The organism is Sphingomonas rhamnosi, from assembly GCF_036663615.1.
Classification (GTDB): domain Bacteria; phylum Pseudomonadota; class Alphaproteobacteria; order Sphingomonadales; family Sphingomonadaceae; genus Sphingomonas.
In genome coordinates, this window is the sequence record NZ_JAXOJJ010000002.1 from 458641 (window position 1) to 553679 (window position 95039).

A 95039-nucleotide genomic window follows, 5' to 3' on the forward strand; every position below is an offset into this window, starting at 1 on the left:
ATGTCCCCAACACCGCAGTCCGGTTGCTGCTCAACGAGTTCTTCTCCGAAGAATATGGCCATGACGAGATCCTGCTGCGGTCGCTGAACCATGTCGGGCTCAGCTATGCGGACATGCAGGACGCCATCCCGCTCCCCGAGACGATGGCGCTGTGCAACGCGCTCGCCTACTGGGCGCACAACGATCCGTTGTTCTTCTTCGCGACGCTCGGCCTGCTCGAAGGCCAGGGCATGAAGGAGGACAGCTTTATCGAGGCATGCACCCGCGTCGGCATGGACGATGCCTTTGTCGGCCCGCTGCGCACGCACGCGAACATCAATATCGGCGCAGGCCACGGCAACCTCACCCGGCTGATCTTCCAGCAGATCCCGGCGGTCGCGGAGGCCGACGTGCGCCGGCTAAAGGCGCAGATGCCGCTGTTCGTTGACCTGTACGACGCGTTCTACACCGGCGTCTGGCGCCACTATACCGGCGACGCGCCCCTGCTGCGCCGCCTCTCCGAACTGTGAGGGCACGATAGCATGGACACCACCATCGCCGGGCTCAGCCAGCCCAAGTTCCGCCCCGGGGTCACGACCGAGGTCGGACCGAACGAAGCCACCCTTCGCATGCGAGAGACGAAATGCGCGTTCGCGTTCGAGACCGCGGAGGCGCCCGCGGTGGCGCGGCTGATGGATCATCTCGCGGCAGGCGGGGTCGCGATCGACACGATGATCGCGAGCGTTCCCGAAATCGCCGAGAAAGTCCCGGCGCTGCTCCAGCAGTTCGATGCGATCCGCATGCTCGTCGAATCCGAACCGCGTACCGAGGGGCTCATGAGCGGCGCGCAGCTGTACCGCGAGATCCGCCGGATCGCCGAGCGCGTGACGCACCGCGTCGCCCGCTCGACCTTCCACACCGCGCTGGTCGAGGGCCGCGCCACGCGCAACCAGCTGATCGGCTATGCGCTGGAATATTTCTACATCGTCAAGGCGGCCCCCGGTCTGATCGGCCCGGCGCTCGCCACCGCGAGGACGCCGCGCGACCGCGACCTGCTCCAGGGTTTCCTCAAATCCGAACTCGGGCATGACGCGTTCCTGGCACGCGCGCTGGAAGCCGTCGGCCTCACGGCCGCCGAGCTGGAGGCGCACCAGCCGCTGCCCGCCACCTTCGCGCTGTGCGCCGCGCTCGGCGTCTATGCGCGCCAGCACCCGCTGTCGTTCAAGGCGGTGCTGTTCCTGTTCGAGGTCGCGCAGACCGCCTTCGTCGACGCGTTCGACGAGCGTTGCCGCGCGCTCGATCTGCCCGCCGCCTTCTATCTGCCGCTGCGCGACCATGCCGATCTCAACGCGGATTACGACCATGCCGACATCTCGCGTGACCTGATGGCGCTCGAAGCCGTCGTCGACCGCGAAGCGGCCGTCGTCGTCAAACGCCACGTCGCGCTGATGATCGAGACGATGATCCAGCAGGAGGAGCAGATCCTCGCCTTCTACGCCCAGCCCCGCGCGACGGTCGCGCGCCTCTTCGAGGACGCCTGATGGATCTCTGGACCTTCCACCGCTACCGCGCGCCCCGGCTGTGCGTTGACGCGATCGAACTCGCGTCCGATGCGCCCGCGATCACGCTGAGGCAGGGCGACGCGCAGTATCGGCTCGCGGTCGATGACACCGACGCCGCCGCTCGGATGGCAGCAGAACTTGCAACCTTGCGCGACAGCGGCGCTCCGCTTTGGGATCTGATGCGGCAGGCGGGCGCCGACGGCTGGGGCGCACTCGGCGCGTTCCTCGACAGCCGCGCCCTGATCCGCGAGAGCCATGACGGGACCCGCGAGGCGCTGGCCGCGCGGATCGCCGCGATCGAATGCTGCATCGCCGGTACCATCTCCGCCATCCAGGCGGGTTTGTCGCCGGCGCGGCGCGTCCGCCTCGCCGAGCATGCCGCGCTGCTGCGGGTGGAGGCGGACGCGGACCTGCCCGGCGACCGGATCGGCACCGCGGGCGATCCGTTCGATGCCGACGTCCAGCCCAATTTCTTCCTCGCGTTGATCATCGCCGAATGCGCCTATTTCCGCCGATCCGCACCGCTCACTCTGGTTGCGGTCGGCGTGATGCTCGCGCGGCTGGCCGGCGGGGAGGCCGAACTGCCCGAAAGCGACGCGGTCATGGAAGCGCTTGCGCTCTACGATCCGCGCGATCTGGAATCACACCTCTGGCTCGTCGGCCGAGCGCTGGTCGATTCGACCGGCGACGCCGCGATGCGCTTTGCCACCCCGCCGATCCCCGATCTGCCGATGCTGCCCGGCCTCGAGTTCATGCGCCGCGTCGAGATATTGACGCGCAGCGCGCTCGGCGCCTGGGGCCAGAACCCGTATGTCACGGCGCTCGACACGCTGGGTGACCGCTGGTCGCCGCTGATCGCGGGGCCGTTCATCGAACAATATCACGTCACCTGCCGCTTCGTGGAGATCATCGCCCCGAACCTCAGCCGCAGGCTGATCGCGCCGTTACGCGCGATGATGTTCCGCTATTATGGCGAGGAAGTGGGGCACGAGGCGCTCGAAAGCACGACGTGCGAGACGCTCGGCATCACCCAGGCCGCGCTCGATCGCGCGGTACCGCTACCGCTGCACTTCGCGTTCGTCGATCTGCTTACCCTCGTCGCGCAGACCGATCCGGTCACGTCGTGCGCGTCGATCATGGTGATCGAAGGGGTGTTCGGCGAACCGCCCAAGATGTCGCTCCGCCTCGCCGCGGTCGCCCGCACCAACCCCGCGTTCAGCGACCTCGCGGGCGATCATGACGAGCTGAACGAGGATCTGAACCACAACAGCATCGCGCGCGACGCGTTCGAACACATCGCGGCGGTACCGCCCGCGACGCAGGCGCGCGTCATCCGCCGCATCCTGTTTCTGCTCGAACTCAACCACCGCGCCTGGGGCGGGATAACCGATTACTACGGACCGCAGGCGGCGCTCCACCTGCAAGGTCCGCTCGGTCGCCGACTGTCGTCCGCGGGCCAGCTGGTGTCGTAATCGCCCAACGCCGGCAGGCCTGCGCAGTACACTGAGGTCCGCGTTTTACCTGCGCGGCATCGCAGACATCGGGCTTCGGACGGAAAAACGACCGCAACCGCGGGCCTGCGTTCGATAGTACCGACGAAGCGTGTCGCTATCAGGGTTGATCTTCGCGGAACTCGGCCAAAACGGCGAAGACCGGCGCGCGAGCGCTTGCGTCGGGGGCGATAGGACGCGCATCCTCCCCTCAGCGGACGCCAAGACCGCCGCGACGACGACAGAGGGGAATGCGCATGGCACCATATCGATGGACGATCCTGCTTAGCCTAGCGGTAGCTGGCAGCGCCACGGCGCGCGGCGCGCCGGATGTCGTCATCACTGACACCGGCGCGGTCCGCGGGGCGACGGCCGACGGGGTCGTGGCATGGAAGGGCATACCGTTCGCAGCACCGCCCGTCGGCGCGCTTCGGTGGCGCGCACCGCAACCGGCCGCGCGCTGGGACGGTATGCGTGACGCGCGCGCCTATGGGCATGACTGCATGCAGCTCCCTTTCCCCAGCGATGCCGCGCCGCTGGGTACGCCGCCGGCCGAGGACTGCCTGTACATCAATGTGTGGAAACCGGTGGGCGCGCGCCGCCTGCCGGTGCTGGTCTGGATCTATGGCGGCGGGTTCGTCAACGGCGGGTCGTCGCCGCCGACTTATGCAGGGACCGAACTCGCCAAACAGGGCATCATGGTCGTCAGCTTCAACTATCGGCTGGGCCGCTTCGGCACCTTCGCGCACCCGCAGCTCAGCGCGGCGCGCGAGGACGCCCCCCCCTCTCCGAACTTCGGGTATATGGATCAGGTCGCGGCGCTGCGCTGGGTCCACCGCAACATCGCCGCGTTCGGGGGCGACCCCGCAAACGTCACGATCGTCGGTGAAAGCGCCGGCGGCGTGTCGGTCCACGCGCTGGTGACCGCGCCCATCGCGCAGGGACTCTTTACCAGGGCGGTGGTGCAGTCCGGCGGACCGATCGCGCTCGGCGACGCGAGCCCCGCCGCAGCGCAGGCCGCCGGGCTGGCGTTCGCCGCAAGCAAGGGCATCGCCGCCGACGACCCGCAAGCCTCGGCCAAACTCCGCGCGCTTTCGGCGGATGCGGTGACGGACGGCCTCAACCTGGCGAACAGGCCGAGCACGCTGCCGGTGACCTATAGCGCGCCGGTCGTCGATGGCCGCTACGCCGTTGACCAGCTTGCTGCCTACCGGGCGGGCGCCTTCAAGAAAGTGCCGATGATGCTCGGCGCAACCAGCGACGATATCGGCGGGCGCAGCGGGCCGATGATTGTCGGCGCGCGCAACCTCGCCGGCATCCTCGCGGCGCAGAACGTCCCGACCTATTATTACCGCTTCTCGTATGTCGCGACCTCGGCGCGCACCGCCGAAACCCGGGGGGCTTCGCATGCGAGCGATATTCCGTTCTTCTTCGACACCGCCGCGATCAAATATGGCGCCACCACCACACCTACCGACCGCGCCGCATCGCGGACCGCGAGCGGATATCTGGTGAACTTCGTGAAGACCGGCAACCCGAACGCGCCCGGCGCGTCCAGCCGCGGCCAGCCTCCCCTATGGCCAGCCTATGACGGCCGCCGCCGACAAATGCTCGATCTGAATGCCGCAGGCGCTGCCTCGGTCGGCAGGGACCCTTGGGACACTGCCGACTGAGACTCACCCAACGAAATGGGACCGGACCGATCGGTGCGTCTCGACGTTCGAGATCGCACCGATCGCTAGATCATGGGCGCCAGCCGACCGGCAACACGCGCGCGGGCACGTGCACCAGTACGGTCTGGCGGATTTCACGCGCCGAGTCCCCCAGCATGACCTGATAGTCGCCCTCGCGGATCGACCATTCGCGACGGGACTCGTCCCAAGTCGCGAGCAGGCGCGGGTCGACTGTCACGCTCACCGAACCGTTGGCGCCGGGCTGCAGCGCGAGCTTTTGCCAGCCGCCGAGCCGCTTCGGCGCTTCCCAGCCACCCGCGACCGGCGCGACATAGATCTGCGGGACCGCCGATCCGGCGCGCTTGCCGACATTGTCGACGCGGACGCTTGCGACGACGGTTCCGTCGCGCACGACGGCCTTCAGGTCGCGATAGGCAAAGCTGGTATAGGTGAGCCCGTGACCGAACGCATAAAGCGGGTCGTGACGCTTCTGGTCGTACCATTTATACCCGACGGTCGCACCCTCGTCATAGCGCGTGTCGCCCGCTTTGGGCGCCTGCGGGCGCGGCAATTGGTCGACCGAACGCGGGAAGGTCGCGGGCAGACGACCCGACGGAGCGGTCCGGCCGAACAGCAGATTGGCGATCGCGTCGCCCCCTGCGGTGCCGGGATACCAGGCCTCCAGGATCGCGCCGACGCGCGGCGCCCAGGGCAGGAGGACCGGCCCTCCGGTCTCGAGCACCACCGCGGTGCGCGGGTTGGCCGCCGCGACCGCGTCGATCAACGCATCCTGCTTGCCCAGCGACAGCGACACGTCGAACGCTTCGCCCGCCCACTGAGTCGCGAACACGATGACGACATCGGCATCGCGCGCCAGCGCTGCCGCTGCGGCGGGGTCCTTACCCGATGCGAAGGTCACCTTGGCCTGCGGCGCCAGCTTGCGGATCGCCTCGAGCGGCGCAGAAGGGTAGTACATCACCGGCCCCGGCCAGGTGGTCGGAGCGAGCCCGGGCACCGCATTGCCCCCGGCCGGATAGACCAGCGACGATCCGCCGCCCGCCAGCACGCCCTTGTCGGCATACCCGCCGATCACCGCGATCCGCTTCACCGACGGCGACAGCGGCAGCAGCGCCGCTTCGTTGCGCAGCAACACCGCGCCCGCTTCGGCGTCGGACCGGGATACCGCGGCGTGCGCGGCGAAGTCGATCGGGCGTTCGGCGACGGGGTGCTCGAACAATCCGTTGGCGAACATCGTGCGCAGGATGCGCGACGCCATTTCGGTCAGCCGCGCCTCGCTGACCGCACCGCTGGCGACCGCATCGGCCAGCGGCTTGCCGAAGAACGGTTGCGTGTCGAACGGGAAGCCCGAATCCTGGTCGAGCCCCGCATTGGCCGCGGCCACCGTGCTGTGCGTCGCGCCCCAGTCGGACATCACGAAGCCCGGCCATTTCCAGTCGCGCCTCAGCACGTCGGTCAGCAGGAACGGGTTCTCGCACGAATGCGTGCCGTTGACGCGGTTGTACGAACACATGATCGCGCCGGCATTCGAGCGTTCGATGCCGATCTGGAACGCCAGCAGATCCGACACACGCGCCGCCGCGGGGTCGATCACCGAATTGCCGGTGTCGCGATCGGTTTCCTGGTCGTTGATCGCGTAATGCTTGATCGTCGAGACGACGTGCGCGGACTGGATCCCGGCGATCTGCGCGCCCGACATCGTACCCGCGAGCAGCGGATCCTCGCCGCCATATTCGAAGTTCCGCCCGTTGCGCGGATCGCGCATCAGGTTGACGCCTCCCGCCAGTAGCACGTTGAAGCCCGAGCGATGCGCCTCGTCACCGATCATCGCACCGCCGCGATACGCCATGTCGGGATCCCAGGTCGCGGTCGTCGCGATGCCCGATGGCAAAGCGGTGCGCTCGCGCTTGACCACCGCGCTGCCCTGCGTGGCCACCCCCATCCCCGCATCGGTCTGCCACTGCGGCGGAATGCCGAGGCGCGGGATGCCGGGGACATAGCCCGCGGACCCAGCCCTGCCCTCGGCCGGCGCGACATATTTCTTGGGGGCGAAATCGGTCGCGAGATAGCCGAAGACGAGCGTCAGCTTTTCGTCGCGTGTCATCTGCGCCACGATCAGCGCGGCACGCGCATCGGGCGACAGTTTCGGGTCGCTCCATGCCCGTGCCGGGGCGCCGCCCTGGGTGCGCGCCTGGGTCTGGGCCAGCGACGGGGCGGCGGCCACACCCGCCAACAAGACGAGCGACAGCATTCGAATGCGGGTCATGGCAATCCTCTCAAAAAACACAATATCGCCGCGATCAGGTCTGATCGTCGAGCGAAAAGATCGGTGCCGCCTCGGTCCATTTCGATCCCGGTTGCGCCCAGGGCAGCGGCCGCTGGACGCCGTCCATCTGCGCTTCCCAGGCTTGCACCGCTGGATCGGCGCGATCAGCCGCCGCCTTAGCCGCCGGATCGAACGACGCGTCGGTGTCCATCACCATGACCAGCCGGCCGCCGGTACGATAAATATCCATCGCGACGATCCCGGCCTCGCGGATGCTCGCCCCTACCGCGGTCGGCAGCGCACCCGCGGCGTGCCACGCTTCGTACCGCGCGATCGCCGCAGGTTCGTCGACCAGATCGATCAGCAGGACATGGCGCCGGATCAATTGATCCAGCCCCCGTCGATCACGTGCACCGCACCGGTCGTGAACGAGGATTCGTCGCCGGCCAGATACAGCGCGAGGTTGGCGATCTCCTCGGCGCGACCCAGTCGGCCCATCGGCTGGCGCGCGACGAACGCCGCCTGCGCGGCCGCGTAATCGCCGGTGTCGTGCAGGCGCTGCTGCAGCGACGGCGTGTCGATCGTGCCGGGGCAGATCGCGTTGCAGCGGATCCCCTGCCCGACGAAATCCGCGGCGACCGCCTTGGTCAGCCCGATCACCCCGGCCTTGGTCGCGCCGTAAGCGAAGCGGTTGGGAATGCCCTTCACCGAGCTGGCGATCGACGAGACGTTGACGATCGCACCGCCGCCGCGCGCGAGCATGCCCGGCAGCACCGCCCGGATCGTCCGGAACATCGCGGTCATGTTGATCGCGATCGCTTGCGCCCATTCCTCCTCGGTACAGTCGAGGATCGTGCCCGCATGGACGATGCCCGCGATGTTGGCGAGGATATCGACCGGGCCGATCGCGTCCGCCAGCGCCAGCACCGCATCGGCATCGGTGACGTCGAGTGCGCGCAGTTCGCATCCTTCCAACCCGTCCAGCGCCGCCAGGTCGCGGTCGGTGGCGATCACGCGTGCGCCTTCGCGGACATACAGGTCCGCGGTCGCGCGACCGATGCCGCGTGCCGCTGCGGTGACCAGCGCCACCTTGCCGTTCAACCGTCCGCTCACGCCGTTACACTCCGCTGCGCGATCGGCAGGCACGCCGGGCCGATCGGATCAAATGCCTTGTAGGTCAGGATGAACTCGCGGTGGCCGAGTTCCTCGGACACGCTGCGCCGGCCGTCCGCGACCGCGAGCACCGCGTCGACGATCTCGCTGCCGACCGCATCGAGCGTCGCTTCGCCTTCGAGAATGCGACCCGCATTGACGTCCATGTCGGCGGCCAGGCGGCGCCCGGTTTCCGGGTTGGCGCAGATCTTGATCACCGGCGAAATCGCCGAGCCGACCACCGAGCCACGCCCCGTCGTGAACAAGGTTAAATGGCACCCACAGGCGATCATCTCGACGATCTCGGCATTGTCCGAAATATTGGGGAAGCCGAACCGCGGTTCGCCGTCGGGGACGACGTCGAGCAGGTACAGTCCGCCGGTCGGCGGCACGTCACCGGGCTTGATCACGCCGCTGATCACCGACGATCCCGATTTGGAATAGGCGCCCATCGACTTTTCCTCCTGCGTCGTCAGCCCGCCTTCCGCATTGCCCGGCGCGAAGCTGCCAAAGCCCATCACGGTATAATAGGCCTCAGCCTTGTGGACCGCGTCGACGATCACCTGGCCGAGCTCCGGGGTAGCGGCGCGGTCGGCCATGATGCCCTCGCAGCCGACCAGTTCGCCGGTCTCCTCGAAGATGCAGGTAGCACCCTCGGCGACGAAATGGTCGAACGCGCGGCCGACCGCGGGGTTGGCGGTGATCCCGCTGGTCCCGTCCGACCCACCGCATATCGTGCCGATCACCAGTTCGTCGACGCGCATCGGCACGCGTTCGACATACGCAGCCGCAGCGCGGACGCGATCGACCGCGGCAAGTCCCGCCGTGATCGTCGCCGCGGTACCGCCCGTTTCTTGGATGACGAGCAGCTCGCAGGGCCGCCCGCTCGCCCTCACCGCCGCCGCCAGTCGCTCGCGGTTGAAGCTTTCGCAGCCTAGCGACACCAGCACGACGCCGCCGACATTGGGATGCGTCGCGACCGCCTCCATGACCTTGGCGGCATAGGCGTTGGGATAGCAGCCGGGAAAGCCGATCAGATGGACGTCGGCATCGTCGACCTTGTCGACGATCCGCCGCGCGACGTGGTGCGCGCACTCCACCAGATAGGCGACCGCGACGACGTTGCGGATGCCCTTGCGACCGTCCTGGCGTTGATAGGCGTTGATCATGGCTGAGCCTCGCTCATCGTGCTGCGGGTGTGGCTGGCGATGTAATCGCTCTTCATATTGTGCATGTGGACCCAGTCGCCGGCGCCGGCATCGGCGGTCATCGATCCGATCGGCGCGCCGTATTTGATGACCTTGTCGCCCGCGCGCAGCGAACCGCGCGCGACCTTGTGACCGACCGTGATGCCTTCGCGCGACGGGATCGTCCCGCCCGATACGGTCAATATGTCGCCCGCCGCGATCGGCGACACACAGATCAGGACATTGTCGTCCGGGTGGAGCAGGATCAGCTGCTCGCTCGGCGCTCCGTGCGCATGGGTTCGGTCGTCGGTGCCGAGTGCCATCCAGTAATCCTTTGGTATCGCAGCGGCGGCACGTGCCACCATGTCGTTGACTTCGGCCGCGCCGACCACCCCGGCGATCACGCACGCAACCGCGGGATGCCGCAGCGGGAACTGCAGCGCCGCCGCCGGCAGCGCGACGCCGAACCGCGCGCAGTCGCTGGCGAGCGCGCGCGTCCGCGCCACCAGATCGGCGGACGGCGCGGCATAATCGTAATGCGCGAGCGCCGGGTCGGCCTCGGCGGGGTCGCGCGCGAGGATCCCGCTATTGTACGGCCCGCCGACGATGACGCGGACGCCGCGGTCGCGACACCGGTCGAGCAACGCCGCGGCGCTGCGGTCGAGCAAGGTGTAGCGACCGGCGAGCAGGATCACGTCGAGGTCGACGCGGTCGAGCAGGGTCTCGCAGATCGCGACCTCGTTGACCCCGATCCCGATCGCGCCGACCTCGCTCGCGTCGCGGAGCGCGACCATCGCCGCATAGCCGCCCTCGAGGAAGTCGCGCAGATGCCGCGGGTGATCGCCGCCGTGCGTCGCCGCGCCCAGATCATGCGCCAGCAGCAGATCGATCCGGTCGCGGCGCAGCCGCGCGCGGCTGGCGTCGAGCGAACGGCGGATGCCGTCGGCGCTATAGTCGAACACCGGTTCGAACGGATCGGCGTCGACGAACCCGTGCCGCTCGCCGCGCGCGCTGGTCGGCACGAGCAACCGGCCGACCTTCGTCGACACCGTCGCGGTCACGCCGGGATCGAGCACCGCCAGCGCGTCGCCGAGGCGGCGCTCGGCGAGACCATGCCCATAATGCGGCGCCGTGTCGAAATACCCGATCCCGCCGGCCAGCGCCGCGGCGATCGTCGCATAGGCCTGTTCGTCGTCGATCGCGCGGTAGAGATTGCCGATCGCGGCGGTCCCCATCCCGTAGCGCGGCAGCGTCACGCGGGTCATGCCGCGTCCGCCATGACTGGAATCCGGTAGGTCCGCGCCGCGTTGCGCGCAAACACGTCCGTGTGACGGTCGGACGGTATCGCGTCTCGCGCTTGCGCGAGCCAATCCGTATAGGACGTTCGCATCGTCACGACGGGCCAGTCGCTGCCCCAGATCAGCCGATCAAGACCGAACATCGTCAACAGGTCCGCGATGAGACGGGGTACCGCGTCGGCATGGGTGCTTCGGTCAATCTCGGTCAGCAATCCCGACAGCTTGCACATGACGTTCGGCAACGCTGCCAGCGCGCGCATATCCTCCGCCCAACGGACCGTGTCGCCGCCGGTCGCCGGTTTGGCGGCATGATCGATGACGATGCTCAGCCCTGGATGCCGAGCCGCCAGCCGTGCGAGGGACGCCAGATGCCGCGGCCGGACCAGCGCGTCGAGCACAAGCCCGCGATGGGCAAGATGCGCAAACGCAACGTCCAACGCAACGTCGTCGTACCACTCGTCCGCCAGATCCTGCACCATCGGCCGGATACCGACTAGCGGCCCCGCCGCCGCGAGCGAGTCGATCCGCGCGGGTGCATCCGCTGCGGCCAGATCGGTCCAGCCGACCACCCCCGCGACGATCGGATCGCCCGCCATCTGCAACAGCCAGCGCGTATCCGCCTCGCTCGGCTCGCTTTGGATCAGCAGGACCTGCCGCACACCGCTGCCCGCCAGCGCGGCACGCAGATCATCGAGTCCGAAATCGCGGTGCAGTACGGGCAGCTCGGGCCCCGGCCATGCGTCCTGGCGGCGCGCAAGCTCCCAGAGATGGACATGCGCATCGATCATGGCCGGTCGGCCCGGTGCAGCCGCGCGAACCCGCCCACCACCAGGAAGCAGACCGCCGGCACCAGCATCGCCCAACGGATCGCGCCGGACAGGTCCGACACCAGCCCCATAACCGCGGTGACGACTGCGCCACCGATGATCGCCATCACGATCATCGACGCGCCGGGCTTGGTCAGGGGCCCGAGTCCGCGCAGCGATAGGACGAAGATCGTCGGGTACATGATCGACATGAAGAAGCTGCTGAGCACCAGCGCCGCAACCCCCGCGCCGCCGCCGCCAATCGCAGCGAACCCGGTCAGCGCGACATTGACCAGCGCGAACGCCGCCATCAGCCGCGCGCCACCGACCCGCGCCAGCAACGCAGTACCCGCGAACCGCCCCGCCATGAACAGCGCGAGCGACAGCGTTAGCAGCCCCGCCGCGCGCTGCTCACCGACCAGCGGCAGCGCGGCGTCGACATAGCGGATCAGGTAGCTCCAGATCCCGACCTGCGCGCCGACATAGAAGAATTGCGCCGCGACCCCGGCCAGGAAGCGCGGCCGCCTCAACAATGCGGCGAACCCGGCCAGCGTCGCGCCCTGTTCGCCGGGGGCGTGCACCGTCGGCACGACCGCCGCGTCCGGCAACCGCGTCATCGCCAACAGCGCCGCCCAGATCAGCACGACGCCTGCGATCGCCAGATAAGGCAGTTGGACCGAACGCGCCTCGGAAACGGCGGAAGCGCTGTTCGACAGGATCAACATCGCGCCCAGCCCGACCCCGGTGATCGACCCCAGCGGGTTGAAGCTCTGTGCGAGGTTCAGCCGACGCTCGGCACCGGCGGCAGGGCCCAGGACCATCACCATCGGGTTGGCCGCCGTTTCGAGGAAGGCGAGCCCGCTGGCGATCACGAACAGGCCGAGCAGGAAGAAGGGATAGCTGGACAGTACCGACGCCGGCCAGAACAGCAACGCGCCGGCCGCGAACAGCAACAGCCCCCCGATCACCGCCCGCTTGTACCCGAACCGCTCGGATGCGAGCGCCGCGGGGATCGCGAAGCAAAAATAGCCGAGATAGAAGGCCGACTGGACCAGCCCGGACTGGAAGTCGCTTAGCCGGAACACCGAACGGAAATGCGCGACCAGCACGTCGTTGAGGTTGTTCGCCAGCCCCCAGAGAAAGAACAGACCAATGATCAGCACGGTCGCCATCCGGCTTGCCCGTGCTTCGCGTGCGTCCGCCATCATCACCGGCTCCGTTCGATCGAGACGAGCCGGATCGTCGTGATCCGGCTCGCCGCCATGCCATACAGGGGTTTGGATCAGAAGGTGATCCGCGCCACGCCGCTGATCTGGCGATCGTTCGCGATCGAATCGCGCGGACGGGATTCGAGGCCATAATAGGTCGACTGGATCGTGTTGGTCAGGTTGACCGCGTTGAGCGTCAGCGACAGATTCGGCGTCACATTGGCGGTGATCGACGCATCGAGCTGCCCCGACGCCTTCTGGAACACCGGCAGGTTGCCCGATCCGTTGCCCGAGGTAAGCTTCAGATACTTGCTGCGCCAGTTATAGGCGAGCCGTGCCGAGACGATCCCGCGCTCGTAGATGCCGATCAGGTTGTAGTTGTACTTCGACAGACCCTGCAGCGGCAGCTGACGCACGGGGCCCTCGGTCGCCGGGCTCGGTGCCGAGGAGTCGACGAAGGTGAAGTTCGCCTGTGCACCCAGACCGGCGAGCGGGCCGGGCAGGAAATCGTAGAACTGCTGATAGGCGACTTCGGCGCCCTTCACCTTGGCGTTGCTGACGTTGCTGTACGACGTGACGTTGTAAAGTGCGCTCTGGCCGTCGGTGAAGGTCACGGTGCGCTGCGAGATGCCGGTCTGGATATAGTCCGAGATATCCTTGTAGAATCCGGCGACGGTCAGCGACCCGGTGCGCGAGAAATACCATTCGGCCGACGCGTCCAGGTTCTTCGAGCCCATCGGCTTCAGATAGGGGTTGCCGCCCGACGTGTACTGCTCCTGCCGGATCTGCGCGATCCCCGGCTCGGTGATGTTCAGGCTCGGGTTAAGCTGGCTCAGCGTCGGGCGTGAGATGTTCTTCGACAGCGCGAGGCGAAGCTGGACGTTCTCCGCGAGATGCGCGCGCAGGTTCAGGCTCGGCAACACCGAGGTGTAGGTGTCGCTGTTGGCGATCGGAACGAAGGTGGTCGGCCCCGTGACTTGCCCGCCGCCCGCGACCGGCGTGATCAGATCGGTCTGCTGGTAGAAGCCGTCGACGTTCAGCTTAGTCTGGACGACACGCACACCGAGGTTGCCGTCGATCGGCAGCGACAGATCGTCGGCCTTGAAGAAGGCGGTGGCATAGCCCGTATAGGTCTTCTGCGACTGCGTGCTGGTGCTGCTGGGCAGATAGGACGGCTGCGTCGTGATGCCGAGCGTACCGAGCGTTGCACCATAGTCCTGCGTGATACCGCGGGAGAACAACAGCGCATCGCCGAACAAGTCGGCGTCGCCGCGGAAGAAGTTGCCGAAATCGGCGAACTGAAGCTGCGACGGCACCGCATTCAGGCCGGTGTAGCGATAGCCGGTGTCGCTCGAGCGGTTGGACCGGTCCGCGTACCGGGCGCCGACCTTGATCGACTGCAGGACACCCCCATCGAACTTGTATTCGGCGTCAAGGCGACCCGTCTTGTCCTTGCCGCGCGAGTTGCTCAGGTTGTCGAGGTAGAAGGCGGAGGCGTAGTTCGCCGGATTGGTCAGCCCCCCGGGTGCGGTGATCTGGAACGACGGAATGTCGCCCGAAATATCCTGGACCAGAGTCGCATTCCCGACGCCATTGAGACCGACGATCGAGCGCAGGCCGCTCGTCTTCGAATCGACGAACTGGCCGTCGGCGGTGATCGTCAGGTTTGCGCTCGGACGCCATTTCGCGTTCAGCGAATAGTCGGTCGTGGTCGAGTGGCGCTTTTCGAGGCTGGTGTTGGCGGCGAGCCGGATGTTCTGGAACGACCCGCTCTGGAAGTCGCCATTCGGCCCGAACGTGAAGGCGGCGCCCGGAACGGGGACGACATTCAACGCGCCCTCCGCGGGCTCCGCGAAGTAGCTGAAATCGTCGTAGCGGAACTTGTAATCGTTACGGAACAGCTCGCCCGTGATCTCCAGCGTGTCGGTCGGCCGCCACTGTAGCGACGCATCGATGCCGAAACGCCGACGCGCGCCGTTGACCTGGCCGATGCCGGTGCCGTGCGGGATGGTCGTGACCTGGCCGGTGCGGCCCAGCGAGGTCAGTGCCGCGATCGACGCCGCCCGGATCACGGGATCGGGATCGTTCGGGTCAAGCGTCTCGAACGGCTCGGTCGAGATCGTGTCCTGGCTGAACGCGGTCTTCTGGTACGACGCGCTGACCAGAAGGCCAATCTCTCCGATCCCCGTATTCCAGCGATCGCTGACAAGCAGCGACGCGGTCGGCTGGCTCTTACGGGCGAGATCATAATAGGTATTCGTCGCCGCGGCCGAGATCTTGAAGCCATCGAAGTCGAACGGCTTGCGCGTGCGGAAATTGATCGTGCCGCTCAGCTGGTCCTCGATCAGGTCGGCCGACGGGTTCTTGTAGACGTCGATGCCCGCGAGCAGCTCGGACGGCACGTCTTCGAGGCTCAGCGAACTGCTGTTGGCGCTCGCGGTGAAGATGTCGCGGCCGTTCAGTTCGGTGCGGACCTGCGTCAGGCCGCGGATCGCGACCGCGCTGCCTTCGCCATAGTTGCGCTGGATCTGAATGCCCGAAATGCGCTGCAGCGCCTCGGCGATGTTGCGGTCGGGCAGCTTGCCGATGTCTTCGGCGACGATCGAATCGACCACCTGGCTCGCGTTACGCTTGATGTTCTGCGCGGACTGCAGGCTGGCGCGGACGCCGGTGACGACGATGTCGTCTTCGGCCGGTGCGGTGCCCTCAGGCTGCGCGCCGGCGACGCCCTGGTCGGCGCTGGGTGCGACGGTGCCACTCTGCTCGGGCGCGGTCTGCGGAACGGTCTGCGCGGTGGCAGGCAGTGCCCAGCCGAGCAACAGCGCGGCGACCGATGCACCGGTTTCAAAACGCATCCCACGGACGCGACGCGAAGCAGCAGACCCAATCATCATGACACCCTCTCTAAACCCACGGCTCCTGTTCGGAGCGCTGGCCGCTCCCTACGCCCACCGTCACTGTTATGAAATATAAAAATTGCTTTCATCCATGAATAATTGGTAATCCTTGGCGCTCAGTCGGTAGGGCCGTAGAACCTGCGAAAACGACGGTGAGGAGAGCAATGGCCACGAAATCGCGCTATCAGGCGCCGGCGTTGAAAAAGGGCCTCGAGATTCTCGAGCTGCTCGCCGCCGCCAGCGGCCCGCTCAATATGTCCGACATCTCCACCGCGCTGGGCCGCTCGGTCAGCGAGATTTTTCGCATGCTCCAGGTGCTCGAAGAGCATCGCTACATCGCTCGCGGCGACGACGGCTATCGACTGACCAACCGGCTGTTCGCGCTCGGCATGGGCCAGCCTCCGGTCCGCGACCTCGTCTCGACCGCGCTGCCGGTGATGCACGACGCCGCGCGCCAGATGGGGCAGAGCTGTCACATGGCGGTCGTCTCGGGCGCCGAGATGGTCGTGATCGCCGGGGTCGAGGCGCCGGGTCTGTCGGGCTTCGCGGTGCGCGTCGGCTATCGCCGGCCGTTGCACAGTTCCGCGTCGGGCCGGATCCTGCTCGCCTTTCAGTCGCCCGACACGCGGCGCGCGCTGCTCACGGATATCCGCGAGGCGGGTGCGGCGTTCGACGAGGCGGCGCTGATCGCGCAACTCGACGCGATCGTCGCAGAGGGCGGCAGCTCCACGCCGAGCCCCGTGCTGACCGGGATCAGCGACCTGTCGGTGCCGATCCTCGCCGCGGGCATCGCGCGCGCCGCCTTGACCGTGCCGTTCGTCGACGGTCCGGGCAGCCGCCTGTCGCTCGCGGCCTCGCAAACGGTCGTCCGCGCGGCCGCGATTGCGATCGCAGAGCTGCTCGCCCCCGTCGTCCGCGACGGCCCGGCCGAGCGCGAGGACTCGGAGGAAACGCCATGACACGCCGCCGGCAGAGCGGAGCAGCACGCGTGAAAATGCTGTTGCTCGCCGCGCTGGTGCTGGCGGTGCCGGCCGCGGGCGCGCCGTATCGAAGCTCGCCCGAACGCCGGACCGTGGTCGAGAAGGATTGGGGTCCCTGGCTCGGACCGTTCCGCGCCAAGGTCGTCCCCAGCCTGATGCAGGATTTCGGCGAACGCTATGTCTACCAACCCGCCAACGCGGCGCTGCGCCCTCCCCGGCGCGGCGAGACACGCGTCGTCTTCCTCGGCGATTCGATCACTGATCGCTGGAACCTCGCGACCAGCTTTCCGGGCCAACCGTACATCAACCGCGGCATCGGCAGCCAGGTCACCGCGCAGATGGTGCTCCGCTTCCACCAGGACGTGATCGCGCTTCGCCCGTCGGCGGTCGTGATCCTCGCCGGCGTCAACGACGTGCAGGGATTCCTGCAGCAGGAAACCCCCGAACAGATCGAGGCGAACTGGGAGGCGATGGCCGACCTGGCCGACGCGCACCGCATCAGGGTGGTGTTCGGGTCGCTGCTGCCGGTCAACGACTATACCGAGGCGGCGCGCGATGTCGTGAAAGAACGCAAGCCCGCCGAACTCCGCGCCCTGAACGCCTGGCTACGCGGCTTCTGCGCACGCCGCGGATACGCCTATGCCGACTATCACACGGCGCTGGTCGACGATCGCGGACTGCTCGACCGCGCCTATACGGTCGACGGACTCCACCCGCTCGACACGGGCTATGCAAAGATGGCCCCCATCGCGGCGCGCGCCATCGCCACCGCACTTGCAAGGAACTGATATGCGCCTGCTTGCCCTCGCCGCCGTCCTCCTGTCGGCGCCCGTCGCCGCGCAGACCCGGGTCCCCGGCGATCCCAATGCCGACGACCCCGTCGGCATCGTCGCCGACCCGTGCCCCACGCATCCCAAGCCGACCGATGGCTATCAGATGTACAACCTCCACATGCTGACGCGCGACCACGGCCAGGTCTGCCGCTACGCCGCGCAGAACGCCGCGATCGAGGGCCCGGTCCGGGTCGTCTTCATGGGCGATTCGATCACCGACAACTGGATCAACCTGGACAAGACGATGTTCGCGAACGACCTCGTGGACCGCGGCATCAGCGGCCAGACGACACCGCAGATGCTGATCCGCTTCCGCAACGACGTGATCGCTCTGCACCCGAAGGCCGTGCACATCATGGCCGGCACCAACGACATCGCGGGCAACACCGGCGCGGCGACGATGGCGACGGTGCAGGGCAATATCGAGAGCATGGCCGAACTGGCACACGCGCATGGCATCAAAGTGATCCTCGCCTCGATCCCGCCTGCTGCTGCCTTCCCCTGGAGCCCGGCGAAGCGCCCCGCTCCGCAGATCGCCGATCTCAACACCTGGCTGCGCGGCTATGCCAAGGCGCATGGCTATACCTATGTCGACTATCACGCCGCGATGACCACCGCGGAGGGCGGCATGAAGCCCGGCCTGTCGAGCGACGGAGTCCACCCGACCGCGGCGGGCTACGCGATCATGAAACCGCTCGCGCTCGCCGCCATCACCAAAACCCTGGGACCCGGCCGATGACCTACGACCGCCGCGGCTTCCTCGCCGGCACTGCCGCGCTGAGCCTCGCCACCGCCGCCCGCGCCGCCAGCCCGATGGGCCGCGCGAAGGGTCCGGTGCAGGCCAACTGGCCCTCGCTCGTCGACAACTATCGCTACCCCGACTGGTTTCGCGACGCGAAGCTAGGCCTCTGGTCGCATTGGGGCCCGCAGGCGGTGCCCGAGCAGGGCGATTGGTACGGCCGCTTCATGTATATGCAGGGCCACCCGATGTACGAGCATCACCTCAAGACCTACGGCCATCCGTCGGTCGCGGGGATGAAGGACCTCCAGCACGCCTGGAAGGCCGAACGCTGGGATCCGCAGGCGCTGATGGACCGCTATGTGAAGGCCGGCGCCAAATATTTCGTCGCGCTCGCCAACCATCACGACAATCTCGACTGCTATGACAGCCGCTATCACGCATGGAACACGCTGCGCGTCGGGCCGAAGCGCGACATCGTCGGCGAATGGGAAAAGGTCGCGCGCGCCGCCGGGCTGAAATTCGGCGTGTCGAACCATTCCGCGCACGCGTGGCACTGGTACCAGCCCGCCTATGGCTACGACCCGGTCGGCGCCAGGAAAGGCATGCGCTACGACGCGTTCACGCAAGGGAAGGCCGACGGCAAGGGCCAGTGGTGGGAGGGCCTCGACCCGCAGGAACTCTACACCGGCGGCCACGCCGTGCTGCCCGACGGGATCGACACGATCGAGGCGATGAACGCCTGGCACGACAAGAACAACGGCCAATGGGTCGAGACCGGTCCCAAGGACGACCCCGCCTATGTCACCCGCTGGCTGCTCCGCCAGACCGACCTGATCGACAAGTACAAGCCCGACCTCGTCTATTTCGACGATTACGGCCTCCCCTTCGGCCCCGTCGGGCTCGAGGCGGCGGCGGATTACTACAACCGCTCGATCGAATGGCACGGCAAGATCGACGTCGTCCTGACCGGCAAGCAACTGAAGCCCAACGAGCGTTTCGGCATCGTCCAAGACGTCGAGAAGGGTTTCACCGACCATCTCTGGGACGAGCCATGGCAGACCGACACCTGCCTCGGCGACTGGTTCTACAACGTCGCGCGGCTCAACGACCGCAACTACAAGACCGCCGAGGAGGTGATGCAGCGCCTCGCCGACGTGGTGTCGAAGAACGGCAATCTGCTGCTGTCGGTGCCGCAGCCGGGCGACGGATCGATCGATTCCGAAGAGGAAAAGATCCTCGAGGGCATGGCCGGCTGGGTCGCGGTCAACGGCGAGGCGATCTTCGGGTCGCGCCCGTGGCGCATGTACGGCGAGGGCCCCACCCAACTCGCGGTCGGCATGCAGAACGAGGGCAGCGCCAAGCCGTTCACCGCAAAGGACATCCGCTTCACCACCAACAAGGGCGCGCTGTACGCGCTGTTCCTGGCGCCGCCGCGGGGCGCCGCGACGATCGCGTCGCTGGCAACCGGGCGCTCACAAGGCGAAATCGAACGCGTGACCCTGCTCGGCGGCGGGACGGTCCGCCATCGCCGCGACGCCGCCGGTCTACATCTGGACCTCCCGCGCGACACCGGCTTCGTTCCCGCCGTCCGCATCGAGGGCCGCGGGCTAGTCTAGGCCCTCCTCCAACCCGATACCTCCCAGCCTCCGCCGGGAAGGTATCGGGTCGGTCGCTAACCTATTTGTACCGCCCCATCGTCACCTTGAGCAGCGCGGGCCGGTCGACGATGTTGATCCCGTAATCGGTCTGGTCGCCGTTCCACGTCCGCGACGACACCCAGCGTCCGTCGGTGAACGTGCCCTCCTCGACCCGCACGACCATGCCGTTGGCCGCACTCCCTGCACGCCCCGCAAACTGCAGCCGGACATAGTCGCCAGCGACCAGGAATTCGTTCGCAGACAGCTGCGCGACCGCAAACCCGCCGACCGGCAGGTCCGCCCAAGCGGCCTTGTCCGCCTTGATCCAGGTCCAGTCCTTCTGCCCGAACTGCCATTCGCCAAAGCTCGCGGTGATCGTCCAGTCGCCCATCGTGGTCGACTGCGCGGCGCCCTCGTCACCCTTGGCGGCACCCCAGGTGGGATGCTCCAGCGCGATCCGTGCCCAGTCGCGCGCGATCGGCGCCAGCAGCGCGTATTTCCGGCCGAACGCATCGAGCGTGGCTTCGTCCAACGCCTTCGCGCCGAGCGGATAGTTCGAATACCCGGTGTCATCCATCCCGAACGGCGCGAACCCGATCGCGCCGCGGCCGAGCGCCGGCCATAAGAACCGCGCGAAATCGGTCGCATTGCCGATCTCCGGCACCATCAGCGCATTGTCCGCGCGCCGATAGGCATCGAGATAGGCGACGACGTTGCTGGCCTTGCGGTCGTAGATGTCGGGCGCCTGGAAATCGATCGCGGGCGCGCCTGCCTTCCAGATGTCGAGCACGTCCTGCTGCGGTCCACCCGACGCGACGCCGTTGGGATCGGGCACGTTCGAGGGACCGGCAAGCGACGCGTTGACGTACATCGGCAGCGGTTTGACCGCCTTGCCGGCTGCGGTGATCTCGTTGACATAGCGCGCGACATGCCATGTGTTGAACGCGCGATCCGCCTGCGCACCGAACAGCGCGGTCCATGTCCCCGCGGGCTTGCCGAGCGCCTTGGTCAATGCGGGCGGCACCGGCTGCGCGAACAGCCGATTGCCCTCCACGCCATAGTCGCGCGGGTTGCTGTAGCTGCCGGTCTCGTTCTCGGGCTGGACCAGGATCACCGTGTTCTGCGGATCGTGCGCCTTCAGATAGGTGATCAGTTGCACGAACGCGCGCTTGTCTGCTTCCAATGTCGCGCGGTACATCGGCGACAGCACGCCGTGATCCTTGCCGGCGCGTGTCTTCATGCGGGGGAACCGGCGATTGTCGAGCTTGACCCAATCGGGTGTGTACGCCGGCGACGTGTTCTTCCACGTCCCGAACCACAGCAGCACGACGCGCTTGTCGTGTGCGCGCGCCTGGTCGAGCAGCGCCTGGACGAAGCTGAAGTCGAACTTGCCCTCGGTGGGTTCGATCTGTTCCCACGCCACCGGGATTTCGACGGTGTTGGCATGAAGCCGGTCGAGCATCGGCCAGACCGCCGGAAGCTGCGAGGCATAGTTGCTCGAATTGTTGACCTGCGCGCTCAACATCAGGAACGGCGCACCGTCGACGATCAGCGCATGACGCCCGTCGCGTGTCTCGATCCGCGGAACGGCGGTTTGCTGTGCGAGCAACGGCGTCGCACAAGTCGAGGCCAGCAGGGCAAGGGCGGCGGCAATACGCATGGAATGATCCTCTCCGTCGGGCGACCGTCGGCGGCCACCGATCACGAACGCGCCGAACTCGACTTGCGCTGGTGAATAATCATATCATAAGTGAAAACAACGAGCGAGCAAGCCATGCGGCTATACCGCAACCGGGAGAGAGACGATGAACCGACCATTCCGCCAGGGCGCCGACCGCGCCGTTCGGTCCATTCTAGCAGGCGGGGTTTCGCTGGTCTCGCTGATTGCCGCCCCCGCACTGGCAGCGCCGCTCGCCAGCGTCGACCGCAACGGTAGCATCGTCGCGGTCGAACCCTATGCCCCCAACATCGTCCGCGTCACGATCGCGCTCGACCGCACGCTCGCCGACGCACCGCCCGGCGACGGCCCCAATGCCAAGCCCGACGCAACCGGCTGGACGCATCGCACCGACGCCAGCGGCGACGTGTTCGCATCGTCGGCCCTGACGCTGACCGTTGCCGCGCAGCCCTGGCCCAAGGCGCCGAGCCAGATGGAGCGCTATTTCGCACCGTCGCTGCCCCCCGTGGGGCTGTCGATCAAGCGGGCCGACGGCCGCGAGATCGCGCAGATGACCGGCTGGGAAATGGCGCCGCACACCGTCAACGGCGAAAAGACCTTCCGCGTCGGCGCCAGCTTCGCGGTCCAGCCCGACGAACATTATTACGGGCTCGGCCAGCATCAAGACGGCACGCTCGATCTCAAGGGCCGCACCATCGACTGCCGCCACAATTACGACGCCCCCGCGGGTGAGAGCGTCTGCGTGCCGTTCATGGTCACCAACAAGGGCTATGGCATCGTCTGGGACAACGCCTCGGCGACGACGGTATCGCCCGGCCTGCACAATTCGACTCACTGGCAGTCGAACGTCGGCGAGCGCGTCTCGTTCTTCGTCATCACCGGCGACACCACCGACCAGCTCTATGCGGGCTATGCCCGGCTGACCGGCGCGACCCCCCTGCCCCCCAAGGCCGCGTTCGGGTTGATCCAGTCCAAGGCGCGCTACGAGACGCAGGCCGACCTGCTCGGCATCGCACAGGGTTACCGCAAGCGCGGGCTGCCCCTCGACGTGATGGTGCTCGACTGGTTCTACTGGTCGCGGATGGGTCAGCTCGACATCGACCGTACCTATTTCCCCGATCCCAAGGGCATGAATGACACGCTCAAGTCGATGGGGATGCGCTCGATCATCAGCGTGTGGCCGCGCTTCGAACGCGAATCGCGCTATTACGACATGCTCGGCACCAAGGGCTGGCTGCTTCACGAGAAGGACGGCAGCGTCGTCGACGGCCTGCCGATCCGGTCGGACCGGGCCGGCGCGTTGCTTGATTCGACCAACCCAGACGCCCGCGCCTGGTTCTGGGACCGGTTGCGCGATAATATCGCCAGCCAGGGGTTCGACTGGTTCTGGCTCGACGAGACCGAACCCGATCTGGTCCCCGACGGGCACTTCTTCTCGATCGGCTCGGGCGACCGCTACCACAATATCTACCCGCTGGTGCACACGTCCAGCGTGGCCGAAGGCTCCGCGCGCGACCGGCCGGATTTCCGCAACCTGATCCTGTCGCGCGCCGCCTATCTCGGCACGCAGCGCAACGGCGCGCTGTTCTGGTCGTCGGACATCCAGTCGACCTGGGAGGCGCTGCGTCGTCAGGTTCCGACCGGGCTCGGCTTCACCGCGACGGGGATGGCCTATTGGAGCAGCGACACCGGCGGCTGGCAGTACCCGAACGGCCCCAAGGCGCAGCATCCCGTGCTGCTCGACCCCGCGGGCGCGACCGCGATGCAGCCGAGCTATGCAGACTATCCCGAGCTGTTCGCGCGGTGGTTCGCGTATAACAGCTTCACGCCGACGCTTCGGATCCACGGGCAGCGCCCCGGCACCGCGCTGTGGGATTATGGAACGGCGGCCGAACCCGTGCTCGCGAAGTTCCTGATGCTTCGCTACGCGCTGATCCCGTACATCTACTCGCTCGGTCACCAGACCTATCAAAGCGGCGCGCCGTTCATGCGCGCGCTGTTCATGGACTTCCCGAACGATCCCAAGGTCGCCGACATGGGCGATGAATATATGTTCGGTCCGGCCTTCCTGGTCGCTCCTGTCACCGAACAGGGCGCGACCAGCCGCAAGGTGTATCTCCCCGCGGGCACCGACTGGTATGATTACTGGACCGACAAGCGCTACACCGGTGGCCAGACGATCGACGCCGCGGCGCCGATCGATCAGATCCCGCTGTTCGTGCGGGCCGGATCGATCGTCCCCATCGGCGTCCAGGTGCCGAGCACCGCGACACGCCAGCCGCTCGAGAGCATTCGCGTCTATCCGGGGCGCAGCACCAGCTTCGCGCTGTACGACGATGACGGCGTGACCAACGCCTACAAGCGCGGGGGCGGCAAGACCGCGACGCTGCGCTGGAACGACGATACCGCGCGGCTGACGGCGTCGACGGCGCTGCCCAGTGGCCAGGATATCGGCAAGCTCGTCCGGGTCGTCGCGGGGAAGTGATCCGCGCTGGCCGTCGGTGTCGGAACCGAAAGACGGGCGCGTAACGGCGGCAACGACCGCTACATCGCGCCCGTCATGGTCCCCGGCATCGGCATCATGTTGGCGTTCAGGTGATACATCACCCAGATCGACCCCGCGATCGTCAGCACCACGATCACCGTGGTGAACAGGAAGGCGAGCAGCGTCCAGCCGCCTTCGGAACGCGTGTCGAGGTGCAGGAAGCACAGCACGTGAACGACGATCTGCGCGAACCCCATCGCGAAGATCAGCGCCGCGGTCGTCTGCCAATCCTGCAGTACCCCCGACATGACGAGCCAGAACGGCACCGCGGTGAGGACGATCGAGAGGATCGTGCCGATCCGGTAGCCGCGCTGGCTATGCCCGGGCGCTTCAGGGCCGTGAGCGGCAGGGCCGTGCGCGGTTTCGGGGGCGATCGAGGGATGGCTCACCGCAGGACTCCAAACAGATAGACGAAGGTGAAGACACCGATCCAGATGATGTCGAGGAAGTGCCAGAACATCGACAGGCAGATCAGGCGGCGCTTCATCGGCTGGCTGAGGCCGTGCTGCCCGAGTTGGACGAGCGTGACCGCGATCCAGAGCAGGCCAACGGTGACGTGCGCGCCGTGGGTGCCGACCAGTGTGAAGAAGGCCGAGAGGAAGGCGCTGCGCTGCGGCCCCGCCCCTTCGGCGATCAGCGTCGAGAACTCGTAGAGTTCGATCCCGAGGAAGCCCGCGCCGAGCAGCCCCGTCACGGCCAGCCAGAAGCGCGTCGGTCCGACCCGACCGGCCTCCATGTGCGGCATCGCCTGGCCGAAGGTGATCGACGAGGCGAGCAGAAGCGCGGTGTTGAGCGCGACGAGCGGCAGTTCGAAGATCTCGTCCGGCATCGGCCCGCCGGCGTAACTGGTCCTGACCACGCCGAACATCGCGAACAGCGACGCGAAGATCAGTGCGTCGCTCATCAGGTAGATCCAGAAGCCGAGCACGGTGGGCCCGTTGCCGCCGTGGTCATGATTTTCGTCTTCGGTGACGTGCCAGATCGGCGCGGCGGCGGTTTGCTGGAGCGGGTGGTCGGTCATGTCAGGCTCCCACGGCCGGCTGGTGACGCGCGCCTTCGGTCAGCGCGACCTGCTCGGCCGGAATGAAATACTCGCGCGCGAAGTCGAACGTATGCGCCACCGCGACGACGACCAGCCCGGCAAAGCTCAGCGCCGCGAGCCACCAGATGTACCAGACCATCGCGAAGCCGAGGCTGAGCGCCAGTCCTGCTATGATGACCCCGGCGCCGGTGTTGCGCGGCATGTGGATCGGGCGATAGCCCCCGGCCGGTCGCGCATAGCCGCGGCACTTCATGTCGTACCACGCATCGAGATCGTGGATCACCGGCGTGAAAGCGAAGTTGTACACAGGCGGCGGCGAACTCGTCGACCATTCGAGCGTGCGGCCGTCCCAGGGATCGCCGGTCAGGTCGCGCAGCTGGTCGCGCTTCACGAACCCCATCACGATGCTCATCACGAAGCCGAGGATGCCGATCAGGATGATCACCGAACCGATCGCGGCGATCACGAAATAGGGCTGAAGGGTCGGATCGTCGAAATGGTTGACGCGGCGCGTGGTGCCCATCAGCCCGACGACGTAGATCGGCGTCCAGGCGATCCAATAGCCGATCACCCAGCCCCAAAACGCGATCTTGCCCCAGAAGTCGTCGAGCTTGAAGCCGAACGCCTTGGGAAACCAATAGACCATCCCGGCGAACAGCCCGAACACCACCCCGCCGATGATCACGTTGTGGAAATGCGCGACCAGGAACAGCGAATTGTGCAGCACGAAATCGGCGGGCGGGATCGCGAGCAGAACCCCCGTCATCCCCCCGACCACGAAGGTCAGCATGAACGCGACCACCCACATCATCGGCAGTTCGAAGCGGATGTCGCCGCGATACATCGTGAACAGCCAGTTGAAGATCTTGGCACCGGTCGGGATCGCGATGACCATCGTGGCGATGCCGAAGAAGCTGTTGACGCTCGGCCCCGCGCCCATCGTGAAGAAGTGGTGCAGCCAGACGAGATACGACAGGATCGTGATCACCACCGTCGCATAGACCATCGACGAATAGCCGAAGAGCCGCTTGCCGGTGAAGGTCGAGGTGATCTCGGAATAGATGCCGAAGGCCGGGAGGACGAGGACATAGACCTCGGGATGCCCCCAGATCCACACCATGTTCCAATACATCATCGGCGCGCCGCCGAGCTCGTTGGTGAAGAAGTGCGTGCCGATATAGCGATCGAGCATGAGCAGAAAGAACGCCGCGGTCAGCGCCGGGAAGATCGCGACAGCGAGAATGTTCGAGCAGAACGCCGTCCAGCAGAACACCGGCATCTTCATCATCGTCATACCGGGGGCGCGCATCTTGATGACCGTCGCGACCATGTTGATCGCCGACAGCGTCGTGCCGACCCCCGCGATCTGCAGCGACCACAGATAATAATCCACCCCGGTCTCCGGGCTGTAGGCGAGCCCGGCGAGCGGCGCATAGGACAGCCAACCGGTCGCGGCGAACTCACCGACGAACAGCGAGATCATCACCAGCACGGCGCCCGCCGCGGTCAGCCAGAAGCTGAGGTTGTTGAGGAATGGAAACGCGACGTCTCGCGCGCCGAGCTGCAGCGGCATGACGAAGTTGACGATGCCCACCACCAGCGGGATCGCGACGAAGAAGATCATGATCGTGCCGTGCGCGGTGAAGATCTGATCGTAATGGTGCGGCGGGAGATATCCCTGGTTGGCACCGAACGCGACCGCCTGCTGCGCACGCATCATCAACGCGTCCGAAAAGCCGCGCAGCAACATGATGATGCCGAGGATGACGTACATGATGCCGACCCGCTTGTGATCGACGCTGGTGAACCATTCGGTCCATAGATAGCCCCATAGCCGGAAGTAGGTCACCGCGCCGAGCAGCGCGACGCCGAGCAGCGCGACGACGATGAACGTCGTCAGCAGGATTGGTTCGTGCAGTGGGAAGGATTCCCAGCTGAGCCGTCCGAAGATCGTCTTGAGAAGATGGTCGCTCATGGTTGTCCCGATGCTTGGGGATCAGACCCGCACGGTGCGAAGCGCACCGGGGGCGAGGAAGGGCGGCGTGGCGGACAGGTCGCGGTTGCGCGGGTCGCCGGGCTTGCGGTCGCCAGGTGCACCGGGCTTTGCCGGCTTGGTGACGTTGGGCCCCGTACCCTTGTCCTCGGCCGCCTTGAGCAACGCGGGCGTTGGCGTGGTGCCATGCAACGGTGCCGCGCTGCGGCCCGGCATGCCGCCGCTGCGCGCCATGTCGCGGCGCATCACATCGGCCATGCACGGCGTCCCCGGTGCGACGCAGCGGTTGAGCACGCGACCGAACAGCCCCGGCGTGACCGAGCCGAAATACGTCACCGGCACCTTCACGCTAGGCCTTTCCAGCGCGACATAATTGGCCGGGGCGAGCGTGCCGCGCGGGCTGGTCTTGACCTGCGCAACCCAGCGGCCGAAATCGGCCGGCGCCATCGCCCGCAGCTTGAAGCGCATGTCGGTATGACCGCGGCCCGTATAGTTGCCCGAAAAGCCCCAGCTGTCGCCGGGCGCGTTGACCACCGCATGAAGCTCGGACTGCATGCCCGGCATCGCATAGATCATGCCGGCCATGGTCGGCGCGTAGAAGGTGCTGAACTGGCTGGTCGAGGTGATCGAGAAATGCACCGGCACGTCGACCGGCAGCGCCAGTTCGTTGACCGTGGCGATGCCCTGTTCGGGGTAGATGAACAGCCATTTCCAGTCGAGCGCTACGACCTGCACCTCCAGCGGTCTGGTGTTCGGTGCGATCGCCCTGCCCGCCGCCAGCCGTCCCAGCGGCCGGAACGGATCCAGCAGATGCGTGCTGGTCCAGGTCACGACGCTGAGCGCGATGATGATCAGCAGCGGGCAGGCCCAGATCACCAGTTCGAGTGTGGTCGAATGGTCGAAATCGGGATCGTAGACCTTGTTCGCGTTCCCGCGGCGATAGCGCCAGGCGAACAGCACCGTCAGCACCATCACCGGAACAATGATCAGCAGCATGATGCCGGTCGCGAACAAGATCAGGTTGCGCTGCTGAACAGCAATATCGCCGGTCGGGTTCATGACGACCATGTCGCACCCACCCAGCAACGCCAGCATCGCGATGAGGGGTAGGCGCCCGGCCCTGCGGATATGATCGAATGTTGGTCTGCCCATGACCGACGCCTAGGCGCGGATCGATTGCGCGACTTTGTCCGCGGTCAAAGTTTTGCGGATTATTGACAGCTATAGAGTGCCATCGGCATCGCCGCGTGGTCACGACATGCCGTCGCAGTCACGACGAACGGCTGAGTGAACAGGACGCAAACGCTATGGTAGCCACAACATTGGGAGCAGCGAACTCCACACCGTTGGAGCGCGATGCACAGCTGATCAATGCGCGCGAGCATGCGATACGGCCGGGCGACATCGCCGTCGGCGTGATCATCGGACGTTCGTCGGAATTCTTCGACTTCTTCGTCTATGCGATCGCGTCGGTCCTCGTGTTCCCCTCGGTCATCTTCCCCTATGTCGATGCGCTGACGGGCACACTCTATTCCTTCGCGGTCTTCGCGCTCGCCTTCGTTGCGCGGCCGTTCGGCGCGCTCGCGTTCATGTGGATCGACCGCAAGCACGGTCGCGGCGTCAAGCTGACCGCGGCGTTGTTCCTGCTCGGCGGATCGACCGCGGCGATCGCCTTCGTCCCCGCCCATGCGCAGGCCGGTAGCCTGGCGGTGATCCTGCTCGCGGTGTTCCGCATCGGACAGGGCTTCGCGCTCGGCGGCACCTGGGATGGCCTTCCTGCCCTGTTGTCGCTCAACGCACCGCCCAAGCGTCGCGGCTGGTTCGCGATGATCCCGCAGCTCGGCGCCCCCGTCGGCCTGTTCGTTGCCGTCGCGGTCTTCGCCTATCTGTTGACCACGCTCAGCACGGCCGACTTCCTCGCCTGGGGCTGGCGCTTTCCGTTCTTCCTCGCCTTCGTGATCAACGTGGTGGCGTTGTTCGCGCGGCTCCGGCTGATCTCGACGCCGGGGTTCAAGCAGCTCTTCGAAACGCGCGAACTCCAGCCCTCGTCGCTCGTCACGCTGCTGCGTGAGGAAGGGCGGACCGTCGTGCTCGGCGCATTCGCGCCGCTGGCGAGCTTTGCGCTGTTCCACCTCGTCACGGTATTCCCGCTGTCGTGGTTCGTGCTCACCTCGGGCGAGCCGCCGGTGCGCTTCCTCGTCATCGAACTGGTCGGCGCGGCCGTATGCCTGATCGCCGTGACACTGTCGGGGTTGATCGCCGACCGTGTCGGTCGGCGCACCGTGCTTGGCGTCTCGGCGGGGCTGATCGCCGCCTATAGCGGGTTTGCGCCGCAGCTGCTGGGCCAGGGAACCGCCGGCGAATGGACCTATATGATGCTGGGCTTCATCCTGCTCGGCCTGTCGTTCGGGCAGTCGTCGGGAGCGGTCAACGGCAGCTTCTCGGCAAAGCATCGCTATACCGGTTCGGGCACCACCGCGACCGCGTCCTGGTTCATCGGCGCCGCGTTCGCCCCCCTGGCGGCGCTGGTGCTGGCGAGCAACTTCGGGCTGATCTCGGTCGGCGCGTATCTGCTGTCGGGCGCGCTATGCACGCTGGCGGCGCTCGCGCTTGGCCGGGAGTGGGGCGGGAAGCCCCCCGTCGACGCGGTCCCATAGGATTCCGGCATGGCCGATACGCCCGAACATGACGGTGAAGTCTCCCCCCGTCGCGACCGGAGCCCGACAGAAGCTCCCCGCGGCGCGGACGCCATCCATGACGGGCCTCCGGGACCGACCGGCGCGGGCCCCGGGCGCGGGCCAACCTTGCTACCCTTCCCCTGTCGCGCCAAGCGCATCGGCGGCAACGACTTGGGCCGGCTTCTACAGGACCACGCCCGGTTGCGCGCGTTGTGCAACGAGTTGGAAACGTTCGCCGACGGTCTTCCCGCGCATCCGCCCTTGGCCGAACGCCGAACCTTGGCCGACACGATCGAAAGCGCAACTATCGCGCATGTCAGGGCAACCAGCGCGTTTCTTGGGCGGTTCTTCTCCGGCAACGAGACACCTCTGACGCGCGCGATCCTGTCGCGCATTCTGGTGCGGCAGATCGCAGACGCGATGCATGCCGAAGACACCGGCGACGTCCTTCGTATGCGATCGCTCACGCCCGCCTCGATCGACATGCTGAGCTACATGCTGCGGTTTCTGTTCGAAGGGGCGCGTCGCGCGGTCGAACTGGAAAGCCTATTCCTGCTGTCGCTCGGCAGCACCCGGCTAACTCGCGCCGCGCTCACCGAGTTGGAGCGCGCACTGGCCTGACGCCGCGGCGCGACTGGACGGCGTAGCCGCCGCTAGGCCGCGTGCGCGCGAATCTGCAGGGCGCCCTGGTCCGAGATAGTGACGGCGCGCCCGCCCGGAAGGCCTATCACCCCGGCGGCCTTGAGCCGCGTCATCTGGCGGCTGACAGTCTCGATCGTCAGCCCCAGAACGTCGCCGATCTGGCCACGCGTCAGCGGCAGGTCGAAGGTCAGCGGCCCGTCAGGCGTCGCGCGGCAACCCGTGTTCATCGCGTGCGACGCCATCTCGAGCAGGAAGTCAGCGACCTTCTCCTCGGCCGATTTGCGCGCCAGCGACAGCATGCGGCCACGCGCCGCACTGAGCGCCGCCAAGGTGCGCTGCAGCAACAGGCGCTCCATCCGGCCATGATCTTCCAGCACGCGCTGAAACCCCGCGCGCGGGAAGACGCAGAGTTCGGCATCGGTCAACGCGGTGATCGTGAAATCCGCGGTGCCGGCATGCGCCTGGCCGACGAAATCGGCGGGGTAAAGCAGGCCGACGATCTGTTCGCGGCCATCCGACGTGGCCGCGACAAGCTTCAGCACGCCCGACAGCAGGTTGGCGCAGATAATGCTCTCGTCGCCTGCCCAGATCACCGTCTCGCCGCGGCCCACGTGCTGCCGACGGCCGAGCGTGTCGAGCGTCTCCAGCTCCGCATTGCTCAGACTTGCGCACAGCGCCTGGTCGCGCACGGCGCAATCGATGCAAGGGTCGGGACTGGCCATACGCCGGTGTAGATCATCCCGCCGCGGAAGCCGATCCCTAGATCGCCCGTTACCGATGCACCTGGGGGGCGGGTGCAGCGGTCTTGTTTTACAGAATGGATGTCAGATTTTGGCAAGGCCCCGCTCGAGCCCGCGCAGTTCCGACAGGCCGCGCATGCGCCCGAGCAGCGAATAGCCAGGATTAGGGCTCCGCGCCAAATCGTCCATTATCTGATGCCCGTGGTCGGGGCGCATCGGGATGTGGCGCCGCTCGCGCTTCGACAACGCGACGACTTCGGCGACGACCGCCACCATATCCGCATCGCCGCCCAAATGGTCGGCCTCGTGGAAACTGCGCGGCCCCTCGTGCTGGACCGAACGCAGGTGGAGAAAGCCGATCCGGTCGCCCAGGCGGCGGACCATGCCGGGCAGGTCGTTGTCGCGCCGCGCGCCGAACGAGCCGGTGCAGAAGCATAAGCCATTGGCGCCGCTCGGCACCGTCTCGAACAGTTCGACGACGTCGGCCTCGGTACTGACGACGCGCGGCAGCCCGAAGATCGGAAATGGCGGATCATCGGGGTGGACGACCAGGCGGATGCCGGCTTCCTCGGCGACCGGGCAGACCGCCTCCAGAAACGCGTGATGGTTCGCGCGCAACGCTGCCGCATCGACATGCGCGTAGCTCCCCAAGGCGCGGAGGAACTGGGGTGAATCGAAGCTTGCCTCGCTTCCCGGAAGCCCGGCGATGATCGTGCGTTCGAGCTGATGGCGCGCGGAATCGTCCATCGCGGCGAAGCGGTCGGCGGCTTGCGCGCGGATGTCGGGGGCGTAGTCCGCCTCCGCGCCCGGGCGCTGCAGGATGTGGATGTCATAGACCGCGACCGCGACCCATTCGAAACGCAACGCGCGCGCACCATCGGGCAGTGCCCAGGCCAGATCGGTGCGCGTCCAATCGAGCAGCGGCATGAAATTATAGGTGACGACGGTAATGCCGCACGCACCGAGATTGCGCAGCGAGGTGCGGTACGCGTCGATCAGCGCGTCGCGGTCCGGTCCGGCGGTCTTGATCTGCTCGTGCACCGGCAAGCTCTCGACCACCGTCCAGCCCAGCCCTGCCTCGGCGATCATCGCCTTGCGCGCGGCGATGTCCGCACGCGTCCATACCGCGCCGTTGGGCAGTTCGTGCAGTGCGGTCACCACCTCGGTGGCACCGGCCTGGCGGATGTGCGCGAGCGGCGCTGGATCGGTCGGCCCGAACCAGCGCATCGTCGGCGTCATCAGGTAACCGTGATCGGTCTTCTCATTGCGGACCAAAATTCACCGCCTTCTGCCCTAACCCGTTGATTCTACCTCTCCGCCCCGCGCCGGTAGCAGGCCGAAACGAACCGTCGCCGTCATGCGCAATCACTTTCCGATAGGCAAAGGTAATCCGGCCGGGCTGGCCGGCTGACGGGTTGTTTTCCACGGTGGCGGTGCTCCTGAAGCGTCGATTTTCCAGACCTGACCACGCCGGATGACCGATCCGGACCGACGACCATTGCGACAGCCTTATGCGTGGAATGGGTTCCCGACGTGTCGTGAGCACGCGAGACTGTTCAACTGCGCGGTCTCGGCAATCAAGCTGCCCGCAAACCCAGCCAGCGCCGCACACCGGCAAGACGACGGAGCAGAAGCCATTCCACCGCCAGCACGATCAGCATCGACACACCGAGCAGCGGCAGGAACAGCCCCAATGCTACCAGCACCACGATGAACCCGGCCGCGATCGGCGGCATCGCGAGCGCCGGCGGCGCCCCGAGCAGATCGGCCGGCTTTCGCCGCCACCAGAGCACGACGCTACTGACCGAGAGCAGTACCAGCCCGATCGCGGTCAACAGGCCGATGATCTGGTTGACGATCCCGAACAGCTGCCCTTCGTGCGCGGCGACGCCGTATCCGACGATACGGTCGATCAGCCGTCGTTCGGCAAAGTCCTTGCGCGTGAGCACCGCGCCGGTCGCGCCATCCAGCGTCAGGTCGGTTCGCAGCGGTCGGTTCGCGGCGTCCGACTTCGCCGTCCAGGGCTGACCCGTCCCGCCCGTCGGTGCGATCAGCACCGGTGCGGCCAAATCCAGGGGGCGCAGCGTCGTGACCAGCCGATCGAGCGGGGCCAGCGATGTCGCGGGATGCGGCATTGTCATGCCGCCATGTTCGGCATGTTCGTTCGTCATCGCGCGCGTGCCGGCGTCGGTCGCCGCGCGGTCCTTCAGTGCGTCCGCCTGCCCCGTGGACCAGTCCTGCTTCACGGCCGAGCCCGTCGCGACCGTTCGCACCGTCTTGAGATAACTTCCCCAGCTCTTGGCCCAGGGCAAGCCCGAGAGCAGCAGGAACAACGCGAAGAACGACACCCAGAAGCCGGTGACGCCGTGAATGTCGCGCCAGAACCGCCGCCCGCCGGATCGGAGACGGGGATAGACGACGCCGCCTAGCCCGCCCCCGCGCGGCCACCAGAGGAACAGCCCCGTCAGGATCATCACGATCGCCCAGGAGGCGGCCAGTTCGACCAGATAGGACCCCTTGTCCCCCATCAGCAGTTCGCCGTGGAGCCGGAAGATCACGCGCATCAGGCGATCGTCTTCATCGACCGTCTTCAGGACGGCAAGCGTTTGCGGATGGACGTACACGCGGGTTTCCCGCGCGCCACTGCCGACGATCAGCTGCACCGCATCGTCGGATCGATCGGGTAGCTGATAGCGATGAAGGACCGAACCAGGCACCGCGCGCACCGCGGCCTCGGCCTGTGCAGCGGCCGACGCGGGAAGTCCGCTCATGATAAGGTGCGTGTAGGGCCGATCGATCAGCGCCTCGATCTGCGGGCGAAACAGGTAGACCGAACCGGTGCAGGCCAGCCAGAGCACGAACGGGATGCAGAACAATCCGGCGTAGAAGTGCCAACGCCAGATCGCGTTATAGCCCGGCCAGCGGCGCGTGGTGGTGTCGTTCATCATGTCGCCCCAATCAGAACCGCGACTTCACGCCGGCGTAGATCGTGCGCGGTTGCCCCGCGTAGATCGAGCCCGTCGTGTTCATCAGGACCGAAGCCGGGTTTTGTTGCCCGCTCGGCGCGTCGAGGCTGTTCGCGATGATCGAGGCCGAGCCGACATAGGTCGTGTTGAACACGTTCTGGACCGACGCGAACAGGCTGAGGCGCGACCACCAGCCGTCACCCTTTGGCGGGTCATAGTGGAGGTTGAGGTTGGTGAGCGTATAACCCGGGACCTTCAGCAGGTTGCCGTTGTCGATATAGTAGCTCGCGCGGTAGGTCAGCTCGACGAACCCGCCCAGCCCCGCCAGCGCACCGTCCGGCTGATCATAGGCGGCGCGGCCGTTCACGAAGGTCGGGATGACGCCGGGAATGCGGTTGCCGTCGCGATCGAACACGGTCGATACCGCGCCCGACGTCAGCCGCTCGACGAACGCGGAATAGCGCTGGTCGTTGTAGCTGTAGCTGGCATCGAGGTGGACACCGGGCAGCACCGCCGGCAGCGGTTTCCACCCCAGCCCGACTTCGACGCCGCGATGGACCGAGCGCGGGGCGTTGGTGGTGTAGGTCAACAGGTTCACCCCGGCCGACTGGCTGACCTGTTCGTTGCGGAACCACTCGTAATAACCAGTCACCTCGGCACGCAGCGTGTCTCCGATCGTCAGTTCGGCGCCCAGATCGACTCCGGTATTCTTCTGCGTCTTGAGGCCGACATTGTTGCCGGGAATGCCGGCTGCGGTGACGAACAGGGTGCCGCTTTGCGGGGTGCCATAGCCGGTCCCGACCCGGGCATGCAGGCGTACCGCATCCGTCGCCTGCCAGAACAGAGCGGCTTCGGGCGCGATGTTCCAGAAGCGGCGTTCGGCCGGAATCAGCGTCAGCACAGGATTGGCGTTCACCGGGTAGGTATAGGCCGTCTGCCGGACGTTGATGATCGACCGCTCGCCCCCGATCCCCGCGATGAGTTGCAGATCGTGGGTCAGGTTCAGTTCCTCGCGCGCCCGGATACCCATGTTCCGCACGTCGCCGAACACCGTTTGGGTCGGCGCCCCGATGCCGTTGCGACCGGCGGGCGACTTGTTGAACGTGAAGCTCTGGTTATCGAGGTAATTGTAGAACACGCCGACAAAGCTGGTGGCGGCCATCCCGAGGATCGTGCCCCGGTTCGTCACGTCCGAGCTGATATTGTAGCTGTCCAGCGTGCCCTTGAACGGGTTGGCGCTGGTCGGTTGGTTGACCATCCGGCTGTCGAACGTCGCCTGCGTCCGCCATGTCGTATTCGCGGCAAAATCATGCTCGTAGCGGGTACCGACGATGGTGCGACGATCGTTGCGGGCCAGATCGCCCTCGTTCGCGGTCTGCGCGACGCGCGCGCCGTTGACGCCGTTGACCAGCACCGAGATCGTCCCGCACCCCGGCGCGGCCGTGGCAGCGGCTTCGCAGCCCTGTTGATAGGGATTGCGTGCATATTGGTTGAGCGAGAGCCGGGTGGAAAGTTGGAACTCGCCTTCGTTGTAGATCACCTTGGCCGTCACCCGATCGCGATCGGAAAGCGCATAGGTGACGAGCGCGTTGACTGTGCCGGTCTCGTAATTCGTATGTCCGGTTGCCCCGTCCGCACGAACGAAGCTGCCAAACACCGCATATTCGTATTTCGGCCCGGCATCGCCGATCGTGCCATAGAAATTCGCATAGCCGTCGCTGCCGCCATCGATCCCGAACTCGGCACCGTCGATGTCGCGACCGCGCCAGGTGCGGAAGTTCACCGCCCCCCCGATCGCATAGTTGCCATAGCGCGCCGACGACGGGCCGCGCACCACGTCGACCGCGCCATAGGCATGCGGATCGGTCAGGTCGAAGCGCGCCAGGCCGTCGGGCTGGGTGACGGGGAAATCATCCTCGAACACCTGGATATTGCGTGCGCCGAAGCTGTTGCGCGCGTTCGATCCGCGGATCGAGACCCCCACGTCGCGCGGGCCGTTGCCGGCGATCACCGCGACGCCGGGGGAAAGCTTGACGATATCGGCAATCGTGGTCGCAGGCGTGTTGCGGAACGCCCTGTTGTCGATGGTAGTGACCGTTTGCCCCGTCACCGTGGTGGTGAGCGAAAGCGCCTTGCCGGTAACGATGATCTCCGCGCTGTCCGAAGCACGATCCGCCCGCGTGGATTGCGGTGCTGCCGACGACTGTGGTGCAGGGAGCGGGCCGGCATCGAGCGCGCGCAGTTCGGCGTCGATTGCAGCGCGTTGGCGCAGCAACTCGGTGCGCCGGGTATCGGGTGATTGGGCAGACGCCGCCGAAACGGCGAGCGCGATCGAAGAGATCGCAAGAGCGATATGAGACGTGGACATGACTGTCCCCTGTTGTGCGGGCGGCCGTGCGCTCGGAGGCGACGGCGCGGTACTATGCTGAAACGATGCGCGGCGATCGGCCGCCAGGACCGGCAAGCTGCGACCGGTCGCACCTCGGTCGAGGCGATCGGGCAGCGTGCCGCCTTCGTCAGGCGTGCGCGGGTGGGCCTCGCAACGGGGGGCGCAGATAGGGCGGCGCGCCGGGCAACGCAGGCCGTACGACTATCCGGAAAATCGTGGCAAGGACGAACGCGATCGCGACCGCGAGCAGAAGCGGGTCCGCGCCCGCGAGCGATGGCGCGGACAGCCCGGCGAACGCGCAGGGCGGCATCTCCCTGCCATGCTGTCCCTCGTCGTCAGGGTGATGCGTCATACCCGGCATCGCCACGACCGGCTTTTGCGGACCATAGCCCGAGCAGAGTTCAATCGTGATCGAACCCGCCGAAACGGAGGCCATATACCCCGTCGGCACGAGCATCTTCATCAACAGCGCCGCCGCGACGAACCAGGCGGCGAGCAGGCGATGACGCAAAAGGTGATGACGAAGCGCGGCCACGAGGCGTCCTAGTCGGGACGACCTGGGAAGTCACTGACTGGGTTAAGGCGTCACCACCCGTGGGTGTGGCACAAAGCCGTCACGTCTCATGGTCAGGAGCAGCGTCATAGCCAGCCATGGTCGCGCGCGATCCGGCTCGCCTCGATGCGGTTCGATGCACCGAGTTTGGCTGCAGCTTCGGACAGATAGTTTCGTACCGTGCCGGGCGAAAGCACCAGTGTTCGGGCGATCTCCTTGTTGGATCGTCCGTCCTGCGCGAGCCGCAGGACGGCGCGCTCGCGATCGGTAAGCGGATCGGGGGGTGCGAACGCGGCGGTTGAGGCGAGTTGCGGATCGATCACACGCCCACCCGCGGCGACCTGACGAATTGCGTCCGCCAACCGGTCAGCCGGGCTGTCCTTGAGCAGATAGCCGCAAACCCCGGCGGCGATAGCGCGGCGCAGATAGCCGGCGCGGCCGAAGGTGGTGACGATCAGCACTCTCGTGCCCGCGCGGTCCTCGCTAAGCTGTGCGGCGACTTCGATCCCGGTTAGGCCGGGCATCTCGATGTCCGACAGCAGGACGTGCGGCTGGAGCGAGCGGACGATGTCGAGCGCGGCCAATCCATCGGCGGCGCGCCCGACCACGTCGATGTCGGGCTCGAGCGCAAGCAAAGACGCCAGTGCACCGAGCACCAGACCCTGATCTTCGGCAATGACGACTTCGATCATGCCGCCGCGGCCGGGACCGCGGCAATCACGTCCGTCCCGCCGCGTCCGGTCTTGACGCGCAGTCGCCCACCCGCCGCCGACAGCCGCGCGCGCATGCCACGCAGTCCCGATCCTTCGTCAAACCGGCCGCCCTGACCATTGTCGGAGACGGTGAGGCGCACCTTCTCGTCATCCTGTTCGATCAGGATATGGCACCGTGTCGCGCCGGCGTGCCTGATAACGTTGGTCACCGCCTCACGCAGCGCCATCGCCAGTACGGCGCTGTCCGCGGAGGGGACGGCCAGGCCTTCGCCGGTGATCTCACACGCGACACCGCCGGTCGCCAACGCCGCGCGCGACGCCTCGATTTCCCGGCCGAGCCCGGCGTTGCTCATGCCCGCGACGGTCGCGCGAACCTCGGCCAGGCCGCCGCGTGCGGCTTCCCCGGCTTCGCGATCGGCGATGACGACGATGCGATCGGCGAGCGCGTCCGCCTCCTCGAGATAATGGGTCGTCAGCAGGACCGCGGCGCCCCCGTCGGCCTCTTCGCGGACTGTCGTCCAAAGATGCCGGCGCGCTTCGTGGTCGAGCCCGGTCGTGGGTTCGTCGAGCACGAGCAGATCGGGCTGGCCGCAGATGGCAAGGGCGTAATGGAGCCGCCTCTGCTGACCGCCCGAAAGCTTGCCGGCGGGGCGCTCCTCCAGCCCTCCGAGCCCGGCTAGCGCGATCGTTTCGGCGATTGCACGGGGTCGGCGGTAATAGCCCGATTGCAGCGTCACCAGTTCGCGCACGCTCAGCACGTCAGGGAGCCCGGCGCTCTGAAGCATGACACCCATCCGCGCGCGGGCGAGCGGGCGGGCGGGATCGAGCCCGAACAGATCTACCTTGCCATGATCGGGGCTGAGGCGACCGGTCAGCAGGCCCACGGTCGTCGTCTTGCCGGCGCCGTTGGGGCCCAGCAGCGCCGTAACTTCGCCAGCGCGCACCTCAAGGCTGACGCCGTTCAGCACGATGTGGCTGCCGAACGCCTTCGACACGCCCTGGAGCTGCCCGACGATCTGCAAATTGTCCCTGTTCATCCGTGCCTCCTTGGATAGCCTATCTATCCGGGCCGGGGTGACGCCTGCCAGTGTGGGTCGTCAGGGAAACCGCATGACAGATGTCACATGCTTTTTCAGGGAAGTCGTGCCGTCGTATCAGTCTTGCAGCGGGATCGATCGTTTATGGTCGGTTGACGATGAGTGTCAGTGTTACGCCGCGTCCTCGAGCGTTTGGACGACGTCGCGGACGATCACGCTGCGGCCGCTGTTCGACATGGCTGCTTCCAATCGCGACTCCAGTTCCGCGGCACAATTCCCGAGAGCCACCTGATTGAACATGCCCGCCGTCCCGGCGAGCTTATGCAGGAGACGTGCAAGCTGCTCTCCCTGTTCCTGGTCGATCTGGTCGCTTGCTACCAAGCGCCGGGCAAAGGCTGCGAGTTCTGCCTTGCGCGCTTCAAATTTCGCCTGAAGCGCCGGCTTGATCGTGAACGCGGCAGCCGGAATGGCCGACCCGCCATGGGTCGTCCACTTGCCGATCGCCGCGGCGAGGCTTGCCAGGTCCACAGGCTTTGCAAGATGGGCTTGCATCCCAGCCGCAAGGCAGTCTGCGACATCGTCGGCGTACGCGTTTGCCGTCAACGCGAGGATCGGGAGTCGATCCGCGGTAATGCCCGCCGCGCGAATACGGTGTGCGGCCTCCAGACCGTCCAGTACCGGCATCTGCATGTCCATGAGAACGAGATCATACGCCGTTCCGTCTGCTCCGTCCGCAGCGACAACGGCGTTCAGGGCCTGCAAGCCGTCTTCGGCTATGGTGGTGTCATGGCCCAGCCGCGACAGCATCGCGCGCATCAACTCCTGGTTGACGTCATGATCCTCCGCGAGCAGCACACGTAGCGGGCGGACGGCAGAATGCTTTCCGGCCTGATCCGCGGGCGAACAGTGGATCGCGGTCGTCGCGAGGAGCGGAAGACGCAGGCGAAACGTCGTGCCAAGCCCTTCGGTACTGGCGAGATCGAGGCTGCCGCCCATCAGCGATGCGAGCTGTTTGCTGATCGCCAGACCGAGCCCGGTCCCACCGTACCGTTTCACGGTCGACTGCTCGGCCTGTGTGAACTGATCGAACACGACCGCCTGTCGATCCGTCGGAATGCCGATGCCGGTATCCTCCACAGACACGTCGATCACACGCCCCTTGGCGTCCTCTCCGACCGAGGCACGGAGACGCACTACACCCGCCGGCGTGAACTTCACCGCGTTGGACAGGAGATTGAGAATGATCTGACGGAGCCGAAGCCCGTCGAGAAGGACGAACTGGGGCACCGCGTCGTCGACATCGATGTCGAGTTGCAGGCGCTTTTGCGACGCAGCGGGTTGGACCAGCTTTATGCAACTGCGCAATGCGTGGCGCAGGTCGATCGCCTCCGGCGAGACCTGCATCTGCCCCGCCTCGATCTTCGAGAGGTCGAGAATATCGTTGAGCAGCCGCATCATCGCTTTTCCCGAGTCTGCGATGAGCTGCGCATGGTGTCGCTGCTCCGCGGGGATGTCGCTGTCGAGAAGCAGGTCGGCGAAGCCCAGCACGCCGTTCATCGGGGTGCGGATCTCATGGCTCATGTTGGCCAGGAAACTGGATTTCGCACGCACGGCCGCTTCCGCGCGGTCGCGGGCAGCCTCGAGCTCGTGCTCCAGACGCTTGCGATCGGTGACGTCGCGCAGCGACGCGATGATCTCACGCGGCTGACCGGTATCGCCATCGCGGACCAAACCGGCATGCGCCTCGACCCACATTTCGGGTCCGGTATCGCCGGGACGCTCCACCCGGTACGTGCGGACACCGCGATCAATCGTTCCGGTTGCCAGCAGTTCGTGGAATGCTAGCATCTCCTCACAATCCGCCGGATGGATCGCGGTTTGAAGCGGCTGGTCCAGAAGCAGTTTCGCACCCGCGCCGAGAACCTGATCGACGGAAGGCGATGCGTAGGTGCATCGCCCGTCGAGATCGATCCGGAGCACGGCATCGGTCGCGTTGGTGGCAAGCAATTCCAACTCGGACTCGGCTATTTCCCGTCGGGCGATGTCCGCTTGCAGGTGCATGTATGCCTCTTGCAGTGCACGCATACGCTCCTGGCGTTCTTTGTGGACGAGAAGGCCAAGCAGCACGATCAGGAAAGCGCTCAGAATCTGGCCAACACGGATCGGATACAGATAGGCTTCGGCCCGCTTCAGGCGCGTGGTCAGTAAACGCTGCTCTTGGGCGGCGATACGCTTGATCAGGTCGATGACTTCAGCCGTTATCCGATGACTAGTCGCGCTTGCCATGATGGCAGCGGCTTGCGCGCTACGGCCCTCGTCGCCAAGCCGAACGGTTTCGTCCACTTCCGCCATGCGCATGGCAGTCAGTCGTGCCAGCGCCGCCATGCGAGCGTGCTGCGCGTCGTTGTCTGCCGTCATGGTTTTCAGAACGTCCATCTGCCCGGGCAGCTGGCGGCGAATATCGTCCAGCGTCGCGATCGCGTGAACATCCCCCAGAACGTAGCTTCGCCGATAGACCTCGGCGCGCAGCAGGCTGATACGGGCCTGCGCCAGCCGGTCCCTCACCTCAAAGGTATGGCGAACCCAGTTGTCGGCTCTGCTTTTCTGACCGGCCAACCACAGGCCAGAAACAACGCAGCCGCTCAACAGAACGATCGCGACCGCAAAGGCAATCGTCGTCCTGAATTTGCTCGTCCCCATGTTGCCGCGTCTCCTGTTCACAGGTCGGTAGGCCAAGCTGGTTAAGACGCTCTTGCGGTTGCTAACAAACATGGACGCATGGGACGTTCCCCGATGCAGGCGATGGGGCCGTACGCCAGCCGGGTCCGGCGATTCAGAAGACTGCGTCCAACCCCAATCGCAGCGTACGGGGCCGTAACGGTGTGACTTGATCACGACCGGTCGTGAACGGCGTGCCGAGCGCGAACCGGTTGCCGCGGACGCCGGCAAGATTCGTGACGCCGGCGCTCACGCCCAGCGCACCGAGGCTCAGCCGCGCGGTGAGCCCGCTGTCGAGATAACTGCCCTGGCTCTGTCCGAGCACGGGGCCGACCCCCAGGCGCGACGATCCGACATAGCGGACCCACCCGTCGATCTTGAGGTCCCGAGTTCCCGATAGCGGCCGGCGATAGACCGCGCCGGCGCGTGCGGTGACGCGCGCGATATTGGGAATCTGACTGAGCCGCGCGAGCACTTGGGCCCGCGCGATCGCCGGATCGGTGGCGGCGCCCTCGACGAGGCCGAACAAGCGCGCGTTGGATGGGTCATCTATGCGGCTGTGATTGTACGAAACGGCGCCCTCGACCCGCAACCCCTCGGTCAACAGCGCGCCCATGGTCGCCTCGGCTGTCCAGAGCAGCCCGTCGCCGATGTTGGCGGTGCTCGGCAGGCCCGACCCGTCGATGAAGTCCGCCTGGATGTCGCGCCACGACGTGTGCGCCAGGGTCAGCGCGCTATCGATCCGGTCGACGCCCGGCCGGCCGGAGCGAAGCCCCGCCTCGATCGTGGCGACACGATCATCGCGGAAGCGCCGCACGAAATCGCCCTCGATCGCGAGACCGCCGGGGCGGAAGCCCTGCTGATAGCGCAGGAACAGTTGCGCGCGCGGCGTCAGGTCGATCAACGCCGATGCGGAGGGAAGGACGATGGTCTGGGCCCGCTGGGCCGTCGTCGCCAGCTGCGCCAGCGTCACCCGCTGCGCGACGTCCGCCCCCTTCCCGTCGAGCACCGACCGCGTGACGCGCAAACCGCCGGTGGTGAGCAATCCGGGCAGAAGACGCAGGCTGCCCTCACCGTACACGGTGGTCTCCGCAATGCCGTTGATGACGCCCGTCGTCGGGCGCAGGTCGTCCGGTGCGCCGAACAGGCGGGTCAGGCGGGTGCGGTTGTGGATATAGCTGAAGCCGCCGAGCCAGCCCGAGCCGTCGGGTCGAGAGGACCAGACCCGCGTTTCGTTCGCCTGCATCCGCGTGCGGTTGGCCTGCGCGAACAGCCGGACCGGCCCGCCCGGCGCGGTGGCATCGTACCGCTCCATCAGGTCGTGCGCGGTGACGCCGCTGGTCGAGCGGAAGCGGACGGCCCCGATCGTACCGGCCAGCACCAATTGCGCCTGGCCGAAGTCTGACGAGAAGCCCTCCGTCACCGGCGCAGACCGCGTGAGCGGACGACCGTCGCGGTCTGCGTACTGGCTGTCGGCGCCGCGGATGCGCTGACCGATGCCGATCAGCTCGACGGTCCAGCCCGGTGCGATGTCGAGCAGGGCCGCGGCGCGGCCCCCTTCGATGCGGGTGCGATTGACGTCGGTGCGGCCGAGCAGCGGTTTGTCGATGTAGCCGCCCTCACTGGCGGCGTTGGCAACGACACGGATGGCGAGGCGATCGGTCACGATCGGTACGTTCGCGACGAGCTGGGCGTCGGCGCCGGGTCCGCCGTCCGTCGTCGTCGAACCACCCAGCATCGCCGATCCGCTGAAGCGGGACGGATCCGGGGCGTTCGGCACCAGCCGGATCAGTCCGCCGAGCGAGCCGGCGCCGTACAACGTACCCTGCGGTCCCTCCAGCACCTCGACCGCCGCGAGATCGGACAGCCGCAGGTCGGGATCCGGTGCATTGTAACTCAGCCGCAAGTCGCCGAAATACTGGCCGACGGTCGCCTGGGTCGGGCCGGTGAAACTCGAATCGGCGATCCCGCGAATGAACAGCTTGTTGCGCCCGGGACCGAGATAGGTCGACGCTACGCTGGTCAGCCGGTCGGCGAGCCGCTCGGTGCCGCCTGCGCCGCCGAATTCCAGGTCGCTGCCGGCGACGCGCGCGAACTGGCCGGCAAAATGATCGCGGGCGGTGTCGCGCTTGCTGGCGGTGACGACGATGTCCGCGCCGCCTTCGGTGCGCGCCGGCGACCACTGCGGGCGCGTCGGTTTGGTCACCGGACGCTGTCTGGGCTGTGGCACCATCCGCCAGACGCGGGGGCCGATCGATTCGATGCGCGCGTCGGCGCGGCCGGCGATCAGCGCCAGCGCCGCCTCCACGCGCACCCTGCCGCGCAGGGCCGGGACGCGGCGCGCCCACAGCCGCGGATCGGGCACGGCGATGCTGACCCGTGCGACCCGGCCGAGCGCCAACACCTGCTGGCCAAGGCTGCCCGCGGGCAGATCGACCGTCAGCGTCTCGGCGGCCGCGGGTGCAGCGGCCACAAGGAGTGCCGCCGCGGCGCCCCCGACCATCCTCACCGGCGCGGTTCCAGCGTCCAGCCCCCCGCATCCTGGCGAACCGTCACGCCCAGCAAGGTGCCGAGCAGCGCCGGTCGCGCCTTCACCGTCGCGGCGTCGAGCGTGCCCCGGAACGTCCGCGTCGCGATCGCCGGTGCGACGGCTATCCGCCGTCCGGTCTGACGCGACAGATCCGCTGCGACCTCCGCCAGCGGGGCGTCGTCATAGGCGAGCCGCCCTTCGCGCCAGCCGCCGACGTCGACCGCGGCGACGGCGCTGCGTTCCAGCGACGCCCCGTCCGAGATCGCCGCCTGTCCCGCGTCGAGGCGAAGCGCCGCGCCGTCGGGATCGACCATCACCGCGCCCTCGGCGACCGCGACGCGCGTGCGACGGTCGGTACGCTTCACGTCGAACACCGTGCCGATATCGACCAGCCGTAGCGCGCCGGCCTGCACCGAAAACGGGCGTGCAGGGTCATGGCGGACGCGGAACAGAATTTCGCCGCGCTCGACCACCGCCGTGCGCGGATCACGATGATCGAGCCGCACCGTCGAGGCGCCTGCCAGCACGACGCTGCTGCCGTCTGCAAGCATCACGGTGCGTTGTTCGCCCGCCGCTGTGGTCACGACATAGGGCTCGGGCGCCTGTGTCCAGACGCCGAGACCGACCGCGCCCGCCAGCCCCGCGGCGATCGCGCCGCCGATCCAGCGCCGCCGCGACACCCTTGGGGTCTGCGCGACCGCGACCGTCGCCGGCTCGCCCGCAACCGCAGCCGCCGCGTCCTCCAGCATGAGTACCGCGCGGTCGTAGCGCGCGGACCGGTTCGCATCGGCTTCCAGCCACGCCAGGAACGCGTCCCAATCAGGGTGGGGCTCCGCCATGCGGATCGCCCAGTCGATCGCTTCGTCATCGATATGCCGGTCGGTCATCGCATCCGTTCCTTAAGATCCGCCAGCGCGCGGGCGGCGATGCGCAGGTCGCTTTCCACCGTGCTGAGGCTGATCCCCATCTCTGCCGCGATCTGGCGCTGCGGCACCCCGTCGATCCGCGCGCGGCGAAAGATTGCCGTGATCCGCGGTCCCAGCGCCGCCAGCGCCGCGGCGACCTCCGCCGCCTCCTGACGCGCCGCGATCACACGGTCGGCCGGAGGGTCGGCATCCCCCTGCCCCGCGCTCCAATCCTGGTCGCGGCGCTCCGCCTGGCGCCGCGCGCGATAGCGGTCGATCATCAACATATCCGCGGCGCGGAACAGATAGGCGACCGGGTTGCCGATCGGTCCGTCGGCTCGCCCCGACACCTTGATCCACAGGTCGTGCACCAGGTCCTCCGCCGCCTCGCCCGCCCCGCGCCCGACCAGGAAGCGGACCAGCTTGTCACGATTGGCGAGGAAGATGGCCTCGATCCCTGTGGGAGATCCCGGGGGCGGCATGACGATGACCGGTTGAAAAGGAATGGAGCCCGGCGACTTAGACGAACCGGGATGAAGAGAGAAGGCGCTCCACCCGGGGGAACGGTGGAGCGCCGAAGCTGCGGACGTGCAGGGGCCGCGCACGTCCGTTTCGCCTTAGAAGGCGAACTGGAGCGCGGCACGAGCGGATAGCGCGACGTCGCCGAGCCGTTGTTCCGCACCGACTTCGCCGCTCAGGCGAACTTCGGTCGTGCCGGTGATCGCGCGAACCTTGCCGGTCCAGCCGCTGTCGCGCTTTTCGGGATCGAGCGTGAACGCCGTGCCGCTGCCGAAGCTTGCGGTGGTGGTCCCGAGCGATCCGGCGATCCGTTCGCGCCGGCCGCCTTCGACCTCGATGCGGCTCCACTGCTCGTAGCGGTTGCCGCCACCGAAGTTGATCCCCGCCGCAAGGCTCGCGGTCACCGCGAGTTCGTCGCTGCTGCGCTTGCGCACCGTCAGGTCATAGGCGGTGCCGCCGCCGGTCTCCCGGTACGCGTCCTCGTTGAGCCGGTAATAGTCGATCGCCAGAACCGGGCGCAGGCTGAACTGGCCGACCGCCCGTTCGTAGGACGCCGAGGCCGACCCGGAATATAGCATGCCGTTCCAGTCGGCATCGGCGCGGCGTTGCACCGCTTCGGTCCCAATCAGCCCGTCGAACTGACGGACGCTGTCGAACGAGACGAGCGCCGCCGATCCGCGCACCTGCGCCGCGAAGCCGCCCCAGTGGCCGCGCCAGAAGCCGGCCAGCTCATATTGGCTATGATCGATGCGGTTGACCGCCAGGCCTTCGGTATCGCGTCCGCTGAGATAGGCGAGCGACGCGCCGAAATTCCCCACCTCGGTCTTGCGTTCGATCCCGCCGCTCAGTCCCCAGCCGCGCACGTCGTAGCTCGTCGTGCTCCGCTGCGCCTTCGACGCATCCCAACCGACCGGCGTCAGCCAGAAGCCCCAGGTGCCTTCTTCGGAATACTCGCCCGCCGGCTCGCGCAACTGCGACGCCGCGGCGCGCGACGCGAGCGTGACGCTTTCGAACAGCCCGCCCGAATAGTTCGGCAGCATCTGATCGATCGCCCCGCGGAACGCCGCGCCATCGTAGATCCCGCGGATCGCGGCTGCCATCTTCGCATCGCTGCCGATCGCGCTGTCGACCGCATCGAACGCGCTGACTCCCGCGGCGTTCAAACCCAATTCGGTCTTCGCCTTGCGCGCCACGTCGACCGTGATCTCGTTGACCGCGCCGGCGACGATGACGCCCCTGTAGAGGAACGGCACCGTCGTGGCGGACAGCGCCAGATTCTGCGCGCCGGTCAGCGTGCCCGACCGCAACACGACATAGCGACCGGCGATGTCCGCGCCTCCGCTGACGCGCAGCGCCAACTGGCTCCCCGTACCGACCGTCGTCGAGCCGGTGACCTGGATCAGGTTGGCGGTCGGGTTGGCCTTGTCGAGTGCCACCGACAGGATCGATCCGTCGCCCAGCGCCAGCGACCCGATCGTCGCGCCGCCACTCGCAGCGAAGGTACCGCCGCCCGGCGCGACCGTCACCGCCAAGCCGCCCGCGTTCGCCAGCTTGCCCGCGAACACGCCCTTGCCGCTGACCGCCAGCAGGTCGGCGCCGCCGCCTGCAAAATCAGCGGTGCCGTTGAAACTCGCGGTACCGGTGATCGCCACCGTGTCCGCGCCGCCGCCAAAGCTCGCGGTCCCGGCGAAGCTGCTCGCACCACTCATCTCGAGCCGGTTGCTGCCTGCCCCGAACGCGACGTCGCCGCTGACCGAACCCGCGCCAAGCTCCAGCCGATCACTGCCGGTGCCGAAGCGGATTGCGCCGGTGATCGTCGGCGCTGCGCCCGCGGCGGGCGCGGTCTGGCGGACGATCGCGCCGCTGGTGTTCGCCGACAGGTCGATCGCGATCGACCGCGCCGCATCGCCGCCGGCAGCCGAGATCGTCCCGCTATTCTCGACCAACGTGACGGCACCGCTGCGGTCCAGGATCGCGGTCGCGGTCGCGCCGGTTGCGCTCGCCCGGATCGTGCCGGTGTTGCGGATCGTCGGCACCGACGCGCCGGTATCGATCAGCACCGCCGCGGTTTGCGTCGCCGCGGCGCCGCCGCCGGTCGCGGTCACCGTGCCGCCCAGGCGCAACTCGGGAGTCGCTGCACCGGCGCCGAAGCGGATGCTGGTCGCCGCGGCGTTGTTGGCGCTGGCCTGCACCGTACCGCCGACCGTCACACCGCCCGCGATCGTCACCGCACCGCCAAGCCCGCCGATTGCAAGACCGGTCGCGGCGACGCCGCTGTATACGCCGCTGCCGGTGACCCGACCGTTGACCGTCAGCCCGGCTGCGGGTGTCGCACCGCTGGTCGCACCGATCGTCACCGATCGATCCACCGCGCCGATCTGGAAGGCAGGCGCGGCGCCATACGACGCCAGGTCCGCCACCTTGCCCGTCGCACCCGACAGCGTGATGCCGCCTGCGACGTCGCCGGCGACGACCAGGGCCGGTCCCCCCTGCAACAGGTCATCGGCGTCCAGCTTCGAGACGTCGGCCGGCGCGCTGGTCGCGCGGTACCCGGTCGCACCGATCGCTCCCTCGACCACCAGCGCGCCGCCGATCGGGCCGTCCAGCCGCGCACCGACCGCATCGCGCCCGACCGCGGTGATCGTCCCGCCCAGCGTCACACTGCCGTTCACGCCGGACACCCGCACGCCCACCGACCGATCGCCGACCACGGCGATCTTGCCGCTATTGGTCAATGCTCCGGTCAACGGGCCGCCCAGGGCAATGCCGGCCGAGTCATTGCCCTCGACGGTGATCTCGCCACTATTGGCGATGGTCCCGGTGAAGGCACCAGCGGTGCGGATCCCGGTACGGCCGATTCCCTGGGCGAACGCACCGTCGAGGTCGCCGTCCTTGTCGACGTCACTCGCGGTATAGCTTTCGTCGACGATGATCTTGCCGCTGTTGGCGATTCCACCGCTGACCCCGGCCTGCGCCAGGATTCCCGTCGCGCCGTTGGAGTCACTGACCTGGATCGTGCCGGCGTTGGTCACGCTGTTGTTGCTGTCGATGGTCACGGCGGTTCCGCTCGTCGGCACCACGCTGCCGGCCACGGCGATGCTCAGATTGTCGGCGCTCCCGTTCTTGACGGTCGATGTCAGCACGGCGGTGGTACGCTTCGTATCGACGACCGTCTGCGCGGAGGCGGAAACGGCGATGGCGAGCGTGGCAGTCGAGGCGAGAAGCATGCGGTACACGAACTGGATCCCCTTTGGATGTCTTCAGACATCCAGACGGAGTCGACAGCGAAAGGCCTTGCTTTGCTAGCGGACACCCCAACCCGGCACTCTCCGGAGACGATGCTACCAGTACGCGGCCATCAGTTCGGACACCCATTCGGGCTGCCGAACCTCACCGCGCGGCAGGAACTCGCGCATGACGGGCTTGATATCGATGACCGGCGTCCCGTCGATCGCGTCCAGTCCTTCGACGTGCAACCGCGAGCCTTCGACACGCAACACGCGGCAGATAGTCACGCCAAGCCGATTGGGGCGGTTCTTTCCACGTTGCGCGAAGATGCCAGTCAGCGGCCAATCTTCCCGATTTCTTGGATGGCGTGCGCCGCGTTCGACCCCGGCTTCGTCCACCCGGTCGAACAGGAATATGATCTCGGCATGACTGAAGGCGTCCAGCCCGGCCAGTGCTTCAGATCCAACCTGCGCCACGTCCAGCTCGATCGTGGTTCGGCTGTCTCCCCAGTCGTCGTCAACCGGATCAGCCCTGCCCCCTCGCACATGACCTATTGGCACTATCGTAAATGTCATGACCGCCCCCTTCGATCGGTCATATAGCCCCGATTGCGCCGCGGAGGAGACTGGCGCTGGACGCTACCAGCTGTTCGAGGTGGCAGCCATTGCGATGATAGGGTGGGCGCTAAAATGAGGAACGTTAGCGCACGTTTCGGAACGTTGCGCGGACCTCGTCCACGAAGGGCGCCGGTTGCTCGAGCGCTGCGAAATGGCCGCCCCTTTCCAGCTCGCCGAAATGCAGCAGCGTGGCAAAGCGGCTTTCCGCCCAGCGGCGCGAGAGACGGACCTGCTCCCCCGGAAACATGCTGATCCCGGTCGGGGTCGGCATCGGGGTGTGCGGCATGCCTCCAGCCATCATCTCGCGCATCGCTTCCCAATAGAGCCGCGCCGAACTCGCTCCGCTATTCGACAGCCAATAGAGCATGATGTCGTCGATCAGCGCGTCGAGATCGAACACCGTCTCGGGATTTCCGCCGCTATCCGACACGTCCTGGAACAGCGCATAGATCCACGCCGCCAACCCGACCGGGGAGTCCGAAAGCGAGAAACCGATCGATTGCGGGCGCGTGCTCTGCAGCTTGAAATAACCGGAATAAAGCTGGTCGTAGCGCTGCGCCGACGCCAGCATCGCCTGTTCGGCCGGCGTCGCGTCGGCGATCTCCTGCGCCGTCGGCTGGAACATCACCATGTTGAGATGAATGCCGGCCAGCCCCGCCGGCGCCTTGTAGCCGATCGCTGTCGTCACCGCCGCGCCCCAGTCACCGCCCTGCGCCACCCACCGATCATAGCCCAGCCGGCCCATCAGCGTGATCCACGCATCGGCAGTGCGGCCGACATTCCAGCCCGGTCCGGTCGGCTTGTCCGAAAAGCCGAATCCCGGCAGCGTCGGGATGACGAGGTGGAACGCGTCGTCGGCCGCGCCGCCGTGCGCGACCGGATCGGTCAGCGGGCCGACCACGTCGCGAAACTCCAGCACCGAGCCGGGCCAGCCGTGCGTCATGAGCAGCGGCAGTGCACCCGGCTCTGGCGAGCGGATGTGAAGGAAGTGAATGCCGAGCCCGTCGGTCTCGGTGCGATATTGGCCCAGATCGTTGAGCAGCGCCTCGCAGCGCCGCCAGTCATACCGGTCGCGCCAGTGATCGACCAGCGCGCGGATCCTGGCGAGCGGCGGACCCTGGCTCGTATCCGTCACCGTCTCGGGGTCGGGCCAGCGGGTTTGTGTCAGGCGCTGGTGCAAATCGTCGAGCTCGGACTGCGGCACGGCGAGGCGGAAGGGTTCGATGATCGCGGGCATGGAAAGCTCCTGTTCGGCTTCAAGCGGTCGGTGCGAGGACGGCCTCGGCGCTGGTCCAGTCAGCCTTGCCGTAGCGTGCGGTGTCGAGCGGGGAGAGCTTGCCGCGGCCACTCGCCATGTCGCGCAGATACTGCATGCCCTGCCACACCGGGAACGGCGCGTCGGTCTTGGGCGAAACTGCGCGCGCGACCGCGATGACCGCGCTGAGGCGACCGATACCGCCCGCGCGGAACAGCGTGTACCGATGGCCGCTCAGCCGCGTCATGATCGCCGCCAGATCGCGCGCGCTGACCACATCGCCCGCGATCCGCGAAAAGCGCGGCGCATCCGGATCGAGCGCTACTGCGGCGGCGTAATCGGCGACGTCGTCCTTGGTCGTGAAATCGAGCGGCTGGTCGGCATCGCCCCAGTAGAGAATGCGGTGGAATTTGTGCAGCACGATCGGCGCCTCGCCGGTCAGCAGATCCGCAAACGCACCGTTCAACACGGAGGTAGCGCGGATCGGGGCCGCGTCGATGCGGGCCTGGAACGCGCGGCGCAAATCCATGTTGCGATTGTCGCCGGGCCGCGTCTTGGTGAAGTCGAGCGAGAAGTCCGACGGCATGAAGCGCGGCACGCCCACCGAAATCGCCGCATCGAGCAAACGTCCTTGGAGACCGAGGATCGTCGGCTCCAGCCCGTTGAGCGCCGACACCACGCAGACCGCGCCGTCGCAGGCCCGCGCCAACGCCGCGGGATCATCGAAATCCACGGCGATCACGCGCGCCCCGGTCGCACGCAATGACGCACGCGTCGCCTCGGGCGCCTCGGCCCGCACGAGCGCACGAACCTGTGCGCCGCGACGACCGAGCGCGTGCGCCAGGCGATGTCCAAGATCGCCGGTTGCCCCGGCCAGGATCACGGCTCCATCGGTGTTCTGCTCGACCATTGACGCGTTCCCCGAAACTGAACGGTGTCGTTCAGATTGTTAAACGCGGCGTTGGCCTATACGGTCCGGCGATGCAAGCGGAACCCGTCAAAGCACTCGCGCGCCGTGGCCGGGGTGGCCGCCCGCCCGCCAAGGATGCGGGCGATGTCGATCGCCGCATTCTCGATGCCGCCGCGCACCAATTTGCAAAACTGGGCTTCGACGCCACCAGCTGCGAGCAGATCGTCCTCGAAGCCGGGGCCGGAAAGGCCAGCCTCTACGCCCGCTATGCCAATAAGGAGGCGCTGTTCGCCGCGGTCGTGCGCGACCATGTCGAACGAACACAAGCGCCGGCCGAAGTCCCGGTCGATCTCCCGCTGCGAGCACGGCTCCACGCGGTTGGCCGCGCGATTCTCGATCGCGCGCTTCAGCCCGATGCGGTTGCCTTGATGCGAGTGGTGCTCACGACGGCACACCGCATGGCCGATCTTGCGCGGCTGGCCGATCAGATGGGCCGCGACGACGCAGTACGACGCGTTGGCGCATCGATCACGGCCGGATCGCCGACGCGGGCCAACGACACAATCGCTGCGCTGCGCCTGGCGAACAAGTTCGTCGACCTTGCATACGTGCCCATCCAAATGCGCGCGCTGTTGGGGGACGATCCACGCGACCTCGCGGACGGCGTAGCGCGCCATGTCGATGAAGCCATCGAGTTGCTGGCAAAGGGTGGGTGGCTGGACGGCTGGGCGTGACTTGGTCGGTCACTCCAGTCCCGACGCGATCCGGCTTAGCTCGGCGCGCAATGCCGGCACCGCGTGGTCGATAAAGGCGCGCACCGGGCGTTTTCCGCGATCGGCGTGGAACGACTTGGCCGAACCGCTGTGAGGGCAAGGCGATGCTGAGTGGGGAGCATGTGCCTCGTCATCACGCGCATATCTCAGGGGTCGACCTGCGGGCTCACATCCCTACAAGAGCATTGGCAAGATTGTGGGATGCCAATGTCCGATCGCGTGAAGGTTTTACTCCAATACGTGCTGCCCAAGCAGCGACTGACGACGTTTGCCGGTCGCATCGCCGGCGCTCATGCGGGACCGATGACGACGCGGCTGATCCGTTGGTTCGTCGCCAAATACGGCGTCGATATGAGCGAAGCGGCTGAGCCGGATATCGCCAGCTATCGGAGCTTCAACGACTTCTTCACCCGCGCCCTCAAGGCCGGCGTGCGCCCGATGGCAGTCGCCGATTTCGTCTGCCCGGTCGACGGCACGATCAGCCAGTTCGGCCTCATCGACGACCATCACATGCTTCAGGCAAAAGGGCATCGCTTCACCACGACGGAACTGGTCGGCGGCGACGCCGCGCTGGCGGCGCGGTTCCGCCACGGCAGCTTCGCCAACCTGTACCTGTCCCCCAGGGATTACCACCGCCTGCACATGCCATGCGACGGCACGCTGACCCGCATGATCTACGTGCCCGGGCAGCTGTTTTCGGTGAACCCTGTCACCGCGCGCGGCGTGCCGAACCTGTTCGCGCGAAACGAACGCGTCGTTTGCGTTTTCGAATCCGCGGTACACGGATCGTTCGTCATGGTGCTCGTCGGCGCCACGATCGTGGGAAGCATGGCGACCGTGTGGCACGGCGTGATCAATGCGAAACGCACCAAGCTGATCGCCGAATGGACCTACACCGATCAGGACATCGTCCTCCAACAGGGCGACGAGATGGGTCGGTTCCTGCTCGGCTCGACGATCGTGATGCTGTTCGAGCGGAATACCGTCGTGTTCAACAAGGATTGGGCACCAGCACGGAACGTCCGCTTGGGCGAGCTGATGGGCAATCGCGCGCCCTGAGCATCCTCGCACTCGGTACCGAAGACGAAACACCGGGCGTCCGGGGTGCCCCGTCACTTCCACACCTTCGACCGTGATCTGCCCGCAGCGCGTCAGCGCTGATCGTGCGCGCGAACCCTCCCATCGATCCAGCTCGAATGCACGCGGCCATCATCCGTCAACACGACCAGATCAGCCCTGAAACCGGCCGCGATCCGCCCGATCTTTTGGCCCAAGCCAAGAAAACACGCCGGATTTCGGCTTGCCATCGTCAAAGCTGCCACCGGCGACACGCCCATCAGCGCCTGCGCGTTGCGCACCGCCGAGGCCATATCGAGATCCGAACCCGCGAGCGTACCGTCGTCGTTGATGCACACGCCGTCGATCACCTGAACGTAATGACCTTGCAGCATGAAGCTCTTGTCGACCTGCCCGACGCTGGGCATCGCGTCGGTGACCAGCATCAGCCGATCGGGATTGGCCATCGCCGCGATCCGCAGCGTCGCCGGGTGAACGTGGCGGCCATCGACGATCAGCCCGCACCAGGCCTTTGCGTCGAGCGCCGCGCCGACCGCGCCGGGCTCGCGCGCGGTGAGCGGTGACATCGCGTTGAACAAGTGCGTGAAGCCGCTCATCCCCGCCGTGAGGGCTGCGCTGATCTCGTCGTAACTGCCATCGGTATGGCCGGCCGCGACGATCACGCCGGCGCGCGCCAGCCGGGTAATCATCGCCGGATTGGTGCGTTCCGGCGCCAGCGTCACCAGCGTAACGCCGCGCTTCAGTCCGGTGATCGCCGCGATCCCGTCATCGTCCAGTGCGATGATCTTGTCGGCGTCATGGATACCCTTGCGATCGACGTTGAGGAACGGCCCTTCGATATGGATGCCTAGCACGCCGGGCACGCCGGCAGCGATCGCCGCATCGACCGCGGCGACGCCGGCGCGGACGGTCGCAAGATCGTCGCTGATCAACGTCGGCAGGAAACCGGTGGTGCCATAACGCCGGTGTGCCGCGCCGATCGTCGCGATCGTCTCGACCGTCGGTGCATCGTTGAACAGCACGCCGCCGCCGCCGTTGACCTGGGAATCGATGAAACCTGGGGCGAGGATCGCGCCGTCCAGATCGTACCGTTCGGCATCGGCGGGGATCTCGGCCTCGGCCACCACCGCGACGATCATGCCACCGGCGACGATTACGGCGCGTCCATCGATCAGTGCATCGTCGATCAGCGTGCGCGCATTGAAAAGGGCGATCGGCATCAGAGGGTTTCGGTCACTTTACGCAGATGTGGCGGCGAATCGGGATCGAGGCCGCGTGCCACGGATAGCGCGTTGACGGCGCGGTAAAAGGACTGGATCTGCAGCATCGGCTGGATCGCCGCCGCCGCGCTGCAGGTCGGCAGCGTTACCGCGCCGGGCAGATCGGCGCCGGCACAATAGACCGTCCCCCCCTGCCCGAGCGCCGCCGCGACCAGCGCATCGACGCTGGCGCCGGTCTCGTCATCCTGGCGGAACACAAGCAACGGAAAATCGGGTCCGATCAGCGCCATCGGACCGTGGCGGACTTCGGCGGCGCTGAACGCCTCGGCATGCAGGCCGCACGTTTCCTTGAACTTCAACGCCGCCTCCTGCGCGATGCCGAGCCCGAGCCCGCGACCGATGACGTAGAGGTCGCGCGCATCGCGCAGACCATCGACCAGCGGAGTCCAGTCCATCTGCCATGACGTGTCGAGCAATACCGGCGCTTCGTCGAGCGCGGCGGATAGTGCCGCGTCGCCGGACCAGGCGGCGACGAGGTCGAGGACGGCGGCGAGCGACGCGATATAGCTCTTGGTCGCGGCGACGCTCAGCTCGGCGCGGGCGTGCAGCGGCAGCGTGACGTCGGCGATCGCCGCGAGCGGCGAGGCGGCGTCGTTGACCAGCGCGGTGAGATACGCGCCGCCAGCACGCCCGGCTTCCACGGCGCGTAGCAGATCAGGACTTCGGCCCGATTGCGAGATCGCGATCAGCAGCGTGTCCTCGGCCCGGGATGACGCATGATATACCGAACTGACCGAAGGGGCGGTCGAGCCGACGGGCAACCCGATCACCGTTTCGATCAGATATTTGGCGAAGGTCGCGGCATGATCGGAACTGCCACGCGCGATCGTCGAAACGCCGCGCGGCGGGGCCGCGCGCAGGCGCTGCGCCAGCATGTCCAGCACCGCGGCGTTCGCGACCCGCTGCCGCGCGACGACCGCGCTCGACTCGGCCGCCTCGGCGAACATCCGCGTCGATTCGGCCGTGACGCTCATGCCAGCGCGTTCAGTTCGGCGACGAAGTCATAGGCGTCGCCGCGATACCAGCTGTGCGTGGTTTCGATCGCGCGGCCATCCTCGAGAAACCCCCGGCGTTCAATGAACAAACCGGGCGCGCCAGCCTCGATCCCCAGCAGCTTGGCCTGCTCCGCGGTGAACAACACGGCGCGCAGGCGCTGCAACGCGCGGACCGGGCGATGCCCCGCCGCTTCCAGTGCGGCGTAGAGCGACACGCCGACCGCCTCGAGACCAGGCAGGCCAAAGCCTGGCACCGTGGAATACTCCAGCGCCATCGGCTGTTCGTCTGCGTAGCGGATGCGGTGAAAGCGGAACACGCGCGACCCCGGGCTCAAGCCAAGCGTCAGCGACTCGTCCGAATTGACCGTACCCTCCGTCTGCGTGATCCATTCGCTCCGCGCGGTCCGGCCGCGCGCCGCCATGTCTTCGGAAAACGAGGTCAGCTTGGAGAACTGCTTCTCGACCCGTCCGCCGACGAACGTCCCCGCGCCTTGCCGCCGCATCAGCATACCGTTGGCAACCAGCCCGTCGATCGCCTTGCGCACGGTGATGCGCGAAATCCCGAATTCCTTGGCGATGTCGCGTTCCGGCGGCAGCGCCTCCTGCGGCCGCAGCGCACCGGTCTCGATCCCGCGGCGCAGCGCGTCCTGCATCTGCTGATACAGCGGCGCACGCCCCTTATCGCCCAGCGCACCGATCTTGTCGGCCAAATTGATCATCGGCGCACCCTCGTTCGATCGCGAACAGTTCGCATCGTCTCATCTACTGGCGGCTCGTATAATACCAATGAAATACCTATTTCCACTAGAAAACTCCGGGTAGCGACCAAAACTGATGAAATAGGCGCTTGACGGTCGGATTGGTATCAAACATGTTTCAGTTATTGGTCTGGCATTGGTCATAACGAATTTGTCGGATCGACAGGGGACATGGGGAGATCGGCAATGACCGCATTACGACTTCTGGCTGCATCCGTAAGTTCGTTCGCCTTGGCCACCACCGCGCACGCGCAAAGCGCCGGCGCTCCTTCGAACAGCGCGCCGGCCGGCGCCGTTCAGCCCGCCCCCGGCGATACGGGCTATGGTGACGACATCGTCGTCATCGGCATCCGCGGCTCGTTGCGCCAGTCGGTCGACGCAAAGCGCAACTCCAGCGTCATCGCCGACATCATCTCCGCTGAAGATATCGGCAAGTTTCCCGACAAGAACGTCGCCGAGGCGCTGCAGCGCGTGCCCGGCGTCGTGATCAACCGCGAATTCGGCGAAGGCGAGCGCGTCTCGTTGCGCGGCACCGCACCCAACCTGACCAAGACGTTGGTCAACGGCCACGCGATCGCCACCGCAGACTGGTTCATCCTCGAACAGCTCGCCGCGACGCGAAGTTTCAATTACCTGACACTGCCGGCGGAGATCGTCGGGCAGCTGGACGTCTACAAATCGGGCCAGGCGGATGTCGAAGAAGGCGGCATCGGCGGCACGATCAACGTACATACCCGCAACCCGCTCGAGTTGAAGCCCTTCACCGTCTCCGCCTCGATACAGGGCGTCTATTCGGAAAAGCGCGACTCGTTCGATCCGCAAGCATCAGGGCTGATCAGCTGGAAGAACGAGGCCGAGACGTTCGGCATCCTGGTCGGTGGCGTTTACCAGAAACGAGACATCCGCCGTGACGGCATCGAGGTATTGGGCTATCAGCCGGTCACCATCGCTGGTCAGACCGCGCAGATCCCATCGCTCATCGGCTCGGCCTTGTTCCAGCAGGAGCGCGAGCGCTACGGCGGTAACGTCGCGCTGCAATTCCGCCCGTCGGACGATGTCGAGGTCAATCTGACCGGGCTCTATTCGCGATTCGGTGCGAACAACTTCAACCAGAACTATCTTGCCTGGGGATCGAAGGCGCTGGGCGATGGCGGCACGCTGACCAATCCGGTGGTGCGCAACGGCACGGTCGTGTCGGGCACCGTCACCTCCCCCGCCACCAGCCGCGCCGCGGTGTACGACGCGATCGACCGCACCGCGTTCGCCAAGACCTTGTCGGGCGATGCCGATCTGATCTGGCACACGAGCGACCGATCCACGCTGCATCTCAAGATCGGCTACACCAAGGCCAACGGCAATACCGAGTCGCAGCCCTTTTACGAAGGTGCCGCGCCGGGCGCATTCACCTTCGACATCTCCGGCGAGGTGCCGCAGGTCCGCTTCAGCGGCATCGATCCGACCCGGCCCAGCGACCTGATTCTCGACTTCGCTTCGCTCCACAAGATCACGAACACGGACGAGGAAAAATACGCCTATGCCGATTACGAGCATGACGTGGATTGGGGCCCGCTGCACGCGATCAAGATCGGCGCCAAGTTCACCGACCACGACCGCGTCACGCGCTTCCTCGCCACCACCTACGGCGCCTTCTATCTGAACCTGGTCGGCACCGGCTGCGGCGGTCGGCCGTGCACCTCGGTCGACTTCGCCGGCGGCCAGACGCCCGGCAACTTCCTCGACAATGTCGCGCTGCCCGGCACGCTGACCAACTTCTTCCAGGTCGATCGCACCAAGCTTCAAAACATCCTGCACAGCCTGCCTGCCACGGCCCGCGAGCGCATTCTGAACCCGCCGGAAAACTATTCGATCAACGAAAAGACCTATGGCGGTTACGCCATGGCCAAACTAGGCGGCAAGGAAGACGGCTGGAACGCCAATTTCGGGATCCGCGTCATCCGCACCGATCAGGACTCGCGCGGCAATCTGCTCGGCGTCCCGGCATCGACCTCGGGGGCCGTCACCACCAACGCGTTCGGTGTCTACGTGCCCGTGCAGGTCAAGCGCGGCTATACCGACTTCCTGCCCAGCGCGAACATCAGCGTCGACGTGACACCCGATGTGGTGCTGCGCTTCGCCGCCAGCCGCAGCGTCGCGCGACCGGATTACACCGACATCGTGCCGCGCGTGTCGCTCAACCCCGGTTCGCTCACCGGCGACGGCGGCGATCCCTCGGTCGCCCCCTATCGCAGCAACAACTACGACGCGTCGATCGAATGGTACCCCGATCGCGACACGATCGTCGCGGCCGCGCTCTACTACAAGGATATCTCGTCCTACATCGTCAACCGCACGGTGCAGGAACGCTATCCGGTGCAGAACGCGAGCAATCCCAATGCCTCGCGCTGCACCCCATCGGCGGCGTCGACCCCCGGCAACCTGTTGTTCGATTGCCTGTTCGATATCAACCGCCGCTCGAACGGTTCGGGCGGGACCAACAAGGGCGCCGAGTTCCAGGTGTCGCGACCGATCGGCTACGGTTTCGGCGCGATCGTCAACTATACCTATTCGGACGCCAAGTCGGATGCAGGCGATCCCATTCCGGGCAATTCGAAGCATGCGCTGAACCTGACCGGCTATTTCGAGAACGATCTGGCTTCGGTGCGAGTGTCGTACAATTACCGCTCCAAGTTCTTCATCAATATCGATCGTGCGGCGCCGCTGAACCAGAAAGCGACGGAATCGCTCGATGCCTCCGCCAGTATCCGCGTCACCGACAACATCTCGCTCACGGCCGACGCGGTGAACCTGACCAATGCCAAGATCGAGCAATATTCCGGCAGCGAAGATCGCTTCCGCGCGATCTACGAGAATGGTCGGCAATACTATGTCGGCGCGCGGCTGCGCTTCTGATAGCAAGAACGGGCCGGTCCGCCGGCCCGTCGACGTGAAGGATCCACCGTGCCGCGCATCCGGTTTGTTCGTCTTTCTTTGAGCTTGGCCGGAAGTGTCCTGCTGCTTGCTCCGGCGGCCGCCCAAAGCCTGTTGCCGGCGCCGCAATCGATGATCAAAGCAGACGGCGGCTTCGCGCTGACCGGTGCCGGCGTGTCGGTGCCCGCGAGCGACCCCGGCGCGCGTAACGCGGCACAGCGGCTCGCCGAGTTGGTCGCCCGTACCGGCGGCCCGAAACTGGCGGTCGGGCCCGGCGGCAATATCCGTTTCCGGCGCGTCCCCGGCCTGCCGGCCGAAGGCTACCGGCTCGTCAGTGATGTCCGCGGTGCGACGATCTCGGCCAGCGACGACGCCGGGCTGTTCTATGGTGCGGTCAGCCTGTGGCAGTTGATCGACAAGACCGGCTTCGTGCCGGCCGTCACGGTCACCGATGCGCCGCGCTTCAGATGGCGCGGACTGATGCTCGATAGCGCGCGGCACTTCCAGTCGCCCGCCTTCGTCAAGCGGCTGATCGACGCGATGGCGGCGAACAAGCTCAACACGTTGCACTGGCATCTGGTGGATGATCAGGGTTGGCGGATCGAGATCCGGAAATATCCGGACCTGACCAAGATCAGTGCGTGGCGCCGCCCCGCCACCGCGCCCGGCGCACCGCCACTGCCGCGCACCGGTGGCTTCTACACGCAAGGCCAGATCCGCGAGATCGTCGCCTACGCGGCCCAGCGCGGCATCACCATCGTCCCCGAGATAGAGATGCCGGGCCATGCGCTCGCCGCGATCCGCGCTTACCCGGCGCTCGGCATGGGTGTGCCCTGGCCGAAGGGAACGGAGAGCGACTGGGGCGTGTTCCCGTGGCTCTACAACACCGACGACGCGACCTTCCGCTTTCTCGAAGACGTGCTCGACGAGGTGATCACCCTGTTCCCTTCGGCCTATGTGCATGTCGGCGGGGACGAGGCTGTGAAGGATCAATGGCGGGCATCGCCAAAGATCCAGGCGCAGATGAAGGCGCTCGGCATCACCTCCGAGGACGAACTGCAGAGCTGGTTCATCCAACGCATCGGCCGCCATCTGGCCAGCCGAGGACGCAAGATGATCGGCTGGGACGAAATTCTCGATGGCGGGATCATGGCCGACGCGACGGTGATGTCGTGGCGCGGGCTGGACGGCGCGGTCGCCGCGGCCAAAGCCGGGCACGACGCCGTGCTGACGCCTGCGCCAACCTTGTACCTCAACAATCGCCAGGGTGTCGCCGCAGCGGAGGGGACGTCGCACGGCGCATGGGTGCCGCTGGCCGACGTCTATGCGTTCGATCCCGCGCCGGCGACGATCCCGGCCGCGCAACAGCGCCACATCCTCGGCTTGCAGGGCAATGTGTGGACCGAGCATCTGCGCCGCGAGGATCTCGTCGCCGCCGCCGCCTTCCCGCGCGCCGCGGCCATCGCCGAGCTCGGCTGGTCGCCCGCCACGACCCGAGATTTCGGCGATTTCGTCCGCCGACTGGCGCCGCAGATGGCACGGCTGACCGCACTCGGCGTCACGCCCAGCGCGGCGCTGTTCCGCCCGATCGCCACGCTCGCGCCGGCCGGCGACCAGGCCAAAGTCGCCCTCGCGGTGCAATCCGCGGCGCCGGTCCACTATACCACCGACGGTACGCCCCCCGGCCCGTCCGCGCCGCGCTATAGCGCACCGCTCACGCTGCCGACGGGCACGCGCTTTCGCGCCGCAAGCGTGCTGGACGGCGTGGTGCTGCCAGGCGCGATCGACCTGCACCTTACCCCCGCAGCGCTCCGCCATCGCGACGACACCGAGCTCGCGCTATGCACGAAGAGCATTCCGCTACGGCTCGCCGACGACGCACCCGTCCGCGAACCGCGCGCGGCATTCCTGATCGACATCGCCAATCCGTGTTGGGTGTACCAGGCGGCGCCGATGGACGGCGTGCGTCGCATCGCCATCAGCGTCGGCCAACTGCCGTTCAATTTCCAGATCGGCCGCGACAGGGACAAGATCGCCTTCCGCCCGCCGGCCACACCGGGCGGCGAGGTCGAGGTGCGCGACGGGTGCACCGGGCGCCGTGTCGCCGTGCTGCCACTGGCACCGGCGGTTCGCCGCCCGGGCGTCACCACGTTGACCGCCGACCTCACGCCGATGACCGGCGCGCACGATCTATGCATCACCTACACCGCGATGGGCGTGAACCCGCTCTGGGCGGTGGGCGGCGTGCAACTCGCCACTGCCCCGTGATCATGTTGCACGCGCCGATGGCGGGCTGGGCGATGCCGCTCGACGCTGTCCCCGACCCGGTGTTCGCCGACCGCATGATGGGCGACGGTTGTGCGATCGATCCGCTCGACGGCGTGATCCGCGCGCCGTGCGACGCTACCGTCATCGCCGTGGCGCCGACCCGGCATTCGGTGACGTTGCGGCTGGCCAACGCTGCGGAGGTGCTGATCCATGTCGGGCTGGAGACGGTGGCGCTGGCAGGAGCAGGCTTTACCGCCAAGGTGCGCGACGGTGACGTAGTCGTGCGGGGGCAGCCGTTGCTGGACGTCGACCTAGATGCGGTAGCACGCCGCGCGAAAAGCCTGGTGACGCCGATTACGGTGATGAGCGAGGGGTTTGCCGTGCGGTCGCTCGGCCTGGACAGACGCGTATTAGCAGGCGACGCGATTTTCGAAATCGATGTCTTGCCGTCAGTCTCGAGCCACCAGGCCGGTGATCGCACGAGCCCGGCCGCGGAACAGCCAGCAAGCGCCGCCGCGCCGGGGTACCGGAAGCAGGGTGACTGGGATTCGGCCTTTGCCGGGGATGCGCATGAGGTGGTGCTCCGCGTTCCGCTTGCCAACGGCATCCACGCCCGCCCGGCGGCGCGCATCGTCGCCTTGCTCAAGCCATTCACCGCGGAGGTGACGATCACCGCGCACGGCAAGCTCGCCAATGCACGCAGCATCGTCGCGCTGCTTGCCGCCGGCATCCGCCACGACGACGAGATCCAGCTCGTCGCGCGCGGCGACGATGCCCATGCCGCGATCAGCGCGGTGGCGGCGCTGATCCGACGAGGCAGTGATGAAAGCGCGAGCGCACCTGCCGCATCACCGGACAATGCGGTGGCCGACGGCCTGATCCACGGCATCCGTGCCGCCCCCGGCCTCGCTATCGGTCCGCTATTCCACTGGCGCCCCAGGGACATCGCCGTACCGGAGCATGGCCGGGGCCAAGCGACCGAACGCGCTGCGCTCGCTGCTGCGCGGCACGCGTTGCTCGCAATACCCCCCGACCCCGTCGGCGACATCGCCGCCGCCCATCGGGCGCTGCTCGACGATCCCGAGCTGCTCGCGGGTGCCGATCGGCATATCGCCGGAGGCAGGAGCGCCGCCTTCGCTTGGCGCACCGCCACGAACGACCATGCCGCCGCGATCCGCGCCACACGCGATCCCTTGCTGATCGAACGTATCGCCGATTTGAAGGATATCGAACGCCAGCTGATCGCGCTGCTGACCGGCACCGAGGCAAGCCTGCCCACCCCGCCCCGCGGCGCGATCCTCATTGCCGACGAACTGCTGCCGTCGCATTTCGCGACCCTGTCCGGCGCCGGCATCGGCGGCATCTGCACGGCGTATGGTGGCCCGACGGCTCACGCCGCTATCCTTGCCGCGGCCGCCGGCATTCCAATGATCGTCGCCAGCGGACCCGCCGTCCTCGATCTCGCCGAGGCCAGTATCGTCGTCCTCGACGCCGATCGCGCCGTGCTGGACCCGACGCCCGATGGCGCCACGCGCGACTCGGTCGCCACGCGCCTCGCCGCCCGGCGTGAGCGCGGCGCCGCCCAAGCCCGCAACGCGCAGGACGATTGCGTCATGGCCGACGGCACGCGGATCGAGATCTTCGCCAACCTCGCCCGGGCCGATCAGGCGGCGCCCGCGGTAGCGCTCGGCGCCGAGGGCTGCGGTCTGCTGCGCAGCGAATTCCTGTTTTTCGATCGCGGCACCGCGCCCGACGAGGACGAGCAAGCCGCCGCCTATGCCGCGGTCGCGGGCGGGTTGGACGGCCGGCCCCTGATCGTGCGCACGCTTGACATCGGCGGGGACAAGCCGGTCGCGTATCTGCCGTTCCCGCACGAGGACAATCCCGCGCTCGGCGCGCGCGGCATCCGCTTCTCGCTGGCGTACCCGGATTTGCTCGCCACGCAGTTCCGCGCGATCCTGCGCGGCGTGCCCACGGCGCAATGCCGCATCATGCTGCCGATGATCGTCGATGCCGGCGAACTCGCCGCGGCCCGCACTATCCTCGACGAGGCGCGCCGCGCGCTCGACATCGCCGCACCGGTCCCGCTGGGCGTGATGGTCGAAACGCCCGCCGCGGCGATGCTCGCGGCGAGCATCGCACGGAACGCCGATTTCCTGTCGATCGGCAGCAACGATCTGACGCAATATGCGCTCGCTGCCGATCGCGGCAATCCGGCGGTCGCCGCGATGGTTGATGCGCTCCATCCTGCCGTGCTGCACTTGATAGCGCGCGCCGCCGAGGGTGCGCGCCAGCATGGGCGCTGGCTTGGGGTGTGCGGCGGCATCGCTTCCGATGCCCGCGCCGCCGCGATCCTCATCGGGCTTGGCGTTACCGAATTGTCGGCGACACCCGCTGCCATCCCTGCGCTCAAAGCGGCGGTGCGCTTGCTCACGCTGCCGGAGTGCGAAAGCCTCGCCACGCGCGCACTGGCCTGCGCCACCGCGTCCGACGTCCGCGCATTGCTGGAGACCGCCTGATGCGCCTGCGTTTTGATTCGCTGCAACCGCTCGGTCGCGCGCTGATGCTGCCGATCGCAGTATTGCCGGTCGCCGGGCTGCTACTGCGGCTCGGCCAGTCCGACCTGCTCGACGTCGCCTTCATCGCTGCAGCGGGTGAAGCAATCTTCGCCAATCTAGGGCTGATCTTCGCGATCGGTGTCGCGGTCGGGCTAGCGCGCGAGAACAACGGCGCGGCGGGTCTGGCCGGCGCAATCGCCTATCTTGTGACGGTTGAAGGCGGCAAGGCATTGCTCGCCGTGCCCCCGTCGGTCGGCGCCACATTCGCCGATCAGTCTGCGCAAACCCTCGCTATCGCGGCGTGGAAAGCGAAGGAACTCGGCAAGCTGAGCGTGCCTGCCGGTATCCTGTCAGGCTTGGTCTCGGGGTGGCTCTACAACCGGTATTCGGGAATCAAACTGCCCGACTATCTGGCCTTTTTCGGCGGCCGCCGCTTCGTGCCGATCGCCGCCGGCTTTGCCGGACTGATCGGTGCGGCGATCTTCGGTCTCGGCTTCCCCGTGCTGGAGGCGGCGATCGACACGCTGAGCCGCTGGGTGGTCGGCGCAGGCCCGGTCGGCCTCTTCCTCTACGGTGCGCTCAACCGGCTACTGATCGTCACCGGGCTGCACCATATCCTCAACAACATCGCCTGGTTCATCCTCGGCGACTTCAACGGCGCGACCGGCGATCTCAAGCGCTTCTTCGCAGGCGATCCCAGCGCCGGCGCGTTCATGAGCGGCTTCTTCCCGGTCATGATGTTCGGTCTGCCCGCCGCCTGTCTCGCCATGTACCGCGCGGCCTTGCCGGCACGACGCAAGGCGGTCGGCGGCATGCTGCTCAGCCTGGCGCTCACCTCGCTGCTGACCGGCGTGACCGAACCGATCGAGTTCACCTTCATGTTCCTGGCGCCGTTGCTGTACGCGGTGCATGCGGTACTCACCGGTCTCGCGATGGTGATCATGGATGCACTGGGCATCCGGCTCGGCTTCGGCTTCTCCGCCGGCCTGCTCGATTACATACTGAATTATAACCTCTCCACACGCCCCCTACTCCTCCTCCCCGTCGGCGCAGCCTATTTTGCGTTATATTACAGCGTGTTCCATTATTGCATCGTCAGGTTCGATCTCAAAACACCCGGGCGCGACACCGAGCAGGCACCCTCTACGCTCCCGGCCGACGGACTTACCGATCGCGCCTCCCGGTTCGTGGCGGCATTGGGCGGCGCGGGCAATCTGCGAACGGTCGACGCCTGCACGACCAGGCTACGTCTGGAACTGGTCAATGTCGGGGCAGTCGACGAACCAGCCTTAAAGGCGATCGGCGCGCGGGGCGTATTCCGGCCCGGTGGGCACGCGTTCCAAGTCGTGCTGGGCCCGATCGCCGATCAGGTCGCCAGTGAAATGCGCAGCAACATACGCAGTACGCCGCTGCTGGCTTCAGCAAACGCGCTCTGGCTCGACGCGGTGGGGGGCGCGGTCAACGTAACCGAGGCGCAAAAGGTCGCCGGACGGTGGCGCATCCGGCTGATCGACGAGGCAAAAGTGGATCGCGTGATGCTTGACCGGCTGGCGACCCGGGGCTGGTGTCAGCTCCCGACCGGCGCTTTACACGTTTTGGACCTCGAACACGGCCATGTCGGATCGCCTGGAATCTGACCGTGCCGCTCAACCTGCCAGTACCGACGAGCGCGTCGATCATCGGTTCGGCGGACATGGTATTTTCAATCTGCTCGGGCCGCGCAACGGTCGCCGGATCGGGAAGATCGAGGATGGCGAGGATCGCGTCGCTCGTGAAGGCGATCCGACGGGTGCTGTACCCCCCGACAATTGTGATTGCTTGCGGCAGCTCATATTCGTTCATGAACGCATTGTGCGAGGCGATCCGCTTCCAACGCCGCTTCTGCGCGAGTTTTTTCTCGCCATCGATCGCCATGGCGAACTGCATGTACCGGGGCACGTCGAGCCGGCAGTTTATGGCGTCGACTTCGGACGTCTCCGCGGGGTCGATAGCCGCGGTGTCCGCGTGCTGCAGCTAGCGCCAAGGCGTAGAGAAAAACCATGCCTCCTCCATAAACTCGCCGCGGGCATTTGCTAGCAGGTCAGCAGAGCCCTGCGTACGGCAGAGTACCGCTCGTCCGGCGCTGCCATAGATGCCCGGTAGTGATGTACATGTACCTGGGCCGGCGTGCGACCGTCAGTATCGGTAGCGCAATTCGGCTTTGCCGCCCGGCGGCAGCACGGGCGACCAGGTGTAGATTCCGTCGGTACGGCCGAGCTCCTGGCCATCGGCTTCGATCGCCTGTCCCGCTGTGCCGATCGACACGTCGAGAGTCACGGGGAACGTGTTGCCGTTGCGCGCCGTCACCACCGCCTCGTGCGAACCCGCGGCTCCCGGGGATACCGCCGCTGGCCCGCGCGACGCCACTAACGCCTGGGTGAGCGTCACCTGCCGGCTCACGCCAGCTGCCAGGCGAACCGTTTCGCCGATCGTGCGGTCGCCGATCGCTCCCAACCCTAGCAAGAATCGCCCGCCTGCCCGCTCTGCGTAGAGCGCGGTGCTGCCGGCGGCCAGCGGCACGCCCAAGCCGCCCTGTTTGTCGTTCTTCAGCATGATCACGATCGAGGTCGGCGCGTCGTCGAGCTGTTGTCCGGGGTACACGGCACGCCGGTAGCGGCGGTCAACCGGCACCGCCTTCTGGGTAAGCAGCGCAACCTGCTTCTGCCCTCGAGCTGCGACGGTGGTGAGCGCAGGCACGCGATACAGCTTGAGGTCGCCGAGGTCCTCGGGCGGCGGTGGCGCAGGAGCGGGAGGACGGGGCGGCGCCGGCACCGATAGTGCGAACGACATAACTCGCGACGCCGTGACCACGATCTCTTCGGCTGACTCGAATTGCTGTTGGCGGAGGTCCGAGGTCGTCGTGCCGAGCGGGTAGCAGACCAGCCGCAGGTCGCCGGCCGTTGGGGGAATCGCCGGAACCGCCACGCGGTTGAGCCGGCCTGCAACGGCCTGAACGTCTGCGTTCGGAAATACCTCGGGGTTGCCGTTGGCCAGCGTCAGCCACGCGAACAGGTCGACCGTCCGCCCGTCGGGGGCCAATGACGTCACATAGCTCGCGCGCCAATCGAACCCCGAGGCGAGATAGGACAGTCGCACCGTCACCGTGCGCGTCGTCGGGCTGGTCGTCGTTACGCTCAGCACCGGCTTGCTCGAAAGGCTAGCGGGCACCCGCGCGAAATTCAGCCGCTCCGCCAAACCCGAGCAGCGCAGCGCTTCGATCCCCGCGCTCGTGCGCAGGATAACACCCGGTTTAGGGCCTGCAACGATCGTTGCGGATTCGCTCGTCTGGCGTCCGGTCGCCTTGTCGGTACGCGTCAGCGTTACCTCGCGACCCAGCGTGCCGTCGACCAGCGAGGCCGGCGACAGCAGGCGCGCGTCGCGGTTCTTCTCGATCGTGCCACCGGGCAGGCCGTCAACGATGGCGCTGACCGGCACGATCCCCTCCGCTACGCCCTCGAACCGGAGCACCGCGGGCCCCCGTGGCAAGCGCACGCGGCGCGTTTCCGTCACCAGCGCAAAGCCGCCGAGATACCTCAGGGTCATCTCCCCCCTGCCGTACGGCGAACGGTACACCGTCAAGGCGACGTGATCGGGGGCGGGCGAGGTGACGATGGCCGTCTGCGCCTCCGCCCTGGCCGGCGGCAGTACGCCCAGCACCAGCAAAACCTTCAGCAGTAGCCGCTGACGGCGCATCAGTAGCGCGTGTCGAAGGTCGCAGTCACCGCGGCGCTACCGTTGGCCGGCACGCTGACCTGCCACGCCAGCGTGCCGGCGTTGCGACGCTCGCCCTTCGCGCTGTCCTCGACGACGCGCACGTCGCCCCAGTCGAGCCCGCTCTGCAGCAGTTCCACCGTCACCGGCCGTGCGCGTGCGTTGGTCAGCGTGTACCGCATCGCCGTGCGCCAGCGGCTGTCGCCCTGCCGCGTCCGCGAGACGGTGGTGGGCTGCACCTTGACGTCGAACGCATCGCCGGTGGGTAGCGCGATGGTCGATCCTTGCGGGGTATGTTCGATACGGTTCTCGCCCGTGAACTGCGGCTGCCCGCGCGCGTCGCGGACATAGACCCGCACCACCCCCGCCGGCAGCGCGTCGCCCAGGCCGGCTGCGCCCGAATTGCTGAAGCGCAGCACGGACTGCGCGCTGCGCGGCTCGTCCGAACTGCCGAGCCACCCGTTGTCGAACCGGTAGCCGGCGCTTGCCGCCACGCCCTTCGCGTCGAGGAAGCTGACCTGCTTGGTCTGCTTGTCGGCGATCGTCGTGCGCTGGGCCAGGGGGTACAAATAGAAGTCGCCGAGCTGTTCGCGTGCGGCGCTTTCGGTTCCCGGCCGCGTCGTCGTCAACCGGCGGCGGCGCGGCGCGTAACCACCGCTTCCATCATCGTCGGTGCTGCCGACCTCGCCGGCGACGAGCAACGTCCTAGCGTTGCCGAACGTCGTGCCGCTGGTGTTCTTCAACGTCACCCAACCCTGGACGTCGACCGTTCCACTCTTGTCGTCGAACAGCGCGACATAGTCGGCGCTCCAACCGAGCCCCCGGCTCAGATAGGACAGTGTCGCCGGGCGCGATCCCGCGCGCGTACTGGCCAGCGTCACCGACAGCGTCGGGCGGGCGCGCAGCGCGTCGGGCACCCGGTCGAAGATCGCGCGCACCGGCAGTCCGTCGTCGCGCAGCACTTCGACATGGCCATTCACCTCGATGGCGACGCCGCCGTTGACCGCCAGCACCTTCGCGCGATCACGCGTCTCCGCGCCGGTGGCCGGGTTGGTGCGCACCAGCGTGATCGTCTCGCCGACCGCCTTTTCCATCAGGCTCGACGGGCTGAGCAGATCATAGTCGAAATTCTGTTCGACGATCGCCGCATCTGGCACCGTCAGCGATACCGTCTCCGGCCTGATCGATGCGCTCACGTCGGGGAAGCTTTGCCGCACCCGCCCGTTCGCCAGGGTCAGCGAACGTACGTCCTGCACCAGCGCGACGTCGTTATTGTAGATGGTGACCGACACATCCCCCTGCGCGCTGCCCGACGTGGGGGCATCGGCAGGGACCGGCAATTCCTGCGCAGCGACAGCCGTGGACCCGAGCAGCATAGCCAGCCCACACGCTCGCCAGACGTTCGCGCGCATACATTTTCCCCCGTGATGGTGACGACAATGACGCGGTCGGATCAGAAGGGCAACGCGACATTGTCGTCCCGAGTCGGTGACCGGGGAGCTTGGTTATGAGGCGGCGCAAAGCTCCCCGGTCACGCAGGATCCTCCTCCGATGTCAAATAGGGCATGGAAATTCTGTCTCCTCACTGAGGAGCGCTCCGCCGGGCGGCGTCTCCGCTTCATCTGGGAGGATATCCATGCACGACATCGCGATACGCCGCATCAAGGATAACTGCGCGGCTACCTCCTATTGAAGAGTCGACCGAATCCTCACGAGCATCCGCCATCAATCCAAGGCTTTGCCTCACCGCCACAATCGGATCGCGACCGCAATCAGCCCTGGTCGCGGATTGCAGCTCGCGTCTGTAGTACTGGCTTTGATCGCACCGTTGGTCTGGGCTTCACCGGCGGTGGCATCTCACAAGGGCTGGGACGATGCCAGCGGCATCGGTCGCGACCTTCTCGTCGGTGCCGCACTGGGCGTACCGGCGATCCAGGGGGACTGGCGCGGCGATCTGGAGGCGGGTGGCAGCATGCTGCTGGCGGGCGGGACGACGTTCGCGTTGAAGGAACTGATCCACGAGCGTCGCCCGGATCGTAGCGACAACAAGAGCTTTCCCTCCGGCCACACATCCGTTTCGTTCGCCGCTGCGGCCTCGCTCGAAAAGCGCTATGGGTGGGAGGCTGGCTTGCCGGCACTGCTCGTCGCTTCGTTCGTGGGCGTTCCCCGGGTGGAGGGCGACAAGCATTATGTGCGCGACGTCCTTGCGGGCGCACTCATCGGCAGCGCCAGCGGGTTGCTGCTGACATCGCGTCACGACAGCCGCGTTCGGCTTATGCCCTGGGCCGGCACGGGCGGCGGCGGGATCGACGTCGCGATGCGGTTCTGATCCTAAAACCCGATCGCCAGTTTGAGCGTTGCGGCTCTGGGGCGGATCGGAACCGTCTGCGTGGCCGCCGCAAGCGTGAAGGGGTTGCCGAAACCGAAACTGTTGCCGCGGCTGTTGAGGAGGTTGGTGATATCGAACGACCAGCGCGCGGTCCCGAGATCGATCGACGCGCCCGCGTCGACCGTCGCGTAATTGCCGGCGGGTCGGTCGAGCAAGGGATCGAAACTCAGGCGCGTACGCCCCGCATAGCGCGCGGTCGCATAGATCGTCATTGGCAACCGGAACGCGTTGAACGCCTTCGCCGCCGTCACCCGCGCCGCTATGTCCGGGACCACCGGCAGACGACGGTCGTCGCGGTCCAACCCCGTCGTCGACGAGGACGACGTCAGCCGCGCCCGCTGTAGCGTCGTACCGAAGTCGACCGCGACAGAGGCGAGCGTCGTGCTGCCGCCGAGCTCGACGCCGTAATTGACCGCGTTGCCTGCATCGACGGTTCCCAGCAGCCCGTCCGCGCCAACGGTATCGCTGCGCAGATGCTCCCAGGTCGATCCGAACATCGCGCCGTGAAGCTTCAGGCGCGTGCCCATCAGCGCGACACGCCAGCCGAGTTCTACGCTTTCCAACTCGTCGCCGGGTATGCGCCGGTCATTTGGCACCGCGGTCCTGCTGATCCCGGCCGGACGGACCGCACTGGCATAGCGTAGCCAGATGAGGCCGAGCGCGTTGCTATGCCAACTGAGGGTCGCGCTCGGCGTCACGCCGAACCGACTGGCGTTCTCGCGGTCGCTGTCCGCTGCCCGCTGTTCCAAATGGCTGATCGTCGAGAAGCCGCGCAGTCCCAGTTTGAAATCGAGTACGCCGGTCAGCCGTTGCGTTCCCTCAGCGAACACGGCGATGTCCGTCACATCCTCCTCGTCGCGGCGGGCGGCGATCGCCGCGTCACGTCCGACGGGAATAAACCGCCCGTCGAGCCGCGTCGTCGAATGCAGGATCGTCGCACCCAATATCCAGGGATGCCGAGCGGTCGGATCGCTGATCCGCACCTCCTGGGAAAGAAGGCTCGCCGACCGGTCCTCCACATATGCGAGCGGCGCCGACACCGCGAGCGACGGCGCCAGGACGCTGGCGTCATAGGTGCTGCCGAATTGCTGATCGACATAGACCGTCGTCGCCTGGGTATGGAGCCGGCCGACCGGACCAGCGATCGTCAGTGTCGCCGCGGTGAAATCATTGTCCTGCGGTTCGGCGATCTGGGTCGCGCGGGACAGACCGCGCGTCGCATATTGGCTGTCGCGTCCATCGATCCACTGCGCGACCCCGCCCAGCGTTGCCGACCAGCCCCCACCGACCGCCCAGCGCATCGTGGCACGTCCGCCGAGCCGACTCGTCCGGTTGACGTCGCGGCGGCCGCGGCCGGTGTCGTCGATCCAGCCCGGCATCGTCTCCGCCCAAGCCGATGCGCGCAAGCCAAGCGTGCCGGCGACGATCGGCACGTTGACGATACCCTCGACCGCGCCACCGCGCGCGCCGTCGGCGATACCGGTTCCTTCGACAGCGGCGCTGCCGGCGAAGGTGTCCAGATCGGGCGCGACCGTGACGATGCGCACGACGCCGCCCAGCGCGCCCGTGCCATAGAGCGTGCCTTGCGGTCCCCGCAGAATTTCGACCCGGTCGACGTCGACGAGGCGCAGGTCGGGGTCGGGCGCCGCATAGCCGATCCGCGCGTCGTCGAGATACAGGCTGACCAGCGACTGGCTGATCCCGTTGAAGGCGCTATCGGCGACGCCGCGCAGGAAGATGCGGTCGCGTCCGGGCCCCAGATTGGTCGAGAACGCACTGTCGACATTCGCCATGACGTCGACCAGCCCCCGGCGTCCCGCGAGCCTGCCGAGCGCTGCGCTGCCGGCGACGCTGATCGAGGCCGGCAGGTCGGACAGACGTTCGTCGCGCTTGCTCGCGATGACGACGATGTCCCCGACGGCCAGCGCCGGCCCCACCGGACGCGGGTTGGTGGATTGGCGCGCGGCAGGAACGGCGTCCGGTTCGATGCGCCATGTCCTGGCATCGACACGGACGGCATGTAAGCGGCTGCCCGACAATATCCGGCGCAGCGCTTGCGCGACATCCCCGGCATGATCGACGCGGCGTACGCGGCGGTTGGGCAAACTGCCCGCCATGCCGATCGAGATGCCCGTCTGGCGCGCCAGGGCATCTAGTGCACTACGGACGGTGCCGGCCGGGATACTGATGACCTGGCCGGCGGGTGTCGATCGATCAGCGAGCGCCGGCGGCGCCCAGATGCACGACGCCATCGACGCGGCGAACACGTATCGGCAGGACTGCGCGAAGCTGATCGACGAGCCGCGATCCGTCACCAATCGTCAATACCCCGGAAAAGCGCAGATCCGCCGCGGACGGGTCCACCATCAGCGGGGCATCGGCATATCGTGAGATGTCGCCGGCAAGCAGTGCCAACGGTGCGCCGTCATAATCCAGTCGACCGTCCGTCCAGTCCGCGACCTGGTTGGGATCGACCACGCGACGCTGCGCGATCTGCTTGTCGGGCACGATGTCCAGCCCCTGCCCGGCCTTCAGCACCACCGCGTCGGATGCGGCCCCACTGGTCGGCGTCACGCTGACCATGCCCTGCGCGACCGTCACCGCGACGCGCCCGCGCGCGTTGACCACAGCGAACCGGGTGCCGAGGTCGCGGATTTCGTATCCCCCTGCCCGCACCATCAGTTCGCGCGACGGATCGTGCCGTACCGCAAAGCTCGCCGCACCGCGCGCGATGTCGATGATCGGCGCGCGTCCGCCGGACACCGCGATGCGCGATCCACGATCGATCTCGATGCGGCTGCCGTCCGCCAGCGTCACCGCGCGAGTCTCGCCGCGGCCGGTGACATAGACCTGCGCCGCACCATCGGCAGAGGGCCCGACGACCGTGATCGCAAGCCCGGCCGCAAGCGCGCCGCCGAGGCCGACGCCAGCCCAGCGCGGCCACCTGGACCGCGGTCGTCCGATCGCGATCGGATCGGTGTGGGACGCATCGTCGTTCGACGGGAGCAGCGTTCCGATCGCGGGGGCGGCATGGCCGATTTCCGCATCGAGCAGCGCGATCGCATCATAGGCGTCGCGGTGCGAGGGATGTTCGCCCAGCCATTCGCCGAACGCCTCCCAGTCCATGTCCGGCGAATCGAGTCGCGCATGCCAAGTCGCAGCGGCATCGGCAGCAGTCGTCGTACGTGCGTGCGTCATGATGCCCTTCCGTCCGGCGGATGCCCCCCACCCGTTTGATGAACGCCTGCTTTACAGACGCCGCGGCAAGCGACGAACCGCAGTTCCGCTGCGGGATCAATCATCTATCGCCTTCCGAAGATGCTTCAACGCCACCGCGATGTGCTTTTCGACCGCGCTGCGCGTGATCCCGAGTTCCGCTGCGATTTCGGCGTGCGACACGCCATCGATCCGGTGCCGCCGGAATACCCGCATCGCCCCTTCGGGCGGACCGGCCAGGACGGCCGCGAGGCGCGCCACCCGGTCGCGGGCGACGACCGCATCGAACGCGGACGGGGACTCACCGATCGCCGCCGCGCCGACGACGACGGTCGTCGTTTCGACATAGCCGGCGTCCCTACGCTCCCGACGGCCGCGGGCACGGACCCGATCGAGCACGATGTTCATGCCGACACGGTGCAGATAGGCGAGCGGATTTCCGATCGGGCCCACCGCGAGCCCGGCCGAGGGTTGCGCGATATGGAGCCAGATTTCCTGGACGACGTCTTCGGCCTCCGCCGCGCTGCCCGTACGCCCGGTGAAGAACCGCACGAGCTGGACGCGGTTGGTTGCAAGCACTGCCGACAGGCCGGCAGGGTAAGACATATCGGCGTCAGCTACGACATCGCTCCGAAGACAAGGCACCACGGTCGGCACCGATCGAGCAAACATTTGCCCACTCGCCCGGCGCTCCACGTCAGCAATGGCGCATCATGCTCCGCCGCGATCAGAAAGTCGCGCTTGAAATGGACTCCTCCTCTCGGTTCGACGGGTACAGCGGCCATAACAGCACGAGGATGACGATCGCCGCGACCAGCACGGCCGGGGCGTGGGGACGGCTGAAGGCAAAGCCGCCGTGATCGATCGGCTTGTCGAGCAGGTCGCCGACCGCCGCGCCGAGCGGTCGTGTCAGGATGAAGGCGCTCCAGAACAGCAGCACGCGGTCGACCGAGCGCTCCGCGACCATCTGACGCCAGACCAGCAGGATCAGGATCGCCACGAAGATCGCGGTGCCGACGAGATATCCCAGGTCCATCGACATGCTAACGGTGTCGCCCGCCGTCTCGCCCAATGTCGTGGCAAGGATCTTGATGATCCAGAACATCAGCGTGACGGCGGGCACCTTGGCCAGCGCCTGCCGACCGCTATGCGTCATGATCCGCGTCTCAAGAGCCTTGATACGCAACAGCAGAGCCTGACCATCAAGACCGCAGCGAACAGCAAAAGGCACGCCACGACAGCGGGATAGAAACCCGGGCTGGCCAGCGCCGATCGATCGGCGGCGCGATGGTCGATCCGTCCGTCACCGCTGAAATCGCAGTCGCCGTGCGACGCCGGCGATGGCGCCGGCTGTACGTCGACGACGCTGGGGCTCGCATCCGCAACGCCGATCGCGGTCATCGCGCTGCCCCTTGCCTGATCGCCGGCACGGCCCGCGCGTACAGCGCGAGCAGGTCGTCGAAATGATCGTCCATCGTGCGCACCCGTCGCACGGTGCGCGGCGCAAAACCGGTCTTTGCGACCGCCAGGATCGCGTCCGCCGCCGCCTGCGCATCGCCCGAACGGTACAGCATGCCGCCGCTCGCGCGTGCCAGATCCGCCGCACCGCCGCGGTCGGGCGCGATAAGCGGCAATCCGGACGCGATGGCCTCGGCGGCGACGAAACAGAAGGTCTCGGCTTCGCAGCCGTGGATCAACGCATCCGCGCTGGCCATCATCCGCGCCAAGGCCGATCGATCGGTGGTCGGCTCCAACAGGCGGACATGCGGATTGCCGGCGATCGCCGCGACCACCGGGCGCTGTCGCGATCCCCCGCCGACGATCACCAGTCCGACCGGCGTGCATCCGCCCGCGATCGTCGCGGCCTGCGCCACCATCGGCCAGCGCTTCTCCGGCGCATGACGCCCGACACCGATCAGCAGCAGCGCGTGCTCCGGCAGGCGGCACAAGGCTAGCATCTCGCGGCGCACCGCTGCATCGCGGAGCGCAGGCGAGAACTGGCCGGGCTCGACCCCCATCGGGTCGGTCAGCACCTTTTGCAGCCCACCATCGCGCAGTCGCCCGGTCAGGCTGTCGCTGGCGCTCACCACCAGGTCGAAACGTCGGTCCAGCCGGCGGAGATGACGCCAATACCAGTCGAACGCACGGTCGATGGTCTGGGTCGAGGCGACCCCTTCGAACCAGCGATAGGCATAGGCGGACAGCGGATCGGCATGCGCGATCAGCGACAATCGTGCCCGCGCCCGGCGCTCGCTCCGCCAGTCCGCGACGATAGACGCGCTCCGCCACGGCGACGAGACCTCGACCAGGTCGGGATCCTCTTCATCGAGCACGTCGTACAACGCCGCCCGATCGGCGAAGTACCGATAGGCGTGGTCGAGCGGGAAGCGCGGCGACCGCACCCAGCGGATCGCCGAACGCGGCCCCCGTCGTTCTTCGCCGTCGCGCTCGCCGGGGGCGACCACGACCACATCGTGCCCGCGCTCGGCGAACGCGAGGAGCTTGCGATCGACATAGGTCCGGACGCCGCCGCCACCGGCCGCGTAGAAGGCGCAGACATCGACGATCTTCATGACGACGCCTCCGTTGCCGGCATCAGGTCGGCGTACCGCGCGACCGTGCGACGGGACGACAGCGAGCGGATCGTCCGATCGATACTGGCCATCAACGACCCCTTCGTGACGTCGCCCGGATGCACCGCCACCCTCAGAGTAGGCAGCCAGTCCGGGAGCGCGCGCGCGGCCGCGGCGACCGCGAGCGAGCTCGCGGTGCGCGCGGTCGACCGGCTGGCCCATGTCACCACGGGACCGCGCGCGACGATGTCGCCCGTTGCCGGTCGCCAGACCCGGAGATGGTCCTCGGCCAAGGCGAAGTCACACGCTTTCAGCGCCGCCCGCGCGCCCGCACCGTAGAGCCAGGCGGGGGCGATGAAGCCGGCGACGGGGCGGCCGATCGCATCCTCCACCACCGCGCGACCGCGTCGCATCCGATGCTCGGCCTCGTCCGCGCTCAACCCCAGAAACTCGCCTTCGCCCGCCGTCATGTAGCGCGCCTTCAACCCGGCGACGGCGTTCCGGTGATCGCTGGTATCGCGGTGGACCCAACCGTGCAGGAACATTTCGACGCCCGCATCGGCCCATTCGCGCAGCCGCCGCGCAAAGGCCGGCGCGCGGTCGAGCGGTGCGGTGCCCCAATAATCGGGGACGACCAGCATAGCGAAGCGCGGCCCGCCCACGATTCCGCTGATCATCTCGACCAGACGCTCGATCGGGTCCGCGAACATCGGCGAGACGTCGTGGATCGATACGACCAACCGACGATCGTCAGGGCGCCGATCATGCGCAGGGGCCTGGAGAGCGGACCCGATTGTGTTATTCCGAACGCGTAGCTGCATGTCGCGAAGCCGGCACCGCCCCTGCCCAGCCACAGCCCTGCTGCGATTTTTTCTGCACCGGTTCTGGACCGTTTTATTGGGTCCATGGCTATCGCGGCTGCGGTTCGCCCGATCGGGTGGCGTCCCATAGGCATGACAGACCCCGGCTTCCCCGCCGTCGCGGCATCGCCGCGCCCCACTTTCTCGATTACAGCCCGGATCGCAGCCGTATGAGCGATGCGTTTCATGGCACCGTAGCACCCGGACCGACGCTGGATCTGAAACCACTGACCGTGACCAAGGGGTTCGCGGCGCGTGCGCTGACCCCGCTGTTATCCGCGGCGATCCTGATTGCAGCCTTGTGGCAATTGCGTCATCTCGACGTGCGCGCGGTCATCGGCATGGTGCCGCGGCCGCCGCTGTTCTGGCTGCTGTTTGCCGCGGGGTATCTGGCCCTGCCGGCCAGCGAATGGGTGATCTATCGCCGTCTATGGGGACTGCCGCCCCGCGGTTTCCTCGCGCTGCTGCGCAAGCGGATCAGCAACGAGATCGTCGCTGGGTATTCGGGCGAACTCTATTTCTATGCCTGGGCGCGCAAGCACGCGTCGCTCGTGGGCAGCCCGTTCGGGACGATCAAGGACGTGTCGATCCTGTCCGCGGTCGTCGCCAACGCGTGTACGCTCGGGCTTGCACTGGTCAGCTGGCAATCGCTCGTGGCGCTGCATTTGGGCACCGATGCAAAGATGATGATCGTCTCGGCGGCCAGCATCGCGCTGCCCTCTGCCATCGCGTTGGTGATGCGCAAGCGGCTGTTCACGCTGCCGCGACCGGAACTGGGCCGGATCGCCGTGATCCACCTGCTGCGCATCGTCGCGACGACGATATTGTCGGCGGCCTTGTGGGCCGTCGCGCTGCCCGCCGCGCCCCTTGCCTGGTGGCTGGTCCTCGCCACGCTCCGGCTGCTGGTATCGCGCCTGCCCCTGTTGCCCAACAAGGAGATCGTGTTCGCGGGGCTGGTCGCCTTCACCGCCGGCACCGCCTTCCACATGGCAGCGCTGCTGACGATGATCGCCGCACTGTGGCTGCTCACGCATCTGCTGCTCGGTGCCATGCTGGCCGCCGTCGAACTCGTGAGCCCGGAGTCCCTGCAGTGATCCTTCCCCTACTGATGCTCGCCACGACCAGCCCACCGGTCGCCCTGCGGTCGACGCCCGCACTGGGCATCGACGCGGCGCGGTGTCGCCCGCACGAACAGGGTCCGGCGGTCCTCGTGACGGTTACCGGATTGAAGGATCGCGTGGGCACGCTACGCGGCGAAATCTACCCCGCGATCGAGGGCGAATTTCTTGCCGATGACAACGTCCTCGTGGCGCAGGGCAAGACGTTCCGCCGATCGGTGATATCGGTTCCATCGTCTGGGCTGGCACAACTGTGCCTGCGCGTGCCGCGCGAAGGCGTTTACACGCTCAGCGTCGTCCACAACCGAGGCGGCGGCCACGGTTTCAGCCTGTTGCGCGACGGGATCGGCTTTGCGAGCAACCCAGCACTCGGACATTCCAAGCCGCGTGCCGATCAGGCCCGGATCGTCGCGCACGCGGGAATCACGCTGACGACCGTGGTGATGAACTACCGCAGCGGACTGTTCTCGTTCGCGCCACTAAAGCGCTGAATGCTGCTGATCGGCGTATCAGCCAAGGCTCGGTCTAACCTCTGGAGGCGGTCGACGCACCGGTGGCTGATCCAATTTCCGCGATCGCTGCGTCTCATGCGCGAATGAAATTGATGAAGGCCCGAAGGGGCGGCGGCACGAGACGGCGTCCGGAATAGTAAAGGAACGGCCCCGGGAATGCTTGCCACCAGTCTGGCAGCACCGGTTCCAACACGCCGCGGTTGATCACCGGGCGAAGCCAGTCTTCGAACAGAAAGATGATGCCGCCGCCCGCAACGGCGACGTCGACCAGGAGATCGATCGCACCCGCGATGCTCGCGATCAACGGGCCCTGCGGCTCTACGCGTACGATCTCGCCGTCGCGCTCGAATTCCCATGGGCTGGTCAACGCGCCACTCGTGAACCGACCCCGCAGGCAGGCATGGTCGAGCAGGTCGCGCGGATGGCCCGGACGGCCATGCACGTCCAGATAGGCCGGCGCAGCGGCCGTGGCGAAGCGCTGCACGCGGGGACCGATCGGCACGGCGATCATGTCCTGCTGCAGCCGCTCGTCATATCGGATGCCGGCATCGCAGCCCGACGCCACCATGTCGACGAAGCCGTCATCGGCCACGACCTCGACCTGAACGTCCGGATAAGCCGCAAGGAAGCCGGGCAGGATCGCCGGCAACACCAGCCGTGCCGCACTGACGGGGACATTGAGACGCAGCGTTCCGGCCGGCCGATCGCGGAACAGATTGACGACATCCAGCGCCGCCTCGACTTCGCCCAGCGCCGGCGCCAGGCGCTCGATCAGCCGCATCCCCGCCTCGGTCGGCGTGACGCTGCGCGTGGTACGGTGGAGAAGCCGCACGCCCAACCGCGTCTCGAGCCGCCGCACGGCCTCGCTGAGCGTCGACGCGCTCGACCCGGCGGTGCGGGCGGCGTCTCGGAACCCCCGCGCCTGCGCAACCGCGAGGAAGGCGTTGAGGTCGGCAAGATCAGCCTTCATCGTTCGGTTTTCCGTACAGCCCGTGCGGACTACTCCGGCTTATCGAAGCAATCTTCAACGCCTATTTCACGCATCGATACAGGAGATTGACGATGACGATTGAAAAAGCGGGCACCTACGCCCTCGCCGGACGCAACGTGAAGCGGATCGGCTATGGCGCGATGCAACTCGCCGGCCCGGGCGTATTCGGCCCGCCGCGTGATCACGAGCAGGCTCTGGCCGTGCTCCGTGCGGCGATCGCGGCCGGGGTAAACCATATCGACACCAGCGACTTCTACGGACCGCACGTCACGAACCGCCTCATCCGCGAGGCGCTGTCGCCCTATCCCGACGACCTGCTGATCGTCACCAAGATCGGGGCCCGCCGCGGCGAAGATGCCGCCTGGTTGCCCGCGTTCGATCCGGACGAGCTCGCGCAAGCTGTCGAAGACAATCTGGCCAACCTTGGGCTTGAGGCGCTCGATATCGTCAACCTCCGACTGATGTTCGACGTGCACGGCCCGGCTGAAGGTTCATTGGCAGCGCCACTCAAGGCGGTCGCGGATCTGCAACGCCGGGGGCTGGTCCGCCATATCGGGCTCAGCAACGTCACGCCCGGCCAGTTCGAGGGGGCGCGCAACATTGCCGAGATCGTCTGCGTCCAGAACCAGTATAATATCGCACACCGCGGCGACGATGCCTTCATCGACATGCTGGCTGCCGAAGGCGTCGCGTATGTCCCGTTCTTCCCGCTTGGTGGGTTCAATCCGCTCCAGTCGGCCACGCTATCCGACGTCGCGTCCAGGCTTCAGGCGTCGTCGATGCAGGTCGCCCTGGCCTGGCTACTCCAGCGCGCGCCCAATATCCTGCTGATCCCGGGGACATCCTCGGTGGCCCATCTACGCGAGAACCTCGTCGCGGCATCCCTGACTCTGCCAGAGGACGCCATCGCCGAGCTCAACGCGGTCGGGTAGAAAGCGAGATCTTGAACTCTCCGCTCTCACTGGAGCGGCCCGAACCCAGAATGCGATATTCATTCTAGCTGAAGCGCTTCCTGAAAGCGGCCACGCAGCGCGCTCAAACACCCTGACAGGTCGGCCCATCGGTTACCCGCAGTGCGGGCGCCCGGTGTGGTCGGCCCTGTCCTCTCTGTTGCGGATGTACGGGAGTGACACGATCCGATCAGAACTAGCGCTGGGAAACGCCAGCGCCCGCGCGTCGCCGCCTTACACATCAAGATCTTGCGCGCGGACCTTCGCGGTTAACTATTGTCGACCAACTCTTATCGGACCGGTCATTTTGAATCGGGACCATTGGAAGGCTTCCGCTGTTGATCGGCCAAGCTGTCGCTCTCTGCCTGCCTGATCAGGATCATCACGTCCTCGATAATCTTTCGCACCGCGGCTGCGGCGAGATGTTCGTCGCCGGCCTGGATCGCTTCCAGGACCGCCCTGTGCGCAGGCAGGCTCGCGCTGCGGCCCTTGAAACGGTTGGTGAAGCGGATCGACGTCCGTAGCGCTGTCGAGACGAGCTCTTCAAATTGCGCAAAAAACATATTGCCGCCAGCACGCAGGATCGCAACGTGGAACGCAATATCCGCCTCTAGCGCATCTTCTTCACCGCGCTCGGCCGCTTCCATCCGCGCATAGCCCGCCGCGACTGTCGCCTTGTTGTCGACCGTTGCATGCGCGGCGGCAAGTTGCGCCGCCATCGGTTCGATCGCTAATCGGAGCTCATTGAAGCTGCGTAGCAACGGCAAGGTGAATTTACGCTCGAGTAGCCACCGCAGCACGTCGGTGTCGAACAGGTTCCACGCCGATGTCGGCTGCACGATCGTACCCTGACGTGGCCTTGCCGAAAGCAGCCCCTTGGCTGTGAGCATCTTCACAGCCTCGCGCGTCACGGATCGACTGACGCCGTGCTGCGTCGAGAGGTCTGCCTCGGTTGGAAAACGCTTCCCGTCATAATGACCGGTGACGATCGCGCGGCCAAGCGAGTCAAGCATGCCATGAGTCAGATTGCGGCCCAGCGACGTGCGGACCCGGCTCGGTTCGGTATCGTTCATCAGCGTCTGCTCGCCCACTTTCGTCACAACAACAAGGCCGCGCGTGCTTACGCGAACGTGCCGACTGGGATGGCGCGATCGGGAACCGGTATCCCTGCCAGTGCGAATATCGCTCCAGCAGGGATGGCGGGACTATAGCAGCAGTAAGCGAGCTTCGGCGTTGAAGACAACGGCTCGCGAAAGACCATCAGAAGCGGAAGCGGAAGCCTGCCGACCAGACGGACTCCTCGTAACGCACCACGCGCGGCAGGGTCGCGCTGGACCCGTCGGCATAATCGTAGGTCAGATCGGAGCGGAACGGCTTGGCCAGAATGTTCGTCCAGTCCGCGGTGAGCGTGAAGTTCTTGATCACGTCGTAGCTTGCGGACAAATCGAGACGGCCGATCCCGCGCACCCGCTCGCTATAGGCATCGGCACCGCGAAACTGCAGCGTGCCGAGATAGCTGCTGCGATGATTCCACGACAGTCGCGTCGAAAAGCCGGCGCTCTCATAAATACCCGCGATGTTGTACGTCCATTTGGAAACCCCGATAATGGGGGTCTGCGCAATGCTGCCGCCCAAACTGGTCGGGACGCCGGTCTTCGCGTCGAGATAGGTGATGTTCGTATCGATCCCGAATGCACGCGCCCAGTCCGGCAGACCGTCGAAATCTAGGAAGGTCGTGAACTGTGCCTCGGCGCCCTGAATACGCCCCTTGCCGCTGTTGAACGGTTGCGAGATGTTGAGCGTGTAGCCGTTCTCATCGACGCCAGCGATCTGGTAGTTCGAGATGAAGCCGGTCAGATCGCGTCGGAACGCGGCAAGCGCAAACGTGCCCGTCTTCGAGAAATAATATTCGAGGCTGGCGTCGTAGTTGTTCGACTTGAGCGGCTTCAAGTTGGCGTTGCCGGCACTACCGCTGCGGATGCAGCTTGCCGCGTTCGGGTTCAGGCTTGCTGGCAGCAATGCGTTCGTGACGGGATCGAACTCACAACCGGGCACAGATCCCGAATTGACCGCCGGATTATACTGACCGAATCCAGGCCGCGAGCGTGTCTGGGTCGCCGTCAGGCGCAGCTGCAACTGATCGGTGAAGCGGATGCGGGCGTTCGCATTGGGCAGCCAGTCGGTATATTTGGTCGTGGCGTCGATCGGCGTCGCGGTCGTCCCGCTGAGCGACGTCGCCATCAGATTCAGCGTCGTGCCCACAACGCGCACGCCAATCGAACCATCGACCCGGACGCCGGTCCCAAACGCGTATTTGAGCTGGCCATAGCCGGCATAGGAGCGTTCGTTGGACGTGTAGGTCGCTGCGGGATTGATCGGAGGAGCGCCAGTTGGAAAGCCGACGAACGCCCGCAACTGTTCGACGTTGTTCCGAATACCGTCGTAGGTCGGCGAATAGTATCGGCCGAGACCATTGCCCGCGTCGCTCGGAAAGCCGCTCGACCCGACAGCATAGTCGACCGGTACCGCGCTGAGCGGCAGCCGCTGCCCCTCGACATAGGCATAGCGATCGCCGTCCTCATAGTGCGCGTTGCGATCGACATAGCGGAAACCCGCCTCGATCTTGGTCAGATAGTCGTTGCCGGTATCGTACGACGCGTCGATCCGGCCCTGCCAGTCGCGACCGCGCGCGATTTGCTGACGGTCGTAGAAGCCGCGGAAGATATAGTTCGACGCGGCGAGCGGATCGACACCGGCAAGCGTAAAGCTGGGCGTGCCGCTGATCAGGCCGGTGTCCGCGGTGACTGTGGTCGGCGAAGCGTAGGCCGTATCGAACGAATAGACCGAATTGGTGAACTTGCTCGCGGTGCGCGCGATGTCGGTCGACAGATGAAACGCGCCCGAATCATATTTGCCACCGATTGCGTATTGATAGGTATCGGTCTTGCCATATGTCGCCCCTTGGAAGCCTTCGGGCCGGTTCGGGTTCACCGCCGTCAGGCTGCTGACCAGGTTTGAGTTCTGGCCATAGACCACATCGTTATACGCCGACGCGCCGTATAGCGGCACGCTGGTCTCGCGGTCGGAAACCTGGTTGCGGAAACCCTGCCACAGCGCCTCGGCATAGAATTCCAGGCCCGGTTGTGGCCGCCACTGGAGCGCGCCGTTCAACGACGGGCGCGACCGCTTGCCTTCGCCAAACGTAATGCGCTGGATGTCGGGGAACCGCGCAACGGTGTTCGACGGCTGGATCGTCGGATTGGCGATGAAATCCGTGTTCGACAGCGTCGAATCAAGATAGTTGAGGCTGGTGTAACTGAAATTGAGCAGTGCCCCAAACTCCCCCGCCCCAGTGTCCCAACGATTCGACACGAGCAGGTTACCGTTGGGCGTAAAGTCCTTGGATCGCTTTTGATACTGGCCCCAGAACGAGCCTGCGATCTCCAGACCGTCGAAATCGAACGGCTTGCGGCTGCGCACGTTCACTTCGCCAGCGAGGCCGCCCTCAACCAGATCGGCAGTGGTCGTCTTGAACACTTCGATCGCGGCGATCGCGCCCGCCGGGAAGTCCTGCAACGCGACCGCGCGCGACTCCGCCGTAAAGATCTCGCGCCCGTTATAGGTCGTCGCAAAATCGGGCAGACCGCGGATCAGGACTCGACTCGCCTCGCCGCCACCGCGATCAACCTGGACACCGGGAATGCGTGCCGCAACGTCGGACAGCGCGACGTCGGGCAGCTTGCCGATGTCGGAAGCGACGATCGAATCGATCTGCTGGTCCGAATTGCGCTTGATCGCCTGCGCCGACCGAAGGCTTTGCCGCAACCCGGTTACGACGATGTCGCCATCGTCTGCCGCCGCCGGTGTAGCCGGTGCCGCCTGGACGTCGGTGGTCACGGCGTCTTGCGCGGATGCTGGCGTCGAGCCTGCGGTGTTACTCTGCGCGCCCTGCTGTGGGGCCGTCTGGGCCTGGCCGGGTGCAGCGACAAGCGCCAGAATCGACGACGTTCCGAGAATGACTAGTTTGCGGCGCATGGACGGCCTCCCCTCTTGCGGTGATCGCGGCTTCTGCCTCGAAGCTCGTGTTCGCGGGGCCCTACACCCAAGCTCGATCCTGATACAAGATAATTATCTTATATATCTGAGCTAAGGGGTGCGGCCTGACGGGGCGACTTCACTGGTATGATAAATAACGTTTGTTTTCCCCAACCGCTTTTGCAACAAGCCGCGTCGACGGCGCTGATGGCGGCGCAATCGGGAGAGGACAATGAAGACGCTGGCCCTGATGCTAGGCGCGGCAAGCCTGATCGCGCCGACGGTCGCGAACGCCGGGCAGGCGAAGCGGGCTGTGTTCGGCACCCTCCCCGATGGGCGTGCGGTGCCCGCTATCACCCTGACCAACGGTCACGGTGTTTCAGCGACGATCATCGCCTACGGCGCGGCGCTCCAGTCGCTGATTCTGGCCGATCGGAACGGCAAGCCTGCCGATATCGCGCTCGGATACCCAACCCTCGATAAATATCTTTCGAAGCCGCAATATTTTGGCGGCACGGTCGGGCGCTTCGCCAACCGCTTGGCGCGGGGGAAATTCACGCTCGACGGCAAGAGCTACCAGACGCCGGTCAATGACGGGGTCAACGCGCTACACGGCGGCAATGTCGGGTTCGACAAGGTATTGTGGCAGGTTACCGAGACGCACGACGGCCCTACTGCCTCGGTTCGTCTCCACCATGTCAGCCGCGACGGCGAGATGGGCTATCCCGGTACGCTCAGCGTCGATGCGACCTACTCGCTGAACGATCGCGACGAACTGACGATCGAGTACCGCGCGACCACCGACACATCCACCATCGTCAACATTACCAACCATGCCTATTGGAACCTGTCTGGCGAGGGCGCCGTGGACGGCGCGATGGGGACGATGGTCACGATCCCGGCCGACCACTATCTCCCGACCGATGCAGGCGCGATCCCAACCGGCGCGTTGGCGCCCGTCGCGGGTACGGTCTTCGATTTCCGCACGCCGCACACGATCGGCGAGCGCGTCCGCGACGCCAGCGACCAGCAGATCGTGTTCGCCCGCGGCTATGATCACAATTGGGTCATCGGCCGTAGCGTGACACCCGACATTCACCTGATGGCACGCGCCCACGATCCCGCCTCCGGCCGCGGATTCGAGCTCTGGTCGAACCAGCCCGGCCTGCAGTTTTATTCGGGGAATTTTCTCGACGGGACGAGCGCAGGGAAGTCGAACAAGGTTTATCGCGAGGGCGATGCGTTCGTGATGGAACCCCAGATCTTTCCCGACACCCCTAACCAGCCCGCCTTCGGTTCCGCCCGTCTCAACCCCGGACAGACCTATCGCAACGTCATGACCTATCGTCTGACCACCGGAATGGTACGCTGAAATGACAGGAAACCGCATGATCCGTCGCACCGTCGCGTTTGCCGCCGCAAGCATCGCCGTCTTGAGCGCAACCGCCGTTCCCGCCGATGCGCGCGGACAATGGACCAAGCCCGAAGCCGCGCGGTGGTCGACGACGCAGCCCTGGGCGATCGGTTCCAATTACGCCCCTGCCACCGCGATCAACCAGCTCGAAATGTGGCAGGAGGCGACATTCGATCCCGTTACGATCGATAAGGAACTGGGCTGGGCCGAACGGTTGCACATGACGACGATGCGCGTGTTCCTGCACAACATGCTGTGGGAACAGGACGCGGCGGGATTCAAGAAACGCATCGACATCTTCCTGGCGATCGCCGCAAAGCATCACATCAAGCCGATGTTCGTGCTGTTCGATAGTTGCTGGGATCCGAACCCGAAGCTCGGGCCGCAACACCCGCCTATTCCGGGCGTGCATAATTCGGGATGGGTCCAAGGCCCCGGCGCCGCACGGCTTTCGGACAAGAGCCAGTACGGCAAGCTCGAAGGGTATGTGAAAGATATCGTCGGCACCTTCGCCAAGGACGACCGCATTCTGGCTTGGGACGTGTGGAACGAGCCCAACAACGGCGGCGGCGGCAACTATGCGGAGACGCCGGACAAGAAGAAGCTCGTGGCCGGGCTCCTCGACCAGGTCTTTACCTGGGCGCAGGGCCGGGACCCGACGCAGCCGCTGACGAGCGGCGTATGGATCGGCGATCATTGGGACCAGTCCGCGACGCTCGATCCTGTCGAGCGTATTCAGGTCACGCGTTCGGACGTGATGACCTTCCACGACTATAGCTGGCCCGAGACGTTCGCGAAGCGCGCGCATCAGATGTTGAGCTACGGCCGACCGGTCATCTGCACCGAATATATGGCGCGCGGCGCGGGTTCGACCTTTGACGGCAGCCTGCCGATCGCCAAGCGCCTCAACATCGGCATGATCAACTGGGGTTTCGTCGACGGCAAGACCCAGACCCGAATGCCTTGGGACAGCTGGAAGAAGCCCTATACCAGCGACGAGCCGACGGTGTGGTTCCATGAAGTGTTGCGTGCCGACGGCACGCCTTACCGGGTCGCCGAAACCGAGTTGATCAAACGGCTCGCGATCGCACCAAAGGGAATCGTGCCACCGGCGCCACAACCGTGAAATGCCGGGGCGCCATCGCCGCCGCCTTGATCCTTTTAAGTGGCGCAGCTCCTGCCGAGCAGGTGAAGTCGATCTTCGCCGGCGCCGACCCTTCCGCCTTGTTTGCTGACGGGCAGATGTGGATCGAGCCGACCGGAGATGGCAATACGCTTGAAAGTTGGTCGTCACCCGACCAGGTCCATTGGCAGAAACGCGGTGTTCTCTTGCGACTCGCGGACGTCAGTTGGGCCGGTGCGGACCATGCGCGCAGGCATTTCCTGTGGGCACCCGACATGCGCGCGGCGAATGGGAAATATTACCTCTATTACTCGGTCGGTCCGCAGCAGCCCACGCCGAGCAGGCTAGGCGTCGCGGTTTGCGATACGCCCGCCGGCCCCTGCAAGGACAGCGGCAAACCACTGCTGACCGGAGGAAACGGATTCGAGGCGATCGATCCCATGGTGTTCGTCGATCCCAAATCCGGTCGCCGCCTACTCTACGCGGGCGGCAGCGCAGGCGCCCGGCTGCGCGTTTTCGACTTAGCGCCGGACATGGTGACCCTGGCCGGCGAGGTTCTGGTCGATCAGCCCCCGCGCTTTACCGAAGGCGCGTTCATGCATGAGCGGAACGGCATCTATTATCTCTCGTACAGCACCGGCCACTGGAACATGTCTGACTATTCCGTCCGCTACGCGATGGCCGCATCGCCCATCGGTCCGTGGAAATACCGCGGAACGCTGCTGACGAGCGACCGTAAGTTCAAGGGCCCTGGCCACCACGCGTTCGTGCAGGACCCGAAAACCGGCGAATGGCTGATCGTCTATCATCGATGGGAGGGCAAGGGAGGCGACGGCCCCTATACCGACGATCGCAAGGTCGCGATCCAATCGATCAAGTATGACTTGCTCGGCCAGATCGAACCGGTGCGCATGAGCGACTGACGATGCGGTAGCATTCGGAAGAGGACGCAGGAACCCGCCGACTGATGAATGAGACAATAGGCCTGCAGCCGGAACGTAAGGTAGAGATGGGCGGATCGCGGGGACTTATGCAGTGCGCCTGCAACGCGCCCCTCGCCCGACCATCTGCGGAAAGCCAAGCTTTAGAGCCGACCTCTTGCGATTTTTTTGAAGCGGCCAGTCTGAATCCGTTTACCTTGCCGCACATCTGGTTGAGCGGCCGTCGTGTCGCTCGTCGCGGGCATGACGCCAGCGGCTCAAGCTTGGTATAGGATGCGACCAATGCACTACATGCTGCTGTTCAATGAAACGTCTGCCGAAAGGGCAAAACCCAACGATCCGGCTCAAGCTGAGGCTTATTGGGGTGCCTGGACTGCGTACATCGGTGCGATCGCGCAGAGCGGCGCGATGGTGAGTGGAAATGGCCTGCAACCGCCTGACGTCGCCACGACCCTCCGGATAGAGAACGGCAAGCGCCATGTTGTCGACGGTCCATTCGCGGATACGAAGGAAATGCTGGCCGGATACGTCATTGTCGATGTCGCCGACCTCGACGGCGCGTTCGAATGGGCATCGCGGGCGCCGTGCGTGACAGCGGGCTCGGTCGAGATCCGCCCCGTGTTGCCGCCGCCAAGCGCCTGATGGATCGCGCGCGTCACGACGCTGCCGATCAGGCGGAAGTCGTGGCGCGCTCGTCCTATGGCAAGCTGCTCGCGATCCTTGCCAAGCGATGCGGCGACATTGCAGTCGCGGAGGATGCACTTGGCGACGCCTTCGCGGCCGCACTCGCGCAGTGGCCGCGTGACGGCGCGCCGGCCAACCCCCTTGGTTGGCTGTTGACGGTTGCTCGGCGCAGCATCGGCCATGCCGCAGGGCGACGCCACACGGCCGAAGCCGCCATCGGGCTTGTCCAGTTGCTTCAGGATGAACGCGAGGCGACGGTAGCCAGCGCCTTTGGCGATGAACGGTTGGCGCTGATGTTCGTCTGTGCGCACCCGGCGATAGACAGCGACGTTCAGACACCTTTGATGCTTCAAACAGTGCTCGGGCTTGATGCCGCCCGCATTGCCGCGTGCTTCCTGGTGTCCAGCGGCACTATGAGTCAGCGGTTGGTGCGCGCGAAGCGGAAAATACGCGATGCCGGAATCGCGTTTGTCGTTCCCGACCGCACCAATTTGGCCGCTCGCCTCGAGATGGTCCTGTCGGCCGTCTACGCCGCCTATGGCACCGCCTGGGAAAACGTGGGCGGGACCGACAGCAAGTTTGGCGGGCTGGCGTCAGAAGCAATCTGGCTCGCGCGTCTGCTCCGCAAGTTGCTGCCGGATGACCCTGAGGTCATGGGGCTGTTGTCGTTGATGTTGCATTGTGAGGCGCGCCGTAGTGCGCGACGTGACGCTCAAGGCGTGTTTGTACCCCTTGATCGGCAGGACTCGTCGCAATGGAGCCGCACGATGATCGGCGAAGCGGAGGCGCTGATCCGCGCAGCGTCGCTGCTTGCAACACCGGGCCGCTTCCAGATCGAGGCGGCCATCCAGTCGCTTCACGCTCATCAAGGGATAACCGGAGAGCACTTCACCGAACCACTCGCGCGGCTGTACGACGTTCTCGCACGTTTCGCGCCGACGACCGGCGTGTTGGTGGCTCGTGCCGTCGCGCACGCCGAAAACGGAGCGTCGGTACGTGCGCTGCGGCAACTGCGCGATGTTCAGAACGGGACCAACTATCAGCCATGGTGGGCAGCGCGGGCGCGCGTGTGCTGGTTGGCGGGTGACGAGGATGAAGCATGGGCCGCTGCCAGGACAGCCGCGCAGCTCAGCAGCGATGCCAGCGTAAGGGCCTTTCTGCTCAGCGGTGGATTCCGACGAGCAAGATAACCGCGACTGCGATTTATCAGCGCGCGTTCAGTTTAGGAACCTCAGTCCAGGGTCAAAAGGTGCTGCATCGCCGTACGCATTCGCTTGTTTCGCGCCAAACGTGAGACGCTTCGGGCGTTCCGCCATGCCACCCGGCTTGAAGCTACCTGATCGTCAAACCGGCGGCTTGCTCGAGGAACGGCCTACAGCTCGATTGGTGGCCCAACACGTTCCATGCCGTATGATCGTAGCAGGGCGGCGTCCTTCTCCTTGGAATAACCACCGGGCGCGAAGCCGAGTTTCTCCCAGGCGTTGAAGAACGCCTCCATCTTTCCCGCGGGCGCGTAACTCAAGAGCAGACGCCCACTCGTGGAACCTGAGAACGCCCAGGCATGCGGGACCCCGCGAGGCCCGAGCACGCAGTCTCCGGTCCTAAGCGAAAATCGCTGCTCGCCGACCTGGATGAGGTACTCACCCTCCAGAACATAGAAGAGTTCGTCTTCTCCCTGGTGTACGTGAAGAGGCGGTCCACCGCGGCGCTGGTTTGCCTGCTCGATAACGAATAGATCCCCTTTCGTGTCACTCGTCAGGACCTTGTAGGTTGTAGCGCTGACACCAATCTGATGCGGGTTTCCGTCCCGGTCCTGTCCGGCGTTCACTTTCGCGATGGTCGCTTTCGACTGCAAACCTGCATCCGTCATCGGGTCAACGACGCCGATCAGGCTGGTCGTTCCGGACGAAGCCCGTGCCGCCGCGCCGCCAACCAGCGCCGCGATCGGTAAAGCCAAGATTGATCGACGTTCCACGCGTTGCTCCTTTGCGTTGGTTATCTGCCTGAACGATGCTGAGCCTGGTCCGCGGCGAGCAGCCGGGCGCATAACCCTTTCGGACGCCACGACTGCGTCAGGGTCGTAGGTGGCCTATCTTCGTCGTGTAGGATGAGGGCGAAGCCATGTCGCGGCATTCGTCCGATCGCCATCAACAGCATCGGTGGTCCGGCTTCGATAACCAGGCTCTGCCCCGAACCCCTTAATGACTGTACGCCACGGGGTGTCTCAAGGCATGTATCGCCGCTTACGGCAAAAAATGCCTCGGGCCCGGAATGAACGTGAACCGGCGCGCTGGTGCCGGGGTTAAAGATCGAGCGAAGATATTCCGCCGCGTAACGGCGCGCAGGTAGAATTGGCAGCGGACCCACCGTGCCGACGTGCGTGCCGCCTTTGGGCCGCCACGCGTCGCCGGCCAAGGTAAAGAGCCAGATAGAGCCAAAGGCGGTGACGATCACGCTAGCGTCGCGCGCCCTCGCTCGAGCCGCGGTGATCGATCTGAAACGATCAAGATGCCAAAACACCGGCGCGCTCGGCAGAGCAGTCAGCTGCTGATGGGCTAACAAACAAGCAGGCCCGGGTGCCTCAACCGCCTCACATGGCCGCGTCGTCGCCTGAGACAGCGCTGATGCCGGCAAGGCCGCAGTTGCGATCATGATGAAAGCGAAAGATATCACCCGCATGCGCGATGCCCCTTCTATAGAATCGGGAAACACGAACTTGTTGTTTTACAGTAACAAGTCCCGTGAGCAGAGCAAACTCCATGCTTGTTACCCATCCCGTAAATCACAGGGCAGACTCGTGCTGAATCGTCAAACGGGGTGAGCTTGTTGAAATGCGCTCCACGGCCCCGCCAAGTCCGCGGCGTGAACGACATAGATCTTGAATTGCGGCCCCTTGGGCGGGCCGATCTGCGGCACGAACACCAGGATATAGACGACAAAACTCGCGTCATTCTTCGCCAGGTCGACCGCAAACACCGAGCCTGAGGGGCTTGGTCATCTCGGGTCCGAGCGGACGCCAGTTCACCAGATCGCCCGAATGCCAGATGACGATCGCGGGATAATAGAGGAACGCGGAGAAGGCCGCGTAAGAGTCCGCGCCGTCCTTCAGCACGTTGGATCGGGGCGATCACCCGACAGTAGCGGATTGCGGTACAGCCCGTTGCCGAGATCGGCGACGCGCTGCCCCTCCACGACGCGCGCGGACGGCGTTGCCCCAGCGGACAGCCGGGGCCGCGCGAGCCTCGGGAAATCGCGGTTCGCCACCTCGGCGGCGGCCAGCGCGCGCCTGCTCGAACGCCGCATACGGCGCGCCGCAAGCCTGAAAATCTGGACCGCCTCTCATCCTAGACGATCCCGACCCGTGCGGCGCTTCCGCCGGGCGGTGCGACGGCCGATCATCAGCGGAATACGCACAAGCGGATACAGCACGCGCAGTCCGCCCCGCAGGCCGAGCTGGCCGACATCCTCGCCCGATACCGCCAGGCGGCGCAGGATCGCGACGCGGTTGCGCCAGCGGGTCGCGATCAGCGCCTTGGCGGCGATCTCCGCCCAGCCGCGATACGGGGTCGCGGCGAGTTCCGTCGCACCGCCGCCCGCCAGCATCACGCGGAGCGCGAGGTGGTTCAGCATGCGCAGCCGCCACGACCGTGGCGCGACGAAGCCATCCGGCAACGGCGTGCCGAGCAACCGGTTGGCGAGAATCATTGCCGATGCAGCCGACCGTTCGGCGCCCGCCCCGCGTGCGACGGCCCAATAGCGCACCCCCCCATCGGCGCTGCCGCCGATCAGCGCGGCTATGTCGGCCAGCCACTTCAGTCGCGCCCAGAGATGCGCTGCGCCATGCGTGCACAGATAGACGAACAGATCGTCGTCGCCGAGCATCCGCAGTCGCACCGTGGCGTTCACCCCGATGGCCTGCCAGCGGTGTTCGCCGGGCAATGCCGCATCCGCGAGGTCGTCGGATACGCGCCAATGCAACTCGACGATCGTACCGGTCCTGCGGGCTGGCCAACCGCATCGGACGAGGACAACACCGTTAACTACCTTGGTCTGAAGGTCACCGGCTGGCGCTATGACGTGGTAGCTCGAGGCGCTGCCATCGACATCGATGCGCTGGGCTACGTGGCGGGGAAAACCCGAACCGAACTTCGGGGTTCGGGGCTCGGCGCGTACGACTTCATCGGCTCCAATGCCGGCCTGACCTGGACCGGTAAGGCCGGCTGCTTCGACATCGTGAAGGTCAAGGCTATTGCGGGCGGGGCGATCCGTGAGACGGTGACTCTGACCAACGCACGCTGTGGCACGTTGACCGACGTCCGTTACATGCACGCCATCGATCCGGATCAGGACGCGAGCCAGGAGAATGTCTTCCGGATCACTGCCCGCGGGACCGTGGTAGCCACGCCGAAGAAGGCCGGGCCGACCGTCACGCTATCGAGCGCCGACCCCCGCGCGACGGCGTTCGGTATTCCGAACCTGCTGCTGCCGCGTGCTTACAACGTGAAGTTCGACGCGCTGCGAAAGATTGCTGCCGTGACCAAGGGCGACGGTGATGCGATCCTGCTGTTCCGCCTTGGCACGATGGCGGCTGGCGCATCGGTGACCGTCTCCTACGGCATCGCGATGACGCCATAATCGCGGTAGCCTCGACACCTTAGCTTGCGCGTTGTTCCGCGTTCGTTCCACATGAGCGGATGCGGAAGCACGACCGAATCATCGTCGAATTATCGATGCAGATCCTGCGGGAGGCTGTCGATCGGTCGCGCGCCGAGACCGTCGCGACGGTCGACGTCCGGCTCGCGCTGCGCTGCCTTCTGCCATACTGCCGCGAGCGCTGGTCGTTCATTAGCTTCTGGCACGGGGCAGCGCGGCCGGACAACTCCCGGTTCGCGAACCTCCACCCTTGTTTTAATGGGATATGGCGACAGCTGAAAGACGCCAGCGCCTATGACGGACCGGCGTTCTAGGCTCGCTGCGTCGTAGTGGTGGAGATTGCTCCCCGCGGGTAATCCTTGAAGCTATAACCAAGCTTCGACACGTGAGACCTGATCGCGCATTGGGTACGCCCCAGCGTCAACGCTAGCATCGGAGCGCGAGCGCCCTTGCGCAGCATGCGTTTTAGCTTGGCGTCATCCTCGGCGGTCCATATGCGCGGCCCAATCACGTGCCATTCTCCGAAGTGTTCGTGTGGAAGGCGGAAGTTGGTCCTGTCCTGCCGCAGGAACAAGGCGGAACGGTTGGGTTAGTTAGCCGATTGCCCGTTTTCGCCCACAATCGCATCGACAGCAGCCGCAATCCGGCGCCAGTCCTCGACAGCCGCGCGGTGTTCAATGACGTCACCTAGCTGCGAAATGATATAGTCGGCCGCGCCCGCACCGTGCTGCTCGACGATCTGGGCGGCAGTTTGCCAGATCGCGCGTTCGGGTAGGCGCATGGCCTCAGTCACTGCTTGGGAAGTCCTCGGCGAAGCTGATCAGCACGTTGAGGTCGTCGGCAGTCAGACCGCTTTCCTCGTCGATCGTCTCGCCGTGGTTCCAAGTCGCGCGGAACGCCTTCAGCCCGGCGACAGCGTCGTCAAGATCAGGTGCTTGGTGCATAACGTAGGCTACGCTCGATTTTTCGATTCAGGAAAGACCGTTAGGACCGGCCCGCTCTCAAAACATCGACCCGCTCAGCCTGCTCGGCAAGTTCGTCGAGCCGCTTGGCCGATACCAGTAGGCGGTCTCTGGCGTTTGCAAGAGGTGTAGCATCCGCCTCGTGGCGATGGTCGGCTGCCCGTCTGCGGTATTCTTCGCTAAGATTCGACATGCCCCTGCCTACCTCTTCCGAGGGGCCACGCAAGCCGGTAGGATCGCAAAATGGACGAACTTACCACCTCCATAGTCGGCATCGACTTCCCGAACCCGGACAAGAGCAAGAGCAACCGGCGCATGGAGATCATGCTCTGCGCGGCCGGTGACCCGGTCGAGTTACGGCCGGAACCGACCAACGAGTTCGACAGCAACGCGATCGCCGTATGGTCCGAACGCGGGGTGCAGATGGGCTATATCAGCGCAGAGCGAGCCCCGCTGATCGGGAAGCGAATGCAGGGAGACGATGTCGCTGCGGTGTTCCAGGGGCTGGTCCACAGCGGGGCCTATATCCGGCTGCGGTTCGGAGGCGGGCTCCCTACCCTTCCCCCGGCGCCGGCTGAGCCACAGCGCGCGCCGCCTGCGCCGCGATCGATGGGTGCCAGGCCGCGACGCTTGTTCGATCCGCACGCATTTTATCCGGACGAAGAAGGCCCTCAGTTCGGAGCCTAATCAGTACAGCTTCATGGGAGGACCATGCAAACCTAGTGCACGAAGGGAAGGAGAAGCAGCGTCCAGAGGGCGAGACTGACCGGCAGCACCATTACGACCCCCCAGTTTAGCTTCGCGTGATTCATCCGAGGTGACGAATGCATTTGCGTGGCCATCAG

80 protein-coding genes (1 of these 80 running past the window's edge) are annotated in these 95039 nt (G+C 66.3%); 30 read left to right on the top strand and 50 right to left on the bottom strand.

Features of this window, described 5'->3' with window-relative positions:
- The 4 genes from U1701_RS07130 to U1701_RS07145 form a co-directional block, all read left to right on the top strand.
- On the top strand, positions 1 to 509 hold the 3' portion of the coding sequence (locus U1701_RS07130; protein ID WP_332781845.1) for an iron-containing redox enzyme family protein. 481 nt of this gene lie to the left of the window's left edge; 509 of the gene's 990 nt are visible here — the last part of the coding sequence; its start codon lies off the left edge, out of view; it ends in the stop codon at positions 507 to 509.
- Between the two features lie 12 nt (positions 510 to 521).
- Positions 522 to 1520: a thiaminase II/PqqC family protein gene (locus tag U1701_RS07135; RefSeq protein WP_332781846.1), complete on the top strand. Its 999-nt coding sequence runs from the start codon at positions 522 to 524 to the stop codon at positions 1518 to 1520.
- Positions 1520 to 3013 (top strand): hypothetical protein, encoded by a 1494-nt coding sequence (locus tag U1701_RS07140; RefSeq protein WP_332781847.1) that lies wholly within the window; start codon positions 1520 to 1522, stop codon positions 3011 to 3013. The genes U1701_RS07135 and U1701_RS07140 overlap by 1 nt, the downstream gene beginning before the upstream one ends.
- Before the next feature lie 275 nt (positions 3014 to 3288).
- Positions 3289 to 4704, top strand: coding sequence for a carboxylesterase/lipase family protein (locus U1701_RS07145; RefSeq protein WP_443026004.1), 1416 nt, complete (start codon positions 3289 to 3291; stop codon positions 4702 to 4704).
- 70 nt (positions 4705 to 4774) lie between these two features.
- Here U1701_RS07145 and U1701_RS07150 read toward each other — a convergent pair whose 3' ends face one another.
- From U1701_RS07150 to U1701_RS07190, 8 genes are all read right to left on the bottom strand, one after another.
- Entirely contained in the window at positions 4775 to 6988 is a 2214-nt protein-coding gene (locus U1701_RS07150; protein WP_332781849.1) for a beta-glucosidase, read from the bottom strand.
- A gap of 34 nt (positions 6989 to 7022) precedes the next feature.
- The gene (locus U1701_RS07155; RefSeq protein WP_332781850.1) at positions 7023 to 7373 is read right to left on the bottom strand and encodes an L-rhamnose mutarotase; all 351 of its coding nucleotides are present in this window, start codon (positions 7371 to 7373) and stop codon (positions 7023 to 7025) included.
- Entirely contained in the window at positions 7370 to 8101 is a 732-nt protein-coding gene (locus U1701_RS07160; protein ID WP_332781851.1) for an SDR family oxidoreductase, read from the bottom strand. Before U1701_RS07160 ends, U1701_RS07155 begins: the two co-directional genes overlap by 4 nt.
- The gene (locus U1701_RS07165) at positions 8098 to 9309 is read right to left on the bottom strand and encodes a UxaA family hydrolase (protein WP_332781852.1); all 1212 of its coding nucleotides are present in this window, start codon (positions 9307 to 9309) and stop codon (positions 8098 to 8100) included. Before U1701_RS07165 ends, U1701_RS07160 begins: the two co-directional genes overlap by 4 nt.
- Complete coding sequence (locus U1701_RS07175) at positions 9306 to 10592, bottom strand: aldo/keto reductase (protein ID WP_443026005.1); 1287 nt, start codon at positions 10590 to 10592, stop codon at positions 9306 to 9308. Before U1701_RS07175 ends, U1701_RS07165 begins: the two co-directional genes overlap by 4 nt.
- Positions 10589 to 11413, bottom strand: coding sequence for an amidohydrolase family protein (locus U1701_RS07180; RefSeq protein WP_332781853.1), 825 nt, complete (start codon positions 11411 to 11413; stop codon positions 10589 to 10591). The genes U1701_RS07175 and U1701_RS07180 overlap by 4 nt, the downstream gene beginning before the upstream one ends.
- Entirely contained in the window at positions 11410 to 12639 is a 1230-nt protein-coding gene (fucP, locus tag U1701_RS07185; RefSeq protein WP_332781854.1) for an L-fucose:H+ symporter permease, read from the bottom strand. Before fucP ends, U1701_RS07180 begins: the two co-directional genes overlap by 4 nt.
- Before the next feature lie 74 nt (positions 12640 to 12713).
- The gene (locus tag U1701_RS07190; RefSeq protein WP_332781855.1) at positions 12714 to 15494 is read right to left on the bottom strand and encodes a TonB-dependent receptor; all 2781 of its coding nucleotides are present in this window, start codon (positions 15492 to 15494) and stop codon (positions 12714 to 12716) included.
- A 206-nt stretch (positions 15495 to 15700) separates the two neighbouring features.
- Here U1701_RS07190 and U1701_RS07195 point away from each other — a divergent pair, with 206 nt between their 5' ends.
- The 4 genes from U1701_RS07195 to U1701_RS07210 are packed head-to-tail and all read left to right on the top strand — an operon-like array spanning position 15701 to position 19707.
- Positions 15701 to 16495: an IclR family transcriptional regulator gene (locus tag U1701_RS07195; RefSeq protein ID WP_332781856.1), complete on the top strand. Its 795-nt coding sequence runs from the start codon at positions 15701 to 15703 to the stop codon at positions 16493 to 16495.
- A complete protein-coding gene (locus U1701_RS07200; RefSeq protein ID WP_332781857.1) occupies positions 16492 to 17304 on the top strand; it encodes a GDSL-type esterase/lipase family protein in 813 nt (270 codons plus the stop codon). The genes U1701_RS07195 and U1701_RS07200 overlap by 4 nt, the downstream gene beginning before the upstream one ends.
- 1 nt (position 17305) lies before the next feature.
- Entirely contained in the window at positions 17306 to 18088 is a 783-nt protein-coding gene (locus tag U1701_RS07205; protein ID WP_332781858.1) for an SGNH/GDSL hydrolase family protein, read from the top strand.
- Positions 18085 to 19707, top strand: coding sequence for an alpha-L-fucosidase (locus U1701_RS07210; RefSeq protein ID WP_332781859.1), 1623 nt, complete (start codon positions 18085 to 18087; stop codon positions 19705 to 19707). Before U1701_RS07205 ends, U1701_RS07210 begins: the two co-directional genes overlap by 4 nt.
- A gap of 61 nt (positions 19708 to 19768) precedes the next feature.
- Here the strand turns inward: U1701_RS07210 and U1701_RS07215 are convergent, their stop codons facing one another.
- On the bottom strand, positions 19769 to 21388 hold the full coding sequence (locus tag U1701_RS07215) for a DUF5597 domain-containing protein (protein ID WP_332781860.1): 1620 nt from the start codon (positions 21386 to 21388) through the stop codon (positions 19769 to 19771).
- A gap of 145 nt (positions 21389 to 21533) precedes the next feature.
- Between U1701_RS07215 and U1701_RS07220 the strand changes: the two genes are divergently transcribed.
- On the top strand, positions 21534 to 23891 hold the full coding sequence (locus tag U1701_RS07220; protein WP_332781861.1) for a glycoside hydrolase family 31 protein: 2358 nt from the start codon (positions 21534 to 21536) through the stop codon (positions 23889 to 23891).
- A gap of 59 nt (positions 23892 to 23950) precedes the next feature.
- Here U1701_RS07220 and cyoD read toward each other — a convergent pair whose 3' ends face one another.
- From cyoD to cyoA, 4 genes are read right to left on the bottom strand one after another with little or no spacing between them, the layout of a single operon-like run.
- The gene (gene cyoD / locus U1701_RS07225; RefSeq protein WP_332781862.1) at positions 23951 to 24340 is read right to left on the bottom strand and encodes a cytochrome o ubiquinol oxidase subunit IV; all 390 of its coding nucleotides are present in this window, start codon (positions 24338 to 24340) and stop codon (positions 23951 to 23953) included.
- Positions 24337 to 24972 (bottom strand): cytochrome o ubiquinol oxidase subunit III, encoded by a 636-nt coding sequence (cyoC, locus tag U1701_RS07230; protein WP_332781863.1) that lies wholly within the window; start codon positions 24970 to 24972, stop codon positions 24337 to 24339. The genes cyoD and cyoC overlap by 4 nt, the downstream gene beginning before the upstream one ends.
- A gap of 1 nt (position 24973) precedes the next feature.
- The gene (cyoB, locus tag U1701_RS07235) at positions 24974 to 26968 is read right to left on the bottom strand and encodes a cytochrome o ubiquinol oxidase subunit I (protein ID WP_332781864.1); all 1995 of its coding nucleotides are present in this window, start codon (positions 26966 to 26968) and stop codon (positions 24974 to 24976) included.
- 21 nt (positions 26969 to 26989) lie between these two features.
- Positions 26990 to 28138 carry a ubiquinol oxidase subunit II gene (cyoA, locus tag U1701_RS07240; RefSeq protein ID WP_332781865.1) on the bottom strand — a complete coding sequence of 383 codons (1149 nt, stop codon included), beginning with the start codon at positions 28136 to 28138 and terminating at the stop codon, positions 26990 to 26992.
- A 155-nt stretch (positions 28139 to 28293) separates the two neighbouring features.
- On the opposite strand from cyoA, the gene U1701_RS07245 reads away from it, so the two are divergent.
- Together U1701_RS07245 and U1701_RS07250 are read left to right on the top strand one after the other, a co-directional pair.
- Positions 28294 to 29643 carry an MFS transporter gene (locus U1701_RS07245; RefSeq protein ID WP_332781866.1) on the top strand — a complete coding sequence of 450 codons (1350 nt, stop codon included), beginning with the start codon at positions 28294 to 28296 and terminating at the stop codon, positions 29641 to 29643.
- A 9-nt stretch (positions 29644 to 29652) separates the two neighbouring features.
- On the top strand, positions 29653 to 30285 hold the full coding sequence (locus U1701_RS07250; protein WP_332781867.1) for a hypothetical protein: 633 nt from the start codon (positions 29653 to 29655) through the stop codon (positions 30283 to 30285).
- Positions 30286 to 30317: 32 nt separating this feature from the next.
- Here U1701_RS07250 and U1701_RS07255 read toward each other — a convergent pair whose 3' ends face one another.
- The 15 genes from U1701_RS07255 to U1701_RS07325 form a co-directional block, all read right to left on the bottom strand.
- Complete coding sequence (locus U1701_RS07255) at positions 30318 to 31028, bottom strand: Crp/Fnr family transcriptional regulator (RefSeq protein WP_332781868.1); 711 nt, start codon at positions 31026 to 31028, stop codon at positions 30318 to 30320.
- Positions 31029 to 31130: 102 nt separating this feature from the next.
- Positions 31131 to 32321, bottom strand: a complete 1191-nt coding sequence (gene uxuA, locus U1701_RS07260) for a mannonate dehydratase (protein ID WP_332781869.1) — start codon at positions 32319 to 32321, stop codon at positions 31131 to 31133.
- A 302-nt stretch (positions 32322 to 32623) separates the two neighbouring features.
- The gene (locus U1701_RS07265; protein WP_332781870.1) at positions 32624 to 33991 is read right to left on the bottom strand and encodes a PepSY-associated TM helix domain-containing protein; all 1368 of its coding nucleotides are present in this window, start codon (positions 33989 to 33991) and stop codon (positions 32624 to 32626) included.
- Positions 33992 to 34004: 13 nt separating this feature from the next.
- A complete protein-coding gene (locus tag U1701_RS07270) occupies positions 34005 to 36380 on the bottom strand; it encodes a TonB-dependent receptor family protein (protein WP_332781871.1) in 2376 nt (791 codons plus the stop codon).
- A 148-nt stretch (positions 36381 to 36528) separates the two neighbouring features.
- Positions 36529 to 36936, bottom strand: coding sequence for a DUF2946 family protein (locus U1701_RS07275; protein WP_332781872.1), 408 nt, complete (start codon positions 36934 to 36936; stop codon positions 36529 to 36531).
- Between the two features lie 104 nt (positions 36937 to 37040).
- The gene (locus U1701_RS07280; RefSeq protein ID WP_332781873.1) at positions 37041 to 37646 is read right to left on the bottom strand and encodes a response regulator transcription factor; all 606 of its coding nucleotides are present in this window, start codon (positions 37644 to 37646) and stop codon (positions 37041 to 37043) included.
- On the bottom strand, positions 37643 to 38704 hold the full coding sequence (locus U1701_RS07285) for an ATP-binding cassette domain-containing protein (protein WP_332781874.1): 1062 nt from the start codon (positions 38702 to 38704) through the stop codon (positions 37643 to 37645). Before U1701_RS07285 ends, U1701_RS07280 begins: the two co-directional genes overlap by 4 nt.
- Before the next feature lie 171 nt (positions 38705 to 38875).
- Entirely contained in the window at positions 38876 to 41404 is a 2529-nt protein-coding gene (locus U1701_RS07290; RefSeq protein WP_332781875.1) for an ATP-binding protein, read from the bottom strand.
- A gap of 133 nt (positions 41405 to 41537) precedes the next feature.
- Complete coding sequence (locus tag U1701_RS07295) at positions 41538 to 43925, bottom strand: TonB-dependent receptor (protein WP_332781942.1); 2388 nt, start codon at positions 43923 to 43925, stop codon at positions 41538 to 41540.
- Between the two features lie 2 nt (positions 43926 to 43927).
- Complete coding sequence (locus tag U1701_RS07300) at positions 43928 to 44839, bottom strand: FecR family protein (protein ID WP_332781876.1); 912 nt, start codon at positions 44837 to 44839, stop codon at positions 43928 to 43930.
- Entirely contained in the window at positions 44836 to 45339 is a 504-nt protein-coding gene (locus tag U1701_RS07305) for an RNA polymerase sigma factor (protein WP_332781877.1), read from the bottom strand. Before U1701_RS07305 ends, U1701_RS07300 begins: the two co-directional genes overlap by 4 nt.
- A gap of 135 nt (positions 45340 to 45474) precedes the next feature.
- Positions 45475 to 48603, bottom strand: a complete 3129-nt coding sequence (locus U1701_RS07310) for an autotransporter outer membrane beta-barrel domain-containing protein (RefSeq protein ID WP_332781943.1) — start codon at positions 48601 to 48603, stop codon at positions 45475 to 45477.
- Between the two features lie 114 nt (positions 48604 to 48717).
- Entirely contained in the window at positions 48718 to 49179 is a 462-nt protein-coding gene (locus U1701_RS07315) for an SAM-dependent methyltransferase (RefSeq protein ID WP_332781878.1), read from the bottom strand.
- 124 nt (positions 49180 to 49303) lie between these two features.
- On the bottom strand, positions 49304 to 50458 hold the full coding sequence (locus U1701_RS07320; RefSeq protein WP_332781879.1) for an epoxide hydrolase family protein: 1155 nt from the start codon (positions 50456 to 50458) through the stop codon (positions 49304 to 49306).
- A 19-nt stretch (positions 50459 to 50477) separates the two neighbouring features.
- Positions 50478 to 51386, bottom strand: a complete 909-nt coding sequence (locus tag U1701_RS07325) for an NmrA family NAD(P)-binding protein (protein WP_332781880.1) — start codon at positions 51384 to 51386, stop codon at positions 50478 to 50480.
- 71 nt (positions 51387 to 51457) lie between these two features.
- On the opposite strand from U1701_RS07325, the gene U1701_RS07330 reads away from it, so the two are divergent.
- Positions 51458 to 52120: a TetR/AcrR family transcriptional regulator gene (locus tag U1701_RS07330; protein WP_332781881.1), complete on the top strand. Its 663-nt coding sequence runs from the start codon at positions 51458 to 51460 to the stop codon at positions 52118 to 52120.
- A 258-nt stretch (positions 52121 to 52378) separates the two neighbouring features.
- A complete protein-coding gene (gene asd / locus U1701_RS07335; RefSeq protein WP_332781882.1) occupies positions 52379 to 53218 on the top strand; it encodes an archaetidylserine decarboxylase in 840 nt (279 codons plus the stop codon).
- Between the two features lie 92 nt (positions 53219 to 53310).
- On the opposite strand, the gene nagA is transcribed toward asd, so the two are convergent.
- The 3 genes from nagA to U1701_RS07350 are packed head-to-tail and all read right to left on the bottom strand — an operon-like array spanning position 53311 to position 56230.
- Entirely contained in the window at positions 53311 to 54456 is a 1146-nt protein-coding gene (gene nagA / locus U1701_RS07340; RefSeq protein ID WP_332781883.1) for an N-acetylglucosamine-6-phosphate deacetylase, read from the bottom strand.
- Positions 54456 to 55490 (bottom strand): SIS domain-containing protein, encoded by a 1035-nt coding sequence (locus U1701_RS07345; protein WP_332781884.1) that lies wholly within the window; start codon positions 55488 to 55490, stop codon positions 54456 to 54458. Before U1701_RS07345 ends, nagA begins: the two co-directional genes overlap by 1 nt.
- Positions 55487 to 56230, bottom strand: a complete 744-nt coding sequence (locus U1701_RS07350) for a GntR family transcriptional regulator (protein WP_332781885.1) — start codon at positions 56228 to 56230, stop codon at positions 55487 to 55489. Before U1701_RS07350 ends, U1701_RS07345 begins: the two co-directional genes overlap by 4 nt.
- A 225-nt stretch (positions 56231 to 56455) precedes the next feature.
- Between U1701_RS07350 and U1701_RS07355 the strand changes: the two genes are divergently transcribed.
- Genes U1701_RS07355 through U1701_RS07375 form a run of 5 tightly spaced genes read left to right on the top strand, consistent with a single transcriptional unit; the run spans position 56456 to position 66099 of the window.
- Complete coding sequence (locus tag U1701_RS07355) at positions 56456 to 59179, top strand: TonB-dependent receptor (RefSeq protein ID WP_332781886.1); 2724 nt, start codon at positions 56456 to 56458, stop codon at positions 59177 to 59179.
- Between the two features lie 48 nt (positions 59180 to 59227).
- The gene (locus U1701_RS07360; protein ID WP_332781887.1) at positions 59228 to 61465 is read left to right on the top strand and encodes a beta-N-acetylhexosaminidase; all 2238 of its coding nucleotides are present in this window, start codon (positions 59228 to 59230) and stop codon (positions 61463 to 61465) included.
- 2 nt (positions 61466 to 61467) lie between these two features.
- Entirely contained in the window at positions 61468 to 63984 is a 2517-nt protein-coding gene (ptsP, locus tag U1701_RS07365) for a phosphoenolpyruvate--protein phosphotransferase (RefSeq protein WP_332781944.1), read from the top strand.
- The gene (nagE, locus tag U1701_RS07370) at positions 63984 to 65660 is read left to right on the top strand and encodes an N-acetylglucosamine-specific PTS transporter subunit IIBC (RefSeq protein ID WP_332781888.1); all 1677 of its coding nucleotides are present in this window, start codon (positions 63984 to 63986) and stop codon (positions 65658 to 65660) included. Before ptsP ends, nagE begins: the two co-directional genes overlap by 1 nt.
- Positions 65638 to 66099 (top strand): hypothetical protein, encoded by a 462-nt coding sequence (locus U1701_RS07375; protein WP_332781889.1) that lies wholly within the window; start codon positions 65638 to 65640, stop codon positions 66097 to 66099. The genes nagE and U1701_RS07375 overlap by 23 nt, the downstream gene beginning before the upstream one ends.
- A gap of 99 nt (positions 66100 to 66198) precedes the next feature.
- Here U1701_RS07375 and U1701_RS07380 read toward each other — a convergent pair whose 3' ends face one another.
- Together U1701_RS07380 and U1701_RS07385 are read right to left on the bottom strand one after the other, a co-directional pair.
- Complete coding sequence (locus U1701_RS07380) at positions 66199 to 67755, bottom strand: DUF4139 domain-containing protein (RefSeq protein WP_332781890.1); 1557 nt, start codon at positions 67753 to 67755, stop codon at positions 66199 to 66201.
- Positions 67755 to 69149: a DUF4139 domain-containing protein gene (locus U1701_RS07385; RefSeq protein ID WP_332781891.1), complete on the bottom strand. Its 1395-nt coding sequence runs from the start codon at positions 69147 to 69149 to the stop codon at positions 67755 to 67757. Before U1701_RS07385 ends, U1701_RS07380 begins: the two co-directional genes overlap by 1 nt.
- 473 nt (positions 69150 to 69622) lie before the next feature.
- Here U1701_RS07385 and U1701_RS07390 point away from each other — a divergent pair, with 473 nt between their 5' ends.
- Entirely contained in the window at positions 69623 to 70102 is a 480-nt protein-coding gene (locus tag U1701_RS07390; RefSeq protein ID WP_332781892.1) for a phosphatase PAP2 family protein, read from the top strand.
- Positions 70103 to 70104: 2 nt separating this feature from the next.
- On the opposite strand, the gene U1701_RS07395 is transcribed toward U1701_RS07390, so the two are convergent.
- The 7 genes from U1701_RS07395 to U1701_RS07425 form a co-directional block, all read right to left on the bottom strand.
- Positions 70105 to 72477, bottom strand: a complete 2373-nt coding sequence (locus tag U1701_RS07395) for a TonB-dependent receptor (RefSeq protein ID WP_332781893.1) — start codon at positions 72475 to 72477, stop codon at positions 70105 to 70107.
- Positions 72377 to 73360, bottom strand: a complete 984-nt coding sequence (locus tag U1701_RS07400) for a FecR family protein (RefSeq protein WP_332781894.1) — start codon at positions 73358 to 73360, stop codon at positions 72377 to 72379. Before U1701_RS07400 ends, U1701_RS07395 begins: the two co-directional genes overlap by 101 nt.
- A 96-nt stretch (positions 73361 to 73456) precedes the next feature.
- Complete coding sequence (locus U1701_RS07405; RefSeq protein WP_332781895.1) at positions 73457 to 73984, bottom strand: RNA polymerase sigma factor; 528 nt, start codon at positions 73982 to 73984, stop codon at positions 73457 to 73459.
- A gap of 121 nt (positions 73985 to 74105) precedes the next feature.
- Positions 74106 to 74534, bottom strand: a complete 429-nt coding sequence (locus tag U1701_RS07410; protein WP_332781945.1) for a COG4705 family protein — start codon at positions 74532 to 74534, stop codon at positions 74106 to 74108.
- Positions 74531 to 74779 carry a hypothetical protein gene (locus tag U1701_RS07415; RefSeq protein ID WP_332781896.1) on the bottom strand — a complete coding sequence of 83 codons (249 nt, stop codon included), beginning with the start codon at positions 74777 to 74779 and terminating at the stop codon, positions 74531 to 74533. The genes U1701_RS07410 and U1701_RS07415 overlap by 4 nt, the downstream gene beginning before the upstream one ends.
- Entirely contained in the window at positions 74776 to 75951 is a 1176-nt protein-coding gene (locus U1701_RS07420; protein ID WP_332781897.1) for a glycosyltransferase, read from the bottom strand. Before U1701_RS07420 ends, U1701_RS07415 begins: the two co-directional genes overlap by 4 nt.
- Positions 75948 to 76691 (bottom strand): DUF2334 domain-containing protein, encoded by a 744-nt coding sequence (locus tag U1701_RS07425; RefSeq protein WP_332781898.1) that lies wholly within the window; start codon positions 76689 to 76691, stop codon positions 75948 to 75950. The genes U1701_RS07420 and U1701_RS07425 overlap by 4 nt, the downstream gene beginning before the upstream one ends.
- A gap of 290 nt (positions 76692 to 76981) precedes the next feature.
- Between U1701_RS07425 and U1701_RS07430 the strand changes: the two genes are divergently transcribed.
- Both U1701_RS07430 and U1701_RS07435 read left to right on the top strand, forming a co-directional pair.
- Positions 76982 to 77905 carry a hypothetical protein gene (locus U1701_RS07430; protein WP_332781899.1) on the top strand — a complete coding sequence of 308 codons (924 nt, stop codon included), beginning with the start codon at positions 76982 to 76984 and terminating at the stop codon, positions 77903 to 77905.
- A complete protein-coding gene (locus U1701_RS07435; protein WP_332781900.1) occupies positions 77902 to 78420 on the top strand; it encodes a DUF2141 domain-containing protein in 519 nt (172 codons plus the stop codon). Before U1701_RS07430 ends, U1701_RS07435 begins: the two co-directional genes overlap by 4 nt.
- Positions 78421 to 78514: 94 nt before the next feature.
- Here U1701_RS07435 and U1701_RS07440 read toward each other — a convergent pair whose 3' ends face one another.
- On the bottom strand, positions 78515 to 79411 hold the full coding sequence (locus U1701_RS07440; protein ID WP_332781901.1) for a LysR family transcriptional regulator: 897 nt from the start codon (positions 79409 to 79411) through the stop codon (positions 78515 to 78517).
- A 92-nt stretch (positions 79412 to 79503) separates the two neighbouring features.
- On the opposite strand from U1701_RS07440, the gene U1701_RS07445 reads away from it, so the two are divergent.
- Positions 79504 to 80364 (top strand): aldo/keto reductase family oxidoreductase, encoded by an 861-nt coding sequence (locus U1701_RS07445; RefSeq protein ID WP_332781902.1) that lies wholly within the window; start codon positions 79504 to 79506, stop codon positions 80362 to 80364.
- Positions 80365 to 80684: 320 nt separating this feature from the next.
- Here the strand turns inward: U1701_RS07445 and U1701_RS07450 are convergent, their stop codons facing one another.
- Positions 80685 to 81455 carry a FadR/GntR family transcriptional regulator gene (locus tag U1701_RS07450; protein WP_332781903.1) on the bottom strand — a complete coding sequence of 257 codons (771 nt, stop codon included), beginning with the start codon at positions 81453 to 81455 and terminating at the stop codon, positions 80685 to 80687.
- 187 nt (positions 81456 to 81642) lie between these two features.
- On the bottom strand, positions 81643 to 84417 hold the full coding sequence (locus U1701_RS07455; RefSeq protein WP_332781904.1) for a TonB-dependent receptor: 2775 nt from the start codon (positions 84415 to 84417) through the stop codon (positions 81643 to 81645).
- A 232-nt stretch (positions 84418 to 84649) separates the two neighbouring features.
- Here U1701_RS07455 and U1701_RS07460 point away from each other — a divergent pair, with 232 nt between their 5' ends.
- The 5 genes from U1701_RS07460 (at position 84650) to U1701_RS07480 (ending at position 89769) form a co-directional block, all read left to right on the top strand.
- Complete coding sequence (locus U1701_RS07460) at positions 84650 to 85789, top strand: aldose epimerase family protein (protein ID WP_332781905.1); 1140 nt, start codon at positions 84650 to 84652, stop codon at positions 85787 to 85789.
- Positions 85790 to 85805: 16 nt separating this feature from the next.
- The gene (locus tag U1701_RS07465; protein WP_332781906.1) at positions 85806 to 86957 is read left to right on the top strand and encodes a cellulase family glycosylhydrolase; all 1152 of its coding nucleotides are present in this window, start codon (positions 85806 to 85808) and stop codon (positions 86955 to 86957) included.
- Complete coding sequence (locus tag U1701_RS07470) at positions 86954 to 87877, top strand: family 43 glycosylhydrolase (protein WP_332781907.1); 924 nt, start codon at positions 86954 to 86956, stop codon at positions 87875 to 87877. The genes U1701_RS07465 and U1701_RS07470 overlap by 4 nt, the downstream gene beginning before the upstream one ends.
- 300 nt (positions 87878 to 88177) lie before the next feature.
- Positions 88178 to 88537, top strand: coding sequence for a YciI family protein (locus tag U1701_RS07475; RefSeq protein ID WP_332781908.1), 360 nt, complete (start codon positions 88178 to 88180; stop codon positions 88535 to 88537).
- Positions 88462 to 89769 (top strand): RNA polymerase sigma factor, encoded by a 1308-nt coding sequence (locus tag U1701_RS07480; RefSeq protein ID WP_332781909.1) that lies wholly within the window; start codon positions 88462 to 88464, stop codon positions 89767 to 89769. Before U1701_RS07475 ends, U1701_RS07480 begins: the two co-directional genes overlap by 76 nt.
- A 182-nt stretch (positions 89770 to 89951) precedes the next feature.
- Here the strand turns inward: U1701_RS07480 and U1701_RS07485 are convergent, their stop codons facing one another.
- From U1701_RS07485 to U1701_RS07510, 5 genes are all read right to left on the bottom strand, one after another.
- The gene (locus tag U1701_RS07485; protein ID WP_332781910.1) at positions 89952 to 90554 is read right to left on the bottom strand and encodes a cupin domain-containing protein; all 603 of its coding nucleotides are present in this window, start codon (positions 90552 to 90554) and stop codon (positions 89952 to 89954) included.
- 615 nt (positions 90555 to 91169) lie between these two features.
- Positions 91170 to 91340 (bottom strand): hypothetical protein, encoded by a 171-nt coding sequence (locus tag U1701_RS07490; protein WP_332781911.1) that lies wholly within the window; start codon positions 91338 to 91340, stop codon positions 91170 to 91172.
- 47 nt (positions 91341 to 91387) lie between these two features.
- On the bottom strand, positions 91388 to 91555 hold the full coding sequence (locus U1701_RS07495; RefSeq protein ID WP_332781912.1) for a hypothetical protein: 168 nt from the start codon (positions 91553 to 91555) through the stop codon (positions 91388 to 91390).
- Between the two features lie 129 nt (positions 91556 to 91684).
- Positions 91685 to 91882, bottom strand: a complete 198-nt coding sequence (locus tag U1701_RS07505) for a hypothetical protein (RefSeq protein WP_332781914.1) — start codon at positions 91880 to 91882, stop codon at positions 91685 to 91687.
- Positions 91883 to 91918: 36 nt separating this feature from the next.
- Positions 91919 to 92557, bottom strand: a complete 639-nt coding sequence (locus U1701_RS07510) for a nucleotidyltransferase family protein (RefSeq protein WP_332781915.1) — start codon at positions 92555 to 92557, stop codon at positions 91919 to 91921.
- Here U1701_RS07510 and U1701_RS07515 point away from each other — a divergent pair.
- Positions 92552 to 93214: a hypothetical protein gene (locus U1701_RS07515; RefSeq protein ID WP_332781916.1), complete on the top strand. Its 663-nt coding sequence runs from the start codon at positions 92552 to 92554 to the stop codon at positions 93212 to 93214. The genes U1701_RS07510 and U1701_RS07515 overlap by 6 nt on opposite strands.
- 59 nt (positions 93215 to 93273) lie before the next feature.
- The gene (locus U1701_RS07520; RefSeq protein WP_332781917.1) at positions 93274 to 93546 is read left to right on the top strand and encodes a hypothetical protein; all 273 of its coding nucleotides are present in this window, start codon (positions 93274 to 93276) and stop codon (positions 93544 to 93546) included.
- A 275-nt stretch (positions 93547 to 93821) separates the two neighbouring features.
- Here U1701_RS07520 and U1701_RS07525 read toward each other — a convergent pair whose 3' ends face one another.
- Both U1701_RS07525 and U1701_RS07530 read right to left on the bottom strand, forming a co-directional pair.
- Positions 93822 to 94013 carry a hypothetical protein gene (locus U1701_RS07525; RefSeq protein ID WP_332781918.1) on the bottom strand — a complete coding sequence of 64 codons (192 nt, stop codon included), beginning with the start codon at positions 94011 to 94013 and terminating at the stop codon, positions 93822 to 93824.
- A 4-nt stretch (positions 94014 to 94017) separates the two neighbouring features.
- On the bottom strand, positions 94018 to 94176 hold the full coding sequence (locus tag U1701_RS07530) for a hypothetical protein (RefSeq protein ID WP_332781919.1): 159 nt from the start codon (positions 94174 to 94176) through the stop codon (positions 94018 to 94020).
- A 261-nt stretch (positions 94177 to 94437) separates the two neighbouring features.
- On the opposite strand from U1701_RS07530, the gene U1701_RS07535 reads away from it, so the two are divergent.
- Entirely contained in the window at positions 94438 to 94881 is a 444-nt protein-coding gene (locus tag U1701_RS07535) for an HIRAN domain-containing protein (RefSeq protein WP_332781920.1), read from the top strand.
- Positions 94882 to 95039 lie beyond the last annotated feature (158 nt).

What these genes read in the sequence shown, in the direction of transcription:
- U1701_RS07415 (WP_332781896.1), bottom strand. Translation starts at nt 74,779, where the DNA reads ATGACCGCGATCGGCGTTGCGGATGCGAGCCCCAGCGTCGTCGACGTA.
- U1701_RS07345 (WP_332781884.1), bottom strand. Translation starts at nt 55,490, where the DNA reads ATGAGCGTCACGGCCGAATCGACGCGGATGTTCGCCGAGGCGGCCGAG.
- U1701_RS07465 (WP_332781906.1), top strand. Translation starts at nt 85,806, where the DNA reads ATGATCCGTCGCACCGTCGCGTTTGCCGCCGCAAGCATCGCCGTCTTG.
- U1701_RS07205 (WP_332781858.1), top strand. Translation starts at nt 17,306, where the DNA reads ATGCGCCTGCTTGCCCTCGCCGCCGTCCTCCTGTCGGCGCCCGTCGCC.
- U1701_RS07135 (WP_332781846.1), top strand. Translation starts at nt 522, where the DNA reads ATGGACACCACCATCGCCGGGCTCAGCCAGCCCAAGTTCCGCCCCGGG.
- U1701_RS07475 (WP_332781908.1), top strand. Translation starts at nt 88,178, where the DNA reads ATGCACTACATGCTGCTGTTCAATGAAACGTCTGCCGAAAGGGCAAAA.
- U1701_RS07440 (WP_332781901.1), bottom strand. Translation starts at nt 79,411, where the DNA reads ATGAAGGCTGATCTTGCCGACCTCAACGCCTTCCTCGCGGTTGCGCAG.
- U1701_RS07270 (WP_332781871.1), bottom strand. Translation starts at nt 36,380, where the DNA reads ATGTCCACGTCTCATATCGCTCTTGCGATCTCTTCGATCGCGCTCGCC.
- U1701_RS07195 (WP_332781856.1), top strand. Translation starts at nt 15,701, where the DNA reads ATGGCCACGAAATCGCGCTATCAGGCGCCGGCGTTGAAAAAGGGCCTC.
- U1701_RS07445 (WP_332781902.1), top strand. Translation starts at nt 79,504, where the DNA reads ATGACGATTGAAAAAGCGGGCACCTACGCCCTCGCCGGACGCAACGTG.
- U1701_RS07320 (WP_332781879.1), bottom strand. Translation starts at nt 50,458, where the DNA reads ATGCCCGCGATCATCGAACCCTTCCGCCTCGCCGTGCCGCAGTCCGAG.
- U1701_RS07300 (WP_332781876.1), bottom strand. Translation starts at nt 44,839, where the DNA reads ATGACCGACCGGCATATCGATGACGAAGCGATCGACTGGGCGATCCGC.
- U1701_RS07175 (WP_443026005.1), bottom strand. Translation starts at nt 10,592, where the DNA reads ATGACCCGCGTGACGCTGCCGCGCTACGGGATGGGGACCGCCGCGATC.
- U1701_RS07145 (WP_443026004.1), top strand. Translation starts at nt 3,289, where the DNA reads ATGGCACCATATCGATGGACGATCCTGCTTAGCCTAGCGGTAGCTGGC.
- U1701_RS07150 (WP_332781849.1), bottom strand. Translation starts at nt 6,988, where the DNA reads ATGACCCGCATTCGAATGCTGTCGCTCGTCTTGTTGGCGGGTGTGGCC.
- U1701_RS07450 (WP_332781903.1), bottom strand. Translation starts at nt 81,455, where the DNA reads ATGAACGATACCGAACCGAGCCGGGTCCGCACGTCGCTGGGCCGCAAT.
- U1701_RS07530 (WP_332781919.1), bottom strand. Translation starts at nt 94,176, where the DNA reads ATGCACCAAGCACCTGATCTTGACGACGCTGTCGCCGGGCTGAAGGCG.
- U1701_RS07520 (WP_332781917.1), top strand. Translation starts at nt 93,274, where the DNA reads ATGCGGAAGCACGACCGAATCATCGTCGAATTATCGATGCAGATCCTG.
- U1701_RS07285 (WP_332781874.1), bottom strand. Translation starts at nt 38,704, where the DNA reads ATGAACAGGGACAATTTGCAGATCGTCGGGCAGCTCCAGGGCGTGTCG.
- U1701_RS07515 (WP_332781916.1), top strand. Translation starts at nt 92,552, where the DNA reads ATGCAACTCGACGATCGTACCGGTCCTGCGGGCTGGCCAACCGCATCG.
- U1701_RS07400 (WP_332781894.1), bottom strand. Translation starts at nt 73,360, where the DNA reads ATGACGCACGCACGTACGACGACTGCTGCCGATGCCGCTGCGACTTGG.
- U1701_RS07375 (WP_332781889.1), top strand. Translation starts at nt 65,638, where the DNA reads ATGTCGGATCGCCTGGAATCTGACCGTGCCGCTCAACCTGCCAGTACC.
- U1701_RS07140 (WP_332781847.1), top strand. Translation starts at nt 1,520, where the DNA reads ATGGATCTCTGGACCTTCCACCGCTACCGCGCGCCCCGGCTGTGCGTT.
- U1701_RS07265 (WP_332781870.1), bottom strand. Translation starts at nt 33,991, where the DNA reads ATGAACGACACCACCACGCGCCGCTGGCCGGGCTATAACGCGATCTGG.
- cyoA (WP_332781865.1), bottom strand. Translation starts at nt 28,138, where the DNA reads ATGGGCAGACCAACATTCGATCATATCCGCAGGGCCGGGCGCCTACCC.
- fucP (WP_332781854.1), bottom strand. Translation starts at nt 12,639, where the DNA reads ATGATGGCGGACGCACGCGAAGCACGGGCAAGCCGGATGGCGACCGTG.
- U1701_RS07430 (WP_332781899.1), top strand. Translation starts at nt 76,982, where the DNA reads ATGAGCGATGCGTTTCATGGCACCGTAGCACCCGGACCGACGCTGGAT.
- U1701_RS07280 (WP_332781873.1), bottom strand. Translation starts at nt 37,646, where the DNA reads ATGATCGAAGTCGTCATTGCCGAAGATCAGGGTCTGGTGCTCGGTGCA.
- U1701_RS07220 (WP_332781861.1), top strand. Translation starts at nt 21,534, where the DNA reads ATGAACCGACCATTCCGCCAGGGCGCCGACCGCGCCGTTCGGTCCATT.
- cyoC (WP_332781863.1), bottom strand. Translation starts at nt 24,972, where the DNA reads ATGACCGACCACCCGCTCCAGCAAACCGCCGCCGCGCCGATCTGGCAC.
- U1701_RS07210 (WP_332781859.1), top strand. Translation starts at nt 18,085, where the DNA reads ATGACCTACGACCGCCGCGGCTTCCTCGCCGGCACTGCCGCGCTGAGC.
- U1701_RS07165 (WP_332781852.1), bottom strand. Translation starts at nt 9,309, where the DNA reads ATGATCAACGCCTATCAACGCCAGGACGGTCGCAAGGGCATCCGCAAC.
- U1701_RS07180 (WP_332781853.1), bottom strand. Translation starts at nt 11,413, where the DNA reads ATGATCGATGCGCATGTCCATCTCTGGGAGCTTGCGCGCCGCCAGGAC.
- U1701_RS07315 (WP_332781878.1), bottom strand. Translation starts at nt 49,179, where the DNA reads ATGACATTTACGATAGTGCCAATAGGTCATGTGCGAGGGGGCAGGGCT.
- U1701_RS07215 (WP_332781860.1), bottom strand. Translation starts at nt 21,388, where the DNA reads ATGCGTATTGCCGCCGCCCTTGCCCTGCTGGCCTCGACTTGTGCGACG.
- U1701_RS07330 (WP_332781881.1), top strand. Translation starts at nt 51,458, where the DNA reads ATGCAAGCGGAACCCGTCAAAGCACTCGCGCGCCGTGGCCGGGGTGGC.
- U1701_RS07525 (WP_332781918.1), bottom strand. Translation starts at nt 94,013, where the DNA reads ATGCGCCTACCCGAACGCGCGATCTGGCAAACTGCCGCCCAGATCGTC.
- U1701_RS07380 (WP_332781890.1), bottom strand. Translation starts at nt 67,755, where the DNA reads ATGCGCCGTCAGCGGCTACTGCTGAAGGTTTTGCTGGTGCTGGGCGTA.
- U1701_RS07255 (WP_332781868.1), bottom strand. Translation starts at nt 31,028, where the DNA reads ATGGCCAGTCCCGACCCTTGCATCGATTGCGCCGTGCGCGACCAGGCG.
- U1701_RS07535 (WP_332781920.1), top strand. Translation starts at nt 94,438, where the DNA reads ATGGACGAACTTACCACCTCCATAGTCGGCATCGACTTCCCGAACCCG.
- U1701_RS07480 (WP_332781909.1), top strand. Translation starts at nt 88,462, where the DNA reads ATGGGCATCGCGGGCGCCGTGCGTGACAGCGGGCTCGGTCGAGATCCG.
- U1701_RS07420 (WP_332781897.1), bottom strand. Translation starts at nt 75,951, where the DNA reads ATGAAGATCGTCGATGTCTGCGCCTTCTACGCGGCCGGTGGCGGCGGC.
- U1701_RS07460 (WP_332781905.1), top strand. Translation starts at nt 84,650, where the DNA reads ATGAAGACGCTGGCCCTGATGCTAGGCGCGGCAAGCCTGATCGCGCCG.
- U1701_RS07410 (WP_332781945.1), bottom strand. Translation starts at nt 74,534, where the DNA reads ATGACGCATAGCGGTCGGCAGGCGCTGGCCAAGGTGCCCGCCGTCACG.
- U1701_RS07405 (WP_332781895.1), bottom strand. Translation starts at nt 73,984, where the DNA reads ATGTCTTACCCTGCCGGCCTGTCGGCAGTGCTTGCAACCAACCGCGTC.
- U1701_RS07355 (WP_332781886.1), top strand. Translation starts at nt 56,456, where the DNA reads ATGACCGCATTACGACTTCTGGCTGCATCCGTAAGTTCGTTCGCCTTG.
- U1701_RS07245 (WP_332781866.1), top strand. Translation starts at nt 28,294, where the DNA reads ATGGTAGCCACAACATTGGGAGCAGCGAACTCCACACCGTTGGAGCGC.
- nagE (WP_332781888.1), top strand. Translation starts at nt 63,984, where the DNA reads ATGCGCCTGCGTTTTGATTCGCTGCAACCGCTCGGTCGCGCGCTGATG.
- U1701_RS07325 (WP_332781880.1), bottom strand. Translation starts at nt 51,386, where the DNA reads ATGGTCGAGCAGAACACCGATGGAGCCGTGATCCTGGCCGGGGCAACC.
- nagA (WP_332781883.1), bottom strand. Translation starts at nt 54,456, where the DNA reads ATGCCGATCGCCCTTTTCAATGCGCGCACGCTGATCGACGATGCACTG.
- U1701_RS07490 (WP_332781911.1), bottom strand. Translation starts at nt 91,340, where the DNA reads ATGGAGTTTGCTCTGCTCACGGGACTTGTTACTGTAAAACAACAAGTT.
- U1701_RS07295 (WP_332781942.1), bottom strand. Translation starts at nt 43,925, where the DNA reads ATGGTCGGGGGCGCCGCGGCGGCACTCCTTGTGGCCGCTGCACCCGCG.
- U1701_RS07350 (WP_332781885.1), bottom strand. Translation starts at nt 56,230, where the DNA reads ATGATCAATTTGGCCGACAAGATCGGTGCGCTGGGCGATAAGGGGCGT.
- U1701_RS07385 (WP_332781891.1), bottom strand. Translation starts at nt 69,149, where the DNA reads ATGCTGCTCGGGTCCACGGCTGTCGCTGCGCAGGAATTGCCGGTCCCT.
- U1701_RS07250 (WP_332781867.1), top strand. Translation starts at nt 29,653, where the DNA reads ATGGCCGATACGCCCGAACATGACGGTGAAGTCTCCCCCCGTCGCGAC.
- U1701_RS07290 (WP_332781875.1), bottom strand. Translation starts at nt 41,404, where the DNA reads ATGGGGACGAGCAAATTCAGGACGACGATTGCCTTTGCGGTCGCGATC.
- ptsP (WP_332781944.1), top strand. Translation starts at nt 61,468, where the DNA reads ATGTTGCACGCGCCGATGGCGGGCTGGGCGATGCCGCTCGACGCTGTC.
- U1701_RS07200 (WP_332781857.1), top strand. Translation starts at nt 16,492, where the DNA reads ATGACACGCCGCCGGCAGAGCGGAGCAGCACGCGTGAAAATGCTGTTG.
- U1701_RS07455 (WP_332781904.1), bottom strand. Translation starts at nt 84,417, where the DNA reads ATGCGCCGCAAACTAGTCATTCTCGGAACGTCGTCGATTCTGGCGCTT.
- U1701_RS07505 (WP_332781914.1), bottom strand. Translation starts at nt 91,882, where the DNA reads ATGCGGCGTTCGAGCAGGCGCGCGCTGGCCGCCGCCGAGGTGGCGAAC.
- U1701_RS07310 (WP_332781943.1), bottom strand. Translation starts at nt 48,603, where the DNA reads ATGCTTCTCGCCTCGACTGCCACGCTCGCCATCGCCGTTTCCGCCTCC.
- cyoB (WP_332781864.1), bottom strand. Translation starts at nt 26,968, where the DNA reads ATGAGCGACCATCTTCTCAAGACGATCTTCGGACGGCTCAGCTGGGAA.
- U1701_RS07305 (WP_332781877.1), bottom strand. Translation starts at nt 45,339, where the DNA reads ATGCCGCCCCCGGGATCTCCCACAGGGATCGAGGCCATCTTCCTCGCC.
- U1701_RS07190 (WP_332781855.1), bottom strand. Translation starts at nt 15,494, where the DNA reads ATGCGTTTTGAAACCGGTGCATCGGTCGCCGCGCTGTTGCTCGGCTGG.